Consider the following 112,430-nt stretch of genomic DNA (forward strand, 5'->3'; position numbering starts at 1 on the left):
GCGCGACTGTGCGGCGAAGCGGGCGAGAAAGGCCGCTACGTGGCGCGTAACGGCCGGATCGGCCGCATAAGGCAGCCCGAATTCGACGAGGGCCGCCCGCGCGCGGCGCGGCAGGTCGCTCGCCTCGCCCTGCGGGAAGAAGCCGTCCACCACTACCTGCTCGACTTCTTCGCGCGCGAGATGCGTGGTCCGCGCGCCGCCGATCAGGCGCGAACCCGCGCCGAGCAGCGTGATCGGCACGCTGGCGGGCGCCGCTTCGTCGAGTAGCTGCTCTTTGGCGGCCCGGCATCGTTCCACGAGTTGCGAAAGGCTCGCGGCCGAAAGCCGTGCTTCGCCGGCTTGTGAGCCGGCAAGCCGCGACTCGGCAAGATGCGCGAGCGCGAGATCCATGTTGTCGCCGCCGAGCATCAGGTGGTTGCCCACGCCGATGCGCGTGAGACGCGGCTCGCCATGTTCCTGCTCCACCTTGACGAGCGTGAGGTCGGTCGTGCCGCCGCCCACGTCGCAGACGAGCACCAGCCGTGTGCCGGCCAGTTCGGCGTCGAGCGTCGCGCGATGGTGGTACAGCCAGTCGTAGAGCGCGGCCTGCGGTTCTTCGAGCAGGCGCAGCGCCGGCAGGCCGGCCAGCCGCGCGGCCTCCAGCGTGAGCGCGCGTGCACCGTCGTCGAAGGAGGCGGGCACGGTGAGCACCACGTCCTGGGTTTCGAGCGGAGCCTGCGGAAAGCGCCGGTTCCATGCGGCGCGCACGTGCGCGAGGTAGCTCGCGCTCGCGGTCACGGGCGAGACGCGGGCGACGTCGTCCGCGGCGCCCCAGGGCAGGATCGGCGCGAGGCGGTCCACGGCCGTGTGCGAGAGCCAGCTCTTCGCACTGCTGACGAGTCTGCCCGGCACCTGCGCGCCCAGCATGCGCGCAAAGCGGCCGATGACGGGAGCCGGTGCGCCGGAGGGTTCGTCAGGACTCCAAGGCAATTTCACGCTTTCGGGCGCGAGCTCGCCCGCCGCCGGGTGATAGCGGGCGGAAGGCAGGAGCGGTGCCGCGCCCACCTCGCCGGGGCCGGTGAGCTGATCGACGTCGAAGACGCGGATCGTCTTGCCGCCGGCCTCGACGTAGGCCACGACCGTGTTGCTCGTCCCGAGGTCGATGCCGACGACGTACTGCTTCATCGGCGTCAGGCGTTGCCGCGCACGTCGAATTCGACTTTCCAGCGCTCGTCGCTGCCGGTCGGGATCGCTTCGAGTTCCAGCGTGCCCGCTTCGGTCACGCGCGCGTGCAGGCGCACCGGAACGACGTCGCCGGGCGTGCGGCCCGCGGTGGGCAGCGTGGCCTGGATTTCCTCCAGCTCCTGGAGTTCCTCGGGCGACCAGTAGTCGAGCATCGTGCCCACCTGATCCTGGCGGCGCACCGATGAGCCGAAGAAACGGAAATGCACCGGTTCGCCCACCACGAGGCCGAACTCCTGCGGCGGCAGTGCCGCGTCGGTGCCTTCTTCCATGCCGAAGGGCGCGACGCACAGCGCGGAGACGGGCGGTTCGAGCCCGGGCACGGCCGGCATGGCCGATTCGATCGCCACGTAATACGCGCGTGCCGTGCCGCCGCGAATGCGCACGCCCCGGCCGCGCTTCACGTAGCCGTAATAGGCTGCGCCGCGTGCCACGGCGAGGTCGAGATCGGCGCCGCCGAGGAGTCGGGCGGGAGCCGCGCCGTCTGCCGCGAGCCAGCCGTTGAGCGTGTCGAGCACGCGATTGGCGAGCAGTTCGGACTTGAACACGCCGCCGTTGAAGAGCACGGCGGTGGGATGCAGGAAGCTCGCTCCTTCAGTGGCCGCGGTCACCGAGGCCGGCAGGCCCGCCAGATCCGCGAGCGCGCCCAGCTGCTTGCCGAGGAACGCAGCCAGATGGCGCGTGATGCCCGCGTCCTGTGCGTACGGCAGGCCCAATTGCGTGAGACCCACGCGTGCGCGGCTCACGGGCCGCGCCGACGCTTCCACGAGCGGGAAGAAACCTTCGAGGATCGTCTGCGTGAGTTCGGTGCGCGTGAGCTCCGTGCGGATCGAGCCGCCGATCAGCTTCGAACCGCGGCTCGGCACGACGAGCGGCACCGTGTCGGCGGCCGGGTCGTTCAGTAGCGTTTCCTTGGCGGCGCGGCACGCATAGGTGAGCGCACGCAACTGCCACGGATCGGCCTGCGTGCCCTGCGCGGCCAGCTTGCGCGCGACCCCGTGCGCGAGCGCGAGGTCCATGTTGTCGCCGCCGAGCAGGATGTGGTCGCCCACGGCCACGCGATGCAGTTCGAGATTGCCTTCGCGTTCGATCACGGCGATCAGCGAGAGGTCGGTCGTGCCGCCGCCCACGTCGACGACGAGAATGATGTCGCCGACCTTCACGTCCTTGCGCCAGGCGCCGCCGCTCTTCTGGATCCAGCTATAGAGCGCAGCCTGCGGCTCTTCCAGCAGGGTCATGCGCGTGTAGCCCGCGGCCTGGGCGGCTTCGGCCGTCAATTCGCGTGCGGCCGGATCGAACGAGGCCGGGATCGTGACGGTCACGTCCTGTTCGGCGAAGGGCGCTTCCGGATGCGCGTGGTCCCAAGCCTCGCGCAGATGCGTGAGATACCGCACCGAGCTTTCGAGCGGCGAGACGCGCACCACTTCGGGCGGCGCGTCGTTCGGCAGGATGCCGGCGCGGCGATCCACGCCTGGGTGGCAGAGCCAGCTTTTCGCGCTCGAAACGAGACGAATGGGCGTGCCCGCACCGCGGCTGCGCGCGAGCTCGCCTACGGCGTAGTCGCGGCTCGCCGTCCACGGCAGCGTGAGGTCGCCGGGCGTGAGTTCGCCCGGGTGCGGCAGGTACAGGAACGAGGGCAGCAGATTCGGCGTTTCCAGTGTGCCCGGCGCCGTGAGCTGCGCGATGGGCAGTACGCCCTGGTTCGTTTTCTCGCCGTCGCTTGTGGCGAGATCGACGTAAGACAGCGCCGAGTGGGTCGTGCCGAGGTCGATGCCGATGGAAAAACGCGGCTCGCTCATAGCTCCACCTCGGCCGGGGCGATCACGGTGACGTCGTGGGTCTTGATGAGCCTGGGCAGCTTCACGTCGGTGACGCGCCAGCCGCGATGGGCGATGCTGCCCGAGAAGGGCGCTGCGCCCACCACGTTGCCGGTGAGGCGCACAGCCGTGGCGTCGAAGCCTTCGGGCAGCGTGATGCGGCTGCCTTCGGATTCGTCGCGTACGGGGCGGATCGTGAAGTGCTCGCGCAGCGTCGTGCGGCAGCCATCGTGGACGAGGCGCGCGGCGGCGCCGATGTCGGCGTCCGAATAACCGGCGATGTCCTCTTCGACGAAATCGACGAAGCGGGCGTTGCGCTGGAGGAGACCCAGCAGTTGCAGGGCGGAGTCCGGGCTGGCGGCTTCGATGGCGGGCACCGGCGCCGGGGCCGGGGCAACCGGCGCGGTGACGGGGGCTGCGGCGACGGGCGCGGCCTCGCCGTTACGCAGACGCTGCACGTTCGCGGCGAGCTTGCCGTCGCCGAGCATGGCAAAGAAGGATCCGACGGCAACGGCAAGCCGGCCGGCGAAAGACAGATTCGGTTCGGTCATGAAACACTGCTCCTCGAGGCTCGCGTGTACGGCGAGCGGGCCTGGGCCGGCTCCGTGGACGATGCGGGGCCGGCATGGAAGGGACGCGCCCGATGCGGGCGCGAAAACCGCTATTTTGCCTTGTTGTGACGGCGAGCCGGGCAAATTGCGGTTTGGGGGACGGGTTTCGCCCGCTTAGCGACTGCTTTTAGACAGCGCTGGAGTTGCCGCAATCCGCTGGAAACCGGCTAGCGATCGCAGCCGGGTTGCGGTGCGCCATCGTCGAAAATCGCCTCGATGGCGCAACCGAATGCGCGAGCGATGGCAAAGGCAAGCGGCAGGCTCGGATCGTAGCGTTCGTTCTCGATGGCGTTGACCGTCTGTCGCGAGACGCCCAGCAGGTTGCCCAGTTCGGTCTGGGACCAGCCGCGCTCGGTGCGCAGGCGCCGGACTTCGTTTTTCATCGGTAGCGCCGGCTGCAGGCAATCGAACTGACGATCCAGAGCGCGCCCATGACCGGCCAGACCATCACCCAGGACAGGCGCGGATAGCCCGCGTTTTCCAGGAACCCGTAGCCGAACGTGAAGAGCGCGGTGCCGGCAAAGGCGATGGAGAGCGATTCGAGTTCGATGCGGCGCTGCAATTCGTCGAGGCGCCGCACGCGCCGGACGATCACCCAGCATACGGCCACGGCGGGAGCGAGGGGCGCGACGGCGATCAGGGTACGCAACGCGTCCGATGCGATATCGCCAGCCCGAAGCAGCCACAGCGACCCCATCAGGATCACGCAGTAGGCGGCAATCGCAGCCGTCATTTCCTTGCGGTACCGGTTCATCGCACGCTCCTTTCATTCCGCTTGTGATGGCGAGCATTGTGCCGATGGCGGGGCGATATGTAAAGCGTCCTTTACATGTTTCCTGCATGCGATGAAGGGCTACCGGCCGTTTGCCGCCACCGGCTTCACGGCTGACCTGGCCGCCGGTGCTTCGTCGATGCGCCGGAAAATCAGCGCGGAGAGCAGCGTAATCACGCCGACGCACGCGAAGCTCGCGCGGAAACCGAGCGCAACCGTTCCCCACTGATCGGCGAAGAGCGTGACCAGCGCGCCGCCAATCGACACGCCGAGGCCCATCGCGAGCATCTGCACCATCGAAAAGAGGCTGTTGCCGCTGCCGGCATCTTCGTGCGAAAGGTCCTTGAGCGTGATGCTGTTCATGGCGGCGAACTGCATCGAGTTGGCCGCGCCGAAGATGGCCAGCACGGCGATCTGCACGGCGAGCGGCGTGCCGCGCGAAATCAGTGCGAACGCAACGATCGAGCTGCCGACGATCAGCGTGTTGACGAGCAGGAACGTGTCGTAGCCGTAGCGGCGGATGAGCGGCGCGATCCAGCGCTTGGCGACGGTGCCGGCGAGCGCGGCGGGCAGCATCATCAGCCCCGAATGCAGCGGCGTATAGCCGAGTTCGAGCTGCATGAGTAGCGGCACGAGAAAGGGCACGGCGCTCGAACCGATCCGGCACACGAGATTGCCGATCAGCCCCACGCTGAAATTCGGCTCGCTGAAGAGCGCGAGCTTGAAGAGCGGATTTCGGCGCCGCCGCGCATACGGTACATAAGCGAGCGCGGTGGCGACGCCCAGCGCGAAGAGCGCGGTGGACCACGCGGCACGATGCGTTGGCATCGGCACGTCGACCGCGAGCGAGAACGCAATCATGCACAGCGAGAGCAGCGCACAGCCGGCCACGTCGAACGGCGGCGCGGCGCTGCTCGTGGTGCGCGGCAAATAGCGCTGCACCGCGAACAACCCCACTGCGCCAATCGGCACGTTGATGAGGAAGATCCAGTGCCAGGAAATGGCTTCGACGAACCAGCCGCCCAGCGTCGGCCCGACGATCGGGCCCACCTGACCGGCCACCGAGATCATCGCGAGCGCCGAAACGTATTGTTCGCCGCTCACGCTGCGCAGCACGGCGAGCCGCCCGATAGGCAGCAGCATCGATCCGCCCACGCCTTGCAGCACGCGTGCGAGCACCAGCTGCCCGAGCGTGTGGGCGCCCGCGCAGCAGAGCGAGCCGAGCACGAAAATCAGGATCGCCGCGAAATAGACGCGGCGGGTGCCGAAGCGGTCGGCGAGCCAGCCGGAGGCGGGCGTCAGCATGGCCATCGTGAGCGTGTAGGCCACGATCACCGGCTGCATCACAAGGGGCTTGACGCCCAGGCTGTGGGCGATGGAGGGCAGTGCGGTGTTGACGATCGTGGTGTCGAGCGCCTGCATGAAAAAGCCTGCGGCGACGATCCACAGCAATGCGGTCTGGCTGGAATCCTTGCTCATCTGAATAGGTGGGGTCGCCGCCGCCCGCAAGGGACAAGGGTTTGCGGCGCTTGTTGCGCGCGCAGGAGGCGAACGTTGGCGCAACCTTCTGGGACTCGATCATCTTAGGAGCATTCCCACCAATCGGGAACCCCACTGGGATCGTTGACTGTCATCGGCGTTGCCGATAACAATGCGGCATGCTCAATCCCATCTGGCTCAAGACGTTTGCAACGGTTGCCGCCTGCCACAGCTTCACTGAGGCGGGGCGCCAGCTCGGGCTCACGCAGTCGAGCGTGAGCGATCACGTGCGGCGCCTCGAAGAGGCAGTCGGCCGGCGCCTGTTCGTGCGCGACACCCATTCGCTCGCCGTGACGCCCGACGGCGAAGCCATGCTCGCCCATGCGAGCGCGATCTTGCAGGCCATCAACCGCGCCGAGGCGCAGTTCCGCGCGCCGCGGCTCAAGGGACGCGTGCGCCTGGGGTCGTCGGACGACGTGGCGCTGGGCCCGCTGCCGACCGTGCTGGCGGCGTTTCGCAACGCGCATCCCGATGTGGAGCTGGAAATCACCATCGGCATGACCGGCAAGCTCTACGATCTGCTGGATGCGGGATCGATCGACCTGATGGTCGGCAAGCGGCGGCTGGGCGACAAGCGCGGCGTGCCGCTCTTCACCGGGCGGCTGGAATGGCTCGCGCGCACCGGGACGCGCGTGGACCTGTCGCAGCCCTTGCCGCTGATCCTCGTGGCCGAGCCGAGCGTGACGCGCGCGGTGGTGCTCGACACGCTTGCCCAGACCGACTTTCGCTGGCAGGTGGTGTGCACGAGCAGCAGCCACGCGGGCTGCATTGCGGCGGCGCGCGGCGGTCTGGGGATCACGGTGCGGCCGCAGTATCTTTCGGCGCGGGGACTCGTGCCGCCCGCAAACGCAGCGAGCCTGCCCACGTTGCCCGACGTGGAGTTCATCGTGCTCGCGGCGAAGCGCCTCAGCCGCCCGGCGGGCACGCTGCTGCAGTTGCTGCACGACAGCGACCTGCGTGGGTCGTGGATCGGCGAGTGACTATGCAGCACGTGGGCTCATAATCGGGCCTCGACCTCGACTTCCTCACGGTGAACCGCCATGCAAGCCTGTCCCGTACGCCTGTCTCCCGGTGACGATCTGCGCGATGCGGTAGAGAACCTGCTGCGGCAGCGCGGCTGGCAGGCGGCTTTCGTCGTGCAGGGCATCGGCAGCCTGAGCGTCGCCCAGTTGCGCTTTGCGGGCATCGAGTCGCCCACCGAACTGCGCGGCGACCTCGAAATACTGACCCTGGCGGGCTCGATATCGCCCGATGGCGCGCACCTGCATATGAGCGTTTCCGATGCGCAAGGACAGGTGTTCGGCGGCCATGTCGCGCGCGGCTGCCGCGTGAGGACCACGGCCGAGCTGCTGCTCGCGTTGCTGCCCGAGCATCGCTTTTCTCGCGGCGTCGATCCGCAGACAGGCTTCCTGGAGTTGCAGATCGAAGCGGACGGCTCGCAGGCTCCCCGGTAGCACGCAGGCTCAGAAAAGGTAGTGGATGCCCGATATCACGACCACCTGGTTGCCGTTCGACGAAGCGCCGCCGCCGAGGTATGGACGCCGCTTGCCGATGCGGGCGCGAAATCGTTCAGCTGCCTCGACCAGCGTGCGGAAACCTCGACGACGGTAGCGATGAGTCTGTTCCTCGAACCTTTCGCCGAGGCGATCGAAACGCTGGATGGGCGCTTTCATGCGGCGCCGCGCAAACGCGCCTCGTCGGGCGGTCGCCGGGCGAAGTCGGAGAGCCGGTAGCGCGCTTGTGCGATACTCGGCCGGAACGATTACTGCGGGCCAGCGTTAAATCACCATGACAGCAACGGGCAATTCGCCGGCAAACGATACCGGTGCCGCATTCGACTTCGAATGGGACGCGGGCGAAATGGGCTGCGGCGAGTTGCTGCTCAAGCTGCGCGTGCGCCTGCGGCAGATGCCCGGCCAGATCATCCGGCTCACGGCGCGGGATCTGGGCGCCGCCGAGGATATTCCGTCGTATTGCCGCATTACCGGGCACCAGTTGTTGCGTACCGACCCGGCTGCCGGCATTTACTGGATCCAGGCCAAGGGCTGACACAGCCTGCGCCGGCCGCACATTGCTTGCATTCCCGCTTGCATTCCCTTCACCCATCACAAAGTCAGGAGAGCATCGTGTCTGGAAAATTCGTGGTCAGTTTGACTCGGGCAAAAGACGATACCGACCGTGCGACGGTAGCCTTCGTCGTGGCCAATGCCGCCGTGGCCAGCGAGAAAGAGGTCGTGGTGTTCCTCAACATCGAGGGCACGCGCCTCTCGCAGGCAGGCTACGCGAACGACATCCACGAAGCGGGCTTCGCGCCGCTGAAGGAGCTCATGACGAGCTTCGTCGAGGCTGGCGGCCAGATCTACGTATGCTCGCCGTGCTTCAAGAAGCGCGGTCTCGACGAAAACAACCTGATCCCCGGCGCGCGCATCGTGGGCGGCGCGATGCTGGTGGAGTTCATGGGCGAAGCCTGCCCGAGCCTCAGCTACTGAAGTCGCGTCCGGCGTGGTGATGCCGGCGCTCGCATGCGCCGGCGCTGCCGGCCTGCCGCGCGGGCCGGCGTGCGCACGCCGGTTCCCGTTGCTCAAGCCCACGGTTACACCATGCTTCCCTCCGCACATCACGCCCATACACCCGACGTCAGCTTCGACGGCGGCGACCTCGATTGCGGCAACGGCCTGCTGTTGCTGATCCGCAAGCATATCGATCCGCTCGAACGCGGACAGTTGCTCGAAATCCTCTCCACCGAGATTTCCGTCGAATCGGACTTGCCCGCCTGGTGCCGCATGACCGGCAACGAACTGCTTTCGTACACGAAGGCCGGGCGCCAGTTCAGCTTTCTCGTCTGCAAGGGAAAGTTTGCCGAGCGTCCTGCCGAGCCGGTGCGCGAAACCGCTCGCCCCGCCGTCGCGATCCAGATCGTGCCCGTGGTGATTCCGCCGTCGCTGCCTGTGCCCGCGCCCGCTGCGCCCATCCGCCCGCTTTCGGTGATGGGGGTGGGCAGCTGGCCCCGGCCGCGCTGGATGCTGCAGGCGCTGCACGATCACATGGAAGGTCGCCTCGACGAGGCCAGCTTCGCCGCCAGTGCCGACGACGCCGTGCAACTCGCCGTTGCCGCACAACTGCGCGCGGGCGCGGACGTGGTGACGGACGGCGAGCAGCGCCGCGACAGCTATGCGAGTTTCGTGGGCGGCCTGCTCGACAACTGCCAGCTGATTCCGCTCACGGACCTGCTGCCCTACGTTGAGGATCCCGAAGCATTTGAAACTGAGTTGCGCGCACTGGATGTGCCCGCGGGCGAGGTGCGCCATCCGGCGGTGTTCGGGCCGCTGGGACGAAGCCAGCCGCTCGCGGGGCGGGAGTTGGCTTTCGTCCGGACGCTCACGGACCGCCCCGTGAAGATTGCGTTGCCGGGCCCGTATCTGCTTACGCGCACCATGTGGATGGAGTGCATTTCCGATCGTGCCTATGCGGACCGCGAAACGCTGGCGGCGGACGTCGTGCGGGTGTTGCGCGAGGAACTGGCCGCATTGCTTGCTGAGGGAGCGGCCCTCGTGCAGTTCGACGAACCGGTGCTTTCCGAAGTGGCTTTCTCGGGAAGTGCGAGCCAGCGCAGCTTCATGTGCGGGGCGCTCTCGGAGAAAAGCGATCCGCAGACGGAACTGGCATTTGCGCGCGAGCTCATCAACGCCGTCGTGGCGGGTTTCCCGCAGGAGCGTGTGGCCTTGCACATGTGCCGGGGAAACTGGACAACCGACGAGAGCAAGGCGCTGACCGGCGACTATCGTCCGCTCGTGAGCACGCTGGGGGCGCTGAACGTCGGCACGCTGTTTCTCGAACTCTGCACGCCGCGCGCAGGCGAGATGGACGTGCTCGGCACGTTGCCGGAGAGAATGCGTATCGGCGTCGGGCTATGCAACCAGAAGCACGTCCACGTGGAGCCACTGGACGAGGTCGTGAAGAAGGGCGAGCAGGCTATCCAGCTGTTTGGCAAGGAGCGCGTGCTGTTTAATCCCGACTGTGGTTTCGCGACGTTCGCGGACGCACCCGTGAATAGCAGCCAGATTGCCGAGGCGAAGCTGCGCACGCTCGCCGAAGCCTCGTGCATATTGCGCGAACGGCACGGCGTATAGGTCAGGTGTAAAGGGAAACCAGACCGGTGGCCTGCCGGCCCGGGATTACATCGGAATGCGAATCAAAACGATTCGGGGCGCGCGACTGCGCGAACGTGTCAGGCCTTCTTCACGTACGCACTGCACCAGCCGCCGCTGCTCACCTGCTTGCCGCCGAACATCGGACACGGCCCGCTGGCCGCGCCGGCCTTGCCCTGCCATAGCTGGCAGGTCGAACAGGATTGTCCGGCCTGGTATTTGGCGTACTTCGCCTTGTCCACCTGCGATGCATTGGCCTTGTAGCCGAGCGCCTGGGCGGTGGGGTCGCTTTCCGACACCATGGGGGCGTCGGCTCGCGCTTCTTCGATGAAAACCGGGGTGGAAGCAAGTGCCGCGGCAATGGCGATAAAGCGCCGGCGTGAGCATGGCATTGGCAAGTCTCCTGTGTAGGCGGCTGTGGGGTGGGGCCGCGCGGGTTGACGTCGAGGTCGAACTCCGTTGTACACAGACTATGGCGAGCCGGCGTCTCGCGCAAGGTGATTTTGCGCGAGCGCCGCGGCGCCGGCTCATGCAAGGCGCAAACTCATTCCTCCATCGCCCGCGCCTTGACCTTCTTGCCCTTGATCTTGCCGCTGTTGAGCTTGCGCAGCGCATTGCGCGCGATGCTGCGCTCCACGGCCACGTAGGTCGAAAAGTCCGTCACGTTGATCTTGCCGATCTGCTCGCCGCTGAAGCCCGCTTCGCCCGTGAGGGCGCCCAGCACGTCGCCGGGGCGGATCTTGTCCTTGCGGCCGCCGAGGATCTGCAGCGTTTCCATGGGCGGCAGCAGCGGCTCGTTGCTGGTGGCTTTGAGTTCGGCGAGCGGGTGCCATTCGACCTCGCGCTTGAGGGCCTGCTCGATGCCGCCCACGCGGCCCATTTCGTCCATGCTCGCGAGGCTCAGCGCCCAGCCGTCCTGATCGGCGCGGCCCGTGCGGCCGATGCGGTGCACATAGGTTTCCGGGTCGGGCGTGACGTCCACGTTGATCACCGCTTCGAGCTGCGCGATGTCGAGGCCGCGCGCGGCCACGTCGGTGGCGACCAGCACGGAGCAACTGCGGTTGGCGAACTGGATCAGCACCTGATCGCGTTCGCGCTGGTCGAGCTCGCCATGCAGCGCGAGCGCGTGAAAGCCCTGCGCGCGCAGCACGTCGAGCAGGTCGCGGCACTGCTGCTTCGTGTTGCAGAACGCAAGCGTGCTCACGGGGCGATAGTGATTGAGCAGCATGCCCACGGCATGCAGGCGCTCGTCCTCGCTCACCTCGTAGAAGCGCTGGCGGATCTTGCTGTTGTCGTGCTGTTCCTCGAACTTCACTTCCTTCGGGTTGCGCAGGAACTGCTGGCTCAGCTTCGCGATGCCTTCGGGATAGGTCGCGGAAAAGAGCAGCGTCTGGCGCTCCTTGGGACACTGGCGCGCCACCTTGGCGATGTCGTCGAAGAAACCCATGTCGAGCATGCGGTCGGCTTCGTCGAGCACGAGCGTATTGAGCGAATCGAGCGTGAGGCTGCCGCGCTCCAGATGGTCCATGATGCGCCCGGGCGTGCCCACGACGATATGCGCACCGTGTTCGAGGCTCGCCGTTTGCGGCTTCATGGGCGTGCCGCCGCACAGCGTCAGCACCTTCACGTTTTCCTCCGCGCGCGCGAGGCGGCGGATTTCCGTGGCGACCTGGTCGGCCAGTTCGCGCGTGGGGCACAGGATCATGGCCTGCACATCCTGCCGGCGCACGTCGAGCCTCGAGAGCAGCGCGAGCGAGAACGCCGCCGTCTTGCCGCTGCCGGTCTTGGACTGTGCGATGAGATCGTGGCCCGCGAGCGCGATCGGCAGGCTCGCGGCCTGGATGGGCGTCATCTCGACATAACCCAGGCGCTCGAGGTTGGCGAGCGTGGCGGGCGCGAGAGACAGCGCGCTGAAGGGCGTGGCAGTGGGTGTGTTCGTCATACGGGTCTCGCGAAGAACGCGACATCGGGCCGGATGCAACGCGGCCGGCAGGCGGCATTGCGTCGATGCGGAGGGTGGATCGGGGCGCGAGGGATCGTCGCGTGTCCCGCGATTTTAACAGTGAACGGCCCCTAGGCTTTGCGACTGCGTGCGGGCGGAGAGGCTGTGCGCGGCGACACCATCGTGCGGGAGCGGTGGCGCACTTCCTTGCTGAACTCGGTGCAGACCTGGGTCATCAGGTCGGTCGAGCGGTACACCATGTACACGTGGAAGTCGGGCAGTTCGTCGCGGATCGGAATGGGCTTGAGCCGCTCCCGATTGAGCACGAGCGGGCCGCCGGACCCATAGAACACGAAGTCCGACCACATGCTGATGAGGTCGGTGCAGGTGGCCAGTTGCAGGCCGAGGAGATTCGATGCGCTCTGCACGATGCGTTCGGGCATGTCGAGCCGGTGCAGTCGCATGAGGCTCGCGAGCGGGCTGCCGGGATCGTCGAGCGGATCGAGCGTGAGCCAGTCGGCGTCGAGCAGCGAGCGCAGGCGCGTGACGCGGCCAAGCGGATGACCGGGCCGCGCCGCGAGCACCATGCCGACCGAGAACAGCGGCTCCCACTGGAACGCGTTCGTGCCGGGGCCGCTGTTCGTGGAGATGAGCGCGAGGTCGAGGTGGCCTTCGCGCAAACCCTCCAGCACCTGCTGGGGGCGCATTTCGTAGGCGCGCAGGGCGACGCCGGGAAAACGCACGCGGAAGGCCGCGATCGATTCGGGGAGCGGCCCGGCGGAAGCCACAGCGGTAAAGCCGATATTGAGCTGGGCCTCGGCGCGGCCGCGCAGCGCTTCGATGTCTTCGAGCGCGTGACGCAACTCGTGCTCGACCACGTTCGCCCGTTTGGCGAGCGCGCGGCCATAGTCGGTGAGGCTGACGCCGCGAACGGAACGCGACATCAGCGTGACGCCCAACTCGCGCTCCAGCTCCGCCACGGCCTTGGAGAGCGCGGGCTGCGAGATGTGCAGACTGCGTGAAGCTTCGTGCATGCTGCCGTGCTGCGCGAGCGCGAGCAGCACGCGCAGTTGGTGCAGTTTCATGAGCGGGCTCCTCGCGTGGGGCGATGATGGGCGGTATGGGGGCGTCGTGGCGCTAACCTGGGCGCATTGTAAGGTATCGGCCCTGACTTGCAGGCATTCCACCGCATCCTCTTCGAATCCCCTGCCGATGGGCCGCCGCGCGCCGATGTGGCCGAGCCCGACTTCTTCGGCGACCTGAACCTCGATCAGGTCGTGGCCGACGTGACGCGCGGGTACGACGAATACAACCTCGTACCGTTCTTTCGCACGAATCTGCCGGGCGAGGGCGCCGTGGTCTACCGGCACGATGTCTTTCGCGACCTCGAACCTTTCGCGACCTCGAACGCAACGCGCTATCGAACGGAGTTCAGGCATTCACGCTCAGGGCCGCACTCGATACCGTGCGCTATTGCGTTCACATCGACGGCGGCACAGTCACCGTGTTGAATTACGACGGTGAGCGCGACTACAGCGCCTATGCGGTGAATATCTTCGACCGCTTCAAGCAAGGCGGTGTGTCAAGGATCATCGCGTCGAACTGAAGTATTGGCCGGAGATGAATCATGTGGAAGCGCGGATTCTAGATTGCGTGGCCGAACTCGATCCCGGGTCTTTTGCACTGCTTTCGAATTTCCAGTTGAATCACGCGGACTGTTCGACCGTGAAATCCTGTTCTACGTGGCCTACCGCAGCTACATCTACGGTTTCATTCCCGGCACGCTCGCGCGCGACGGCGATCCGATCGACATCATCGTCGTTGCGCCGTTTCCGCTCGAACGGCTTTCGCTGATCTCGTGCCGCCCGCTCGGTCTCATGAACATGACCGACCAGGCCGGTCCGGACGAGAAAGTCATTGCGGTGCCCGTGGACAGCGTGTGTCCCGCCACGCGAGCGATTCGCGAACTGGCGGACGTGGGCGAATTCACGCTCAACCAGATCCCGTTCTTCTTCGAGAACTACAAGAAGCTGGAACCGGGCAAGTGGGTGCGGCCCGAAGGCTGGGCCGATATCGACGCCGCCTTCGAAGCCATCGGGCAGGCGGTCGCCGCGTTTCACCGCCCCCACGCGTGAGCGGCGCTGCGTCCCGCTCGCCTCGCCGCCGCATTGGCGCAATGCAGTATCGTGCGTAACGCTTCCCATGCACTAGAATTTTCATAGGTGCCGCACCCGCCACCACGCGTGCAGGGGTGCCGATCGACGGAGGCAGACATGAACGGCTACCAGCTTACGTTCTACACGGAACAGAATCGCCGTCACGGCCACCATACGGTCACGGAATGGCTGTTGCACGAGGCAAAGCAACTGGGCATTCATGGCGCCACCGTCATCAACTGTGCGGAAGGCACGGGCCAAGCAGGTGCCCATCATGCGGCTCATGCCCTGAGGCTTGCGGACCAGCCCGTCCAGGTTATCCTGGCGGTGACCGAAGACGAGGCGGACCGCATGCTCCAACTGGTCGAGCAGGAGCGCGTCCACGTCTTCTATACGCGCACGCCCATCGAGTTCGGTCTTCTGGGCGATGAGGGGCAGACCGCAGCGGCGAAACGGCACTTCCCGCTTTTCGGCCGACGACCGCCTCATTAATAGCGACCGCAGGCCACCGCGCGGTCTTGCATGTCGCGGCCGCTTGCCTATGCTCGAAACAGAATCAGGTGGAGATGACATTGTCCCTGAACCGCCGCGCTGTTTTCCCTGCGGCTAATGATGCCTAACAGCCCCCGGGGCCGGTAGGCATGGTTGGTCGGTTCGCACTCACGGGCAACCGAATACCTGAAAAAAGCGAAGATGATGGGATGCGCGAGCGAGTTGTCATGGCATAACCCTCCTTGCTTTGTCCCCATCCACCGGCCGCGCTGGCCCGCTGGTTCGGTTCTCTGCTTTCCCGTGGTTCCGGACGCTGGCCCATGGGTGCGGCCTTCAGCCTGCTAGGCGCGACATAGCTCTTTCGTGCCGATCACCTCGGCGACCTCGCGGGCCTCGCGTGGACGGTCGCTTTACTGCATCTCGCAGGGCATGCGCTCGCCAAAGGCGCGTTGTTCCTCACTGCCGATGGAATCTATGCGGCCTGCAGCAGCTACGACATCGTGCCGCGCGGATGGCTGCGTTGCAGCGGCTTCCTGCTGGGGTTCGGCGCGGTGTTCGCTGTCATTAGCCTTGCCTCAGTGCCGCCGCAGGCGTCGTTCGTCGGGCGGCTGGTACTCGTGCTGGCAGGGGCGGGGCTGGCGCTGGCCGCCGCCGTTGCGCTCGCAACGTTCGTCAAAGTGTTCGGGCTCGGCTTGCTGGGGCTGCCCGACACCGAGGTCACACCGAACGTGCCTCCGGCAAGCGCGGTCGCCGTGGGGATACTCGGGATAGGCGTGCTCGCGGTGGCAGTGGGTGCGCCACTGTGGCTCAATGCGCTCGCGAGCGGCGCGCAAGCGCTCTTCCACGCGAATAGCCCGCAGGCGATGGTGTCGGGCTGGTTGCTGGTGCCGCTCACGGACCAGTTCGCGTTTATCTCGCCCTCGAAGCTCGTGATCGTTATGCCGCTGCTGGCGATCGTGCCCGTTGCACTGCTGGAGTTGACGAAGCGGCACGCGATCCGCCGCGTGCCGGTCTGGTTCGGTGGCATGACGGCGAACGGGCGCGAGGCGACAACAACGGCGCTCACTTTCTCGAACGCCATGCGCACGTTCTATAGCTTCGTCTACCAGCCGACCATGAACACCACGCGCGAACACGAGCAGCGTGAATATTTCATCAAGCGGCTCGTGTTTGCTTCAGGTGTGACCGATCTCTTCGAACGTCACCTGTTCGAGCCGGCTATCTGGATCGTGAATCAATGCGCCGAGCGGCTGCGCGCCCTGCAGTCGGGCAATCTGAACGTCTACCTCGCGCTTATCGGCGGGTTGCTCGTAGCGATTCTTTCTCTCACGTTGCTGTGAGAGACAGCGCGTTGAGCGTAGACAGTCCTGACCGCACCGCGACCTGCATTTCCCGCAAGCGAGCGCAGGCACCTATCCATTTTGAATGGATGCGCCTCGACTCTAAAAGCCTTCTGTCCCCAGAAGGCTTTTACTCGGGTAGCAACAGCGGAGCGCCCCGGCTGACCAGCAAGCCGTTAATGCCCGTGCGCCTTGCGCCAACCGGTATGTTTTTCGATCCGCGGAGGGCGTTTGCCGGCATGGAGCCCCGCGGAGACCAGATAAAGCAGTCCCGCGAAAGGCCAGAGCCAGGTGGCAAGAGACAGGCATAGCCAGCAGGCGTCTTGTGGAGGGTAGGCGTGGAGTGCCCAGAAAAGGCAGGCAGCTGGCAACAGCAGCAGACACAGCGCCGACCGATTGAGAAAAACGGCGACTCTTGCATTCTTGAGCGTTTCAGCGTGCATGCCTGTCTCCATAGGAAGTGGCATTGCGGTATAGAGTCGCACGGCTGTCATATCAGGAAAACTTGGTAAATTCCCTGACATTTGTGTATCTGATATACCGCGATGCAGCAAATAACCAGGGAGAACTCAGTGAGTGCGCAAGACGAAATGGTTGGTAGTTCGAAAAAACTCAGGCCATATTTTCTGGATCTGCATTCGAGCGGCAAAGACGGCACGGCTAAACCGGTCAGCGTATTGCCCAAGGCGCGGCTTGTTCCTGTTCGACTCGCACGCGCATGAGGTCCGCATTCGGGAGAATACCGTTCGTGACTTTGCGGCCGGTTTAAGTTACCCTCCTAACTCCGATAATTCTGGTCGTCGTAATATCATGTCGTTTATCAGTACAGGCGTCGAATACGGTTTGCATTGCCTGCTCTATCTCGCAGGCACGTCGGCCGGCGTGCGCGAGGCAAGCGTGCGCGATCTCGCCGAAATGCAGGGCGTGCCGGTGGACTATGCCGCAAAGCTTTTCACGCGCCTTGCCAAGGCCGGCATCGTGCAGTCTACCGAAGGCATTCGCGGTGGCTTCGCACTCGCGAGACCGGCTGCGCAAATCACGGTGCGCGACGTCGTCGAAGCCATCGATGGCGAAAAGCAGCTTTTCGATTGCCGTGAAGTGCGTGGCCAATGTGCACTGTTCGAGCAAGAGCCGCCGACGTGGGCCACGCGCGGTACCTGTTCGATTCACGCGGTGATGCAGGGTGCCGAGCGTGCCATGCGCGAGGAACTCGAAAAGCACTCGCTCGCCGATCTCGCCACCCGTGCGTATTCGAAGGCGCCGGCGAGTTATGGCCATCATGTGATCAACTGGTTTGCCGAGCGTGCCGCCAATCGCCGCAGCGATCGGCAAGCCTGAGGCGAAATCGATCGACGACGCAACGAAACGCGGGGTGCGCTGGTATGCCTCCCCGCGCTGCACGCCTCGAAATGCCAGGCCCTTTTGACCGCCTTACGCAACCACGATGCGCAGCGGATCGGCCGCGGCAAATGCCTCTTCACGATCGGCACGCGGCGGATAGATCCATTCGGAGTTGATCTGCTGCTTCAGCTTCTTCGCGTCCGCGCCCTTCATCTTCACTTCGCGCTCCCAGCCTTCCGTGTAGACCGCGCCCCAGGGACCCAGGTCCAGGCACGTGACGTACTTCGGCTGGCTGTACGGAATCGGCTCCCCACCGAGCAGATCGGCCGCCACATTATGTCCCGCTGAGCGTCCCAGATTCATCGCGTGCTGGCACGACATCATGGTGTGGTTCCCCGCATCGTCGGTGGCCGCGCATGCCACGTCGCCCGCCGCGTAGACACCGGGCACACCCACTACCGCGAGATTCCGGTCGACGCGAAGTCGTCCCGTTGCGTCGCGCTGGCCGGGGATCTGTCCGGTGAGCGCGCTGGCGCGCAGGCCGGCGGTCCAGATGACCGTGCTCGACTCGATGCGCTTGCCGTCGGCTGTGGTGACGCCGCCGGCGTCCACCGACGCCACGCTGGAACCGAGCTGCGAGGTTACGCCGAGCTCGCGCAGCGCTTCTTCGATCACCGGACGCGGGCCGGCGCCCAGATCGGGGCCGATGGCCTCATTGCGCTCGATGACGATCACCTTGATGTCCGTCTTTTCGCCCAGGGCGGCTCGCAGGCGAGCCGGCATTTCCGCGGCTGTTTCGATGCCGGTGAAGCCGCCGCCTGCCACCACCACAGTATTGCGCGCGGGGGTATCCGGCTGCTGCGCGAGATTGCGGATATGCGCTTCGAGTGCCGCGGCCTCGTCGGTCTGGTCCACGCTGAAAGCGTGCTGCGCGAGACCCGGGATAGCGGGGCGGAAGAGGCGGCTGCCCGCCGCGAGCACGAGGCGGTCGTAATCCAGCGTCAAAGCCTGTTGATCCGCGCTGAGTACGTCTACTGCGCGGCGGTCCACGTGAATGCGCTCAACGGTGCCTTGCACGAACTTCACGCCCACGGCATTGAATATCTCTGCGAGCGGTGCCCGGAAGTTGGCGGGCCCTTCCTCATAGAGCCGCGGGCGCACGTGCAGGTGAGGGTCGGGGGCGATCAGCGTGATCTCAACGTCAGGACTGCCATGCAAATCGAAAAAACGCGCGGCACTCAATGCACTCCACATGCCGGCGAACCCGGCCCCGATAACAAGAATGCGCTTCGACATTTCCACCTCCTGTAAGTGCTTGCTGCGCGGACGCAGTTCATAACTAGGATTATATGAGTCGTAGTTTAGAAGTGCAAGCCACCCGAGATGTGCTTCGGAAATGGTCGAAGCGACGGAGATATCGGCTGACTCGCCTTCGCCGAAGGTAGTCGTTGCCAGAGGCGGGTTGCGGTCGATGACGACTGCTGCGGCGGACCGTTGCCCAGCGACGAGCCGATTGAGCGTTGCGTATTCGGCGAGACAAGTGGGGTCGGGCTACAATCGGTTTACCGGCTGCGGGTGCCTCGTCGGCGTGGCCGGTGACGACGTCTCCTATCCTTGAAGGAATGTCATCATGAAACGCCTTTTGTATGCCTCCGTGATGTTCGCTGTATCAGTTGCTCCAATGGTTTCCTTCGCACAGTCCAGTAAGCCCTTGACCCGTGCTCAAGTCATTGCGGATCTCATCGCGGTCGAGAATGCAGGCTTCCATCCCGGATCCGTCGACTATGTCGAGTACCCCGGCAATCTTCAGGCAGCAGAAGCACGTGTCGCTGCGAAGCAAACCCAAAACGCCGCTGTGCCGTCGGCAAGGGGCCCATCGCAATAGCGCTTGCATTGGGACGACAATGCCGAAGAGCCCAATCCAGGGAAAGCCAGTCGTTTTCCGCGCAGACGAAAAAGTCCGGCCCACTCCACCGGGCCGGTAAAACGGGCAGCAAGTGAAACGCTCTTCCCGGCGTTGACAGGGTGAAACGCCTGAAGAAGAGGCATCGCTCGATGCCCTCCCTCCGTCAAGTACTCCTCAGTTTCCACTTCGTTGTTGTCCGCAATTCACAGGTGATCTGCCGTCGTGCCAGGGTCGGTTAGAAAAGGTGCCGCAGACCGACCGTGTAGCCTGTGCCGCTGGCCGACGTGCCCGTCGCCTGCCATCCCGCGGTTCCGTATGCGTATTTGCCTGTCTGCGTGTCGTAGACCACATCGGCATAAACGCTCGTCGCTTTGGACAGGAAATAGAAATAGCCCAATGCGCTGCGGCATTGAATGGTTCTTCCGTTGGACGTCGTATGGCTGAAGGTCGACATGATGACCTGCGCCGGTCCAAGGGGAATGTTGATGCCGACCATCTGGTTGTGAATCGTCTGGCTGAACGTGTTCTGTCCAAAACCATAGCCGACATAGAGGCGCGCGAGACCGAGGTCGTATTGGCCGGCCGTATAAGCCCAGTGAGCGTGGTCGCCTTGCGGACGGATGAACGAAGCGGCGAGCTTGAGTTTCGGATCCTCGTAGACGATCGAGGTGGAGTAGGGAAGATTGTTGCCGGTCACCGCCGAGTCGCGAGCCGCGACCTGGGCACGAAACGTCAAGTTAGCCCACTTGTACACGTAGTTGGCGGAGTTGTTTGTCCGCACGGTGTCGATCTGCCCCGGACCGCCGTTCGCCTCCGAAATGCCGCCGCGCGCGCCGTAGCCCGACACCAGGCCGTTCTGACCGAACGGGTCGGCCGATACTTCGGCGTAGTGGCTCGCATTGACATCCCGGCCCAGCGCGAGGTGGCCGAACCATCCCTCGAGCCCGACAGTCGAGCGACCGCTGAAAAACGAACTGGAGTTGTAGAACGTGCCGTTGTTCGGATTGAACTGCTGTTCGAGCTGGAAGATCGCCCTGTACCCGCCTCCCAGATCCTCGACCCCTTTCAAGCCCCAGAAACTGGTGGCCCCGGTATTCATCCGGATGGCATTGCTGCCGTCGTACTTGCCGACCTCGAGGTCCACCAGTCCGTACAGCGTTACCGACGACTGGGCCATTGCTGCATTTGCGCCAAGCGTGGCCAGGGCGGCCACGAATATCTTTTTTTTCATAGCGGAGCGTCTCCTCGTTTTGTTCCGTTCATCGGAACTTAAAACGGAGACTACCATTTATCGGAACTTGTGCAAGTCGTTTTCGAAAGGATTCGGGATAGCCCCAGGCTTCCTGTCGTGTCCAGGCGTCATGCAAACGGCATGGAGAGGGGTAAGGCGAAGCCGCGGGATTGCGCGATGGCGTGGCCTTCAAGGAGGCGTTTGATCGTGACCAGCGCCCTGAAACGGACGCGGTTCGTGCGTGAGCCGCGCCGCTGCCCGGGCGCAAGGCGCGGCCAGCTCTGGCGGGAAGGGGCGGAGGAAGGTTTCGACGTCGCCGGGCGGTGCCGGCGACGTCGTGCGCGTCGGCGCGCTGGGGAGCCTATCCGGCGAAGGTCGTCTCAGGGAGCCCGCGCACGCCGGGGATATTGACCGCAAACAGCGATCCGGAAAGCGGGGCGCTGTTGAGCAGGTCTTCGGCGAGCCGAACGCGGGCGCTCGTGACGTAGAGCACGTCGAGATTCTGGCCGCCGAAACAGCAACTGGTGGGGCGCGGCACCGGCATGCGGATGCGGGTCATTTCATGGCCTTCGGGGTCGAATCGCGTCACGCACCAGTCATCCCACATGGCGACCCACAGGCAACCGTCCGCGTCGACGGTCATCCCGTTCGGCGAGCCTGCCGACGAGTCCAGCGTGATCAGCGGACGGCGATTGCCGATCGTTCCGTTGATCAGGTCGAACTCGTACTGATAGACCGTCTTGCGGTGCGAATCCGTGAAATACATCCGCGTATTGTCCGGGCTCCAGCCGAGGCCGTTCGATACCGTGAAGCCGGTATCCATTTTCTTCCAGGCGCCATCCGCATCGACCCGGAACAGGTTGCCGCGATTGGCCGCCGCGCCCATGTCCATGGTGCCGACCCACAGGCGGCCCATGCGGTCGCATTTGCCGTCGTTGTAGCGATTGCCGGGGCGGTCGAACTCGGGATGAGAAAAGCGGGTCAGATTGCCGTTGTCGTCGACGGTCATCAGGCCGCCCGGCGACGCGATGAGCAGTCCGCCGGTCGCCTTGGGAATCACGAGGCTCAGCATCGAGCCGAGTTTGGTCTCCGTGCTGGTGTGGCTGACTGCGTCGTAGCGATGAATGGTCGGTGTCAGGATGTCGACCCAGTAGAGCGCCTCGTCGCGCGGCGACCACATGGGCGCCTCACCGAGCAGCGACGGCACCTGGCTCACGCAGTGGACGTCCGCGTTTGCCAGCGCGGGCGGCTGGCTTTTCGCCGCCAGCGACATCGACTGGCCGCCCGAGTTATGGGAGATCTTGCGCGCCGCACCCATGACGGCCGCCGAGAGATTGTGCGCGCGTGTCGCGTCGAGTCGTCCCGTCGTGCTGGCGATTGCCACGGCGCCGATCGGCCGGCCCTCGAAATCGAAAATCGGTGCCGCCAGTGCGACTGAATTGTCCGAACTTTCCTGATTGGCGAGCGCATAGCCGCGCGAGCGCGTCAGGTCGAGCTCGCTGCGCAGGGCGTCGATTGACGTGATCGTTCGCGGTCCGAGTGCGTCCAGGGAGGTCGAGGTCAGCAGGTCCTGTTGCTGGCGGGGGTCCAGATAGGCGGCGATGGCCTTGCCGACCGCGCTGGCATGAAGCGGCAGACGCATGCCCACGCCCAGCGCGACGCGCCCCGTCTGGCGCGCGTCCTCGCTGGCGATGATCACGGCGCTATTGCCGTCGAGAACGGCCAGATGCACCGATTCGCCGACCAGGTCGCGCAGGACCACCAGTTCGTCTTGCGCGGCGACCCGCAGATCGAAGTCGCTCCACACCTCGTGCGCGAGTTCCAGAAAGCGCAGCCCGAGGTGGAAGGTCTTGCTGTAGGCGTCGTGGCGCAGCAGCCCTTCGCGCTGGAGCGTGGCGAGGATCCGGTGCAGCGTGCCTTTGGGCAGCCCGCACGCGCGCAGCAACTGGGTGAAGGTCATGGGCGCGGGAGCCTGGGAGACGATGTTCAGCAGGTACATCGCCTTTTCGAGCACCCCCACGCCAGCTGGGGTTTTCTCTTCCGGTGCAGCAAGCGCTGCTGGTTCTTCGGTTTCCGGCTCTCTGCCCGCTCCGTTCGCAGGAGCCGTTTCTACGAGTTTTCGTTTTACTTTGGTCAAGTTTTTCGCCTCTGGCGTAAATAGCGCGCTCATGTTCCGCTGGAACGCATCTGCTGAGGGCATTGTAAGGTCAGCCTGCCCCCAGATGAATGTTGTTCTATTAGATGGAACTTTTAAAAACGCCATGCTATGATGAACACACAAGTTCCAATTATAGAAACAAGGAGACAGAAACTGTGCTGACACGACGCAAATTCATTTCCATGATGGCCGCCTCGTCCGTGATGGCGCCCGCTCTGCTGAGAGCCGCCACGAACGCCAGTTTCACGTATGTGGGTTGGACCCAGGACGAAGCGGCCAGCAAGGCCACGATCGCCAGGATGTTTCAGCAGTTCGCGCAGAGCGACCCCAGTGCGTCCATGAACGTCGTGGGATTCCCTTATGCGCAGATGCAGCAAAATCTCTTCCTGCGACTGCGCGCGCACCAGCCGGTCGACGTGGCCCAACTGACGCTGCAATGGCTGCCGCAATTCGGCGGCACGGGCAAGATGGTCGACTTCAACGACGTCTTTGGCAAGGCGGCGCTGGAAAAGGTGATCGATCCGGGCATCCTGAAACTGGGACAATTCAAGGGCAAGCAGGTCGGCATGCCGTGGACCATGGGTTCGATCGCCATGGTCGCCAATGCGGCCATGTTGAAGGAAGCGGGTATTTCCGTGCCGCCGGTCACGATCGATGCCTTTATCGAAGCGCTCAAGGCGATCAAGGCGAAGTTTCCGGAGTCGGTGCCGTACGCCATGTCCACCAAGGACAATGCGTCGGTCGTGGGAGACTTCCAGACCTGGCTGTGGACCTTCGGCGGCCACATCTTCAATGAACAGGGCCAGGTTGTCGTCAATAGCCCGGCTGCCGTGCGTACTCTCGAATTCATGAGCGATCTCGTGAAAGACCGTCTGGCCGCGAAAGACACGGACCGTTACGATGCGCGCCGCCTGTTCGCGCAGAACCACTGTGCCTTCTACCAGGATGCGCCGCTTGCACGCGGTTTCGCCCGCGACAATTCCGGCAAGGGCGCGGCCTTCGACGCGAACGTCCTGTCGGTTGCGACGCCGGTCCTGAAGCCGGGTGACGTGCCGCGCTCGTTTGCCTGGGGGCATTTGTTCGGCAGTTTCGCCACCGACAAGCAAAGCTTCGACGCGAAGTCGGCGCCCGCCCAGTTCGTCTCCTATCTCAGCCTGACCGACGCGCCGCAACTCGAGTATTTCCATCAGGTCGGCCTGTTCCCCGTGACGCGCAGTGCGATCGCGAGGCTGTCCGGCGACCCGTATGTCGCGAACTGGACCAGGAACGCGCGCAATGCCACGCGCGATGAACTGGCGGTGTTCCCGAACGTGGCCGACCTCACGGTTATCGTCGGCGAGCAGGTGCAAGCCGCGGTGCTTGGGCAGAAGTCGGCGGCCGAAGCTATCGACACCATGAGCAAACGGCTCGGCGAGGCCATCGAATGAGCGGGGGCCAGCCGGATTGGCACGTCCGGTTGCGCCGCGAACGTATGCGTGCCCGCGGTTAATCCCTTAAACCGAACCCGGTTTCAACGAACATGGCTAGCTTATCCACGGCGCGATCCGATATTCGGACCGCGAAGCAGCGTCGATCACTGAAGTCGCATGAACGAAGGGTTGGATTCGCCTTCGCGGTGCCTTCGCTGATCGCATTTTTTCTCGTCATTCTGATTCCGTTTCTTCAATCGCTGAAGCTCTCGTTCTATCGCTACACGATAGAGATGGACGAGCCGAGCTTCATCGGACTGAAGAATTTCAAAAGGCTGTTGAGCAACCCCGACACGCTGTCGATCTGGTTCAACACGCTGATCTTCGTCGTGTTGACCACCGGCATCACGCTCGTCCTCGGTCTCGCGTGGGCTGTTGTGCTCAACCAGTCGTTCAGGGGGAAAGCGTTACTGAGGGCGCTTTCGCTGTTGCCCTGGGTCTTGCCCTCGACCGTTACGGCGTTTCTGGCGGCGTGGATCTTCAACGGTCAGTACGGCATTCTCAACGCGATCCTGCTGCAACTGGGCATCATCCACGATCCGGTCCCCTGGCTCGCCGAAGCGCACTCGGCCATGGCGGCCGTGATCCTCACGCGCGTCTGGGTTTCGGTGCCGCTCTTCATGGCGTTTTTCCTGGCGGGCCTGCAGGGCGTCTCGCAGGACCAGATGGATGCGGCGCGGGTGGACGGCTGCGAAAACCTTGCCGTGTTCCGCTATGTCGTGCTGCCTCACCTCGCGCCAACCATCATCATCGTGACCATCCTCGGCGCCATGAGCAACCTGCAGGCGTTCGACGTGATCTATGCGCTCACGCAGGGCGGCCCGGTCAAAGCGACGACGATGCTGTCCATCGAAGTCTACAAAGAGGCGTTCCAGAACTGGGATATCGGCAGCGCATGCTCGATCGGCGTGCTTTGGTTCCTGACCATCGCGATCCCTTCGATCTTCTATCTGCGCATTCTGTTCAAGCGGGAGAACTAGCATGTTGCTTCTCAACAACTGGCGGGCACGCTCGGGTTTTACAGTGATGTTGCTCGCGATCGGCGGCTTTCTGTTTCTGCCGATCCTCTGGATGGTGCTCACGTCGATCAAGCCGGAAGGCGAGGTATTCGTTCGCATTCCTTCCATTCTTCCGCATGCGCCGACACTCGAGAACTATCGCGGGCTGTTCGGCCACAGCGAAACCTTGATGCAGTTGCGCAATAGCCTGATCACGGCGGGCGGTGGCGCGCTGCTGACGGTCATGCTGTCGACCTATGCAGCCTACAGCTTCGCCAAGTTCCGCTACTTCGGCCGCAAGCCGTTGATGTTCATGATGCTCTCGGCGCAGATGTTTCCGTTCGCGATGCTGCTCATCAGCGTCTACCCGATGCTGCAGTGGGCCAACCTGCTGAACACGCGCGTCGGTCTGATCGTTGCGTACATCATCCTGGCGCTGCCGAGCGGGACCTACATGCTGTACAGCTACTTCATCAGCATCCCGAGCGAAATCATCGAGGCGGCGCGCGTGGATGGGGCCAGCGAGATATACATCCTGCATCGGATCGTGTTGCCGCTCGCGATTCCCGCGATGGTGACCGTCGGCCTGTATTCGTTCATGTGGGCCTGGAACGACCTGTTGTTCTCGCTGACGCTGATTACCTCGCCCGATTTGCGCACGGTCGGCCCGGGTCTGCTGCTGAGCTATCTGGGTGAAGGCCGTGCGAACTGGGGCGGGGCGATGGCCGAGTCGATCGTGATTTCGTTGCCGGTCGTGCTGGGATTCGGCTTTCTGCAGCGCTACTTCATCAAAGGTCTGACTGCGGGAGCCGTCAAATCATGAGACTCGCGAACAAGGTGGCGATCGTCACGGGGGCAGGTCTTGGCATTGGCCGGGCGATTCTCGAACGCTTCGTGGCGCAGGGGGCAAAGGTCGTGGCGGTGGAGCTTTCGCCGGAGAGCGCGCAGCGCGCGGTCGCCGGACTGCCGGGCGATCGTGTCTGCATGCTGTGTCTCGACGCACACGCGCAATCGACCGTGGACGAGGCGATTCGCGCAGCGAAGGAACACTTCGGCGGGCTCGACATTCTCGTCAACAATGCCGTTCGCTACACGGGCGCCAGCATCACGAACGAGACCGACGAAGGGTGGGCGAGCACGATCGACTCGGCATTGACCGCGACGTTTCGCTTTTGCCGCGCCGCCGTACCGGAAATGGCGGCGCGCGGCGGCGGATCGATCATCAATCTCGCGTCGGTCAACCAGCTCGTCGCCAATCCTGGCCTCGCAGCGTATACCGCGGCCAAAGGCGGGGTGCATGCGCTGACGAAGCAGATCGCCGTGGAGTTCGGCATCAAGCGCGTGCGCTGCAATGCGATTTCGCCGGCGTTCATCGTCACGGAGCGTACGGCGCAGGGACTCACGCCGGCCGATCTTGCCGCCGTCGCGCAGAGCTACCCGCTCGGCCGGCTCGGTGAACCCGCCGATGTCGCCAACGCGGCGGTGTTTCTCGCCAGCGACGAGTCGTCGTTCATCACGGGCGTGGACCTGCCGCTCGACGGCGGCCTGACGTCGCTGGCTGCGAGTGCGCTGCTTTCAGGCCATATTCGTGCTTCGTGGGGACTTCCTCCCCTGCATATCGTGGAGAACAAGAAATGACGATGACGATCGCCAACGGAAGTCTGGCTGGCGTCTTTCCCGTATTGCCGACCCCGTTCCTGGAGAACGGGAGCCCCGACGTCGCCAGCCTGCGCAATCTGGTGCGCTACCTCGTGACGGCCGGTGTGGACGGCATTACGTATCCCGGCGTCGCCAGCGAATTCGGGCAATTGACCGCCGACGAGCGCATGGTGCTCACCGATGCCGTACTCGACGAAATCGATGGCCGTGTACCGCTGGTCGCCGGCTGTTCCAGTACCGAAGCCGAAGTCACCATTCGCATCGCGCAAGCGGCGGCGAAGGGCGGCGCGGCGGCACTGATGATCGCTGTTCCGCCGGAGCGCAGGACGGCGCAATCGCAGATCGAATTTTTCAGCCGGGTAGCGGCAGCGGTTCCCGACACCCCCATCATGCTGCAGAACGTGCCGGCGCCCGTCGGCGCGGGTCTTGATCCTGAGGTGCTGCTCGAAATTCTGGGCGCGGTGCCGTCGATTCAGTACATCAAGGAAGAGACGCTGCCGAGCGGCCAGCGCCTGTCGATCATCAAGCGCAGCGCGCCCGAGACGTTGCTCGGCGTGTTCGGGGGTGCGGGGGGACGCTACATTACCGATGAACTGCGGCGCGGTGCATGCGGCACCATGCCGGCGGTCGAACTTGCGGAAGTTCATGTCGAGCTGTTCAAGGCGCACAGGGCCGGCCAGAGCGATCAGGTGCGGGTGCTGTTCACCCGCATGCTGCCGATCCTGAACGTGCAAGCCGTGTTCCGCTGGTCGCTGACCAAGTATGTGCTGCATCGCCGCGGACTGATTCAGTGCCGCTTGCAGCGCGCTGCGGGCCCGTTGCTCGATGCCGCCGATGCGGCCGATGTCGACGACTTCCTGCACGACATCGACGATCTTCTGATTCCTCAGCAATTGCTTTCCACTATCGGAGACGGGATCCATGGCACAGCTTGAATTGCGTCAGGTTCACAAGTCATTCGGCGACGCGTCCGTCATTCACAACATCGACCTGCACGTTGACGACGGCGAATTCTGCGTGTTCGTCGGACCGTCCGGATGCGGGAAGTCCACGTTGTTGCGACTGATCGCCGGACTCGAGGAAAGCACGTCTGGCCAGATTTCGATTGGCGGTAAAGACGTTACCGCGTTGCAGCCCGCGAGGCGCGGTATTGCGATGGTGTTTCAGTCGTATGCGCTGTACCCCCACATGAACGTCGCGGAAAACATGGGCTTCGGGCTGAGGATGGCGAATGTGCCGAAGGCTCACATCGAAACCAAGGTCCGGGAGAGCGCGCGTATTCTGCAGATCGAGCACCTGCTCGGCAGAAGACCGAAGGACCTGTCCGGCGGACAGCGTCAGCGCGTGGCCATTGGCCGCGCGATCGTGCGCGAACCCTCGCTGTTCCTGTTCGACGAACCGCTTTCCAACCTCGACGCGGCCCTGCGCGTCGAAATGCGGCTCGAACTTGCGCGGATCAAGGAGGAAGTCGGTACGACCTTCGTGTACGTGACGCACGATCAGGTCGAAGCGATGACGCTCGCGGACAAGATCGTCGTCCTGCGCGACGGCAAGGTCGAACAGGTGGGGCGCCCGCTGGACCTGTATCGGCATCCGGCGAACAAGTTTGTGGCGGGCTTCATCGGCTCGCCGAAAATGAACTTCATCGAAGTGACGGCCAGGCCGCTGAATTCGCATTCGGTCGAAGTCTACCTGCCTGCCGGCCGCCTGCGCGTGCCGACGACCCAGCCCATCGCCGATCAGAACGTGACGCTCGGCGTGCGGCCCGAGCACACACGCATCGTGGCGGTGCAGGATGCCGCCCTGACCGGCACAGTCAATCTGGCCGAGCGACTTGGCAGTGAGACGTTCGTGTATGTGAAGACGGCGGCCGGAACGATCATGGTGAAGCTCGATGGCGCGACGACCTGTGGCAAGGGAGACACGGTAGGCCTCGCCTTCATCGACGAAGAAGTGCATCTGTTCGACGGCAACGGCTTGCGCGTTTCGGCATCCTGACTTCTCACACTACGATCGATATGAATACCGCACCCAGAATAGCGTCGGTCGAGACGTTTATCGTCTCGATCCCGCGCGACGTGCCTTACCTCGGCGGTCTTGGCAAGGACGAGCAGGTCAATAGCCGCGGCTACCTGATTCGCAAAGGCAACGGGACGATCTATCCGACCACCGACATGTCGGTGCTCATCAAGCTGACCGCCGACGACGGCACGGTAGGATGGGGCGAGACCTACGGCATCGTCGCGCCGGAAGCCGTGACCGCGATCATCGACGACGTGCTGGGACCGGCCGTTATCGGACGCGATCCGCGCGACGCCGTGGTGATCCAGGAAGACTTGTACGACATGATGCGGGTGCGGGGGTTTTTCGGCGGCTTCTACGTCGACTCCATTGCCGGCGTAGACATCGCGATCTGGGACCTGTTCGGGAAGCTGGTCGGACAGCCGGTGGTCAAGCTCATCGGCGGGCAACGCCGGTCCCTGATTCCTGCCTATGTATCGGGGCTTCCGGGCAAGTCGCTGGACGAACGCGTGGCGCTGGCGCGCACCTTCGTGGCCAAGGGGTTCAACGCGTTCAAGTATCACTCGGCGGTGTCTTTCGACGGTATCGTCGACGAAATGCGCGCACTTCGTGAGGGGCTCGGGGACAGCGTGGAGTTGATGGTCGATCTGCACTGGAAATTCACGGCTCAAGAAGCGATCCAGCTGGTGGACCGCCTCGCGCCGTATCGCCCGTACTTCGTCGAGGCGCCGGTCCAGCCCGAGGATATCGAAGGTCAGGCGCACGTGGGGGCGAATATCCGGGTGCCGCTGGCGTTGGGAGAGGAGTGGCGCACGGTATTCGAATATCTCCCGCGTCTGGAAAGGCGCTCGATGTCGATCGTCCAGCCGGAAATGGGGCATATCGGCATCAGCCAGTTCATGCAGATTGCGCGGATGGCCAACGCGTTCCACATGAAGGTGATTCCGCACGCGAGCATCGGCGTGGGCATTTTCCAGGCGGCGAGCCTGCATGCAACGGCCGCCCTTCCGAATGCGCCGATGCACGAATACCAGCACTCGGTTTTCGATCGCAATCTGCAATACGTCAAAACGACCATGCGCTGCGCTGAGGGCGTGTTCCACCTTCCCGAGGGGCCCGGACTTGGCATCGAGCCCAATGAGAAGTTGTGGCAGCACATTCGAAAGAAGCCTGTTGTGTGAAGACCAACCGGATGCAGCGTGAATGAGTTACTTCGCGCTGCGTCGTGAATACTTCGAGATGTCTAGTCTGTATTTTGATAAGGATTCCATATTATGAAGCCATCGTTCATTAGCCTCGATTGGGGGACGTCGAGTCTGCGCGCCGTACTCGTATCGGAAGAGGGCGCAATCATCGAGGCGCGCAGCGCCGCGGGGGGCGTGATGTCGGTGAAGGATCGCCAGTTCCCGGCGTCGCTGAACGCGATCTGCAGCGACTGGATCGAAACTTTCGGCTGCCCGATCGTGGCGAGCGGGATGATCGGCAGCCGGCAAGGCTGGAGGGAAGCGCCTTATCTCGACTGTCCCGCGACGCCGGCAACCGCGGCCCGCGCGCTCACGACGCTGCAAATCTCGGACCGCGTCGACATGCACATCATTCCCGGCTTGCGGTGCGGTTCGAAGACGACGATGTACGACGTCATGCGCGGTGAAGAGACCCAGATCTGGGGCGCCGACGTGGAACCCGACAGCGTGTGCGTGCTGCCCGGCACCCACAGCAAATGGGCCTTCGTCGATGAACAATCGCGGATCACACGCTTTGCCACGTATATGACCGGCGAGCTGTACGGTTTGCTCACGAAGCACGGCATACTAGGCCGGCTGATGGAGTTTGGCGTCGGCGATAAGGGGGCCTTTGCGCGCGGTGCTACGCTCGGTTTGAACAATCCGGCGCAAGCCACACACGCGATCTTTGCCGCACGCACGGCGGGGCTGATGGGCGAAGTGCCCGCGACGGGCTTGCCTGACTATCTCTCGGGCATTCTGATCGGCGTGGAGGTCGCGAGCGCACTGGCCGCGGAGAAGTTGAGCACAGAACGACCCCTTTATGTGATCGGAGACGACGATTTGTGCTGCCGTTACGAAGCAGTGCTGGAGATGGCTAGCTTGCGCTCGGTTCGTGCGCCGGACGGCGCTACGATTCAGGGCCATGTCTGCGTCGCCAGAGAGGCCGGTATCCTGGTGAGCGAATCGGCCTGAAGAACCCGGCGCGGCGAAGGTTTCGGGGCGTCCCTTGCGGATGCGAACCGCAGGAGTACCAGGCTCGCTCCATTGCTCAAGAAAGGACTGGTAGCGACAAACAACGAATCGACATGCAAGCTCACATGAATCTGCCTGCCCCGTACCAGCCGCACGCTGGGTTAGCCGCCGCATTCAGGGCGTGTCCATTGATCGCCATCCTGCGCGGCATTACACCGGCCGACGCGGCAGATCACGGTCGCGCACTCTACGAAGCCGGCTTTCGCATTGTCGAAGTTCCGCTCAATTCGCCGCAGCCGTTCGAGAGCATCGCGGCAATCCGGCGGGCGTTGCCGGACGGCGCCATCGTCGGAGCCGGCACCGTGTTGCGACCGGATCTGGTCCGCGACGTGAGAGCGGCAGGCGGCGAACTGATCGTGATGCCGCACGGCGATGCCGAAGTCGTGCTTGCCGCAAAGGCGCTGGGGCTCGCCTGCGCACCGGGTGTGGCGACACCGGATGAAGCGTTCCTCGCGCTGAAGCACGGCGCCGACGTCCTCAAAATGTTCCCGGCCGAGCAACTGGGCGCGCATGTCATCAAGGCGTGGCGTGCCGTGTTGGCAGAGGAAGTGCCGCTCGTTCCGGTCGGCGGCATCACGCCGGACAACATGGGGCCGTTCCTCACCGCGGGAGCAAACGGTTTCGGTCTCGGCTCCGGGCTGTACAAGCCGGGGCAGTGCGCTGCGGTCACGGTTTCGCGCGCGAAGGCGTACATCAACGGTTTTCGCGCCAATTTCCTCTGATCGTTAAGAAACCTAAGCAACGAAAAATTGCGGGTGCGCTGGCGGTTTTCACCGGAAGGCCGCAAGTTGGCTGAGCGTAATGCCGTCATGCCCAGCCAGCTCGCTTGCGTGGGTCACGGCATGTGGCTGATGCCGAGCACGACGTTGTCGTCGATATCGGTCGCGTAAAGCGTCTGGCCGAGCCACAGCAGCGCGCCGATGTCGGGCAGCGGCGCGGGCTGCGCACCGGGGTAAAGACCTGTCTGGCCGGCTATGCCGGCAACCGTGCTGACCATGCCGGCCGGCGAGATTTCGCGGATCGTGCTGTTGTTATAGTCGCTCGCGTAGATGTTGCCGGCGGGATCGAGCGCGATCTGGCTAAGGCCGTCGAACGTGGCAGAGCTGCCGGGGCCATCGGTGGCGCCCGAAACGCTCGTCGTGCCGGCGAGCTGTGTCACGGTGCCGTTGACGCCGTTGACCGTGACCTTGTAGAGCGCACCGGCGTTACCCGTTAGATCGTCATCCGAAATATAGAGGTTGTTGGCCGAGTCGATGGCGAGAGCCTGTGGATTGACGAGGGCAAGCGGTGTGCCGGCGGTCGTCGTCAGCGCGATCGTGTTTACCACGCCTGCAGGTGTGATCTGAACGAGCACGCTTGGCTGCGTGGGTGTCGACGAAAAGACATAGACGTTGGACTGGCTATCGACAGCGATGGCGCCACCGCCGTCGGTCTGGATCGCCTGACCCGTCGCCGGATTGGTCAGCGTGGTGACCTGTCCCGCTGGCGTGATCTTGCGAATGATGGCCGCCGCCATGTCGCCCCCCTGGTCGGTCACATAGAGATTGCCGGCCGCATCGACGGCCATGAGCCAGGGGCCATTGAAGAGCGCATTGTTGCCGATGCCATCCGCCCAGCCGGCGACGCCCGGCGCGCCGGCGATCGTCGTCACCGTTCCGGCGCTGATCTTGCGGATCGTGAAGTTGTCGGTGTCGGCCACGTAGATGTTGCCCGCGGCATCCGCCACGATGCCTTGCGGCGAATTGAATTGCGCGGTGTTCAATGCGCCATCGACGTTGCCTGTGGCGCCGGGGATACCGGCGAAGACGCTGACGATGGACTGCGTCGCGGGCGGCGGCGGAGGCGGTGGGTTGGGAATGGATGGCGAGGTGCCACCGCCGCCACATGCACTAATCGAGCCGATCAACAGAGCTGCCACGATGGCTTTTCCGATCGTGGAGGGAGCGGGAATTTTATTGAACGGGAGCATTTTTCCGAATGGCATGGGTAAGGATTGGAAATGAGATCCGCCGCCGGCAGGGGCGCGCCTCCACGTCAGCATGTTCAGAAAACGCAGGGCGCCCACGGATGATGAGAATTAGAGTGATCTCGTAAAGTTAGAGGCAAGTGAGCGCCATGGCTCAGGATGGCGATTCGCGTTGCTAACTCTGCGCTAAATATGCGGGCCTACCATGCGGTTCGTGTTTAGCCAACAGCCGCGGGCTGGGGAGTTCGAATCATGCGCATCCTCATTGTCGAAGACGATATTGATATCGGCCAAAGCCTGATGCGCGCATTGAAAGACGCCGGCTATAGCGTGGACTGGCTGCGCGACGGCGAGAGCGCGAGGCGCGCCGTGCTCGACAACGCCTATGCGGTCGTGCTGCTCGATCTCGGCTTGCCGGGCGCCGACGGCATCGACGTGCTCGCAGCCGTGCGCGCGAACGGCTGCGCGGCACCCGTGTTGATCATCACGGCGCGCGACGACATCGACACGTGCATTCGCGGCCTCGATCTCGGCGCCGACGACTATCTGCTCAAGCCGTTCAACACGTCGGAACTGATGGCCCGCATACGCGCCGTTTTGCGCCGACATGCGGGCGCAAGCGTTTCCGTGCTAGGCAACGCCACGCTGGGGCTCGATCTCGACCGGCGTGAGCTGACGTTTCGCGGCCGCCGCGAAATGCTGCCCGCACGGGAGTTCGCGCTGATGGTGGCGCTGCTCGAACGGCCCGGTGCGATCCTGTCGCGCGCGCAACTCGAAGATCGTCTCTATGGTTGGGGGGAGGAAGTCGAAAGCAACGCCGTAGCGGTGCTCATTCATTCGATCAGGAAGAAGTTCGGATACGAGGTCATTCGTAATCTGCGTGGCTTCGGCTGGACCATCGATCTTTCCGAAGCATGATCGCGGGACCATGAATTTTCGGTAGACGCAGACGATTCATCGTGTTGTACAGGAATGCAAAATGAAAGCAAAAACCAGATCGCTCAGCACGCAGCTCGTGCTTTCTCTGGGGATCGTGCTTTCGGTCTTCACCATCGCTCAGGCGATCAGCTCGTACGACCTTGCGCGCGTAGGCGTGAACGCTGTGCTGGACAGCCGGCTGTCGAATGTCGCGCAGCGCGTTCGCGATCTGTTCGAGGATGCGATTCCACGTCGGTCCGCGGGTTCGTCGAACGCGGACGATCTTGCAGTGCTCGTCTGGGAGCCCGACCACGAGCGGCCGGCCAGAACGACGGATAGCGCCGTCGTCTTCAATCGCGACGCTGCGCCCGGTTTTTCCGATCAGATCGTCAACCGCGAGGCGTGGCGCGTCTATACCATGGTCGCACCCGACAACGATGTGATCCAGGTCGCGCAACGCACATCGGTGCGGCAGCGCATGGCCGAAGAGAGTGCGGTTAGAGGGTTGCTGCCGGTTTTCGTCCTGATTCCCGCCGTATGGCTGGCCGTTTTCGTGTGCGTGCGACGTTCGTTCAGGGTGCTCAACCGGCTAGGCCTGCAGGCGCGCGCGATCGACCCCGCGCATCTGGTACCGTTGTCCGCGCGGGACCTGCCCGTCGAACTGATGCCGTTCGTCTGCTCGATCAATCGCATGATCCAGCGCCTCGGTGAATCGATGAGGCTCGAACGCGACTTCATTTCCGATGCGGCGCACGAATTGCGTACGCCGCTCACGGCGCTCAAGCTCCATGCCGACAATCTCGAGGGCGATATCGCGCACTCCAATAAAGAGCGCTTTCAGGCGCTGCGGCAGACCATCGATCGTTCCAGCCTGCTCGTCGTGCAGCTATTGCAGCTTGCGCGCGCCGACTCGCAGCTCGTCGAGATCCCAACGGACGCGGTCGAGGTGACGCAGGTGGTGACCTCGGTCGTCGCAGACCTGTTGCCGATCGCGCGGGTCAAAGGTATCGACATCGGTGCCGACGAGCTTGCGCCGGCGCGTGTCTGCGCGACCGAATCCGACCTGCGTGCCGTGGTGAAGAACCTCGTTGACAATGCGCTGCGCTACACGCCCGAAGGCGGTTCTATCGACTTGAGCGTCTTTACCGTACATGATTGCGTGCGCATCGAAGTGGCCGATACGGGACCTGGCATTCCCGAAGAGGCGCTGCCGCGTGTCTTCGACCGCTTTTTCCGCGTCAATCATGGCATCGAGGGCAGCGGACTCGGTCTCTCGATCGTACGTGCCATCGTGCTGCGGCACGGCGGAACGATATCGCTGAGCAACCGCCGAGGCGGTCAACCTGGCTTGCGTGCCGTAGTGACGTTTCCGCTGGTCGGGCGCGAGCCGTTGGGGCAGTCCGGCAGCGACGCGTGCGCCGGGCATGCTGCATACGTCCATGCTTCCCGAGCCTGAACGCCAGGCAACTGAGCACTGAAAGGCCCGATCCCAGGTGATATTGCCGTTCAGTCGTTACCGAATCGGCAACGTCGTCGGATCACTGCAGTGCGTCAACCTGAGCCCTTTCGAGTTCGGCATGAGCTTCATCGACCTTGCGTTGCCGATCGGCAATTTTCTTCGCGCTCTTGCCTTGGCTCCTGGCTTCCTGCAAATCCTGTTCGCGTTCAGACAGCTTTTTTTGCGCCTTGGCAACCTTGTCTTGTGCATCGCTGCGCAGCAGCGCATCGGAGCAGTTGGCGTTCATTTGCGCGAGTGCAGTTTCGAGTCCGTCGACACGCTTCGCATTGCCGTGTACCTTCGCGTAAGCAATCTCTTGCTCAATCGATTGGCGTTTCGCGTCGCAACTGTTCGCCTGTGCGTCGCAGACCATCGGGTAGATCGTTGCGCACACGAGGATTGCGTTGATTGCAATATTCATGGGATGTCTCATGGTGGCGGCGCGATGGGGCGTGAACAGCAGGGGGAATCGGTCTCGTTAATCATACTATATGTGTAATATGAGCCTTTGCTGAGAATCTCTATTCCCTCTACGAATTTTTAGACTGGCAATTCATTCGCTGGCGAAACTCGCATGGCGATCGGTATTTCAGGGCGCCGTGCGGCTGCGACGCATTGTAGTGGTCGAACGCAATGGCAAAAGATCGACGAGCCTGGCGCTTAACCCGTCTTTGTCCGAAGTGCCGCGAGGATGCCTCTCAGGAGTTCGACCGGCGAAGGCGGGCAGCCCGGAATCGAAACATCGACAGGCAGCAGGTTCGCGAGCGGGCCGCAGACGGCATAGCTGTCGCTGAAGATGCCGCCCGTGCACGCGCACTCGCCGGCGGCGACCACGAGTTTGGGATGGGGCGTGGCCTCGTACGCGAGCCGCACCGCTTCGCGCATGTTGAGTGCGAGCGGCCCTGTCACGAGCAGCAGGTCGGCGTGCCTCGGGCTGGCAACGAAGCGGATCCCCAAGCCTTCGATGTTGTAGTAGGGATTGTTGAGCGCGTGAATCTCCAGTTCGCAGCCGTTGCACGATCCCGCGTCGATCTGCCGGATGCTGAGAGCGCGGCCGAGCACGTCGAGGATCTGCTGGTGCAGTTGCTGGCATTCCGTGCGCCAGTCGTCGCCGCCCGCGGGGACCGGCTCGGCGGGTGCGCGGGTGCGGGCGATGCGTTTAAGAAGTTGCCACGTCACAGGTCGTGCCCCGCATAGCAGAGATTGAACGATTTATTGATCAGCGGAAAATCCGCGACGATGTTGCCGATGATCGCCGCTTCGAGCGCGGGCCAGTTCTGCCACGACGGGTCGTGGCAATGGCAGCGGACCAGCGTGCCGTCGCCGCCCGTTTCCAGCGCGACGAACACGTCTCCGCGCCAGCCTTCCACCCAGCCCGCCCCATACGACGGCGGCCGGCCCGTTTCGGGACGCACCGCAATGTCGCCACGCGGCAGGTTCGTGAGGATCGCGCGGATCTGGCGCAGCGATTCGTCGATCTCGCGAAAGCGCAGCGCGACGCGGGCCGCCACGTCGCCGCGCTCGTCCTGCGTGAGGCGCGCGCCGATTTCGCGGTAGGGTGCGGGGCCGTGATCGACCCGCAGGTCCATCGTGCCGCCGCTCGCGCGCGCGGCGAGGCCGCACACGCCGAAATAGGCGGCTGTTTGGGCATCGAGAATGCCGGTTCTGGCAAAGCGGTCCTGCAGTCCAGGATGATCGTCGTAGATGCGGCGCATCGACCGGACCTCGCGCTCAATCCGCTCGCTCTGGGCAATGATCGCGCCGGCCCATTCGTCGTCGAGATCGCGGGCGAGGCCACCGGGCTCGATCGTGTCGAAGAGGTACCGGTGGCCGAAGGCCCGCTCGTTCAGGCGCAGCCAGTCTTCCTTCATCCGCGAGAACTGCGCGAGGCCGAAGGCGAAGCCGGCGTCGTTGCCGAGCGCGCCCAGGTCGCCGAGGTGGTTGGCCACGCGCTCGCGCTCGAGCAGCAACGCGCGCAGCCATTGCGCGCGAGGCGGAATCGGGGTGTCGAGCGCGTGCTCCAGCGCCATGCAATAAGCCCACGCGAACGCGACGGTGCTGTCCCCGGCAATCCGGCCGGCCACGCGATGGCCCGCCAGCGCCGGCGTGCGTTCGAACAGGCGCTCGATGCCGCGATGCGTGTAACCGAGACGCTCTTCGAGCCGCAGCACCTTTTCGCCGACCACGGAGAAACGGAAATGGCCGGGCTCGATGATGCCGGCGTGGATCGGTCCCACGGCAATTTCATGTACGCCGTCCCCCGTGACCCGCGTGAAGGCGTAATCGGCTTCCTGCGATCCGAAGCGTTCCGTGCCCGATGCGCTGCGTTGCAACGGGAAATAGTCGGCCGGCCAGTTGCCGTGATTCAGCCACGGGCGCAGGTCCGTTGCGCCGCTCGCTCGCAAGCCGGTCAGATCGTAAAGGGCGCGCTGCATGCGCGTCGCGCACGCAAAGCGCGCGGAGAGATCCGGATAGTCGAGCGCTCCGGCCGAACGTTTCCCGAGCGGCAGCCGGACCCACAGCAGGCCGTCTTCGGCCGCGTAGGCCGCGCACACAGTGAAGATGCCGTTCTCGTCTTCGAGGCCCCACATCGTGACGAGGCGCCCGCCGCCCTCGTGAACGGCGGAGGCCGTACCGGTCCATGCGGCGGCATCGACGTGCGCGACGAGCGTCGCCGGCGGCCCGGCGAAGGCGGCGAGGCGCGTGAGGCCTGGCAGGTTGAGGGTGTCGATCTCCATGGTGCGGTTATCCTGCGATCAGCGTCCCAGCTTCGCGATACCACGCAAGGAGCCAGGAGGGGATATAGAGCCCGAGCATGAGCCCGATGGCCAGATGGATGAATACGGGCAGTAGCGCGGGCCGATGCCCGAACGGCGGCGGCACCGCGGCGTCGCCGAACACCATGTCTTGCATGTGCCGGAAGATCACCGCGAAAGCCACGACGAGCGCCAGCATCAGAAACGGCACGGACCACGGCACTGCGTGCAGTGCCGTCGTGAGGATCAGGAATTCGCTTGCGAAGACGCCCGAGGGCGGCATGCCGAGGATGGCGAGCGCGCCGAGCATCAGCCCCCAGCCGACGGCGGGACTCGTGTGCGCGAGTCCGCGTATGCCGTCGATGGCCTGGGTGCCGGTTCGCTGCACGGCATGGCCGACAGTGAAGAAAATGGCCGACTTGACGAGCGAATGAACCGTCATGTGCAGCAGGCCGGCGAGCGTGGCCACGGGCCCGCCCAGCCCGAAGGCGAAGGTCATCATGCCCATGTGCTCGATCGACGAGAACGAGAAGAGGCGCTTCACGTCCTTCTGCCGGAGCAGCGAGAAGGTCGCCACGAGGAGTGAGAGAAGCCCGAAGCCTACGAGCAGATGTCCCGGCAGGCCGTTCTGGAGTGCACCGTCGGCAAGCACCTTGCAGCGCAGGACCGCGTAGAGCGCCACGTTGAGCAACAGTCCCGAGAGCACGGCCGAGATGGGCGTGGGGCCTTCGGCGTGCGCGTCGGGCAGCCAGTTGTGCATCGGCACGAGGCCGACCTTGGTGCCGTAACCGATCAGCAGGAACACGAACGCGAGCGAGACGACGACGGGGTCGAGGCTGGCCTTCGCGGCGTTCAGGCTGGTCCAGAGCAGCGCGTCACCGCCGTCCAGCACGCGGCTGGCGGCGAGGTAGAACAGGATCGTGCCGAACAGCGCTTGTGCAATGCCGACGCCGCACAGGATGAAGTATTTCCATGCGGCTTCGATACTGGCCGCCGTGCGATAGACGCTCACCAGCAGCACGGTTGCGAGCGTCGCGGCTTCCATCGAGACCCAGAGGACGCCCGCGTTATTCGTCAGGAGTGCGAGCAACATCGCGAAGATGAACAGCTGGTACATGGCGTGATAGAGGCGCATGCGGTTCGCGCTCATGCGGCCGCGGCCGAGTTCGAAGCGCATATAGGGCTTCGAGAACAGCGCCGTGGTCCAGCCCACCAGCGCGGTCAGCACGGCAAGAAAGGCGTTGAGCGCATCGACGTGGAACAGCTTTCCCCACGCGAAAGCGGGTCCGTGCGCCGCCGTTTGCAGCGCGAGCACGAGCGCGGCGGCAAAGGTGAGGAGGCTGAACGCCGCGTTGAGGTCCGGCGCGCGACGGTGCGCGCCCACGAGCGCGAGGCTGGCGCTCGCCGCAAGCGGCAGGCCGAGAACCGCCGAGAGGATCCAGGCGTCACTCATCGTTGAGCTTCTCGATGTGGGGAATGTCCAGGCTGTCGAAGCGCTCCCGGATCTGGAACATGAACACGCCGAGGATCAGCATGCCCACGAGCACGTCGAGCCCCACGCCGAATTCGACGAGCATTGGCATGCCGTTCGTGGCGGCCGTCGCTGCGAAGAAGAGGCCGTTCTCCATCGAAAGGAAGCCGATCACCTGAGGGATGGCCTTCGCGCGCGTGATCATCATCAGGAACGACAGCAGCACGCATGCGAGCGCGATGCCGAGCGTGCCGCGCGCGACCGACGCGGCGAACTGCGTCACCGGCTGCGCCACGTTGAACGCTACGATCACGAGCACGATGCCCGTGAGCAGGGTCGCGGGGATGTTGAGCAGCGATTCCACGTCGCTCGTTACGTTCAGCTGCTTGACGAGGTGATAGAGGATCCAGGGGATCAGCCCCACCTTGAGCACGAGCGTGAGCACCGCGGAGACGTACAGGTGCGTGTCGTTCGTGAGGAAACCGAGCACGAGGCCGGCGAGGACGAGCGCGAGTCCCTGCAGCGTGTAGAGATGGATCAATGCGAGCAGGCGCCGCTGGCTCAGCATCGCGAACGAGATCAGCAGCAGGATCGCGGCGAGGAAATTGACGATCTGGGTGGCGAGGCCGTGCATTCAGGCCCCCAGCAGGAAGTGGACAAGCATGCCGATGACGGCGAGCAGGTAAGCCGTCGCGAGGAATTCGGGCACGCGAAAGAGCCGCATTTTCGCGTTCAGGGTTTCGACCAGCGCGAGCAGTGCGCCGCCCGCCAGCAGCTTGACGAACAGCGCGGGTACGGCGAGCAGCAGGGCGATCGGGTTGCCCGCCTCGGCGATGCCCCAGGGCACGAAGAGAGCGAGGCCGATGCAAGACCATGCGAAGAGCTTCAGGCTCGCGGCCCACTCCATCAGTGCGAGATGGCGGCCGGAGTACTCGAGGATCAGCGCTTCGTGGATCATCGTCAGTTCGAGGTGCGTGGCCGGATTGTCGACGGGCAGGCGTGCGTTTTCCGCCAGCGACACCATCGCGAACGCAATGCCCGCGAAAGCGAGACTCGGGTAGAGGGCCAGCTCGCCGTGGGCGAGTGTGGCGACGATGCGCGTGAGCAGCGTCGATTGCGTGATCAACGAGGTGGAGAACAGCACCATGAGCAGCGCAGGCTCGGCAAGGAAGCCCACCAGCATCTCGCGCCGGGCGCCGAGCGTGCCGAATGCAGTGCCGGCATCCATGGCCGCGAGCGAGGTCGCGACGCGCGCGAGCGCGAAGAGACCCACGAGCGCGATGGCGTCGGCGGCCGGCGAAAGCGGCAGGTCGGTCGAGAGCGTGGGAACGATCGCGCACGCCAGCGTCATGCAGCCCCAGACGGCATAGGGCACGAAGCGCGTCAGCGGGCTGGCGTGCCGCGCCACGATGGATTCCTTGTTGAAGAGCTTGTGCAGGACCCGGTACGGTTGCCAGAGGCTGGGGCCGCGCCGGCCCTGAAGCCGGGCGCGGCAGATATCGACCCAGCCCGACAGCAGCGGCGCGGCGGCGAGCGCCACGAGAATTTCGAGCGCTTGCGACAGCAGTCCGGAGAGCGTGATCATCGGCGCACCAGCACGAGCAGGACGATCAGCGCGAGGAAGCTGTACGTCAGGTAGAGGCCGATCCGGCCGGCCTGCAAGCGTGCCGCGAGCTCGCCGATGCGCCTGACACCGCCCGCGAGCGGCGCGTAGATCCAGCCCCAGGTGCGGTCGGCGGCCACCACGCGGTAGGTCGGCTGCGCGTCGAACGGCGAGGGGGTATGCCGCTCGATCTTGAAGAACGGCGTGAAGATCTCGCGGATGGGCTGCCCGAAGCCTTCGGCGGTGTCCTGCATGCGCGCGTTCACGAACGGGTGGCCGCACGCCCACGGCGCCGCGCGACGCAGCCGGCCGTGATAGAAGCGGCGCACGAGCAGCCAGGCCAGCCCGCAGCAGCCCGCGAAGAACGCGAGGAAGACCGCTGGCATGTAGCTCGCACGCCCCGCGCTCGTAGGGGCGAGCAGCAGCCAGCCGCTTTGCGACACCGCCGCGCCGAGGTCGGTGCCCGCCAGTTCGCGGACGACCGGGCTCAGCAGGCGGACGACCGGAACGGGAAGAAGGCCGAGCAGCACGGTGACCGCGACAAACCAGCCCATGCCCACGCGTTCCCAGATGCCGGCGTCGCGTGCGCGAGCGAGCGTGGCTTCGCGCGGCTGCCCGAGAAAGACGATGCCGAAGAACTTGACCATCGTATAGCCCGCCAGCGCCGCGACGAGCGCGATCAGCGCGGCGATGACCGGCACGGCCATGTTGAGGAAGGCATTCGGCAGTCCCGGCGTGAAGAGAAAACTCTGCAGCAGGAGCCATTCGGACACGAAGCCGGAAAGCGGCGGCAGGCCGGCGCTCGCGAGCGTGCCGGCGAGCGCGGCCCAGGCGGTCCAGGGCATCCGGTGAACCAGGCCTCCGAGGCGGCCGAGATTGCGCTCGCCGGTAGCGTGCAGCACGGCGCCCGTGCCGACGAACAGGAGGCTCTTGAACGCCGCGTGGCTGGCGATCTGGAACAGCAGGGCGGTCATGGCCAGGGCGGCGAGGCCGTTCATGCCGAACGCGCGGAACAGGATGGCGAGCCCCATGCTCACGAACATCAGGCCGAGATTGTCGATCGACGAGTAGGCAAGCAGTCGCTTCATCTCGGACTGGATCGCGCTGAACACGACGCCGAACAGCGCCGTGAAGAGCCCGAGCGCGAGCAGCAGCACGCCCCACCAGGCGATCTGCAGGTGCAGCAGGTCGAAGACCGTGCGCAGCAGGCCGTAGAGCCCGGCCTTCAGGACGAAGCCGCTCATGAGCGCCGAGACCGGCGAAGGCGCGGCGGGATGGGCCTCGGGCAGCCATACGTGCAGGGGAAAGATCCCCGCTTTCGCGCCGAAGCCGGCCAGCGCGAGCAGAAACGCGGCGGATGCCCAGAGCGGCGAAAGCTGCTGGGCGCGCATGGCGGCGAATGTATAGTCGCCGGTGTTGTTTTGTAGTAATCCGAAGCATATCAGCAGCGCCAGCGCACCGATATGCGAGATCAGGAAGTAGAGAAACGCCGCGCTGCGGATTTCGGCGATGCGGGAGTTGCTCATGACGAGGAACGTGGCGGAGATCGTCAGCATTTCCCAGGCGACGAGGAAGCTATAGGCGTCGTCGGCGAGCAGAACGAGCGCGAGGCTCGCGAGGCACGTGTGGTACTCGAAGCACAGCAGGCCTGGCGGCGTGCCCTCGCCTTTGCGGAAATAGCCGGCCGAGAATGCGCTCACGCCGGCGCTCACCATGCCGAGCACCGCGAGAAAGTACGACGAGAGCGCGTCGATGCGAAAGTGGAAGGGCAAGCCCGGCAGGCCGAGCGGCAGCACGAGCGTCTGGGCCCCCGCGCGCATGCCGTACAGGCCGGCGCCGAGCAGCAGCAAGCCCAGCAGCGCGCCCGCCGGGAACAGGCCGTGGGCCACCACCCGCGTGCGGCGCAGGGAGGCGAATCCTGCGACCCCGATCGCCAGCCATCCGGCGACGATGAGCAGGACGAACTGGATCACGAGGCGGGGTTCCATCGAAAGGGTCTCCGATGGTGTCAATCCTGCGCGGCGGGCAACGGGTGCCACGGCGCGGGGGCGCGGTCGTTGCGCTCCATGTTCTTCACGTGCGAGCCGAGATCGATACCGCCCGACAGTGCGATCTCGCACGCGCGAGCGCGCAGCGCCGGCCAGTCCGGCGCCGGGGCGTGCTTCACGGCGACGGCGATCGGATTCCCGTCGCGCCGCGCGCGCGTGCGCAAAGGCGTTTTCCCGAAGGCGCGGCCAATCCGCTCGAGGCAGACGGCTGCCTGATCGCCGCGCTCGAGCAGGTTCGCCACCAGCACGCCGCCGTCGCGCAGCGCGGCATGGCAGTTGTCGTAGAACGCCTGGCTCGACAGATTGACCGGCAGGCCGAGGGCATCGAAGCCGTCGAGCAGGATGGCGTCGGCGGCGTTGCGAAGGGTGGCCAGATACGCGGCGGCGTCGGCATGGACGACGCGAAAGCGCGCGGAGTCGCCGGGAATCTCGAATTCGTCGCGCAATGCGATGACGCGCTCGTCGATCTCGACAGTGGTGACGAGCGCGTCGGGAAAGTGGCGGTGGCAATACTTGGAGAGCGATCCGCCGCCCAGTCCCACGATGAGGATGTGCGCGGGCTGGGGCTGGAACAGCTGGAACGCCATCATGGCCCGCGTGTACGGGAGATGCAGCGCGAACGGATCGTTCTTGCGCATGGCGGTCTGGACGCCGAGCGCGCCGAACCACAGGGAGCGCGTGCGCAGTCCCTCGTGGACAACGGGTGCCCCGGGATGCCGGCCGAGCAGCTCCACGAAGAACGCGTTGAACAGGTGCTGATTGGAGGACAACTCCGGGTTCTCCGAACTAGGCATGAGTCGTGTGCAACCGCCTGGTGTCATGCAACTCCCGTGCGGAGCGCATGGGATTAACACAATATGTTAACGAAATGGGCATGCTAGCAGAGCGGCTCCAGTGTTTCCAGATGGAATCCATACGCACGAATGGGACATAAATGCGCGGGACGAGGAGCCGTCTCAGGATACCTGCCCCGCTTCGGCATGCGTTTACATGGAATGAGAATAACATTAACATATAATTATACTTTCGCGGCGATGGCCTGAGGTTGCTCTGGATGAAGATGTCGCGGGCGGGAAGGGGTTTGGCATGATCAACGTCGATGTTCCATTGCTGACGCACGAGCGTCGGCGCGTGCTTCTGCGCGAGGCGGCCGGCGTGCGGGGGCTTGTCGCCGTGGGCGTGGGGCGGGCAAGCGGGCGCGGTTTCCAGTTGCTCCACCGCTTTGCGGCTTCGTGCGACCGGCTCGATGCGGCCGGCATCAACGTGGTGTTCGTCTATGCAGCGGAGTCCGCCCGTCATGTCCAGGATCCGCTTTCGGTGATGGCGGCGCGCTACCGGCGCAAGCCCAGTCTTCTGCTGGACGAGGCGGGTCTTTTCTTTGGCCGCGTATTGCCGGTCCAGCGTCTTCGCGCCATGCGCTTCGACCGGAACATGGCGTGCATCGAGACCGCCACGATTGCCGTGCGCGACGCGGACTGGGACTCGCTGCTGCGCGAATTCCTTCTCAGGGCGCAAGTGGATGTGGCTTGACGAACCGGCGAGCGAGGCGCCCGACATACCGGTGATCGTTGAGAACGATCAGGTCGTTTCGCTGTTTTTCGATGCGCGCTCCGTGCAAAGCACGATGTTGCGGCACGATCCCTGCGCGCTTGCGCTGGGCTATACGCGCACGATGATGGGTTTTCTGCTGTTTCAGCCGTCGCCGCGCCGCATTTCGATGATCGGCCTGGGCGGCGGGTCACTCGTCCGGTATTGCTATCGCTATCTGCCCGAGACCGTCATTGCCGCCGTCGAGATCAATCCGGCCGTGATTGCGCTGCGCGACGTATTCCAGTTGCCTGCGGACGACGGGCGCTTCAGCGTGGTGTGCGCGGACGGCGCGGAGTACGTCAACATCCCGGGACACCGGCCGGACGTGCTGCTGGTGGACGGCTTTGGGGCGCATGGCATGCCGGCCGGCCTCGGGACGCACGGGTTCTACGAGGCTTGCCGGCGGCGGCTTGGCGACGACGGCGTCATGGTGGTCAATCTGGTCACGGACGAGCCGCATTTTCACCGCTATCTACGCGCGTTGAGGGACGTGTTCGGCGGGGCGCTGGCGCTGGTGCCGGCGCAGGGCAGCGACTACAACGTTATCGCGTTCGCGTGGAAGGGCGCCCGGGAGCTTCCGTCCCGCGCGCTGATGCGGGAACGCGCGCGTGCGCTGGCGCGTAGCCATCAAGTGGATATGCTCGCTATTGTTGCGGCGTTCGAGCGAGGCGCGGGGGATCCATAAATGGGTCAACCGCCGGTGTCCGGTTTCGATTATAATTTGATTAACATATCTGGACGACAAAGACCCGTGTGATGGAAACCAAAAGCGCCCGACTGACGATTCTGATCGATCCCGCAAAGAAGGCAGCCTTCGAAGAATTATGCGCGGCGCAGGATCTGACACCTTCGCAGGTCGTTCGTCAATTGATCCGCGAATATCTCGCGCAGCACGGCGTGACCTACAAGACGAAAAGCACGGTCGGCGCCCGGTCGCGCCGGTAAGTACAGCGCCGGTAAGCGCAGATTACGTAACAACACCTTTCAAGCAGGCACCAGGACTGAACTATGAGCACCTTACCCCCGTGCCCGCAATGCCATTCCGAATTCGTCTATGAAGACGGCGGCGTTTATATCTGCCCCGAGTGCGCGCACGAATGGACGCCGGGCGCGATAGCCTCGGCGGCCGAGCCGGCAGCAAAGGTTTATCGCGATTCGGCAGGCAACGTCCTGCAGGACGGCGACACCGTCACCGTCATCAAGGATCTGAAGCTCAAGGGCTCGGGCGGTGTGATCAAGATGGGCACCAAGGTGAAGAACATCCGTCTTGTCGACAGCGACCACGACATCGACTGCAAGGTGGACGGCTTTGGCGCGATGAGCCTGAAGTCGGAATTCGTCAGGAAAGCCTGACCGCCCCGCGCCGGTTTTCGGCAGCGCACCCAGTCGCCTGCTTCCTGCCTTTCTGCCTTCCTGCCGCCGCAGTCCTTGCGCGGCAAATTCCAACCCGCCCGCCAAACAGTAGATGGCACCGGATCCAACGCTCCGGCGCCATCTATCAGGCATACGAAGTTCATTCGCACGGTCGAATCAGTTTATTAACATAGGCTGATAATTCGCCCATTGTCATCCCGTTGACGGATACGCGCGCGCAGGAACTGCCTCTCATCTTGCCGGTTTCTCCCGAGCGGCGATGCACCGTAAGTTGACCCAGGCAGTCTTTTCCTCCGGCACCTTGAGCGCGCCAGAATTGCCTCGCCCTCGATTCAAGCGATTCCATCTGGTTATCGCAATGAAAATATATTACTTCTTTCAAAAATAAAGCCGGGTTGAATATCGATCGGGCCGGCGCAGCCCCATGCCGGCGTTGTCCTGCCGAAAGCTGTCTGTACGATGGGCCCCGAGTCGCATAAACGCGCCGTGGCCCGCTTCGTTCACACCGTCCTGCGGAGATCCGCCATGAATGACGTCACGCTCACGGCCGCCGACGAAGCCGGCTCCTCGCACCTCGCCGGTGCGCCGCCGCATGCGGCTTCGCGCACGAGCCCGTTCCGCCTTATCGCCGCCTGCTCGATCGGCAACGCGCTCGAAATGTACGACTTTACGGTCTACAGCTTCTTCGCCCTGCTGATAGGCCGGCTCTTCTTTCCCTCGGACAGTCCCTATGGCTCGCTGCTGCTGGCCGTGGCGACCTTCGGCATCGGCTTCGTGATGCGGCCGCTCGGCGCCTTCGTGATCGGCAGCTACGCGGACCGGCGCGGCCGCAAGGCCGCGATGACGCTCACCATCGGGCTCATGGTCGCGGGCACGCTGTGCATCGCTTTTGCGCCTACCTATGCGCAAGCGGGCGTGCTGGGCTCGCTCGTGATTCTCGCGGGGCGCCTTCTGCAAGGGTTTTCGCTGGGCGGCGAGATTGGCGCTGCCACGGCCATGCTGATGGAGTCGGGTAGCGTGGGGCAACGCGGTTTCCGCGTGAGCTGGCAACTGGGCAGCCAGGGCATCTCCGCGCTGCTCGGCGCGTTGACGGGCGCGTTGCTCTACGTCTTCCTGACGCCCGCCGCGCTCGAAAGCTGGGGCTGGCGCCTGCCGTTCCTCGGCGGCCTCGCGATCGCGCCGGTGGGTCTCTATATCCGTTCGAAACTCGACGAAACCCACGAGGCCGCGCCCGATGCGAAGAGCCCGCTCGGCACGCTGCTGCGCGAACACGGCAAGCAGGTGGTGCAGGGCATCCTCGCGGTGACGGCGGGCACGGTCGGGATGTATCTCGTGGTGTTCTTCATGCCCACCTACATGATTCGCGTGCTCAAGATGCCGCCTTCGCTGTCGCTGCTCTCGGGCTGCGCCACGGGCCTGACGATGCTGGTGGCGTCGCTCGTGTCGGGGCGGCTCGCCGACCGTCTCGCGCGGCGCAAGCCGCTCGTGCTGGCCTCGCTCTTCTTCAACATCGTGGTGGTGGTGCCGGCGTTCTGGCTGATGACGCGTTATCCCAGCGTGCCGCTTGTGCTGCTGCTCTCGGTCGTCATGACGGCCGCCACGAATCTCGGTTCGACGCCCATGCTGCTCATCATGATGGAGTTGCTGCCGAAGCACGTTCGCGCAAGCGGGCTGTCGGTCATCTACAGCATTGGCGTGACCGTATTCGGCGGCAGTTCGCAATTCGTCGTGACCTGGCTGCTCGCGAAAACGGGCAATCCGCTCACGCCTGCGCTCTATCTCGTCGCCTGCGCCATCGTGACCCTGTTCGCTGTACTGAGCATTCGCGAAAACCGCGTTGCGTGATTTTTTCGTTAAACATCGAATCTGGAGGACGACCTCGCCATGAAGCGCGAATCTCATCTCACGCCGTTCCAGTTGTTGCCCACGCTGCTGCCTGAAATCGAAATCGACGCCGAGACCTTCATCGGCATTCGCCGCCAGATTCATGCGCAGCCGGAACTGGGCTTCGAAGTGAGCGCGACGGCGAAGCTCGTCGCCATGCTGCTCGCGAAGTGGGGCTACGAAGTGCATACGGGTATCGGCCGCAGCGGTGTGGTCGGCCAGCTCAAGGTGGGCGACGGCAAGCGGCGCCTCGGGATCCGCGCCGACATGGACGCGCTGCCCATCGTCGAGAAGACGGAGCTGCCCTATGCAAGCCAGACGCCCGGCAAGATGCACGCGTGCGGCCACGACGGCCACACGGCGATCCTGCTCGCGGCGGCGAAGGCGCTGGCCGACCGGCGCGACTTCAACGGCACCTTGAACCTGATCTTCCAGCCCGACGAAGAAAACCTGTGCGGCGCGAAAGCGATGATCGAAGAGGGCCTTTTCGAGCGTTTTCCGTGCGATGCCGTGTATGCGCTGCACAACATGCCGGGCGTGGCGGCAGGCACCTTCCGCGTGCTGCCGGGACCGGTGAGCCTTTCATCTGACGTGGCCGACGTGACGCTCAAGGGCGTGGGCGGACACGGCGCCATGCCGCACCGCGTGAAAGATCCGATAGTGGCGGCGGGTGCGCTCATCACGGCGCTGCAAACGGTGGTGGCGCGCAACGTGCCGCCCGACGAAACGGCGGTGGTTTCGATCGGCTATATCCGCGGAGGGGCCACGCACAACGTGATTCCCGAGTCGGTGCAACTGGGCCTGAACGTGCGCGCCGCCCGGCCCGAAACACGCGAACTCGTGGAGGCGCGCGTGCGCGAGATCGTCGCACTGACCGCGCAGGCGCACGGCGTGGAGGCGCAGATCGACTACCGCCAGCTCACGCCGCCGATGGTCAACACGCCTGACGAAACAGCGCTCGCGCAGCAGGTGTGCGCCGATCTCGTGGGCGACGACAAGGTGGTCACGCAGGCGCCCAAGGGGCTCAACGGCAGCGAGGACTTCGCCTGGATGCTCAATGCCGTGCCGGGCTGCTACCTGATTCTGGGCAACGGCGAAGGCGAGTTCGGCGGCTGCATGGTCCACAACCCCGGCTACGACTTCAACGATCAGGTCTTGCCGCTGGGCGCCGCGTGCTGGGTGCGCCTCGCGCAGCGGTTCCTCGTGGCCTGAGCGCGGTCGGGGCCCGGATGGGGCGGGCGCGCCGCGCGTCCGTCCGTTGTTGTGTCCACACCTTCGACCCCGAATTTTTTCCCAACAAATGGCACAATAGGAGCCCATGTCCTTCCAGACCGGCGTAGCGTGAATATGCAAGAAGCAACGCAATGAGTGCAGCATCGAAGGCCAACGCCGGCAAGGGCAAACGTTTCGTCGAACGCGTCTATCGTCTGAGGATCGCGGGGCTCGGCCTCGGGTTCTTTTGCGTGGCCTCGGTGTTCGCGCAGCAGGAGCGCGGTTTCCTGCTGTGGGGCCTGCTTGTCTTCCATGGTTTTCTCTGGCCCCACGTCGCGCGCCGGGCGGCGCTGGCCTGCCACGTGCCGTATCGCGGCGAACGCGTCAATCTCATGATCGACGCCGCGTGCGGCGGCTTCTGGGTCGTCGCGATGCGGTTCAACGTGCTGCCGTGCGTGCTGATCCTCGTGATGCTCAGCATGGACAACATCGCCGCCGGCGGTTTGCGCCTCTTCGCGCGCGGCGTGCTCGCTCACCTGGTGGGCTTTGTCGTCGGCTTGCTGACACTCGGCTTCGCGTTCGAGCCGTTCTCGAGCCTGCCCACCGTCCTCGCCTGCCTGCCGTTCCTCGTGGTCTACCCGCTCGCGCTGGGCTGGGCGACCTATCGCATTTCGCAGCAACTGGCCGAGCAGACCCGCACGCTCGAAAGGCTGAGCCGCACCGACGGCCTCACGGGCCTGCTCAACCGGCGCAGCTGGGAGAGCGTGCTGGCGGCCGAATTCGCGCTGTGCCGCGAGCGGCGCTATGCGTCGTCGCTGCTGCTGGTCGATCTCGATCACTTCAAGCGCGTCAACGACACCCACGGCCATCCGGCCGGCGACGCGGTGCTGCAAGCCTTCGCCGGCATGCTGCGCGAGCATTTCCGCGAGACGGACCCGATCGGCCGCTACGGCGGCGAGGAGTTCGGCGTGGTGCTGCCGGGCGCGACGCTCACCGAGGCGCGCGCCGCCGCCGAGCAACTGGTCGCCACAGTCCGCATCCAGGCGGCGCAGGACGGCGCGGCCTGCCCGTGCACGATCAGCGTGGGGGTGGCGCAATGCGGACCGGATATGCGCGATCACATCGCCTGGCTGCAAAAGGCCGACGCCAGCCTCTACGGCGCGAAGCTGGGCGGACGCGACCGCGTCGTGGTGGGCGAGGTGATCGAGCAGGCGTGAGCGGCGCGTCTTACTTCGCGTGGGCCGCCGCCGGCGCGTGGGTGGGCGGATGGTCGAGGCAGCCGATGCCGGCCAGCGTGGCTTCGACGGCCACATCCAGCGGCGTATGCGGCTCCCGTCCGAGCGTGGCGACGAGGCGCGCATTGTCGAGCCGCACCGGCACCTGCCACAGATACCGCATCTCCAGCAACTCGCGCAGCGTCGCCATGAACGGCGCCGCCGCGTACACGAGCGCCCACGAAAAGCGCCGTTGACGCGGCTTCGCGCCATGCAGCCGGGCGACGCGGCAGATGGCTTCGGCCATCTTCGTGCCGTCCGGGTCCCAGTGGCCGCCCAGGTGGAAGGCCGCGAAGAGCGGCAGCGTTTCCCGGCGCTCGATCAGTTCGACCATGGTGCGCGCCACGTCGGGCACGTACGCCCATTGGTGCCCCACGCCCGGCCGGCCCGGTAACTGGACCGTGCGCACGGGCTGTCCCGCCTTGACGAAGCCTTGCGAAAACCAGCTGTTGCCGGTGAGGTGAGGGCCGAAGAAGTCTCCCGCCCGCACGACGATCGTGCGCACGCCTTGCGCCGTGGCCGCCTCGAGTTGTCGCTCGAGCTCCACGCGGATCGCGCCCTTCCTCGTGCGCGGCTGCTGGGGCTGATCTTCGCGCAGTGTCGGGAACGCATCCGGCCCGTAGTTGTAAACGGTGCCGGGCAGCACGATGGTCGCGCCCGAAGCCTGCGCCGCCGCGATGGTGTTGCCGATCATGGGCAGCACGAGCTGCGACCAGTTGCGGTATCCCGGCGGGTTCACGGCGTGGACGATCACCTGACAGCCCTGCGCCGCTCGCACCACGGCCTCGCGATCCATGGCGTCGCCTTGCTGCCACTCGATGCCGTCGCCCGCTGCCGCGGCTTCCGCGGTCTGGCCGCCGCGCCGATGCAGCGCGCGCACCTTCCAGCCGGCCTCGCGCAACTGCCGCGCGACTTCGCCGCCGATGCCGCCGGTCGCGCCCAGCACGAGGGCCCGTTTGACTTCTGCTCCGGAAAATGAGGTTGCCATGTCCGCTCTCCGTTTTGATTCGTGGTTTCGATGGAAGCATTCTGCTCCACGGCTCGCACATAATAAATTGGCGAACATAGGCTATCTGCTATACATTTATGTATGGTCTCGAATCTCAGCTGGGAGCTTTACCGCACCTTTCTCGCCGTGCTGACCGAAGGCTCGCTTTCGGGGGCCGCGCGCGCCCTGGGCATTACGCAGCCCACCGCAGGGCGGCACATCGAGGCGCTGGAGGTGGCGTTCGGCCAGCCGCTTTTCACCCGCTCGCAAACGGGTCTGTTGCCGACCGAGGCAGCCACGACGCTGCGCGGCTATGCCGAGGCGATGCGCAGCACCGCGGCGGCGCTGGAGCGCGCGGCGGCGAGCCGTGGCGAAGAGATGAAAGGCGTGGTGCGGATTTCGGCGAGCGAGGTGGTTTCCGTGGAGGTGCTGCCGCCGGTGATCGCCCGGTTGCGGCGCGCGCAGCCTGGGCTCGTGATCGAACTGGTGGCCAGCAACCGCGTGCAGGATCTGCTGCAGCGCGAAGTGGACATTGCGGTGCGCATGACGCGGCCGTTGCAGGAGATGCTGGTGGCGCAGCGCATCGGCGCGATCGAAGTGGGCTTGCACGCGCGCGACGACTATCTTGCTGCCCACGGCACGCCGGCCACGCTCGACGATCTCGAAGGTCATGCACTGGTGGGCTTCGACGAAGTGACGCCGTTCATCCGCAACGCCGCGAAGGTGTTTCCCAACTGGCACCGGGAGGCATTCTCGATCCGCAGCAGCAGCGACCTCGCGCAACTGGCCATGATCCGCGCGGGCTGCGGCATCGGCTTTTGCCAGGCCGGCGTGGCGCGGCGGGACCCGCGGCTCGTGCGGGTACTCGAAGCGCGCGCTACGTTCTCGCTCGATACCTGGATCACGATGCACGAGGACCTGCGCGGCAATCCGCGCTGCAAGGCGGTATTCGATGCGCTCGCAACCGGTTTGAGCGCGTACATTGAAGGAACGGGATAAGGAGCACGATGAACACCGCTGCTAAGGTATGGCAGGATCCGGCTGCATTGGACGTCGTACAGGCGTTTTGGCGCTTGATGGGCACGAACGACTTCTATGCGGTCGAGGCGGTTCTGGCCAGGGACTTCGTGCTGGAATGGCCGCAATCGAACGAGCGTATTCGGGGCGCCACGAATTTCGCGCGGCTCAATACTGCCTATCCCGCACAAGGGCCGTGGGTCTTCACGATCAACCGCATGGTCGCCAACGAGAACGAGGTGGTTTCGGACGTGGACGTCACGGACGGTGTTCTCAATGCGAAGGCCATTTCGTTCTTTACGATCGAACAAGGCAAAATCACGCGGATGGTCGAATTCTGGCCCGAGCTCTATGAGGCTCCCTTTGATCGAACGGCGTTCGTCGAACCGATTAAATAGACGATTCAGACGATTCGATTTTCGAGGGATGTCGGCTCGGGGTCTTGATGGGAGGCAGAGATCGTGAAGCATGCAGGTTCAGAGGCACTGAAGCGGCTTGAGAGCTTGCTTTGCCAGCTACGTGAATTTCCCGGATTGAGCGAACGCTCGACGGGCATTTTCTATCGGAAATCGAAGCCATTTCTGCATTTTCACGAGGATCCCACCGGCCTTTATGCCGACGTGAGAATCGAATTGGAGTTCGAGCGCTTTCCCGTGAACTCCGAGGGCGAGAAAAGCACGCTGCTCAAAGCGATTGGGCGCGCGATTGCGCCTGCCTGAGTTTCCGCGCTTACCCCTTGTCACGACGCATGCCGCGGACATGCGCGATAGATAATCCCTCTGGCGCTTTTGCAAAGCTGTCATCGTTACGAAAAGCATTTACGGAAAAATCGGCGGGTTAATCGTCGCCCGAGCGCCATTCGGCTCGAAGCCGTCAACTCGTCCAATTCAACCGTAGAGGCTCCGTATGTCCGAAGATTCGATTTTCGCGAACGCGTGCTGCGCCACTCATAACGATCAACCCGGCGATCCCCGGACGGGCGTTTCGCGCCGCGGCTTCCTGAAGCTGGCAGGCGCTTCGGGCCTCGCCGCCGGGACCGGTGCGTTGGCAATGAGCGCAAACGCAGTCGCGGCGGCTCCGGACGGCACTCCCGAGCAGGTTCATCTGACCTGGGGACGGGACCCGGCCAGCGAGGTCGTCATCTCGTGGGCCTCGCTGGCCGCCGCGGTGAACCCTCGCGTGAGCATCGGCGTGACGGGCGAGCGCGCACAGGTCCGGCATGCGGTGGAACGCAGCTATACGGACGGCATCAACGGCGAAACGGTCTATACGTATCACGTCGCGCTGCACGATCTGCAACCGGGCACGCGCTACCTGTACCAGGTGACGGCCGACAACGACAGCAACATGGGCACGCCGTTCAGCGCCGACTTCCTAACGGCGCCGCGCGGGCGCACGCCCTTTCGCTGGACCAGCTACGGCGACCTCGCCACGCCCAATACGAAGTGGGTTCTCTCGTATCCGCAGAGCCGTTTCGCCGTGGCGGCCGTGGAGCAGTTCAAGCCGCTCTTTCATCTGCTCAACGGCGACCTGTGCTACGGCAACCTGAACCCGACTTCGCAACCCTCGGTGTGGCGCGATTTCGGCAACAACGTGCAGACCTCGGCGGCCAATCGTCCGTGGATGCCGTGCCCCGGCAATCACGAACTCGAATTCAACAACGGCAATCAGGGCCTCGCGTCTTACCTGACGCGCTATACGCTGCCCGAGAACGGCACGCATTTTCGCGGCCACTGGTATAGCTTCCAGGTGGGATCGATCCTGTTCGTGTCGCTCGATGCGGACGACGTGGTCTATCAGGATGCCGCCGCCTTCGTGGCCGGTCCGGCACCGCTCGTGCCGGACAGCCGTACCGGCAATCCGCCGATCCCGGCCGGCACGTCGCTGTACGTGCGCGGCTACAGCAACGGCGAGCAGACCCGCTGGCTCGAAAGAACGCTGCATCGCGCTTCGAACGATCCGGGCGTCGACTGGATCGTCGTGCAGATGCACCAGGACGCGCTCTCGTCTTCGTCGACCGGCAACGGTTCGGATAAAGGGATCCGGGAGGCCTGGCTGCCGCTATTCGACCGCTACGGCGTGGACCTCGTGCTGTGCGGCCACGATCACGACTACGAGCGCAGCTACCCGGTGCGGGGATACAACCGCAACGCGGGTGTCGATGCCACGACGGGTGTGCCGGTCGAAACGTTGCAGCCGAAGCCGGTCGTCACGTCCGATCCGGAGAATGCCACGTTCGATACCAGCAAGGGCACGATACACCTGATCCTGGGCGGCGGCGGAACGAACGCGCCGCTGGATGTGTATGGCAAGGACGCCGCCACGGGCCAGGTTCAGGCCAAGGTCTTCACGAAACCCAATCGCCCGATACCGGGCAAGACGGTGGGCACGTTCGTGCGCGCGCCGGCGGACGCGCTGGAAGATGCGATCTGGTCCGCGCGGCGCGACACCGGCACGGGGTATGGCCTGGCTGTGTTCGACTACGATCCGGGCACGGCAGGCGGCAAGACGACCATCACGATGAACTACTATCACGCGCCCGGTGCGGATCAGACGCCCACGGCCGACTACCAGTTGTTCGAAACGATCGTGCTGGAGAAGCCGCGACGGACGTAAGCAATCCGGTGCAGGGCGGGCGTAGCGCTCGCCCCTCTGTTCGGGCGGTCGGCCATTCGTTACGCAAGCAATCGCGCAGCGTAGCGTCGATAGATCCAGGTGGAACCGGCATTGTCGATCAACATGGCGTCAGTGCGGTTGCGCGTTAAACAGCAAGTTCGTTTCGACGGGAACGGTTTTTCCATCCGGGCCGGAGTAGGGTTTGCAGGTAGCGAGGCGCGACTGGCGCAAGGCAAGATCGTCGAAGGCGGAACTGCCGGACGACTGTTCGAGCACGGCATCCATGATTTCGCCCTGTGCGTTGAGGGAGATACGAACGGCAGCGAACAGCGGCTGCGGCGGCAGTTCCGGCAGGGATTCGGCTGGCAGGCCGTAGCGGCACGGTATCGCGCTGGCCGACACGTAGAGCGGCGGCAACGGCGCGTCGATGGCCTGAATGGATTGCGCGAAAGGCGCGCCCAGCAGACCGGGGTTGAGTTTGACGTCGTAAAGACGGGACATCGGATCTGCGTGATAGTGCACCTCGCCGCATTGAAGCGGCAGCCTCGAGAACGTTGCGCCCTGCACGAAATCCTGCGACGGCTGATCCAGCGCAAGCCAGCAGCGCGCGTTCTTTCCATGGGTGACGACGATCGTGCCGGTTGTCTGGACGTCGCGGGCCGCCAGCAGTTTTTCTCCAAGCCACGTGTTCGCGATCATCGTAAGACTCGCTCCGAGGAAAAGCGAGCCGATGAACGCCGAAGTGACGGCGGTGGAAACGACGGCACCTGCGAGGGCCTGGGATCGCAAGTGAACCGGAATGACGATGAGGACGGTGAGGACTGCGAATATCAGCCCCGCTGCCAGTGAGTAGAGCGCTATCGTCAGCGGTGTCAGCGAGGCTTCCAGAAGCGAGAAGCACAAGCCGAATACGATCCCTGTGCCAATGGAAAGAAACAGATAGGGCAGCGTTAGCCGACCGGTGTCGACTGCATCGTTCACAGAAGCTCCAATGAGCTGCTCGATGCGCATCGCCGCATCGCCCACGCAGGCTGAAAGGCGTTGCCCGGATTCGGCGGCTTTCGCGTTGCTGACGGTGGCAATGAGCTTGCCTTTCTGCAACTGTAGCCGGCTGCCCGCCTGCAGCACCGCGTCGACGGCTCTGGATAATTCCTCATCGCTTCTGAGGACGTCGAGCGTACGGCCAGTCAGCCCAAAGACCGCTACGCCGCCACTGAACCGTTCCGGCGGTTGAAGGCGGAATATTCTGATAAGCTGCGAACCCAGTCCGCCTGCGTTGGTCCGCACGAAACAGATCGAGCCGCTTACGTTGCAGGGAGTCTTGATGAACGTGACCTGCTTCGTGCGCTGCAGACTGACTGCGCGTGGCGATGCCTGATCGAGTGATGGCCTGTTTTCTTCTGAGTGCATACCCCGAGTACTCTTTATTCGAAGGCGACCGAGAAAAGCGTCTATTTGATTTTTATTTCGACTGCCGGATTGTATGAGTGTAGATCAAAGAGGTTCGACCAGGTTGCCCCGGCAGGAGGGAATCGTAGTAGTGGATCTCGGGGCTTTGACGCGCGGTTGTCCTGCCCGTTATGCGCTATGCTGGCTGCATGGAATGGCTCGTGGACAAACGAGCCACTCGCAACGCGTTCGAGAAAACAACATGAACATCACATTCTTGCCCACGACCCACGACGATGCCGAGGCATTGGTCAACATCCGCATCAACGCCATGCGGGAGAGCCTTGAACGTATCGGCCGCTTCGATCGCCAGCGGGCGAGAGAGCGCTTCCTTGCCGCATTCGATCCGGCATGGTGCAGGTTCATCGCGGTCGAGGGCGAGCGAGTCGGCTTCGTCGCGGCAAAACCGGATGACGAGCATCTTGCGCTCGAACACCTGTACATCGTCCCGGAACATCAGGGTAGGGGCATCGGCTCGATCGTCCTCGATGCCGTCTTTGCCGACGCCGATAGCCAGGCCATGCCGGTGAAAGTGGGCGCGTTGCGCGAAAGCGATTCCAATCGCTTCTATCGACGCCACGGCTTCACGCAGACAGGCGAAGGAGAGTGGGACATCTACTACGTCCGAGCCCCGCGAACGACGCCGTAAGGGCCACCGTCTAAGCGGCGCCGTCGAGAATGCTGCGCAAGTGATCGACGTAGCCCTCGAAGGCGCGCCGCCCCTCTTTCGTGATGGCAATGGACGTCCGAGGCTTTTTGCCGACGAAGTCTTTTTCCATCTGGACATAGCCGCATTTCTCCAATGTCGCGAGATGCGCGCCGAGATTGCCTTCGGTTGCTCCAACGATCGCGCGCAGTCTGACGAACTCAATCGATTCGCGAGCGGGAAGCGCCTTGAGTGCGGCCATGATTTTCAGGCGCACGGGCTGATGAATGACTTCGTCGAGCGAATCCATTCATGCTCTCCGCAGCCACAGGCCCGCCAGTATGAGCGCGCCGCCGCCCACTACGGCCATCCACAGATAAAAATGCGTGGCCAGCATGAAATAGCCGAACACGATGAGCGCTGCCAGCACGACACCGGCCACCACGAATCGTGCGCCGAGCCAGAGGCCGGCAAGCACATAGAACAGCGCGACGATCAAGGCAATGAGTGCCGCCGATTGAGGGCCGGTGATCGGCTGGAAAATATTCAGCACGAGAATGTAGAAGACAAAGATGCTGACAATGGATGCCAGCCAGCGCCAGCTCGTAGCCGAGGCGTGATCTTTCCCGCGCTGCCCGAGGTAGATACAACCCAGCGTTCCGGCGATATCGAGCGGGATCCAGATCCAGTTGGCCTGGACCGGAAAGCGGTCGGTGAGGACGAAGCCCAATGCCCAGATTGCCCCCCACAGTATCAACATCGGTGCTGTTCGCTGGTAGCGATAGAGCTGACCACTCCGGTTTTCAACGGCTGCAATTTCACGCAGGGCCGAAGCGGCTTGTTCGGATGAGAGCGACATAGAGTTCTCCGGTTGATTTGTAGAGTACTCTATACGACAGAGTAAAAAGCTGCAAGCCAATCAGTGGATGAGAAGGCGATGTAAGGTCTTTGTTTTCTTACTCTGTCGATGCCGGGCGTGAAGGCGTATCCGAGTCGGTGGTCTTCAACGAGGGAGGAAAAGTGCCGGCGTTGTGCGGCGCAGTGATCGAATACCCGGCCATCTCCAGCCGGTGCAGGAGCGAGTCGTCCCCAAAGAAATGGGCCGCGCCCACGGCGACCAGGATGGGGCCTTTCCCATGAAAATAACCATAGGACTGCATCGTGGCGGCAAAGAGCGCGGTCCCGCCTTCCAGGACGTATCGCGTTTCCTCGTAATGCGCCCGTTCTTCATGGGGATCGCGCGTCGTTATCAGTTTGCCCAGCCGGCTCGCATCGCCGTCCAGCCAGGCTTCTTCGAGTTCGTTGAGATTCAGGTCGCCTGGCGTGGTGCCGGTCAGATCGTGGCAGGCGCCGTACAGGCTGGCATCCTGTTCCTCGAATGGCATGTCGTCGAACAGTTTCAATGCTTGTGGCAGCGTTTCGAGGTAGATCAGCGGAATCATGTTCTTCTGCGCGAGATGGAACAGCCGCAAGTCGATTCCGGCATGATCGGCGGGCAGGCTACCGCTTGCCTGCTGGGCGGGAGTCCGGCCCGTCATCCGTCGCGTGTCCAGGACCATGGCGGCCAGCCACGGCTTGAGCTGCAGGAACTGCACGATGTTCAGACCGCTTTGCCGTGCACACCCCGCCAGTTGTTCGGCTGTCATGCTCCTGGCGTGATTCGTGAGGTTGTCGGCGGTGTCGTAGATCCCGAACCGTCGTGCCATCTGCAGCTCGCTTCGGTTCAAGGACGGCGGTACCTCCAGCACGATCGCCTGAACGCGTGTCGCAAGCTGCGCCAGCCACGGGTCGACGCGCGCGTCGTTGATGCTCAGGAAGTGGATCGTGGGAAGCAGCAGCAAGGTGGGGCGCCCCGGAGCGGTCGCCGTCCATAACGGTGGTCCGTCGTTGCCCGGTGCGGCTTGCGTCGGCGTCGCCTCGCTCGCGCCAATCAATGCACTGCACATCAGCGCGACTATGCACCGCACAGCAGATCGCATGACACGGCCCTCTGTTTTCTTGATCGCGCCGGTTCATCGAGCGACTCGAATCGTTCCGGCGTGGGTTGGGTCGGATTGTTCTGGGGCTACGCGATGACGATATAACGTCTAGTTGTCCTGCTGAATGTGCGGTAGACCACGCTCGGCCGATCCCTTGTTGATGGGCTATGCAATGCGCATTTACATTAGCTCGCAGACTCATTTCGCGTCGCCGACTCCGCGGGCCTCATCGTTGCGACCGCAATCATCAACGCTGCTGCCAATATCGCGGCGGCGATCAGTACCGCGATGTGCAGCCCCTCGACCATCCTCTCTTCCGCGCCCGAAACGAGCGCACCGAAAACCCCGACACCCAGCGCACCGCCCACCTGCCGCGCGGTATTCAGAACGCCCGAAGCAATCCCGGTGGAGCCCGAATCGACATGAGCGAGGACGGCGGTATTGATCGACGGCACGGCCAGCGCGACACCCACGCCAATGACCAGCAGCGGCAGCGTAATCGTCAGATAGCTGCTCTGGCTCTCGATCAGGCCGAGCGAAAGAAAACCCGCCGCTGCCAGAGTCTGCCCCAGCACCATCGGAAATCGGTAGCCGAACCGCGTCGTCAGCGCGCCCGAAACCAGATTGGCCGCCGTGACAACGGCGGTCAGCGGCAGGAAGGCGAGGCCCGTCTGGAGCGGCGAATAGTGCCACACGCTCTGGAAGAAAAGACTCATCGCGAACATCAGCCCGTAATAGCCGAAGTTGAGCGCCAGTCCGATCAGCGAACTCGCGTTGACCGCCGGTATCTGGAACAGCGAGAGCGGCAGCATGGGGTGCCGCTGCTGCTTTTCCACCAGCACGAACAGCAGGCCAAAAACAACGAACCCGGCCAGCCCCCACGTTACGGCCGGGCTTTTCCAGCCGTGGTCGCCGCTTTCCACGACGGCGAACGTGAGTGCCACGAGCGCCGCTGCGGCCAGGACTTGCCCAGCAAGATCGATCTTGCGTGCGGCATTGCGCGGGGTATCGGGTGCGTAGGCCAGCGTCAGCCAGATACCGAGGATGCCGAAGGGCACGTTGATCAGAAAGATGCTTGGCCAGCCGAGGCTGCCGACCAGCACGCCGCCCACGACCGGTCCGGCGCCCAATGCCATGGCCGCGGTCCCGGCCCAGATGCTGACCGCCCTGGCTCGGGCTTTCGCATCGGGAAAGGTGGCCCTGAGCAGCGAAAGCGACGAGGGCACACACAAGGCCGCACCCACGCCCTGGGCCGTGCGCGCGGCAACCAGCGCCAATGCGTGCGGCGCGAATCCGCAGACGACCGATGCCAGCGTGAACACCGCAAAGCCGCTCACGAAAACGCGTCGCGCGCCCAGACGGTCGCCCAGCGCGCCCGCGCTGAGCAGCAGGCTCGCGAACGCGAGCGTATAGGCGTTGAGCACCCATTCGAGCTGCGCGGAATCCACCGCGAGGGTTTCCTGAATGCGCTTGAGCGCGACGTTCACGACGGTTACGTCGAGGCAGATGATCGCAAAGCCGAGGCTGGTTGCGAGAAGAGCAAGACGCGGGGATCGGGCAGGGTGTCCGTACATGGGCGAATAGGGAGAAGCAGGTTGACGGGATCGTCGAGGCACGGGAGCACTCTAATTCCCCCATTGAATTGGATAAAGACACTGCGGTTTGGCGCAGAACCCATTAAAATTGGGGAATGGACCTGCTCAAAGCGATGACCGTGTTCGTGCACGTGGTCGAGACCGGCAGTCTCACGGCCGCTGCGGATGCCTGCGGCCTCTCCCCCACCATGGTGGGCAATCATCTGCAGGCGCTGGAAGTGCGGCTCGGCACGCGGCTCATTCACCGCACCACGCGCAAGCAGCAGATCAGCGCATTCGGGCGCACTTATTACGAGCGATGTGTCGAAATTCTCGGCTTGATCGACGACGCCGAGCGATTGGCGCTCGACCATCTCGGGACGCCCCGCGGTCTGCTGCGCGTTACGGCACCGGTGATTTTCAGCAGCGAATGCCTGATCCCGTCGCTGGCGGACTACTGCCGCCGCTATCCCGAGGTCCAGCTGGACGTGGTGGCGAGCGACGCCGTATCGGACCTCGTGGAGGACGGCTTCGAGGCGGCGATCCGGCTCGGCACGCCCAGCAGTCCCGATCTCGTCGCCCGTCCCTTGCAGCCGTATCGGCTCGTGCTGTGTGCATCGCCCGCTTACCTCGAAGCGCATGGCGCACCCGCTTCGCCGGAAGCCTTGCGCGATCATCAATGCCTGACCTACGCTTACCCGCCACGCTCTGAAATGCGCGCGGTGCAGCCCGAGTGGATCTTGTCGGGTTCGAGCGGCTCTGTGAGCGTTCCCGTTGGCGGACGGCTGCGGATCGACAGCGCCGACGCCCTGCGCAGGGCCATTCTGGCAGGCATGGGCATTGCGATGCTGCCTTCCATTCTGGTCGACGACGATATCGAAGCCGGGCGCCTTGTTGGCGTTCTGCCCGGCGAAGCGCCGCCCGCGCGGCCGATCAATCTGCTTTATCTGCGCGATCGCCAGATGTCGCCCAAGCTGCGCAGCTTCGTCGATTTCGTTCTGGAGCGCTTCGGGGCGGCGCCCGATCAAAAGGGTTGACGTTGTCCGCAAGCTCGAGGGCGCAACGGGGTCATACCCGCCGGTTTGAAAGCCGCTCACGCAGCGTGAGGCTTTTTCTCCTGGCGTGCTATTTTTAAAGCCCCGTTTCTAAAGCCCATTCAGCGGGATCGATGGCGGCACGCAGCATGCTTTCGCGTCCTGCCTGAACTGAGAGGAGACATGCCATGACGATTCAAAAGATCACGCCATTCCTTTGGTATGCCAGGGAAGCGGAAGAGGCTGCGGCTTTCTATACGAGTATCTTTCCCGATTCGCATGTGATTCGGGTCACGCCGGTGCCGAGCGCCGGCACCACGAGATTCGTCGAGTTCGTTCTCTTCGGGCAGCCCTTCATCGCCATGAGCCACGAAGCCGCCGAGCCCTTCAATCACGCGATTTCGCTCCTGGTGAACTGCGCGGACCAGGCGGAGCTGGACCGCTACTGGAGCGCGTTTCTCGAGGACGGTGCGGTCCCCAACGGCTGCGGCTGGCTGAAAGACCGCTTCGGCGTGTTATGGCAGATCGTGCCGGACGATCTCATTCCGATGATGGCCGATACCGATCCGGTCAAGGCAAAACGCGTGGCCGACGCCATGATGCAAATGACGAAGTTCGACGCCGCAGCGCTTAGGGCCGCCTATGCGGGCACCGGCGGCTAGCAGGAAGCGCGGGTCGGCGGATCAGGCCGCGGCACGCCGGTAGGTCAGGAACGCATGGCGAATCGGGCCTTCCATTTCGACTCTTTCCACGCATTCGAAGTGTGAAGGCAGGTCGGGAAACGTCGTATCGCCCGCCGGCGCCAGATCGATTTCGGTGAGATAGATCGTGTCCGCATACGGCAGGAAAAGGCGATAGATTTTCTCGCCACCGGCGATGAACACTTCGTCCCGCGCATCGTCGGTGATGCACTGGATGGCTTCCTCCAGCGAGCGGCAGGTGGCCACAGGTTCGCCATCGGGCACCTGCGTGCCCATGACCAGTATGTCCCGACCGGGAAGCGGACGGCCGATCGATTCATAGGTGCGTCGCCCCATCACGACAAGATGGCCCAGCGTGAGCTGCCGGAAGCGGCGCTGTTCGCCCGGTACTTTCCAGGGGATATCGTTGGCCGCGCCGATCACGCGATTCCTGGCCATGGCGGCCACGAGCGAAATACGCTTGCCGTTCAACATGTCGGCTCCCGTGCAGGATGGTCGAGGCCAGGGCGGACTTGGCGCCTGTTAGCCATGCCAGAGGATCAACTGGTAACCCACGACCACGGCGTTGTAGACAGCATGCGTGGTCATCGAAGCCAGCAGCATCTGCTTGCGCGCATACACCCATGCCGTGCCGAGACCCAGCACAAATACGGGCAGCATCGAGAAGGGCGGATGGAGCACGGCGAACAGCGCGGCGCTGCCCAGTGCCGAAAGCGGCAGATTCAGCGAACGGCGCAACCCGCCGAAGATCAGTCCGCGGAAGATGAACTCTTCGAATACGGGCGCGGCGCACACGACCAGCAGTCCGACGAGAACGCGCGCTTGCAGCGGCAAAGGATGCGTCGAGGCGTTGTGCGGTGCAAAATCATAGTGGTCTGCCAGCCACAGGTAAGCGAGCCCCACGCCAGCACAAAGCAGGCCGACTCCGGCTCCCGCGAGGAGCGCACGTGCGGCATCGGGGCCGAGTATCCTGGGCACGCCCCGCGTTTGCAGCGCCCGAAACGTGCCCTGCGCCAAGGCGTAGGTGAGGGCGCCGGCACAGACGTACGCCAGCGTGACGCGGGAGACCGCGTCGCCGTGTATCTCGTGCCGAAGCCACGCGTTGGCGATGATCTGCAATACGAAGAAAAACGTAGCCGCGATCAGGCCGTCCGCCAGTGCGACTTCCGATGGCGGTGCCGCTGCGGGATCGAGCAGATAGGGCAACCGGTCTGCCGCCTTTTGCCAGAGCGCGAAAGCGAGCGCGCCGCAGAGCAGGATGATCGGCATTTCCCGGCGCCAGTCGTCCGTCAACAGGGCGTATGCGTAGATGCCCGTGAGCAGCAGGAACTGGTAGGTATAGAGGCTCCTCGACCACGTACTGCGCACACCCGCCAGCACGCCGATCGATACTCCCATTATCGAGTAGATGGCGAGACCAAGCGCGGCCAGGGCAAAGCCGCCTGAAAATTTCCATGGCGCTACGCGGGAGAGCGCAAGGCACACGGCGCACAGTATTGCGGGGTAGCACAGCGAGAGCACGAAATAGAAGCGCACCTTTTCCCGCAGAATGCGCATGATGGGGCGCGGGAAGGTATAGAGCAGCCAGAGCGAACCCTGCTCCGTCGTCAGCGCTTGCAGTGCGGATTGAGCGAGTACGTACGCTCCCACGCCGAATGCCACCGAAGCGAGCGCCGCGGGCTTCTGGGCCAGGATGCCCGCAAGCTGGCCGTTGAAGAGAAACTGCCCGCCTATCGTCACGAGCGGGACGCCGAAGAATTGCACGAGCAGGCGCCGGTCGCGCAACAGCAAGGTCAGTTCGCGCCAGACGATCGGGGAAAGCGAGAGACCAATGCCTTTGCCGCTCCCCGCGGGCGTCTGGCGGGTGGCACGCGTGGTGCGGCCACTCTCGCGCGCGCCATGCGCGACGAGTCCGTCGCGAAGCTGAAAGCGCAGGAACACGACGCTGAGCAGGATGATCAGTTCCGTCTCCAGCAGCAACAGGCCATAGAGTCCGAATGCGTTTGCCGCGGAGGGGGCGCAGAGGACCTGGATCGCCACGCCGGGCGGAGTCCAGATCACCCATTCCGGTGTGTAGTCGGCAAAGATGAGCGAATAGTGCTCGCCAGTCGGCGTGTGCAGATAAACCACGAAGAAAATGGCCGGTGCAAGCACGATGCCCAATATCGACTGGAGATTGCGCACGGTGTTCGGCGCGAGCACGATATGCAGTCCCATGTCGAGCACGGTCCAGATCGACGACACCGTCAGCAGCAAAGGCAGGACCACTGCGATTGTCCAGACTGGCGTCAGCCAGCCAGCGCCGGCGTGCCCTGCCACAATCGCGGCGGGCACAGCAAGGGCCGCCCACGCGATCGGATTGACGATGCCGCGCTCGACGATGCGCGAGCCAAGCAGCGTCGCCCGCGACATGGGCAGCGTCGAGATCCACTCGAAATCCCACCCGGGCCCCGACCGCAGCGAGAGAGTAACCGGATAGAGCACGCCGATTAACCAGAGCACTCCGGTCAGCATGGCGAGGCCGCGCAGCATTTCGTCGCCGGACAAGCTTGCCTGAATGCGGGCGGCTATCTCTTGCGCGAGAGGGGCCGCCGTGCCGTCGCAGCCGCCGTGGGTATGGCAGTACAAGGCCAGCACGAAGCCACGGATGCCGTTGCCAAGGGAGAAAAGCGAAATCGCCAGAATGAAGAGGAGTGCGATCGATGTGAATGCGGCGCGGGCGAACGTGTTTTGCGGTGGGTGGGTTTTGCCGGTGCGAGTTTGTCTGCGGCCGCGGAAGACGTAGCCGTACATGTTCCTCAGCCGGCGCAGCCTCAGGGCCGCGAGCAGGCACGTTGCGCGGATCTGTTCGCGATAGGGCGTCATCGCGAAGCCTCGCCCTGAGGGCTGTCGGTGGTGATGCTCAGGAAAACGTCTTCGAGGGAGCCGCCGAGCGTGGTGGCGGCGCGGATTTCGTCGAGCGTGCCCGTGGCGGCCAGCTTGCCGTGATGGATGATCGCCACGCGGCTGCACAGACGCTCGGCGATATCCAGCAGATGGGTGGACATGAAGATGGTCATGCCGCGCGAGGCGCATTCGATGAGCCGGTCGTTGACGTCGCGTGCGGCCCGCGGGTCGAGGCCGTTGATCGGTTCGTCGAGAATCAGCACGCTGGGCTCGTGGATCAGCGCGCACGCGAGCCCAAGCTTCTTTTTCATGCCCATCGAATAATTCACGGCAAATTCGTCGCGGGCGGTATCGAGGCCGAATTCGGCGAGCAGCTGCTCGGTGCGGGATTTGGCTTTCGTGCGCGAAAGACCCTGCATTTCGGCGACGAACTGCAGAATTTCATGGCCCCGCAGGTAATCGTAGAAGATCGGATTGTCGGGCAGATAACCGATGCGCCGTTTCACTTCGACGTCGTCGCCCCGGCAATCGAGCCCGTCGATGCGCACGGTGCCACTCGTGGGCACGAGTTGCCCGATCATCATAAGGATCGTGGTGGTCTTGCCGGCCCCATTGGGGCCGAGAAAACCGAATAGTTCGCCGCGCGCGACGCGAAGATCCAGAGGGTGGAGCGCCTGGACTTCGCCGTATCGCTTGGATAACCCCGTAAATTCGATCATTGGTGAAAGGTGTTTTTTGTTATGGAAGCGATCCCGCGCGCATGCTGCGCCGCATGACGTAATCGAAACGGTTTTTAAATGGACGGAATTTTCCGGTCATTCGCTGCTGGTCCACTCCACCTGCGCACCCACCGAGCGCAGATTCTCGACGAAGCGCGGATGGGCGCGACGGATCGGCACGGCGTTCATGATTTCGGAGCGTCCCTCGATGCTTGCGGCAACCATCAGCAGCGCAATCGCCACGCGGATGATGTACGGGCTTTCCACGCGCGCGGGCGAGAGCGGCAGGCCGCCGAACGTGACGAGCCGGTGCGGGTCGGAGAGGAACACGTGGGCGCCGAACTTCGAGAGTTCGCTCGTCCAGCCCATCGCACCGTCGTAGACCTTGTTCCAGAACATTGCACTGCCTTCGGCTTTCACGCCGAGCGCGACGAAGATGGGCAGCAGATCGACGGGCAAATAAGGCCACGGCGCGGCCTCGACCTTGGTGAGAATGTTTTGCGTAAACGGGCGGCGCACCCGCAGCGGGCCATCGCTCACCGCACGCGACCAGCCGTCGCGATGCACGACGTTCACGCCGAACTTCGCGAACGTCCGGTCGATCAGCGGGAACTGCTCCGGTGCGGAATTGCGCACGACGATGTCGCCGCCCGTGACCGCACCGAGCGCGAGGAAGGTCGCGATCTCATGGAAATCCTCGCTGAAACGGAACTCGGCGCCGCCGAGTTTTTGCCCACCGGTCACGGCGAGCCGCGAGGTGCCGATGCCTTCTATGCGAACGCCGAGCAGGGCGAGAAAGCGGCAGAATTCCTGCACGTGCGGTTCGGAGGCGGCGTTGACGAGCGTCGAGGTACCCGGTGCCGCGGCCGCGCACAGCGCGAAGTTCTCGGTGGTCGTGACCGACGCGTAGTCGAGCCAGTGATCGTTCGCGGCCATGCGTCCGCTGTTGCCCGTGTGTTTGCCCGCGTGGTTGCCCTCATCGTTGCGCACGATCAGCGAATCCTCAGTGCGCACGACGCGCGCGCCGAAGCGCTCGAACACCTCGACGTGCGGATCGATTTCGCGCACGCCGAGCGTGCAGCCCTTCACGTCGTTTTCCAGCCGCGCCACGCCGAAGCGCGCGAGCAGCGGCGGCACCAGCATGATCGACGAGCGCATTTCCACGGGCAGCTTGTGTACGGCGGGGTCGAACGCGGTGGCGCGGTGATGCAGATCGAGAATGCCGGTCGTGAAATTCACCGAGACCTCGCTGCCCAGCATGCGGAAGATATCGAGGATTTTCTTGACGTCGGTAATCTCCGGCACGCCGATAAGACGCACCGGCTGATCGGTGAGCAGCGTGGCGCAGAGAACGGGCAAAACGGCGTTCTTGTTGGCGGACGGTGTGATTTCGCCGCGTAGCGGGAGGCCGCCGTGGACGATCAGATTGGACATGTTCGGGCGTGGTCGTGAAACGAGGACGTGAGGCCAATATCATGCCATCGCTGGTGCGTTTCGCGTTGCGCATTTGAAGTTGCATATTCGAGGTTGCATATTCGAGGTTGCGTATTCGTCTCCCGGTCTTGATTTCAACTGGCTTTCTATAGAGGGGCTTTTAAATCCCTTTATGGCATTGCGCATTTTTGCGCCATATCGGACAGGGTTCAATGAAGTCTATAATCGGCTACCCAGTGATCCTGGATCCCCAAAGCACCTGCGCCAACCCATACAAGGTGGATCGATGCAGCGAAGCTCGACACAAGAACCGCGTAGATCAGCATTGGCCTGGATGGACCGCCTCGTTTGCCGGGTGCCGGCCGTTCTGCGTCAGCCCATAGCCGAGCCAGGCTCACGATCCGATTCCCGTCTCAACCCCTGCCTGCGTTTCATGCGCAGCGCTTAAACCGGGCGTTTCCGGCTGAGGTTCACGGCTAACTCCCATTACCCGATTTCGCCCTGCACGCATCCCATAAGCCAAAACCACAAGGAGCCAACTCGCCTATGAAATCGCCCGATCTACCGTCCGTATCCCGCACTGAAGCCGCCTCGCCGTCCCAGCACGCCAAAGGCATCAAGCGCATTTTCGTGGGTCCGCAAGGCATTCGCGTAGGATGGCGCATCGCACTGTTCTGGTTGATCTTCGCCGCCATATTTGCGGCGGCCGGGTTCATGCTGAGGGGTCTATTTCACGTCAATGTTTCGAGGATGAAGACGATTCCGCCTTCGTTCCTGCTGGTGGCGGAGGCCGTGCAACTCACGGCCATTGCGGCGGCGACGACTACGGTTGCGTTGATCGAGCGCCGCTCGCCGTTCTCGTACGGGCTGCAAGGCAGCGCCCGTGCGGTGCGCTTTGCGGGGGGCTTCATCAGCGGCGTGGCCGGCATTTCCGTGCTGGTCGGCGTGCTGTGGTCGCTGGGCTACGTCCAGCTGCAAGCGGGCGGGATCCCGACGGCCGAAGCGGTGAGGTACGGCCTGCTGTGGGCCATCGTATTTCTTGCCGTGGGTTTTTTCGAGGAGATGATGCTGCGCGGCTACTTCCTGTACGCGCTCACGCGCCGCATCGGTTTCTGGTGGGCCACGCTGCTGACGTCGGTCATTTTCGGCGCCATACATGGTGTCAACCACGGTGAGACGGTGATCGGCCTGCTTCAGGCGGGGGCTTTCGGTCTGATCGCCTGCCTGAGCATCTGGTACACGGGGTCGCTCTGGTGGGCGATCGGCTGCCACTTCGGCTGGGACTGGGCGCAGTCCTTCGTCTACGGCGTACACAACAGCGGCCTGCAGATCGAGGGCGCGCTCCTCTCCGCGCAGCCGGCCGGCAACGTCTGGCTGAGCGGCGGCAATACCGGGCCGGAGGGCAGCGTCTTCGCACTGCTCATGTGCGCGGCGATGGCCGCGCTGATGTTTCTGTGGTGGCGGCGCGGCGGCAGTGCGTTCGCCCGTGCCGGGGTGAACTGAACGCTAATCGGTTTTCGGTTCGCCTGACGACGCATCGGGCACGGCGCGCGCGATGCCATCGTGCGGACCGAGCGGCCGCTTCGGCCAGTCGGTCCAGCGGTCCTTGCGCGTGGCTTCGTGCGCTTCGTTCATCGGATAGCGAATGCGGTTCTCGCTCTTGGGCGTTTCGCCGATCACGAGCAGCCGCACTTCAGCGGTCGTATTGTTCAGAAAGCTGTGGCAAATACCCGTGCCCGCCGGAAAAGCCACGGCGTCGCCGGGGCGCAGCCGGTGCAGATGACCGTCGATCCAGGCGTCCGGCGTGCCTTCGAGCACATACACGAATTCCTCTTCGGCACTTTCCGCGTGCGGATACGAGGTGCGGCGACCCGGCGTGAGCCGCTCGTGATGAATGCCGATCCGGGTGAGACCCAATGCGCGCGCAAGCGGCGCGCCCAGTGCCATCAGCTCGGTGTCGCCGGTATAGTGCCCCGGCTCCGGGTTTTCGAGTTCGGTCCAATGGCGGATGAATGCCGGACGTTCCATGGTCGGTGTCTCCCCTAAGTGCAGGAGTGCCATGTAATCACGCACGCCAAGGCTTGTCCAGCGCTTCGGGGCAAACGTGTCTCGCAGATGCGGTCAACCCGTCAAGCCATCAACCGTCCGCGGCATCTCCGGCTACTGCCGATTCCTTCGCGGGCTGGCGCACGGCGCGTACCTTGCCGCTGTCGCCGCCGCCGCAGTAGAAGCGGTCGGCGCCATCCGATTCGAGCCCGGAAACGCCCGCGCCCGGCGGCATCTCGATGGCCTCCAGCACGACGCCCGTGAGCGGGTCGATGTGGCGCAGCTCGCTCTCGTGGTTTTCCCAGGTGCCGTGCCAGAGTTCGCCGTCCACCCAGGTCACGCCCGTGACGAAGCGATTCGACGAGAGACTGCGCAGAACCTTGCCCGTTTGCGGATCGACCTCGTGAATCTTGCGATCCTGATAGCGGCCCACCCACAGACTGCCTTCGGCCCAGGCGAGCCCGGAATTGCCCTCGCCCTCGGGCGCGGGAATCGTGGCGACGATGCGTCCCGTAGCGGGATCGATCTTGTGGATGTGGGCGCCGTCGATCTGATAGAGGTGCTGGCCGTCGAAGGCCGTGCCTGCGTGCGATGGCACGTCGATCGAGCGCACCGCTTCGCCGCTCGCGGGATCGAAGGCGTTCACCTTGTCGCCGGAGGCGAACCAGACATGCTCGCCGTCGTAGGTGACGCCGTGCACGTTGGCGACGCCCGCGAAGGGGCCATATTCACGGACGATTTCAGCACGGGTGCGTTTCATGGCGCGATCCTAACCGTTGGGAAGCAGGGCGGGGAGTAACAAGGGTGTCGTGAAAGCGGCGGCGGGCGCGAGCGTCCAGCGGCGCGCGCGGCCGCGCCCGAGTGCCTGGATCTTGCCGCTGCCGGCGAGCGCATCGAGCCCGCGTTGAACCGTGCGCTGGCTTGCGCCCAGTGCGAGTGCGAGCGAGGAACTCGACCAGGCTTCGCCATCGGCGAGCAGCGCGAGGAGGGCCATGTGCGTTTCCTCGATTGGGCGCGCGAGCACGACGACCTCGCGCGCCGCATGAGGCGCGAGCGCAAAGCCGCGCGGCGTGGCGTGCAGCGCGGCGAGCGGGCGCAGCGCGGCGCGCAGCCGGCCCATCTCCACGCGCAGGCGTGCGCGGTGCGAATCGTCGGGATGCTTCGTGCGAAAGGCGCGCTCGATGAGCGCTTCGCGCGCGGCGTCGGCGGGCCATGCTTCGGCCAGTGCGCGCGCGAGCGTGAACAACACCGGGCGGCGCGCGAGCGCTACCACGGTGCCGTTTTCGCGCACCGCGTAGCGGCAGGCATCGACCACGAACGCTTTCGACAAAAGCAGTGCCTCGATCTCGTCGAGCACGAGCGGACGTTCGGCGCCCTGCGAGATCAGGCGGCCTGCGGGCGTATCGAGTGCCCTGGCCACGGCGGCGACTTCGGCGACAAGCGCCGGTATGGCGGCGGCACGCGCGGCTTGCGCGGCGCGGGCAAGCGCCGTGCGCGCCGGGCGTGCTTCGAGGCGACGTAGCGCGATGCCCGCTGTCGCGAGCTCGCGAATGGCATCGAATGCGGGCGGCAAGCGAGCCGCATGCGGGGCGGCATGAAATTCGGCGAGCCGGTCTTCGGCTTCGTCCAGTTGCCCGACCAGCAAGAGGCGCCGCACCTCCACGAGCCGCGCGTGAGCAGCATTGGCGAAGTCGCCGTGCGTTTCGAGCGTGGCGCGCGCGGCGGCGAGTGCGTGGGGTTGCCAGCCTAGATCGCGTGCGGCCAGCGCGATCTCGCCCTCGGCTACCACGCAGCGCGCGCGGGCGAGCGGCGCACGCGGCCCGAAAGCCCGCGCCGCGCCGCGCATGAGCGCGCTCGCGCGTTCGAAGTCGCCGATCTGCGCCATGGCGATGCCGCGCAGCGCGAGTGCCGCAGCGTCGTCGCGCAGCGCAACCCGGTTCAGCGCGCCGAGCGGATCACCGGCTGCGAGGGCGCGTGCTGCGTCTGCGATCCGTGAGTCCATGGAAATCCCGCCACACTTGTCACTCCCGCCTGCTCGCGGTCCAGACCTAATCTAGCACACGGGTGGCGGCCGTCCCGATGCAAGGGGCACGGCCGGTCCACTGGACAAACCACAGGAGCGGATCATGGGCACGGAACACAAGGAACACCCGGAGCAACACCCGGAGCAACACCGGAAGGCAACGCGCGAAGCGTGGCTGGCGGCGCGCCTCGAACTGCTGGCGGCGGAAAAGGCGCTTACGCGCCAGAGCGACGAGGTCGCGCGGCAACGCCAGGCGCTGCCGTGGGTGCGGATCGACAAGACCTACGCATTCGATACCGAGCAGGGCCGCGCCACGCTGGCGGATCTGTTCCGGGGGCGCTCGCAATTGCTGGTCTATCACTTCATGTTCGGGCCCGACTACGCGGCGGGATGCCCGTCGTGTTCGTCGATTGCGGATAGCTTCAACGGTATCGTCACGCACCTTGCGCATCACGACGTGACGCTGATGGCGGTCTCGCGCGCACCCCTCGCGAAGCTGCTCGCCTACCGGCAGCGCATGGGCTGGACGTTTCCGTGGGCCTCTTCGTTCGACGGCGATTTCAACTACGACTTCAACGTCTCGTTTACCGAAGCGCAGCAGCGCGACGACGCCGTCGAATACAACTACATGCGCGGCGGCCATGCGATGGACGCCACGCCCGCGCCGGCACCGGTCGTCCAGTTCGCCGCGAATTGCGGCACCGACGCACGAACCTACGCGCGTGACCGGCCCGGCCTGAGCGCGTTCGTGCTGGAAGACGGCACGGCGTATCACACGTATTCGACCTATGCGCGCGGTGTCGATGCCGTCTGGGGCATGTACGCGTGGCTCGATCGCGCGCCGCTAGGCCGCAACGAGACCGGTGTGTGGTGGCACCGGCACGACGAGTACGCGGCGCGCTGAGGTGCATCATGGCCGCCCGGCCTGCCACCGCTGCGCGCTTGCGCAAGCGCAACGGATCCTGCAACTGGACATGGGCCTGTTTTGCGGCGCTTCTCTTTTGCGCCTCCACGACGCTCGCGATCGTGATCTGCGCGTCGATGTCGTCGAAAGGCGGCATGCCCATGCCGGGCGGCTGGACGATGTCGATGGCGTGGGCACGCATGTGCGGGCAGACCTGGAGCGGGGCGGCCGCCGCGTTCGCCGGCATGTGGACGGCCATGACGGCGGCGATGATGCTGCCTGCGCTGCTGCCGGTGTTGTGGCGCTGGCACGTGGTGTGGGCGGGGGCGGCACCGTTGCGCTTCGTCGTGCTGATGGGCGCGGGTTATTTCGCCGTGTGGATCGCAGTGGGCATGGCTGTCTATCCGCTGGGCGCGGGCGTGGCCGCGCTGCTGGTGCAGCTTGCGCCGCTCGCGCGTGCTGCGCCGCTGGCAAGCGGGCTGATTGTCGTCCTCGCTGGAGGGTTTCAGCTTTCCGCGATGAAGGCGCGCTATCTGGCCTGTTGCCGGGCGATGCCCCGATGCCGGGAAGCAACGCCGTTCGCCTGCTTTGCGCCGCTGTGTCGTGGCATGCGCCACGGCGTACATTGCTGCGGCTGTTGCGCGGGTCTCACGGCGATGCTGCTTGCCGTAGGCATCATGAACGGATGGGCGATGGCTTTTGCGACCCTCGCCATCGCCGCCGAGCGGTTCGCGCGAGACGGTCGGCAGGTTGCCCGGATCGTCGGTGCGCTACTCCTCGTCATCGGGATCGCGCTGATCGTCCGAGCCGCGTTGGCCTGGGCGTGAAGCCGCTGCGTTACGCGTCCCAGCGGCCGTTTTGCAGGACGATGCGATAGCCGTCGAAATCTTCGAACGTGCGGCCCGATACGTCCCACCAGGGATTGAACGAGGCCACGCGCTCGAAGCCCTCCGCTTCGAACTTCGCGCACAGCGCGGCCCACTTTTCCGCATCCGGCTCGTACAGGACCACGAGGTCGTCCACCGTGGGCGAAGGCTTCACAGGATGCGTGTGGCAATACGTGAACTCGAAATGCCACGCCATGCCGGTCTGGCCGAGCATCACGCCGTCGAAGCCTTGATGGTCTTCGAAGCGGGCGAGCACATTGAGATCGAGCGCAGCCTTGTACTGGCGTTCGGCGCGGGCGAGATCGGAAACGGGACGGGCGATGCGCAGGGCGAGTTCAGGTCTCATGGTCGGGAGTCGGGAAAGAGGGGGGGGGCGAGTGTCGGCCGTTGGTCGGTCGCCGGTTAGTCGGCAGCGAGGCGCGAGTAAAGCTCGAAGTCTCCCGGCGTGCCGCGCACCATGCGGTACGCGCGCAACAGGCCCTCGCGGCTGAAGCGGCAGCGCTGCAGCACGCGGGCCGAGCGCAGGTTGGTCGTGAGGACGGTGCCCTGGATGCGCACGAAACCGTAGTGCGCGAAGGCCCATTCGGTAACGGCGTTGCACATCGCGCCCGCGATGCCCTTGCCCCAGTGCGAAGGCGCGAGATCGTAGGCGATTTCCGCCGTGCGGTTGATGTCGGAGACGGTGTGAAAACCGATCGTGCCGATCAGCGCATCCGTGGCGTCGTCGATCGCGGCGAGGCGGCGGATCGACTGCGGCGCGGGCGATTCGAAGCCTTCGAACATCGGCAGCAGGTCATCGCGCGTGCGCAGGTTCCAGCTGGTGTGGCGAACGACTTCGGGCGTCGAGAGCCACGCATACCACGCGTCGAGATCGGTGCGCTCCAGTTGCCGGAGCGACACGCCGGGATAGCCGGACGGCGGCGCGGAGTCGATACGCATGCAGGTGCCCTCGATGGCCAGGTACGGGGCATTCTAGCCAGAGGCGCTCGCGCGGCGGGCGATGCCCCTGGCCGGGCACGGGCTTTCCCGCGAGCGGGGCCGTGCGGGTCAGGCGTCGAATCCGGTCTGTGCCTTGAGCACGGCCTCGCGCTCGAGCAGATCGAGCATCGCAAGGAGGCGCTGCCGCTGGCTCGTAACGAGGTCGTAGGTTTGCGCGAGCGTGCGCAGGCGCTGTTTCCAGTACTCGTGGTCGATGCCGCGGCGCGCGAGAACGGCGTCGGCGCGAGTCCAGTACTGGACGAGGCGCTCCATGTGTTCGAGCTGGGCATCGGCCAGCCGGGCCGGCAGCCGCCCGGTGGCTGCGAGGTCGGGTGTCGTGTTCGTGCGGCTCATGTCGATCTCTGTCCGTTCGTTCGGATCGGCCCGAACGAGGCTTGGCCACGGGCGGGGTACACCCGTGGCGTGCCTTGCGCGCCCTTTCGACGATCGCGCCCGTGCGCAATCGCGGTGGCCCTCGGAAAGCTTGCGGGACGCGCGTGTTTTTGTAACGGAGACGATAGCCTGATTGGGCGCAGGCTCTTGACCGTGCGTCTCAATTTGCATCGCCATAAGCGCCCGGTGGGCCAAAAAAGAGGCGAAAAACCGCCGGGATCCCCAAAAAGGCTGGATCAAAGGCCTAAACCATCGCGCATATTGGTCGATATAAGAGGTATCGATTCCCGTCGAGCCACTTGTGAGCCAGCAGAACACCCTGTCCGCGCGCCTGCGGACCCTCATCGACACCGTCCAGCAGAACGAGCGGGCCCTCCAGCGTTTCCAGCAGATCGAAGTCCGCCTCATCAGCGCCGACGATTTCCCATCGTTCCTCGACGCGCTCGTTTCCGATCTCGCCCGCGCCTTCGAGCTTTCGGTCGTGACGCTCTGGCTCGACGAGCGCGCCCCGCACGTGGGCGAACTGCTCCACGCCGAACCGGGCCACGTGCTCGACGCTCGCCACCTGCGCGGCGGCCGTGCCGAGGCGCTCGGCAAGGACCTGCCCTGGCCGCCGCGCGCGCGTCGCGCGCCCTGGCTCGGCCAGCCCGCCGAGCTCGCGCCGCCGCTGCGGGCCGCGTTTTTCGACCCGGCCGACGAGCCGCAGAGCGTCGCCGTGCTCGCGATCGAAGGCGGCGAGGGCGTGTGCGGCTATCTGTGCATGGGCAGCGCCGACCCGGGCCGTTTCGCGGCCGGGATGGCGACGGACCTGCTGCAGCGCTTCGCGATCTTCGTGAGCGCGGGGCTCGTGAACGTGGCGCACCGGGAGCGCCTGCGGCAGGAGGGCGTGACCGACCCGCTCACGGGGTTGCCGAACCGCCGCTACTTCGACGCGCGGTTGCACGAGGAAGTCCAGCGCGCCGCGCGCATCGGCGCGCCTTCGGCATGCCTTTTTATCGACATCGATTCGTTCAAGCACATCAACGATACCTTCGGGCACGGCGTGGGCGACCGGGCGCTTATCGCCGTGGCCGCCTGCATCCGGCGCTCGGTGCGTCTCGGCGAAACGGTGGCGCGCTATGGCGGCGAGGAATTCGTCGCGCTCGTGCAGGGCGATACACAGCAGGCCCTGGTCGTGGCCGAGCGCGTGCGCGCCGCCGTGGAGGCGCTCACGGTGCTCGACGATACGGCCGAGCCGTTGAAGCTCACGGTGTCCATCGGCGTGGCGGCCCAGGTGATGAAACCGGACGGCCCGCCCGCCTGCGATGTGGCGAGCGCGCTGATCGAAGCCGCCGATGCGGCAATGTACCGGGCCAAGCGCGCGGGACGCAACCGCGTGGAGTGCGAAGTCGCTTCGGAGAGCGGCAAGACCTGAAAATCCCGCCGCTACGCGAGGTGCTTGTAGTAGAACGTCGTCGCGCAGAACGCACCGTCGGGCATCAACGCGTACTTGGGCACCGAGCCCACGCGTTGCCAGCCGGCGCGCTGATACAGCCGTTCGGCATCGCCGCCCGTGACCGTATCGAGCACCAGCACCGTCTTGCCGGCCTCGCGCGCGGCTTCGTCCGCCGCGGCCATGAGGCGCTGGGCTACGCCCTGGCGACGTGCGTGGCGGCTGACCAGCATCTTCGCGATGTCCGCGCGGTGCGGCTGGTTTTCGGGCTGCGCGGTCACGATCTGGACCGTGCCCACGATGCGCCCTTCGTTATCTTGCGCGACCAGCAGAATGCGCTCGCCCTGCGCCACGCCTCGTGCGACGCCACGCCAGAAGTTCAGCGCCGTGTCTCGCGAGAGAGGCAGCATGAAGCTCACGGAGGCCCCGCCTTCCACGCAATCGATCAGCACATCGGCGAGCGCGGGCACGAGGGCTTCGGCTTCTTCGCCGGTCGGTTTTTTGATCGTTAGCATTGCATATCGATCGCTCATCGGTTGCTCCTTGCCGGTATGCCGTCGATACGGCATAGCGCCACCAGATAGCGCGCGGGCTTGCGCGTGGGATTGCGATAGACGATCGGGCAATCCAGTTTCATCGCGAGGCAGTCGCCCGCTTCGAGGCGCCATTGCCGCTCGCCCACGCTCATTTCCATCCTGCCTTCGATGATCCACACCTGCTGATGGATTTCGGCGTCGCGCAGGCTGGTGTCGTAGGCCACGCGCTTGCCGGGCGGGAAGCGGACCTCTACGAGCTGAATGGGCGACCACGCGGGCGGCGAAAGATTGCGCCGGACGTAGCCGGATTCGGGATCGGTCCAGGTGGGCTGCTCGCGAGCCGCGGCAAGCGGAGAAGGTTCGCTTTCCACCGTACTTTCACCGGCCTCGAACAGCGAGGCGAGCGAGACGCCCAGCGCAGTAGCGAGCTTGTCGAGCACGACGGCCGTGGGACTGCTTTGCCCGCGCTCGATGAGCGAAATGTTCGACCGGCTTACCTGGCTGCGCTCGGCAAGCGCCTCCAGCGACCAGCCCTGGGCGTCGCGAATCTCGCGAATGCGGCGTGCAATCGTGGCGTGGATATCCATGGAATCCAGAATAATGGATTGATATTTCCAGTAAACTAGATGAGGTGAAACGCCGTGTCAATGCCTGCTCGCGCAGGTTGCAAAGAAAACGAAAGCGGTCTGAACTTTCGTGTTACAGCGGCAGCGCGTGCGTGGACAGAATCTCCTTGAGCACCATGAAGCTGCGGACCTGCCGCACACCCGGCAGATACAGAAGCTGTTCCGCGTGCAGCCGATTGAAGCTCTCGTTGTCGCGCGTGCGCACGAGCATGAAGTAGTCGAACTCGCCCGTCACGACGTGGCATTCCATGCAGCCCGAGACCTTCTGGGCCGCTTTCTCGAACGCGGCAAACGCTTCGGGCGTCGAGCGGTCGAGCACGAAGCCGATCACCACCAGCATCCCCGCGCCGAGCGCCTTGGGATCGAGCAGCGCCACGACGCTGCGGATCAACCCCAACTCCTTGAGCCGTTCCACGCGCCGCAGACAGGCCGGCGCGCTCAGCTTTACCTTTGCCGCGAGGCTTACGTTCGAGATGGAGGCGTCCTGCTGAAGATGCCGGAGGATCGCACGGTCGATGCGATCCAGCGCGGGTGCGTCATCCGCCGTGCCGGTGGATTCCCTTCGTAATTTCATTGCGTATAACTCCGGAAAAGCAAACTGAAAGTGTTCAATTGATAAAAATATCGTTATTAACGTAGGCCAATGTCATTGATTTCGCAAGCTCATTTCTCGCCTGTCTGTCTATCATTTTTCTACCGGCAAGCCCGCGTTCGACCTTTCAGGAGAGACCCGATGAACCTGCAACGCTTTCCCCGTTATCCGCTGACGTTCGGGCCTACGCCCATCCAGCCGCTCAAGCGTTTGAGCGAGCATCTGGGCGGCAAGGTGGAGCTTTATGCCAAGCGTGAGGACTGCAACAGCGGTCTCGCGTTCGGCGGCAACAAGACTCGCAAGCTCGAATACCTCGTGCCCGAAGCGCTCGCGCAAGGCTGCGATACGCTCGTGTCGATCGGCGGCATCCAGTCGAACCAGACCCGCCAGGTGGCGGCGGTTGCCGCGCATCTCGGGATGAAGTGCGTGCTCGTGCAGGAGAACTGGGTCAACTACTCCGACGCCGTCTACGATCGCGTGGGCAATATCGAGCTCTCGCGCATCATGGGCGCCGACGTGCGGCTCGTGCCGGACGGCTTCGACATCGGCATTCGCCCGAGCTGGGAAGACGCACTCGAAAGCGTGCGCAAGGCGGGCGGCAAGCCGTATCCGATTCCGGCCGGCTGCTCGGAACATCCGCTAGGCGGGCTCGGTTTCGTGGGCTTCGCGGAGGAGGTGCGGCAGCAGGAGGCGCAGCTCGGCTTCGAGTTCGACTATGTGGTCGTGTGCTCGGTGACGGGCAGCACGCAGGCGGGCATGGTGGTCGGCTTTGCGGCGGACGGGCGCGCGAATCGCGTGATCGGCATCGACGCTTCGGCCACGCCCGAAAAGACCCACGCGCAGATCACGCGGATCGCTCGCCATACGGCCGAAATCGTCGATCTGGGCCGCAGTATCGACGAAAAGGACGTGGTGCTCGATACGCGCTACGGCGGTCCGGAATACGGCTTGCCCAACGAGGGCACGCTGGAGGCGATTCGCCTGTGCGCGCGGATGGAGGGCATGCTGACCGATCCGGTGTACGAAGGAAAGTCGATGCACGGCATGATCGACAAGGTTCGCCGCGGAGAATTCGAGCCGGGCTCGAAGGTGCTGTATGCCCATCTGGGCGGCGTGCCCGCGTTGAGCGCGTATAGCTTTATCTTCCGCGACGGTTGAGTTCGCGCCGCTGCTGCGTTTGCACTCAATCCGGGCTGTCCGCGAAGATTTCGACCACGAGATCGCGCAGCCACATTGTCTTCGGATCTTGCTCGAAGCGGCGGTGCCAGTACATCTTGACGTCGAACGGCGGAATGCCCGTGGGCGGCTCGACCACGCGCACCGCCACGCAGTCCGCAAGGATGTTCCCCATGGTTCGCGGCACCACCACCACCAGATCGGACTCCGCAATGACGACCGGAATGCTGAGGTAGTGCGATGTTTGAAGCACGATATTGTGCTGGATGCCGTTCTCGGCCAGCGCGGCCTCGAACATCTCCTGGGTTCGGCTGCCTTCCTTGACGAGCGCGTGCTCGGCCGCGCTGAATTCTTCCACGCTCATGCCCGGTCCCTTGATGCGGTGGCCGGTGCGGACCAGGCACACCATGTCGTGCGAGAAGAGACGCCGCTGCATGACTCCGGACTTCTGAAGATCCGGAAAATGGCCTAGCGCAAGATCGACTTCGCCGCTGGCGAGCGCTTCTTCCAGATGGTCGGGCGCGAGGCTCATGCTTCTCAGCGTCGCACGTGGGGCGCGCTCGCGCATCTTCTTCATGAGCCTTGGCAGGAACACGATCTCGCCGATCGCGGTAAGCCCCAGTACGAACTCGTCGTCGCTCGTGGCGGGATCGAACTCGGGTGCGCTCAGGATCCCGTGATCGATGGCATCGAGCACTTCTCTTGCCTTATGCGTCAGGGCGTCTGAGCGAGGCGTGGGCGCCATGCCGTCGGACTGGCGGATGAACAGCGGGTCGTCGAGCGAATCGCGCAGCCGCGAAAGCGCCGCGCTCACGGCGGGCTGACTCATCTTCAGGCGTTTCGCGGCTGCCGTGACGCTGCCCGAATCGTGGATGGCGACCAGCACACGCAGGAGATTCAGGTCGAGCTTCATGGTCATCCGGATTATCCATAAAGCAAATAAGCCGAATTATAGGCATTTGCCAGGAATATGCCGGTCAACTGAAATACTGCATTGCCGCATGGGACGATCCCACGCGGCGCACAGCAAGGGCGGCGTTCAGGCCGCCGCAATCACGTCGATGCGCAGCGGCTCGCCACCGGCCGCGATGGCCAGCAGGTGATCCACGTTCGGATGCGCGCCGGGGCGGCTGCGCGCATCGGCCGTGTGTTCGGCGAACACTGCCAGGCCGTGCTCGGCGGCGCGGGCGTCCAGCGTACCGAAGGCCTGCTTCAGGTAGTGATAGACCGCGAGCGATCCCTGCTTGCCCGGCTTGTTTTCGATGCTGGCGAGCACGGCGCCCCGGCCGTCGATCAGATCGATGCGCTCGATGCCGTCAATGGCCGGCAGTTGCGCGAGGTTGTCCTTGAATACGTGGGTCGGTTGAATCACTCAAAACACTCCGTTGAGTTGGTAAGAGACAGGCGGCCCGTATCTTAGCTGATCTCATTGTCATGCATGGGTGGAAGCGCGGGCATGAGCCGGGCGGTGCGTCGCTCTGGCCCGTCAAGGCGCGGGTGCCTGGGCCTCGAATGCACGGTGGTACGAAACGATACCCGATGGCAAGCCGCCTTGCAGCGCCAGCGCCTGGAAATACTCGGGCGGCACGCCGGGCAGCACCAGCCTTGGCTCGGACCTGAAACCGAAGCGCCCGTAGTAGTGCGGGTCGCCCAGCAGCACGCAGCCCGCCGCGCCCAGACGGCGCAGTTCCGCGAGCGCCGCTTCCATAAGCCGGCTGCCTATGCCTTCGCGCTGCCGCGCGGGCGCAACGGAGATCGGGCCGAGGCCATACCAGTGCTCCGTATCGTTCCGGCCACCTGAAATCGCAACCGGCGAAACCGCCACGTGTCCGACAATCGTGCTCCCGTCTTCCGCGACGAGTGAAACGGTAAGTTGTCCTGCTCTTCTCAACGCGTTCACGATGTGCTGTTCCGTGTGGCTCGTGTGCGGGGCATCGAGAAACGCTGCCGTAGTGAGAGATTCGATGGCGGCGACGTCGGACGGCTGCTCGGGGCGGACTACGAGGGTCATGGTAAGGGTGGGTGAATAGTGAGGTTCATGTCCAAAGAACATGCCTGGTACAGGCCACGCACGTCCGTATCAATCTGCACAGCTCGCTTCGATTTCAATCAGCTCGGCCGACGCCGACGAGTCGATTTTCTGCTTCCCGATGCGGCACTGCGGACCGCCTCCCGCGGTCAGCCGGGCATCGCCTTGCGATAACATTTCAATTCCATGCTCATCGAGCATGAGGATATTTTCGTCGACGAGATACCCGATCGACTCGGCCTTGTCGCTCAGTACTTCAGTGCCCATCGGAAAATTCACTTGCCCCGCGGCAATCTTTACGAGGTACTGACGTGCCTGATCGGAAGTGTAATTGATGCGACCGACGGCACCGCGCTTGACACTGATTTCCTGGCGGGGGTTCTTGACGTAGGCCCCATCGGGCAGCGTCTTGGTGACGATATTCACCACGTTCGGCTTGCCTTCGAATAGTTGCGGCACGACCGTCTTCCCATCGTAGTTCGTGACCACGCGTGCAGTTGGTGTGTCGACGCCGACAAATCCCTTGACGCCCGTGTCCACGACCGCAAACGTGTCCTGAACACGGTCCGGCACCAGCACGAAGTCGCTACCGGTGGCAACCACTGCGCCGCTCAGGTTCATGCTGTAGCTGCGACTGTTGTTGCTCGTGCCGGAGTAGTACGCACTCGTGTTGGTGTACGGTGTGCGCCAGAATGCCTGAGCGAAGTGGCGCATGCTGCTGGTGTTGGTCGAGGTGGCCTGCGTCATTTCGGCGCCACCGCCGAGCTTCAGGTTGTCGGTGATCTGCTGGTCGATGCGCGTGCCGTAGCGCATGGTGTCGCCGTAGCGACTGACATACGAGGTCGACGAACCGGGCTTGCCACCCAGTGTGAACGGAACGCGCAGATTGACAAAGGCGGACCACATCTTGTTGCCGGGTTGTCCTTGATTCGTTTGAGTCCAGCCGTAGTTCAGATTGCCGCTCAGCGTAAAGCGTCTGGACGCGTAGGTGAGCGATGTGGACAGTGAGTTGCTGGTCGGCTGGCTGTAATAGGTATTGGTCGACAACGCCACGCCTGCGCTCAGGCGTTCCGTGAGCGGCTTGCTCACACCGGCGCTAAAGCTGTAGCGCGGCGCGAAGGAACGGATGTCCTGCAGGTCCCAGCCATTCTCGGCAGCCAGTATGTCTTGCTGGCTGAGGCCGAGGTCGCGATACAGGCCGCTTTGCCAGCTAAATGACAGATAGGGATTCATTGTGCCGAACTGGGCCGACAGATTGCTGCTGAACCGCATCCCCAGATCGCCCTTGTTTCCGCTGCGCGAAACGCTGAGGTTGGTATTGCCGCGCGTATTGAACGGCATCAGACTGATGTCGGTCCCGACGCCGGCGCCGATATAGTTTTTGGTCAGCAATGTACCCACGAACGGCTGCATGCGTTCGATAAACGGAAAACGATATTCGATGCCGAGCAGCGGTCCCGTTCCCAGGCCGCGCGTTGAATCCATCATGCCGGCAAACGCGGAAAAGCGCGACACCATCTCGCTGCTCACAGAGAAAGCCGCCTTCGGGATAACGAAGCGTTGCTCGCCGCCGGCGGTTTCGCGCACGACCACCTCGGCATCCGCGTAAGTGGTGTGCAGCGGCACAGCTTCGAATGTGAATGCGCCAGCGGGAACCGGCCGGCTAAAGATTAGCCGCCCTTGCTGGAACACTTCGACCTGTGCGTAGTCGGATGCCGTGCCGCTGACTCTGACGGTCGAATCGCCGCCGTGCATGCCGACGTTGTTGTCGATATGGAAGCCGTGGATCTGCCCGGCACCAAACAGAGTATTGCCGACGCTAATGTAGCCGGCGCGTACCCGGTAGGTTTCGGCGACATCGGTTTCCACGTAGGCGTTGTTCAGGCTGAAATTGCTGTAATTCAGCCCCGAGGACGAGCTGAAGCTACCGTAGGAAAAATCCGAACGGAACAGGTAATTGCCGATATTCGCGCCCCAGGTCATCAACGCCGTCATGGTGTCGGACGTTGACGATCCGCTGACTCCACGCCCCATATTGACGTTGTAATTGAGGAATGTGCCGAATCCGCCGGATTGCATGTTCTTGAAATCCGAGTTGCTGTCCAGATAATAATCCGGAATGCTCACGTGCAACGTATTTTCCGTGCGCTCATAACGTGCATCGAGCTGCGAGACGCTTTTTATGTCGATGCAGCCCGTATCCTTGCTGATATTTAGAAGATCTTTCTTGACGGAGAACGCGTCCACAAACATGTCATCGAGACACGCGATTCCATCCTTGTCAAAGCTGATTTCACGAACGCCAGTATATTTGCCATTAAAATTGATCCCAACTTCCATTTTCCCGGTGGGTTTTTCTGTTTGCGCAAGAATATTATGGATCTGGTCGGCCTCAATCCCCACGGCCTTCAGCGCATTGGCGTCGAATTGCAGTGCGTCGCCCTGGCTCCAGCCAAACTGGGGGGCAAGGGCAAATGCCATCGCGAGCACGATGCGCTGCGGTCGAAGTGTGTTTGCTCCGTTGCGTGCATTTCGGCTGCGTTTTTGCATGGGGTTCCTGGTCTGTTCGTGCGCTTGAGGATTTTCTGCTTTATACGGTCATTGACTGGATTAAAGCGGAGCTACGGCAAGGGTATTTGTCCGTCGAAGCGAGAAAATTAACTGGTGAAATGTGGATGGATAATGCGGATCAGAAAATACGGAGAATTTCTGCCATCCCGGTTGCCAGTTTCGAGTCCGGTAAATTTGCCGTTCGGTATGAGTAAAAGTATCGCGCGCTTTGGTCTTCGCACCTATGAGCATCCGGGAAGTCAACTCCCCAGTTTCCTAGGACAAGTCCCAAACGGCCCGCTGTCCGAGATCGGGGTGCCGTCCGTGGTCAGATAATTGGGGTTTGATGACGCCCGTGGCGGGTGGAGGGAGCGGGGAGATAAGGCTGCTAGCGCTGCAAGTTGGGTGCCGCCGCCAACTGGAAAGATCTGAAGGAATCGGATGCGAAAGCGGCCGTGTGCACCGCAGCACGGCACACACGGCCATCCGGCGGCACACCGGCCGCCTCATCCTGCGTCACTGGCGTGACGCAGGATGTTTAGAAGTAACGCACGTAGAACTGTGCGGTACCGTTAAACGGCACTTCCTGCGAGTTCGTGATGGCCGTGGACTTGTTCAACTGCGGGTACACATCGAACGAGTACGTAAACGTATTGGCGACAGCCGGATTGTTGGTCGCATCAAGCACCGTATAGTCCGCGGTCTTGTCATACGCTGTGCCGTTCAAGTTCGACGCGGTGAAGCTCGTCTCGGCGTGCGTGCTGGTTTTGACGTAGCCGTAGTTCGTTTCATTGACTGTGCCGTCATAGGACGTAGTCGTCGGAATCATCGTGAAGTTGCCGATCTTCTGATTTGTGACTGGATCCATGCCGATGCCGAAAACGCGGTTCGAGTCATCTCCGTTAGCACCATTGGTGCCGGGCACTCGCATACCAGTCATGGCCGACTGGGGATTCGCATCGACCGCCCAGAATGCCATGTGCGTTGTCAACCCATCGTCGCACTGCGTCTGCAGCGTGACGTTCTTCTTGCTGAGCAGCGTCATCGACGACGAGTTCAGCGAGTTATGCGAAATGTTCCCCCAGTCGAGGTCGGCGCCGCCGACGAACTGCGCCGAGCAGGCCGGCGGGACGATCAAGCCCTGTACATTGACATTCGCCGACTGTGCATGGGCAGTGCCGGCAGCCGCGATTACACACAGACCCGCTAAGAGAGTCGAAATTTTGGAAAGTCTCATGATAAGTATTCCTATGTGAGTGAAAAATGATTCGATAAATCTATATTCGCCATGGCTTAGAAGTAACGAACGTAGAACTGTGCGGTACCGCTGAATGGCACTTCTTGCGTGTTCGTGATGGCCGACGAATTGTTCAGTTGCGGTACCACGTCCATCGAGAATGTGAACGTGTTGGCGAGGGCCGGGTTGCTGTTCGTGTCATACACTGTCATGTCTGTGTTCTTCTGATAGCCGTAGCCATCGAAGGCAGCACGCGTGAAGTTCGTCTCAGTGTGCGTACTGGTATTGACCCAACCGAAGTACGTTGAGCTAACCGTTCCGTCGTAAGAAGAGCTCGTTGGGATCATGGTGAAGTTGCCAAGTTTCTGGTTCGTGACCGGATCCATGCCGATGCCGAAAACCCGGTTCACATCATCGCCATTCGCAGTACTGGTGCCCTGCACCCGAACACCTGCCATTGCCGAAGCCGGATTGGCGTCAGCTGCCCAGAATGCCATGCGGGTCGTCAGACCCTCCTCGCATTGTGTTTGCAGCGTAACGTTCTTCGGGGTGAGCACCGTCATCGTCGCCGCACTCAATGAGTTATGCGAAATGACTCCCCAGTCGAGATCGGCACCGCCAACGAACTGCGCGGAGCATGCCGGTGGAGTGATTACACCCTGTACGTTGACATTTGCCGACTGTGCGTGGGCGGTGCTGAAAGTGGCACACGCACACAACGCAGCGGCGAGTGTCGAAAGTCTGGAAAAACGCATGAAAAATACTCCCATATAAATAGAACGTGATTGGTAGACCGGGTAAAGATGATTCAAATTGCCTCGCAATCACTGTCAATACACCTTGGGTTTTCCGCAACACATCCGCCATGTTTTGCTCTATGTGCGCAGTACGCCGTCGATCAGGCGGCGTTCTGACGTTACGCACCGGGCGCGGCCGAAGGCTGATCGGGTGCAGCCGATGCACCGACCTCATTGTCCGGTTGTGCGCGTTGTACTTCACCCGTCGAGGGCATCTTGCCTGGCGCTTGCGGCGCAACATGCTCGATCGACGCGCGCCTTCCATCCAGAATGTAGTTGTAGTCAGACACGGCCGAGAACTCGACTTGCGCGCCAGCCTGCGGCATATAACCGGAGGGCAGCGGTGCGCAATTATCGGAACCCGGTAACGAGTAGGGTTTCGGCATGCTCACGTTCTTGTCGCCGGGTACGAGTTTGACGGCGTTCACAAAACGCACGGCGTATTTCGTCTCGTTGGACACACAAAGCTGATCACCGCTAATGCGCCATTTCAGGTATTCCCACTTGTTGTCTACGGGCTTGTAGCCCTTGGGACGGATGACTACTGGCAAATCCTGGCCGAGCATGAGGCTGATACGTCCTGGCTGATCGGTTTTAGGAGGAATGCCCATGAACATGACACGGGCCAGGTGTTCCTTGTCGAGCGACTGGTTGCTGCGATACAGCACGCGTACCACCTGGGTTTCGCCGGGCTGGACAAGCACGGCAGCGGGGGTGGGGATCAGTGCCGCGTCCAGATCTTCGTCGTCCAGACGAGCGATCTTCGTGTAAAGGAGCACGGGTACCTTGTCGGTATTCTTCACACCAATCGAACCTTCTTTATCGGCCTCGTTGATTACCAGAACGGAGGTGCTCGGTAACACCGCCGACGCCATCGCGTGTCCGCACAACACGCCTAGACCCGTAACACCAGCGATCAGCGACAGAGCCAGTCGGTCAGGAATGCGCATCTAAATCTCCATAATTTTGACAAGAAAGGCTCGCTACCTTCCACGGGAAGGTCACAAGCTCGAGGGAAGCGGTCAGCAGCTGTGCCGTGAAGCTTCGGTGGCTGATCCTCGTGGTTTCGTGCTCTCGCTCGCCCTGCATCAGCCGTTCAACATGAGTGCAAGTATCGGCTTCAAGTCGGCCGTTGAAGATCGGCATTCGGGAAATTCACAGCACAGCGGCCCAGGACAAGTCCGGGAATGGGATGCACCAATTCAGAGCAGCGAGGCGGCCGGGCTCCGTTGAGTCGTTCTGCGGGAATGGAACCCTCGTCAAGTGGCAGATGCCGGGAGCGGCGGTGCAAATGTCCGCTCTGGGGTTATGCGCGGCACGTTAGTAAACACGTGCATGTGATAGGCCATTCTTTAGGCTCATACTGTGTCTGGCACTCGAATCTCTCGCAGGAGGCAAAGTGCAATGGCTGCAAGGCAATGGGCAAACGCAACGGAACGAAGCGCCGGGCGCTCTCGATCCGGGTGTGCTGCAGCGCTACCGGCGGTTGACGCTATGGGCGGCGGGCATCATCTCGATGGTGCCGATCGTCGTTTGTCTGATGACGCTGGTGCTGTTCGTCGGAGATTTCGTTCATGAGCAGTACTCGGAATTCAGCGGGCAGGCGGCCGGCATGCAACTGGCCTTTGCGCGGCGCGAACTCTGGGTTCGTATCAGTGCGATCTACGAGCAGACCGTGGCGCCCCGGTTGGCACCGAATCGCGTTTTGCTCGATCAATTGATCGGACAAAAAGGTACGCTGACGATCAGGCATCCGGAAAATCCGATTCAGATGGAGGTATGGGCAGCTCCCGACGAACCCGATGGTTACGCCCGCTACGCATGGTATCTGGCATTGGCTGACGACTATGCTTACCGCGGCGGCGCTTATCTGCAGTGGCTAGGGGAGCGTCTTAGTTTCACCTCCTATATGTTCAGTCCCGACCGCAAGTTCATCGTGATCATACGGTCGCCGCGGGAGGCGGCCGAACGACCCGTTACCTCTTATGCGCAAGCCTATGCAAAGCTGCGAGGAGTGATACCTGATGTCTCGCCCGGTGACCCCGCACATACCGAAAATTTGACGGATGGCAACATTCATTGGCTTGCTCCAAACCCGGATCGCTTAACCGGCGATTCGTCCAGCACGGTCGTACAGGCTGCACTGCTCGGCAATCGGCCGTTTCTGATCCTCGGTAGCACACTGCCGCTCAAAGAACTCGAGTCAATCATCGGCGAGGAGCGTTTCGGCGAGGTTGCCGGGCTCGTTTTGCCTGGGTCCACCGTCTTGTTCGGCACGCCGGGGCCGACAGAGGCGACTCGGACTATCCCGCCGGTCATGCGCAAGATCCCGCCGCTCGACTCGCGTGAGAGCAAACCGGATAGCCGTTTTATAAACGGGCACGTTCTGCTCAGGGCGTATCTGGTTGGACCAGGCTGGACATTCATACGCTATTTCTCGTTCGCGACGATGGCCAGCGAGTTGTCATCCGGCGTGTGGCTGAATATTCTTGCCGCTTTTGTCGTCGTAGTGCTTGTCTGGACAATGTGGTTTTGGCTCGAGCGCAAGGTGTTTGCGCCCGGCCGGCGGCAGTCGCACCTGATTTACGAAAGCGAGCAGCTCAACCGCGCGGTAGTCGAGAACTCGCCGGCCGGAATCGCGCTGATCGATCCGGCATCGAGAGAAGTGTTCTTGCAAAACGAGGCAGCGGCGGAATATATGCAGCGAGCCGATGCTGCGCGGCTTCCGTTAATGGAGTTCGCGGTGTCCGGCTACGCGCGCAGCACACAGCGGGAGATCAACGGCAAGCCTCAATCACTGGCGATTTCGATTCCCGAAGAGAGCAGGGCTCTCGACTTGCAGATGACGTTGGTGCCATCCCGCTATCGCGGTTCCGAAGCAATCTTGTGCACGTTCATCGATATTACGGCGCAAAAAGAGGTCGAAAGAGAGCTGAAAAACGCGCGCGATTTAGCCGACGCGGCGAACCGCGCGAAGTCTGCGTTTTTCGCGGCGACCAGCCACGAAATTCGCACGCCTCTTAACGTGATTCTGGGCAACCTGGAGCTACTGAATCGCATGCAGATGTCCGAATTGCAGACGCAGCGTCTGCAAGCGGTCACATCCGCGACGTCCTTGCTACTGGGGATTATCAACGACATTCTCGACTTTACAAAAATGGAGACCAACCGGCTGGTGCTGGAAGCGATTCCGTTCGATCTCGCTGGAATCGCGGAGCAGACATCGGCGGCGTTTACACCGATCGCGCATTCGAAAGGTCTGCGATTTGAAAAGTCGATTGATTCGTCTCTTGCTGGGCGCTACATCGGAGATCCCACCCGAATTCGCCAGATAATGTTCAATCTGATTAGCAATGCGATCAAATTCACCGAGCAGGGAGAAGTCGCTCTGGAGGTCTACCTTACCGGCGACGAGCCGGACTCGCCGGTGGGTATCGCGGTCACGGATACAGGACCGGGAATTTGTCGCGAGCATCAGGCCACGCTGTTCAGGCCGTTTACCCAGACAGATCCGTCAATCTCACGGCGGTACGGTGGTACCGGACTCGGACTGGCGATCTGCGAACGGCTCGTGCAGTTGATGCACGGGACTATTACCCTCGAGAGCGAACCCGGGGTCGGCAGCGCATTTACGATCGAACTCCCGCTGCGCGTGGTTTCGTCCCAGGAAAAGAATGGGCCGGAGGCCCTCTCCGGTACGACGAAGGAGACCTCGTCAACAGACGCTCTCAAGCTTCGCTTCCTTGTCGTGGACGACACTGCGGCGAATCGCGAGCTGGTCAAACTTCAGCTTCTGGAACTCGGTCAGGATGTCGAAACTGCGGAGAATGGCGTCGACGCTCTGCAACGTTTCGCAGTACATCATTTTGACTTGATCCTGACCGATGTCAGCATGCCCGTCATGGATGGCCCAGATATGGCCCGTCATATGCGGGCCCAGGGCGTAAAAGTGCCCATTATCGCGATTACCGCGCATGTCGACCCTGAAGTGCACGAACGGTGCCGCGCCTCCGGAATCGATGTAGTGCTCGTCAGGCCTTTATTGATCGATGAACTTGACCGGACGATTCGCGAATTGATCGGGGCCGGCGCAAACGATGGTCCAGTTTTATCGTCGGGTTTCGATTTCGCGCGCGGCGAATTGCCAGAACCGGTCGTTCGAAAATTGCGCGAAACGTTTGTCCTCCTGGCTGCCGAGATCCGCCGGGGTGCGGTGCAACGGAGGCGTGATGAAATACTGCAGTACTTGCATTCCGTCAAAGGCGGATTTGCAATGATTCACGAGTCCGCATTTGTCGAGCGCTGCAACGAGCTTGAGCACCTGGCGCGCGGGGAAGCGTTCGACACGCTGCTGGAAGCATTGGGTGAATGGGAGCATCTGGGTAGGGAAACGTTGGCGCTGCGATCAGGTGAGGGAGGCGATGACTAACCAGGTCGACTCCCGTAGGGGCGGCTATGTGGACTGGGCCTGGTGGGCACCCGAGGCCAACCCCTGATCTCGTGCGTAATGCAGCAGTTCGGTATCCGACTTGAAACCGAGTTTGGCCATTGCGCTGTGCTTGTGTGTGCTGATGGTCTTCTTGCTACGCTTGAGTCGCTCCGCGATCTGATTGACAGTCAAGCCTGACGCGTACAGCCGCACAACCTCGATTTCGCGCTGGCTCAGCGGCGTGGTCAGTGACTGGCGGTACACCTGTAGCTCCTGCACAACCTGGTTGACGGTCGGAGAAAAATAGCGTCCGCCCGTGTAGGCGGCGTGTATCGCCGGAACCAGGTACGTAAGCGTATCCGATTTACTGACCAGCCGAGAAATACCGAACTCGAGCATGCTCCGAACCGCCGATGGACTATTCAGCATGGTGAGCACCACTAATTTCACGTCGGGATAACGGCGCGAAAGCAAGCTGAACAACGAAAGTCCATCGCCAAATCGCTGGTCCGGCATGACGTAATCCGAGACGACTACGTCGCACGGGCTGCTGTCGAGTAGCGCTACCAGTTCGGTGGAGCTGTGCGCCACACCAACAACGCTGATACCCATGACATTCGAGAGGCTGTATTCGATCCCGGCCAGCATGCCGGGATGGTCGTCTACGAGTACGACGCGAATCATGAACGATTCCATTGGGTCCCCCCGCTGGCTGGCAATGTTGGTACACCTCACTTACGACGTTGCACCATCATAGCCCGGAACGGGAGCGCTGACTAACGTTCAGACGAAAGAGCAGCGTCAACTGGAGGCGTCGGACTTGGGGGAGCTGTCAATCTCAGGTATGGGCGTGACCATCATGCGGGGTTGCCCCGCGACAGGGCACGTCGTCTAGCTGGTAATAAACCGGTATGGCGAGCTTGCGGGCCAGTTCAACGTCACCGTCGGTGCCACCTCGATATGGACCTGCGATCAGGATCAGTTGCGGCTTCACGTTGCGCTTCCTTTCGCGTGCTGCAGGAGCGCGAGATGCTGCAAGAGCATGATCGTCTTTCCGTCGACGATCTCGCCGCGCTCGATCATGCGCAGCGCCTCGCCAAGCGGCAGTTCGACGACTTCAATATCTTCGCCTTCCGCGGCCACGCCGCCGCCTGGGCCCAGGCGCTCGCGCGGGTCGTAGTCGCCGAGATAGAAGTAGAGCTTCTCCGTTACCGAACCGGGGCTCATATACGCCTCGAATACCTTGCGCAGATTACGCACGCGGTAGCCCGTTTCCTCTTCGACCTCCGCACAGATGCGTTCGTCGGGGGCCGCGTCGTCGAGCAGACCGCCGGGCGCTTCGAGCATCATGCCGTCGTGGCCGTTGACGAAGGTCGGCATGCGAAATTGCCGTGTGAGGACGACGTTGCCGCTGGCCGGATCCTGCAGAAGAATCGTGGCGCCGTTGCCGCGATCGTAGGTCTCGCGACTCTGTTGCTGCCACGAGCCGTCGCGTCGCTGGTAGTCGAATGTCACCTTCTTCAGCACGTACCAGTCGTCGGAAAGCACGGTGGTTTCGATGATGCGAATCCGGTCTTTTGTTGCAGTCATTGAATCCTCGTCTTTGGCGACGTCACGCCATCGTCCTTGTATCAACACGCGAATCCATCGAGGTCAGGCAAGCCGGGCGGCCGGTGGTGTGCCCAGCCGCGCATTCGTTTTCTTCACGGCTTTCTTCTGCCCAACCGGAAGCTCCCTTCGACAGATCAAGGCTTTCCATGGTAACGTGCAGTTTCGTGCAATATCAAGAAATTTCGTGCAAACCCATGCTGACGAGTCAACGCAAGAAAGCCATTCTGGAAGCGCTCGGGCGCGAAGGGCAGGTGCTCGCCACCGCATTGAGCGAGCGGTTCGGGGTATCGGAGGACACCGTGCGCCGCGACCTGCGGGAGCTGGCCGCTGAGGGCCGGCTTCAGCGCGTGCATGGCGGTGCATTGCCGGCTTCGCCCGCGGTGGCGCCGTTCGCGCAGCGCCAGGACATGGAAACGGGGGCCAAGCGGCGCATCGCGCGGTGTGCCGCCGCGATGATCGCGCCGGGGCAGGTGGCGATCGTCGATGGGGGGACCACGTCGGCGTTGCTCGTGGCCCAGCTCGCGCCCGATCTCGAGGCCACCATCGTGACGCATAGTCCGAGCGTCGCGGTGGCGCTCGCGGAGCATCCCAGGCTGGAGGTCGTGCTGATAGGCGGCCGGCTCTACAAGCATTCGATCGTTTCGGTCGGCGCCGCCGCCGTCGAGGCGATCTCGCACATTCACGCCGACCTCTACTTCATGGGTGTAACCGGCGTGCATCCGCAGGCGGGATTGAGCACGGGGGACTACGAGGAGGCCTATATCAAACGCGCACTAGCGGATCGCGCGGCCGAGACCGTCGTGCTTGCGTCGGCGGCCAAGCTCAATGCGGCCTCGAAGTACCGGATCGGCGATCTGGCCATGGCGCAGACGATCATTGTCGAAGCCGCGACGCCGGAGAAGCTGATCGCACCGGTCGAGGCGGCCGGCGTGACCGTCGTGCGCGCCTGAGGCGAAGCGCTTCAATCGTAGTGGCGATGCTTGTGGTGCCCCTGGTTGCCACGATATTCGCCGCGATTCCCGCCACGATGATCCCCGCGATAGCCGCGCGAATAGTCGTCGGCATACGAGTTCGAGCGCGACACGTTGCCGCCTAGCGCCGAGCCCGCGCCGCCGCCCACGGCCGCGCCGATCAGGCCGCCGGTGCGGCCGCCCATTGCGTTGCCGGCCGCTACCCCTGCGCCGCCGCCAAGCGCGCCGCCGACGATGGCGCCCGTGCGCTCGCGGCGATTCGAGGTGACGGCACCGCCCGCGCCACCACCCACGGCACCGCCAATCACGGCGCCGGTGCTGCCGCCCACGGCACCGCCGAGCGCCGCGCCCGCTACGCCGCCGAGTGCGCCGCCCAGCGCGTTGTTCATGTCGCTTGCCGTGGCCGGGATGGCGGTTGCCGCGGCGAACGAGGCGATCGCGATCAGTTGGGCGAGCTGCTTCGACATGGAAAAATCCTTTCGTTTTTGAGATGGGGCCGAGTATAGCTTTCCATTCGAAAGGTTTTTGTAACTAAACGACTGGGTGCTCCGTAAGAGGTGTAACAAATTGATGGGTAAATGAAAGCTTGCCTATGGGCGGAGTCTAGCCGCCCAGTGCCACGATGGCCGCGGTGAGCGCACAGCCGAGCGCGACCATGGCCAGTCCTTCGCGCCAGCCGCTTGTCCCGGCGAAGCGGCCCAGCGCGTAACCGCCCGCGAAGAGCATGAGCAGCGTGAGCACCCGCGAAACGACGAGCGCGACCGACAGTTTGTCGAACAGAACGAAGGGCAGCGCCACGGGAAAAGTCGAAAGCACGACGATCGCGAAGATCCCGAGCGCGCCGGCAAAGTCCGCAGCGCTGAGGCGAGAGCGACGCGGCAGTGTTTCCATGGCTGCGATGCGCGCACGGATCATTTCGAGTTCCTGAACGGCGACGAGTCCGCGCAGCGAAGAGGGCAGCGCATCGTGCAGCGTCTGGATGGCTGCGTTGGCATTGGCCTCGCGCTTGATGCGCAATGCCAGCGAGAGGCGCTTGCCGCGGTTGATGATGGTGCGCACGAGGAACATCACGGCGTCGGCCAGCCCCCAGGCGAGATTGCAGCCGAGCGCCGAATAGAGCAGCTTGCGGCCCGTGCCGGGGCCGGCGCTCACCACGGAGACCGCACCGACGAACGTGAGCGCCATGAAGAGGCCAAAGCAGAGTTCGGAAACGCGGTCCACGGTATCGAGCACGGGCTCGCGCTGCTCGGTGTGATCGAGTCCGGATGCAGCCGTTGCGTTCTGCATGAGGCGTCCTTTGTCGGAGTTTTGGCGCGAAGGCAGTCGGCTCTGATTGTAGTGCTGCGAACGCGTTATGTTTCTCGTGGCGCAACCCTGTTTTAGCGCGGCACGGCGCGGCGAATGGCGCAAAGGTGCGCTGCTGCGGCGCATCGCGGACCTCGAACGTGTTTAATATGAGCTTCGTGTCGGTACCATGAGACCGACGACGCGACGCCCCCAGGCGGATGGAGAAGCGAAATGATGCACATGCTGCTCAGCAATATCGAACCCGGCACGACCGGCGACGAGATTCGCGATCTGATCGTGAAATACGGCTTTCCTGAGTTCGACGAGATCGCTTTTCTGGAGGGGGACGGTTCGCAACCCGCCGTTTCGCTGATTTTCAATTCGATCGACGGCGCTGCGCTCTCGAGCCTGCAGTCCCGGCTTCACCATCTCTACTGGAAGAACCGCAGGATCACGGCAGTAGTTGGCCGCGAACGGTTCATCTGAGGCGGATCGTCGTCCTGTTTTTATTCGGACACCTGTTCAATTGACCGACTGCAGGGTTGGCAGACGGTCGGCCTTTCTGAGCGCGGGAAAGAGCCTCATCCACACGGCCGCGACGGCGAGTGTGCCTGCACCGCCGATGGCTACGGCAGCCACCGTCCCGAACAACGCGGCGGCCACACCGGACTCGAACGCGCCCAGTTCGCTCGAAGCGCCGATGAACAGCATGTTGACGGCGGCGACGCGTCCGCGCATGGCTTCGGGCGTCGCGAGCTGCACGAGCGTAGTGCGGATGTTGACGCTAACCATGTCGCTCGCGCCGAGCAGGGCGAGGGCTGCGAGCGAGAGGGCACACGAGGTGGAGAACGCAAAGACGAGCGTAGCGAGGCCGAATGCGGCGACGGCGGCGAACAGTTGCAGGCCTATCGTGCGCCGGGGTGGCCGATGCGACTGAAGGAGCGCCATCAGGCATGCGCCTGCCGCGGGCGCGCTGCGCAACAGGCCCAGTCCAAACGAGTCCGTATGCAGGATGTCGCGTGCATAGACAGGGAGAAGGGCGCTCGCGCCACCCAGCAGCACGGCGAACAGATCGAGCGAAATCGCACCCAGCACCACAGGCTGCGAACGCACGAATCTGAGTCCTTCGCGCACGCGCGCAAGGCGAGTTTTCAGGGTGGCACGCTCGACCGGTGCGACCCGGTGGGCACGTAGCGCGACGGTGGCTGCGATGGAGGCGAGTAGCGCGAGGCCGCACGTGGCGTACGCGAACGGGGCTCCCAATACACAAGCCGCGCCGCCCAGCGCCGGCCCTGCAATCACCGCGATCTGCCAGACCGCCGACGAGCGGGCGATCGCACGCGGCAGCACGGCCGCATTCACAAGACCAGGCAGCAGCGCCTGACCGGCAGGTTCAATGACGGCACGCGCGGCACCGCTTGCAAACAGCAATGCATAGAACAACCCGAGTCCGGGCACAGGCGCACACGCGAGCCAGGCGAACAGGAGCGCGCAAACAGCCTGCAGTGCGAGGCCCGCTATCAGCAGACGCCGTGGCGAGAGGCGGTCGCACCATTCGCCTGCCGGCAGCGTAAGCAGCGCCATCGGCACGAATTGCACGAGCCCGATCATGCCGAGCGCCAACGGTGCGCCGTACAGCCGGTAGATCAACCATCCCGTGACGGTCGCTTGCGCCAGCGCTGCCGCTTCGATCAGAAAGCGGCCGGCCAGATAGAGCGCGAGGCCACGTGTGCCCGCAGCCACCTCCGGCGGTCTATCGGCTTTCATGGATTCCCTTTCGTGAACCTGCATTCCGCGCCGCTTTGCAGGCGATGGAGAATGCGAGCATATTGCTCATATTTCATACTGGGGAACCCGCTTTGGCTACTCGCATTCCGCAGGCGGCCAGCACGATGCGCAAAGCGCCGCGCCAGGCGCGTTCACGCGCGACGACCGACGCGATTCTCGACGCGGCGGCTCACATTCTGGGCGAGCGCGGCTGGGCGGGCCTCACCACCAACGCGGTCGCCGAGGCCGCCGGTGCGAGCATCGGTTCGCTTTACCAGTACTTTCCGAACAAGCTGGCGCTGATCGAGGCGGTCAGACGGCGCCATCTGGAAGAGGTGCTGGCGGTGCTGCATGCCGCTGCCGATCCGGGCACGCCGCGCACGAGGCGTATCGCGGCGCTCGTCGACGGGATGATTGCCGTGCATAGCCGGCATCCGCGCGCGCATCGGGTGCTGCTGGAGGAGAGTCCGCGCGCGGAGGACACGCGCGTCGCCTACGATCGTTTCGAGGCCGAATGCCGCAAGGGTTATGAGGCGGTGTTCGCCATCAATACGCGTGCAGCCGGTCAAGACATGCGGATTGGCGCGCAAGTGCTGGCCGGAGCGCTGGCGGGCGCCGTGCACGAAGCCGCGCGGCAAGGCACGCTGGCCACGCCCGGGCTGCGACGGGCGCTGATCGGGCTGGTGGATGCGTGGCTTTCACGCCGGCGCCCAGTGTGAGGCAACGGGCCGCGCCGGCGCCGGCGACTACGCGCTTACACCCACGGTTGCGCGAGTTGCTCGGTCTCGAACGCGCGCACGACGGCCGGGCGTTCGAGTATGCGCGCGAGATACGCGCCGAGGTGCGGCCAGGTTCGCGCCGGCCGGTGAAAGCCGCGCGTCCAGCGGCACAGCATCAGCGCATACGGGTCGAGTGCCGTGTACGAGTCGCCGAGCAGCCACGGTCCGCCCGATGCCGCCAGTTGCGCTTCGAGTTGATCGAGCAGGGTAGCGATTTTCGCCTCGGCCTGCGCGGCGACCTGGCGCGCGCCTTCGGTATTGCCTGCTTCGACCCAGCGCTCGGGATAGAAATAGGCGATCAGCGCGGTCTGCAGCGTATTCGTGAGCCACATGAGCCACTTGTAGAAGTGGGCGCGCTGCGGCGTGCCCAGCGCGGGGGCCAGTGCGCTGCCGGGGTGCGTATCGGCGAGATGCAGGCAGATGGCGGCGGTTTCATAGAGCACGAAGTCGCCGTCCACCAGCACGGGGATCAGGCCATTCGGATTGAGCTTGAGGTAAGGCTCGGACTTGTGCTCTTTGTGGGCCCGGTCGACGAGACGCAGTTCGAACGGCTGCCCGATTTCTTCGAGCAGGATGTGCGGGGCCATGCTGGCGTTGCTGGGGTAGTAGAACAGCGTCTTCATCGGCTTCTTTTACACGGGTTGGAGAAGGTCGGAACGGCGTTGCGCCGTCACGCATTGGTGCATATCGCTATTATGGCAGGCGTGCCGTGGATACCTTGAACCGCTTGTGCGCGCATGCAAATGGCGCCACCTGCCGACGCGGGGCATAACGCGCCGATAACACAAAACACCCCCGGTTTTTACGACATTTTTGCTTGTGGCCGCCCTGGGGCGAACCCTAGACTTTCGTACATGGGATGGACTGGAGTGACCATGTCGAAACAGCACGTACCGTCGGGGAATGGAGAAAGGATCACCTGCATGCAGCCGGGCATTGGACGCCTCGTGTTGCGGCGTTTCGATCCGCAGCACGATTCCTGGGAGCATCTCACGAAGCTGCTGCACCGCGCCTTCTCAAAGCTTGCGGCACTCGGGCTGCACTGCTCGTGCGTCGATCAGGCGGCGAGCGTCACGCGGCAACGCGCGCTGGCCGGCGACTGCTTCGTGGCCGTGTGCAACGGCCGCATCGTGGGCACCATGACGGTCGAAGCGCGCGACAGCGAATCCCCTTGCGAACACTATCGGCTGCGTCACGTTGCTTCGGTGCACCAGTTCGCTATCGATCCTTCGTGGCAGCATCGCGGTATCGGCCGTGCTCTGCTTTCCTTCGCGGGACACTGGGCTGCCGCGCGCGGTTTCACGCAACTCGCGCTCGATACGCCTTTCCCCGCTGCACACCTGATCGACTACTACCGCGCGCAGGGCTTCAGCCTCGTCGATGTCGTGCGCTTTGCGGGCCGCGGCTACGACAGCGCGATTCTCTGCAAGCCCGCCACCGCCGTGCAGCCGTTCCCGGCCTGGAAGCAGCCCATCGTGCTGCCGCGCGGCGCTTATGCGCATCTGCCGGCATGAGCGACGACATACGCAGGCCCGCACCGCCGGGACCGGACGAGGAGGAAGCGCGCATTCGCGCCGCCATGCGCGGGCGGGCGTTCCTCAAGATCGTGCTGGTGACGATCGTATTCAGCCAGGTACTGTCCATGCTTTTTGGCCTGGCGGCGCAGGCCCTCGACCCCGATGTCACGGCCATGCCCTCGCTCGTGTTCAGTTGCGTGACCTGTGCGCTCGTGAGCTTCTGGGTGCAGGCCGACGCGCGCAGAGCGTGGCAGCATGCCCGCGAGCGCGGCTATATCCGCAAGGGCACGCACGGCCCGCTACCGGGCATCGAGATCGCGCGTGAATGCCCGCGGCGCTGGCTCGTCGTTCTGCATGCCGAACTGAATCCGGGTCTCAAGGCGTGACCTTCGCCTCCGGCAGCGCTTCGGGCATCCCGTGCGTTTACGGAATTTTTGCGGCTCTCTCCAGGTTCTTTGCAGCATTTTGCGCGGCCGCCCGGTATCGTGGCATCAGGCACTCAGGACGCGAGTGCATCACAAAGCAGCGGGCCACGGCCCAGCGAGGTTCCAGGTGTTAAAACTGCTGATTCCCATACTCGACCGCAACGGGGCATTGGAAGCCGCGCGCCACGGCGCGTTTCTTTTCGCGGAACGTTGCGTCTCCGAAGTCGAGATCGTGGAAGTGCTCGGCGAGGTGGGACATGACCGGAGCACCGCCTTCCGCACACTGGCCGAACTGCGGATTTCCGAAAAGCACGCCATGCGCGATGCCCTATTGCGCACGCGCGCGATTCTCGACGATGCGGGCGTGCCCTACACCTGGAAGCGCGTGTTCGGCCAGCCCGCGCGCATCATCGCGGCCTGCGCGGAGCGCAGCCACGCCGACATCGTCGTGATCGACGCCAGCCGCCTGGGTTTCTTTCGCAAGTGGGGCGTGCTTGCCCGGCTGCGCCGCCTGACTCACACGCCCGTCACGCTGTTGCAGTAAAACCGGTTCTGCCGGTCGGGCGATGCGCCACGCATCGCCCGACCGGCCGCATTACGCATTACGTCCACTCACATCAGATTCGTCACGCCTATCGTGCGTTGCGGGGCCGGTGCCGCGCTCGCATAACGCACGAACTCCGCCGCCGGCATCGCTCTCGCGTAGCGCCAGCCCTGACCGAACTGAACGCCGTGATTGCGCAACCATTCGGCCTGGGCGTCGGTTTCCACGCCTTCCGCGACCATCGTGAGTCCCAGGCTCTGCGCCATGGCGATGATGTGCGGCACGATCACGTTGACTTCCGCGCCCGTGGTGAGCGCGTGGATGAATGCCTTGTCGATCTTGATGCCGTCCACCGGCAATTCCTGCAGATAGGCCAGATTCGAATAGCCGGTGCCGAAATCGTCGATCAGGATGCGATGGCCTTGCGCACGATAGCGGTCGAGAACGCGCGCAAAACGGCGCGCGTCGATGAAGGCGCGCTCGATCGCCTCGAACCAGATCTGCTTGCCCTGCACCTGGTGCTTGTCGAGACACGCCTGCAAGGTTTCCATCATGCGCGAGGTCTCGAGATCGTCGGGCGTGAGGTTGATCGAGACATGCAGGTCGCGGCGCGCGGCGAGCAGTTCGCCCACGCCTTCGAAAACCGACCGGATCACGAGGTCGGTGATCGGCTGGATCAGGCCGATCTGCTCGGCCATGGGGATGAACGAGTCCGGCGCGATGATGCTGCCGTCGTCGAGCTGCCAGCGCACCAGCGCCTCGGCGCCGATGCAGCGGCCGCTTTCCATCTCCACGATAGGCTGGAACCAGGCGACGAACTGACGCCGCCGGATGCCTTCCAGCAGGGCGCTGCGCGGCGTGCGCTGGCGCCGCCGCCAGGCGACGACGAGCCACGCGATGAGTGTGCTCGCGATCAGCGCCGGCAGGATGAGCGTTTTCATCTGCCGCAGCCAGTCGGGACGGACGCGGCCCTCGGGTTCGTAAGCGACGATGGCGATGGGGTAGCGGTTCGAGCGCTCCACCACGTAATAGCGGCCATTCACGTAGGTCGAGGTGAGGTGGTTGCGTACCGCCATGCGGATGATTTCCGGCTCGGCGCGCGCCCAGCGCGCGAGGACGAGTGTGTTGTGCGTTTCCAGCAGGCCGATTTCGATCGTGTCGAGCGGCACGATGTCGAGATAAAAGCGCGGATCGACCACGACGATAGCGTTGCCGTAGCGGATGTTGAACATTTGCTGCTCGCTGCCGGGCTTGCCGGTCTGGGTGCGCCAGGCCGTATAGCCATCCGGCAATGTCAGTTCGGGCGGCGGCAGCGGGCCCGTGCCGGCGTCGGCCAGCGTGGAGCAGGCGGTGCCCCGGCCGTCGTTCCAGGCGGCCCCGCGCACGTAGCGGTGGCCGGCCTCGACCTGGCGCAACAGGCGCAGGTGTTCGGGCGTGCAGGGCGGCCCGTTGTACTGCGAGAGCTCGCGCAAGGCGGCTTGAGCATCCTCGGTCACGAGTTCGGCGCGCAGCAGCGCGCGCCGCGAGTATTCGTCCACCTGGCCGCGCTGGTGGCGCTCGGTCACCGCGTCGAACGCATAGGTGACGATCGCCAGCGTCGCCAGAATGGCGATCGCGACGAGGAAGAACGTTGCCAACGCTGTCAGTCTGCGGACCATGTCGGGCGGGCGGCTCTCTTGGCTTCGACGAACGGGACGGGCTGGGGACAACGTAACCGGCGCCCTGCACTAATGCTGTTGGTGGATTGAAAGGCTGTGCGCAGGTTCGGGTTTTTCGTCCGATGTTAGCTGCTTTCGTGCAGGACGGGATGGGGCGCGTGCAACGTGGGCGCCTGGGTCCGGCTCCAGGCCCCACCCAGGCTCCACCAAGGCTCCACTCAGGCCTCGCGGGAGGCCGCTCCGGTGTTCAGCGCTCCGCCTGGCTTCGCATCTGCGGACACCACGCGGTTGCGGCCGTTTTCCTTGGCGACATACAGGCGCCGGTCGGCCACGGCAATCAGGGCTTCGTAGCCGGCCGGGCAGTCTTCGGGGCTCGCCGCCACGCCGATCGAGATCGAAAACGGGATCGTCTCGGGCCGGGTCGCGTCGGGCTCGCGTGCGCTTTGGGCCACATGGGCAACGACGGCCGTGCGCAGGCGCTCCGCCACGGCCGTTGCGGTCGCGCGGTCCGTGTCGGGCAAAAGTGCCGCGAACTCTTCGCCGCCGAGGCGTGCAGGCACATCGACGCTGCGCAGGTTCTCGCGCATGAGGTCGGCCAGTATCCCGAGCACCCGGTCCCCGGCAGCGTGCCCCCAGCGGTCGTTCACGCGCTTGAAGAAGTCGATGTCGATCATCAGCAGTGCGATGGATTCCGTGTTGCCGGGCGCTCGGGCGGCACGATCGAGGGCCTGCGCGAAGGCTTCGTTGAAGTGGCGACGGTTCGCGAGGCCCGTGAGCGGGTCGCTGCGGGCGAGCGCTTCGAGCCGCTCGCTCGCGTCCAGGTAGCGTCCGAAAATGTGGGTCACGATGCGCAACGTGCCGAAGAGCAGCACGGGCAGTGCGAGCCACGCGACGATCAGCGGACTGCTGAACACATGCCATGCGGCGGCGAGCGTGAGTTCCGTGTCGTCGGTGGCGCTCAGCAACACCCATTGCGAGCCGCCGATGCGCTGGTAGAGCAGGTAACGGCCCTTGCGTTCGAAGAGGCCCTCGCCCCGCACCAGCCACTGGCCGGCGGACGCTCGTGCGGTCTGCATCAGATCTTCGGTGAACGCTGCGGGCCGCATTTTCGTCATGCTGCCGTCGTGGAAATAGACCGTGTGGCCGTTGCTGTTGAGGAGTGCGAAGTCGGCGCCGGCATCGTCTTCGGTGAGGAGGCCGGAGGAGAGCTGGAGCGAAAGCAGCCGCGAGGGCGTGACGTCCATCACCACCACGCCGCGAAAGCGGCCGCCGGCGTAGACCGGCGCGCTCAGCGTCGCAATGGCCTCGCCTTGCTGGAACTCGGTGTAGACCGGCGTCCAGATGGGGCGATGCTCCGGATTGCGGTCGGGCAGCTGGTCGCGGTAATACGGCATCTGGGCGAAGCGGCGCAGCATCGCTTCGACGTTGCTCGCTGCGCGCTCGGGATAGATGACATAAAGCCCGTTCGAAGAGATAAACGCGACCGTCTTTTGCGCGACGTCCGCGTCCTGGCTGATCGCGAGGAGCGGCCCGATCTGCCGTGCGAGCGCGAGGTCGGCGGGCAGCGTGTCGTCGTCGCGGCGAAAACCGGTCAGTCCCGTGAGGCCGGCGGCGTTCGTGCCGTACACGGGCGGGCCGTCCATGGCGCCGCTTGCCTGCCAGACGGGCTGGGACGTATCGACGCCCGTGGCGGGCCGGGGCGCCACCGGGCGCGCCTTGCCGGTATGCGGCGGATACGGCTCTGGCGTATCGGTGGACGCGAGCACATGCTGCGCATATTCGCGCATGAACATCAGGCGGCGCTGCTCGGAGGAGATGAGGGCGTTCACGCCCACGGCCCGCACCTCCAGATCGCGCTGGCGGCTTTCCAGGTCGTGGCGGGTGATGAGGTAGAGCTGGCGGATGCCCACGATCAGCACGAGCGCCATGGCGCAGCCGAAGCAGAGCGTGACGATGAGGCGCGGCCATCGCATCACGATGGCGGAGAGCGCGCTGTGCCGCGTATGGCCCGTCGTTCGATCCATGGTCTCCCCGAACAGCCGTTGCGGCGCGCGAGGTGCGGCGGCGCACGCCCGAAGGCCGGTGCCGCCGCTCGCGACGTGCGAGGCGGCACCGGTCCTGAAGATGCGCAAAGGATAGCATTGCAGGCGGCGCGCGGGCGGCGAAGGCGAGAACCTGTGCCGGCACGCGTCGGGATGCGTTACCCGCGCCAGGCCGAATGGCGGATCACGCTGCAGAAGTTGCCGGCGTGGAAGTGCGGATCCTTGTCGGCGAGAACGTCGGCCTTTACGTTGCCGAAGGTGGTGGCGGGCTTGTGATGAATGCCGTCGTAGAAGGCCTGGATGATGTCTTCTTTGAAGTGCTCCGTGCGCGGATGCGCGTGCACCACGGCCTCGCGTTCGGCGTCGCTGTACTGGTGATAGGTGAGGCCGAGCACGTCCATTTCGACGCCCGCCGTCACGAGCGCGATCACCGGATGCATATGCTCAGGAATGCCAGGCGTAGTGTGGAGGGCGATCGCGGCCCACACGAGGTCGATGTCCTGCTGCGAGATGCCGCGGCTCTTCAGGAAGTCGCGCGCCGCGTTGGCGCCGTCCACCTCGAAGCGCTCTTTCTCGCTGCTGTGGTCGTGCATCAGGCCTATGTCGTGGAACATGGCGCCCGCGTAGAGCAGTTCGCGGTCGAACTTCAGGTTGCGATGCTTGCCCGCGAGCGCGCCGAAGTAATAAACGCGGCTCGAATGATGGAACAACAGCGGCGTTTCGGTATCGCGCACGAATTCGGTGATTTCGCGCGTGAGCTGGCTGTCGGGAATGGCGACGTCGTTCAGATTGAAGCTCATGGCTGGCTCGCAGGGGAAAGAGAAGATGACTTCATTGTGGTTTGTGCGAGAATTGTCCTCAATTGGCGTAGGGCGCCAAATCCTGCCATTTCGCGCGCGATCCGGACACGCGGGGGAGTCGAGGGAAACATGGCCAGAATCGTTGCAATCCTCGCGTTGCCGGGCGTCCAGCTGCTGGACGTGAGTGGGCCGCTCGACGTGTTCGCGCAGGCGAATGCGCAAGCGGGCCGGACCGTCTACGACTTGCGCGTGGTGGCGTGCCGTGCCGGGCCCATCCGCAGTTCGTCGGGCGTGCGCCTGTTGCCCGACGCGGTGGCCGGCCAGATCGACGCCACGAACGCGGCACATGCAGGCTTGGAACGTATCGATACGCTGCTCGTAGCCGGTGCGCCCGATGCCGCCACGGCCCAGCTTCCCGCGCGCGTGCGGGAGTGGCTGCGCACGACGGCCTCGCGCAGCCGGCGCTTCGGCTCGGTCTGTACAGGGGCGTTCGCGCTTGCGGCGAGCGGCCTGCTGAACAAGCGCCGCGTCACGACGCACTGGGCTGCCGTGGAGCGGTTGGGCGAGGCGTGTCCCAGCGTAGTCATCGAGCCGGATTCGCTCTATGTGCGCGACGGCAAATTGCGCACGGCGGCAGGCGTGACGGCGGGCCTCGATCTGGCGCTCGCGCTGGTGGAGGAAGACCTCGGGCGCGAAATAGCGATGGGGGTGGCAAGCCAGCTCGTGATGTTCTTCAAGCGGCCCGGCGGCCAGTTGCAGTTCAGTCGCAGCGGTGCGGCGCAACCGGCCGGGCGATCGGCGCTGCAAGAGGTGCAACGCTGGGTGGCGGCGCATCCCGAAGAGCCCCATCGCGTGCCCGATCTCGCCGCGCGAGTGGGCTTGAGTCCGCGCCATTTCGCGCGGCTTTTCCAGGCCGAGGTGGGCGTGACGCCGGCAGCCTGGGTCGAGACCATGCGCGTGAACGCGGCGCGCGAGATCATCGAAACGTCGGGGGAGGCGCCCAAACGGGTGGCGGCACGCTGCGGATTCGCCAACGCGGATACGCTGCGGCGCGCATTCATCAAGCATGTCGGCGTGACGCCCGCCGAGTACCGGCGCCGTTTTGCGGACTCGTCGAACGAGAGAGAAAGCCGCGCGAGCAACCGCTAATGGCCGTTGGCGTCGAAAAGCGATTCGCCATGCATCGTTTGCGGCGCCAGTTCACCTCGCAGACACAATCCCGGCGATAATCTGAGGAATGGGCTCGCCCGCCACGAGCGGTTGATGCTGAATGCATGGCTGATCCGCACGGCAGGTCCGCAACGGAGCATCGTTCGTCCGGCTCCACGGGGAAAGCCGGCAACGGTGTCGCGCCGGCCGTTCGAATGCATCGACACGTCGAACGGCATGGCCTGGGCGCTTTGGCACTCCGGTGCCGCATGCATCGCGTTTGTTCAGTCTGCAAAAACAACAATCCACGCGACAAATTTATGTATTCCATCTTGCCCGCGTTCGTTTCCGCGCAGTTCCTCGGATTCGGCGTGTACGTGCTGCTCACCGAAGGCGTGACGCGCCTTTCGGTGCCCTTTGCGCTGATGTGCGCAACGACGTTCATCTGGCAGGGGACGTGGGCATTCCTGTTCCAGACTTCGGACCCCGAACTCTCGGGCATGCTCGTCAAGCTGGGCTATCTGTTCATCCTGTTTCTGCCCACTACCTACTACCACTTCGTGGCCGAGGTCACGGCGAGACGAGGCGAGAAACCGCTGCTGCTGGCGTCGTATGGCCTGAGCACGGTGCTGGCGGTGCTGCTCGTCTTCAGCAACTGGGTGGTGGACGGCTATGGCACGTTCTTCTTCGGCAAGTATCCGCGCGCAGGCCTGCTGCATCCGCTGCACGTCGCGCAAACGGTATTGCTCGCACTGCGCAGCGGCTGGCTGCTGATCTCGGCGCATCGGCAAACGCACGCGCGCGATCGCCGCAAGCTGCTCGATCTCTGTCTCGTGAGCCTTTGCCTCTACGGCATTGCCGCGAGCGACTACGCCGTGAACTACGGCGTGGGTTTCTATCCTGTGGGCGCGGTCTTCATCGCCGTGAGCCTGGGCATACTCGCCGTGACGATCGTGCGCTACGGCCTCATGCGGCCGTATCTGCTTGCCGCCACGGTTGCGCATGAAGTCGCCACGCCGCTCGCGGCCATCGGCATGCATGCCGAGGAGATCGGCAGCGTGCTGCCCGAACTGATGCGCGGCTATCAGCTGGCCGTGCAGCATCAGCTTTGCGTCGATGGCCTGTACCCGGGGCAGTCGGAGCGGCTCTCGTCGCTCGCCACCTCGATCCGCCGCCAGGTGGACAGCACGAGCACGGTGGTGGAGATGTCGCTGGCCTCGTTCACGCTCGACCGGCTCGACCGGCGCAGCTTCGAAATCTGTCCCATGCGTTCATGCATCAATGCCGCGCTCGAACGTTTTCCGTTTCGCCCGGGCGAGCGCGAGATGGTGAGCGTCGAGCCGGTCGATATCTCGCTGCGCTTCTCGGGTTCGGATTCGCTCGTGGTATTCGTGCTGTTCAACCTGCTCAAGAACGCGCTTTTCGCCATTCATACCGACGGCAGCAAGGGCCGGGTGGAAATCGGCGCGCATCGCGACAACGGCTTTTGCGTGCTGACCTTTCGCGACACGGGACCGGGCATTCCCGCGGACGTCATGCCGCGCATCTTCGATCCGTTCTTCTCGACCAAGACGCATGGCCGCGGGGTCGGCATGGGCCTCGCATTCTGCCGGCGCGTGGCGGAGGCGCTGGGCGGCACCATTGCCTGCGAATCGTTGCCGGGCGTGCAGACCACCTTCACGATGCGCCTGCCGGAGCCGGGGTCCCCGGCAGACCGCGCGCTGCACGACATGCCGGGGCGGCCCCGCCGCTGGGCGGCGGGGCAGGACTACGCGGGTTGAGGTTTCGCCAGTGCCTCGCGCATGCAGCGCGAGGCGCGCGGCTTAGTTCGCGCCCGCGGGCAGGATCAGCTCATACTCCTTGACCTTCTCGATGATGCCCGGCGGGAAACGGCGAATGCGCTTGTCGGTGCCCGCAAAGAGAATCTGCTGATAGCCGAGCGATACCGGTCGACCATCCACGCAAAAGCGGAACACCAGATAAGCCGAGCACTGCCGCACCTGGAAGGTGTTCAGGTAGCAATCGACGCGCTGGAACGGGAACGTCTCCTGCACGTATTCCTGGTGAGCGCGCTTGGTCACGAAAATGCCACCCGCTGCAAGCAGGTTGTTGTGAATGCATTCGTGGAACCAGCGTTCGCGGCAAATGCCCTGCCATTCGAAGTACCGCGCGAAATAAGTGTTCATGAAGGCATTGGAGTCCTTGAGATAAATGTCGATCACATGATGAAACGTCTTGCTGGGCGTTGCGTCCATGATCTGATCCGAGAGGTGTGCCGTGCCACGGGTCAGAACGGTCGGAATGGCTTCGCGTGCGTACATTCTTTAACTCCTGAGTGTGACTGCATGCGGCAGTCGCGCATGTCATGTTTGAAAATGACATGCGCTCATTCTGGCGTTCTTCGCGCGTTGCAAAAACCGCGTCAGCCACACAGGCTTTGTGGCGCCGGTGCGCACGGCCCGCGCCGGCGCCGCGAAGGCGGCGGATTCGACGCCACATTCGAGGTTCGCCGGTTGCTCTGCAACGGGATATCGCCGCATAATCAGGACGCTTTCCGCTGCGCCTGCGCGCCTCGAACGCCGCGGCCCGGCCTGCATTCACCGAGGCAATCATGAGTTCGATAGTCAGACAGCCGGTGCTTTACCCCGTGTCCGTAGTGTTCGTCGACGATAGCGCCGACTTTCTGCACGCATTGCGCGGCTTCTTTCCCGATGCACCGCTGCACCGGTTCTACACCGACCCGCACGAAGCACTCGCCTTCGTCTCCTCGCATGCAGGACGGCATGCCGCGAAGAGCCCGGTATCGGGCCATGCATGGTCGGAGTTCGAGAAGAAGGGCGGCAATGCGCTGGGCGACGACGTGATGGCCGACCCCGCGCGCTTCACGGATATCGCCGCGCTCGTGGTGGATTGCGAAATGCCGGGCATGGACGGCATCCAGTTTCTCGCTTCGGTGTCGGAGCTCGGCTGCTCGAAGATCCTGCTCACGGGCACGGCCGACGAATCGCATGCCGTGGAAGCCTTCAATGCCGGCCTGATCGACTACTACCTGAAGAAGACCGACCCCGCCATGGCGCGCAAGCTCGCGCGCGTGCTGGCCGAGGCGAAGCAGAAGTACTGCGCGGGGCATGGCCATATCGGCGTGCATGGCGTCGGCTCGATCTACGCCAACCAGCACGCGCGCGATGTGCTCGAAGAGGTCGCGGCGCGCGAGCGCATTGTGGAGTACTACTGGCGGCCCGAGCAGAACGCGGTGCTCACGTTCGACGCGCACGGCCGGCGCGGCGTCTTTATCGCATGGGACAGCCACGACTGGGACGCGCAGTGCGACGTGCTGGACGACGAAGGCGGCCCGGCCGAACTGCTCGATGCGATGAGGGCGCGCAGTGTGATGCCGGTGTTCTGGCCATATGAAGCGTATCGTCCGGATCTGGCCGAGGTGCGCATGGCGACGCCGGCACCGGTGCCGGGCCTCGAGGATACGCACTGGAGCTGGACCCGGCTCGACGGCGGGGAGCCCGAGCCGGGGGTGCTGACGTTTGCCGCGTGGCGCGGCAGGCATTAGCAGGCCTCTAAAGGTCCAACGCCCCCGAGCGTCTGTGGGTTCAAACGCGTTAGAACGTCTCCCAGTCGCGGCTTTCGTCGGCGCTCGCCGTCGCGGCTGTTGCCGTCTCGCGTGCCGGCGTGGCCACAGCGGCACCGGCGCGTTGCTTGAACACCGGCTCGCGCGGCGCAGCAGGGCGAACGGGCTTCGCCTGCCGGGCGACCGGGGCCGCGGCGAACGCGGTCGATCCGGCCGATGCGCCCGCATGGCCGCTCGCGCCAATCCGGAACACCGAGACCACTTCACGCAGGCTCTGCGACTGCGTAGCCATGGCCTGGGCCGCCGCCGACGCCTCTTCCACGAGCGCGGCATTCTGCTGGGTCATCTCGTCCATCTGCGAGACGGCCTTGTTGACCTGCTCGATGCCCGAATGCTGCTCTTCGGAGGCAGCCGAGATTTCGCCCATCAGGTCGGCCACGCGTTTTGCGGACTGCACGACCTCGTCGATCGTCGTGCCCGCTTCGTCGACGAGTTTCGAGCCTTCCACCACCTGCGAGACCGATTGTCCGATCAGTTCCTTGATCTCCTTCGCGGCGCTCGCGCTGCGTTGCGCAAGGCTGCGCACTTCGGCGGCGACGACGGCGAAGCCGCGCCCCTGGTCGCCCGCGCGCGCCGCTTCCACGGCGGCGTTGAGCGCCAGAATATTGGTCTGGAACGCAATGCCGTCGATCACGCCGATGATCTGCTCGACCCGCTCGGAGGTGCTGGAGATCTCGTGCATGGTCGCCACCACGCGGCGCACGACTTCGCCGCCGCGCGCCGCGACTTCGGCGGCGTTCGAGGCGAGCGTGTTGCCCTGGCGCGCGTTGTCGGTGTTGTGCTTGACCGTGGCCGTGAGCTCTTCCATGCTCGCAGCCGTTTGTTCGAGCGAGGCCGCCTGCTCTTCGGTGCGCGAGGAAAGGTCGAGATTGCCCGTTGCGATCTCGTGGGCGCCTGTGGTGATCGACTCGGCCGAGGTCTGGATGCGGTGCACCGTTTCCACCAGTTGGCGCTGCATCTGGCTCATTGCATGCAGGAGGCTATGGTCGTCGCCGCTTGCGACCTGCACTTGCGCGTTCAGGTCGCCCGAGGCGATGCGCGAGCAGATTGCGGCCGCATAGTCGGGCTCGCCGCCCAGACTCGTGCGGATGCTGCGGATCAGCCAGAGCATGCCGAGCGTGATTGCCACGCCGATCAGCGCAACCAGCACGAGGTTGCGCACGAGCGCGGCGTAGAAAGCGTCGTCGATGTCGTCCACGTAGACGCCGGTGAAGACGTGCCAGTCCCACGCAGGGACGAAGTCGGAATAAGTGATCTTGCCCACCGGCGAGCTGTGGCCGGGCTTGGGCCACACATACTGGCTGTAGTGGTTGCCGCCCGGCGACGAGCTCTTGACGATCTCCACGGCCACGTGGGTGCCCTGCGGATCGACCGTGTCGGCCTGGCTCTTGCCTTCCATGTCGGGCTTCGGCGGCACCAGCAGGGCGAGCGTCTGCGAGTCGTAGATGCCGAAGTAGCCGCTCTGGTCGTCACCGTAGCGCATGCTGCGCAAAGCGGCGATGGCCTGGCGTTTCGCGTCGTCGGCCGGCAACTGGCCCGACGCCGCCGCTTTCTGATAGTACCCAACGAGGCCCATGGCGGTCTCGGTCTGCTGCGCGAGCATCTCCTTGCGGTCGCTCAGCATGCTCTCGCGCGTCATGACGGCATTGGCGACAACCATCACGACGAGCGAAATCCACAGCAGGGCGACGATGCTCCATGCCTTTCCATTCAACGATATACGCTTCACTTTTCTGAATTCCCGGTCTCTTTCGCTACCTCAAAGGCAGATCCCGCAGCAGGGGAGCTGCCTTCCCAACCTATTTATCGGATGGTTGCCGGGCAATCTGAAGTGTTTCGCGCAAACGATTGGCGAAACCCGGGGGCGAAACCCGGGCAAAAACTGGCGCAGCGGGGGCGCCAGCCGCCGGCATCTTGCGTCGGTGCGAGGTCAGTGCCGTGTCAATGCGACTCGCGCGGCACGGGCGCGCCGCTCGCCCCCACGAGGAAATCGAGGTCGGCGCCTTCGTCCGCCTGCAGGACGTGTTGCACGTAGAGCCGGTAGTAGCCGCGCCCGGGCAGATCGGGGGCTTTCCAGCCGGCCTTGCGGCGTGCGAGTTCCTCGTCGGAGATGTCGAGATGCAGGCGCCGCGCGTCCACGTCGAGTTCGATCATGTCGCCCGTCTGTACGAGCGCGAGCGGGCCGCCCGCCGCCGCCTCGGGCGAGACGTGCAGCACCACCGCGCCATAGGCCGTGCCGCTCATGCGCCCATCGGAAATGCGCACCATGTCGGTGATGCCTTTTTGCAGGACCTTCTTCGGCAGCGGCATGTTGCCGACCTCGGCGAAGCCGGGATAGCCCTTGGGGCCCGCGCCCTTCAGCACCATGATGCAATTTTCGTCGATGTCGAGCGATGCATCGTCGATCTTCTCGTGCAGTTCCTCCACGTTCTCGAACACCACCGCGCGCCCGCGATGTTTGAGCAGCGCAGGCGTGGCCGCCGACGGCTTGATGACGGCTCCGTTCGGCGCGAGATTGCCCTTGAGCACGGCGATGCCGGCCTTCGGCTTGAAGGGCTGCGCGAACGAGGTGATGACCTCGCTGTTGTAGTTCGGCGCATCCTGCACGTTGTCCCAGATCGTCTTGCCGTTGACGGTGAGCGCGTTGCGATGGAGCAGCCCTTGTTCGCCCAGTTGCCGCAGCACCGCGGGCAGGCCGCCCGCGTAGTAGAAGTCCTCCATGAGGTACTGTCCGGAGGGCTGGAGGTTCACGAGGCAGGGCACGTTCGAGCCCAGCTCCCAGTCGTCGAGCGCGAGCGGCACGCCGATGCGGCGCGCGAGCGCGATCAGGTGGACGACGGCATTGGTCGAGCCGCCGATCGCGGCGTTGGTGCGAATGGCGTTCTCGAAGGCTTCGCGCGTGAGGATCTTCGTCATGGTGAGGTCGTCGCGCACCATCTCGACGATGCGCCGCCCCGCGAGATGCGCGAGCACCTGGCGGCGCGCATCGACGGCCGGAATGGCCGCGTTGTGCGGCAGGCCCATGCCGAGCGCCTCGACCATCGAGGCCATGGTGGAGGCCGTGCCCATCGTCATGCAGTGGCCGCGCGAGCGGTTCATGCACGACTCCGCCTCCACGAATTCGGCTTGGCTCATGGTTCCGGCGCGCACTTCCTCGGACATTTGCCAGACACCCGTGCCCGAGCCGATGTCGCGGCCGCGAAAGCGGCCGTTGAGCATCGGACCGCCGGAGACGGCAAGGGCCGGCAGGTTGCACGAGGCCGCGCCCATCAGGAGCGCGGGCGTGGTCTTGTCGCAGCCCACCAGCAGGATGACGCCGTCGATGGGGTTGCCGCGGATCGATTCCTCCACGTCCATCGAAGCGAGGTTGCGAAACAACATGGCCGTGGGGCGCAGGTTGGTTTCGCCGAGCGACATCACCGGAAATTCGAGCGGCAGGCCGCCCGCTTCGCGCACGCCGCGTTTCACATAGTCGGCCAGCTCGCGGAAATGGGCGTTGCAGGGCGTGAGTTCGGACCAGGTATTGCAGATGCCGATCACGGGCCGGCCGTCGAACTGGTCGTGCGGAATGCCCTGATTTTTCATCCACGAGCGATGGATGAAGCCGTCCTTGTCGTCGCGGCCGAACCAGCTTTGCGAGCGTAGCTTGCGCATGTCGTCGTCTCCTCTCTTTGGGCTGTCCGCTCCATTATCGGCCGCTTCGTTGGCGAGCGTGTTCTGTCCCTTACCGCGGGCACCCACCCCATCGGACATCACGGACGAGTCTAACGAAAAATCCGTTGGATTCATCGAATTTCAACGACCCTTTCGATCATATGGCCGTCATGCGGCGTCCCTAAGCTGACGAACACTTCCTGGTCTCCTTTGGGCCGGGCCGGCTGTCAT

The 112,430-nt window shown here is 64.0% G+C and carries 113 protein-coding genes and 1 riboswitch (1 of these 114 only partly in view); of the genes, 51 read left to right on the top strand and 62 right to left on the bottom strand.

The genetic code is table 11. The features are described 5' to 3' along the window. The 6 genes from U5760_RS20970 to mdtD form a co-directional block, all read right to left on the bottom strand. Window positions 1–1,164, bottom strand: partial view of an Hsp70 family protein gene (locus tag U5760_RS20970; RefSeq protein ID WP_322014208.1) — the start only. Its footprint begins 1,647 nt before the window's first position; the window shows 1,164 of its 2,811 coding nt (coding positions 1–1,164); the start codon lies at window positions 1,162–1,164; the stop codon falls past the left edge of the window. A gap of 5 nt (window positions 1,165–1,169) precedes the next feature. Continuing rightward, window positions 1,170–3,020: an Hsp70 family protein gene (locus U5760_RS20975; RefSeq protein ID WP_322014209.1), complete on the bottom strand. Its 1,851-nt coding sequence runs from the start codon at window positions 3,018–3,020 to the stop codon at window positions 1,170–1,172. Continuing rightward, complete coding sequence (locus tag U5760_RS20980) at window positions 3,017–3,589, bottom strand: DUF2760 domain-containing protein (RefSeq protein WP_322014210.1); 573 nt, start codon at window positions 3,587–3,589, stop codon at window positions 3,017–3,019. Before U5760_RS20980 ends, U5760_RS20975 begins: the two co-directional genes overlap by 4 nt. A 227-nt stretch (window positions 3,590–3,816) precedes the next feature. Beyond that, on the bottom strand, window positions 3,817–4,032 hold the full coding sequence (locus U5760_RS20985; protein WP_322014211.1) for a helix-turn-helix transcriptional regulator: 216 nt from the start codon (window positions 4,030–4,032) through the stop codon (window positions 3,817–3,819). Then, on the bottom strand, window positions 4,029–4,403 hold the full coding sequence (locus U5760_RS20990) for a hypothetical protein (protein ID WP_322014212.1): 375 nt from the start codon (window positions 4,401–4,403) through the stop codon (window positions 4,029–4,031). The genes U5760_RS20985 and U5760_RS20990 overlap by 4 nt, the downstream gene beginning before the upstream one ends. Before the next feature lie 99 nt (window positions 4,404–4,502). Continuing rightward, window positions 4,503–5,900, bottom strand: coding sequence for a multidrug transporter subunit MdtD (mdtD, locus tag U5760_RS20995; RefSeq protein ID WP_415914144.1), 1,398 nt, complete (start codon window positions 5,898–5,900; stop codon window positions 4,503–4,505). Window positions 5,901–6,079: 179 nt separating this feature from the next. Here mdtD and U5760_RS21000 point away from each other — a divergent pair, with 179 nt between their 5' ends. Then, a complete protein-coding gene (locus tag U5760_RS21000; RefSeq protein ID WP_322014214.1) occupies window positions 6,080–6,940 on the top strand; it encodes a LysR family transcriptional regulator in 861 nt (286 codons plus the stop codon). Between the two features lie 60 nt (window positions 6,941–7,000). Further along, entirely contained in the window at window positions 7,001–7,414 is a 414-nt protein-coding gene (locus U5760_RS21005; protein WP_322014215.1) for a PPC domain-containing DNA-binding protein, read from the top strand. A 9-nt stretch (window positions 7,415–7,423) separates the two neighbouring features. Here the strand turns inward: U5760_RS21005 and U5760_RS21010 are convergent, their stop codons facing one another. Continuing rightward, complete coding sequence (locus U5760_RS21010; protein WP_322014216.1) at window positions 7,424–7,633, bottom strand: hypothetical protein; 210 nt, start codon at window positions 7,631–7,633, stop codon at window positions 7,424–7,426. Window positions 7,634–7,748: 115 nt separating this feature from the next. Between U5760_RS21010 and U5760_RS21015 the strand changes: the two genes are divergently transcribed. From U5760_RS21015 to U5760_RS21025, 3 genes are all read left to right on the top strand, one after another. Continuing rightward, on the top strand, window positions 7,749–8,009 hold the full coding sequence (locus tag U5760_RS21015; RefSeq protein ID WP_322014217.1) for a sulfurtransferase TusA family protein: 261 nt from the start codon (window positions 7,749–7,751) through the stop codon (window positions 8,007–8,009). Between the two features lie 77 nt (window positions 8,010–8,086). Beyond that, complete coding sequence (locus U5760_RS21020; RefSeq protein WP_322014218.1) at window positions 8,087–8,449, top strand: DsrE family protein; 363 nt, start codon at window positions 8,087–8,089, stop codon at window positions 8,447–8,449. Between the two features lie 111 nt (window positions 8,450–8,560). Continuing rightward, window positions 8,561–10,090 (top strand): sulfurtransferase TusA family protein, encoded by a 1,530-nt coding sequence (locus U5760_RS21025; RefSeq protein WP_322014219.1) that lies wholly within the window; start codon window positions 8,561–8,563, stop codon window positions 10,088–10,090. Between the two features lie 98 nt (window positions 10,091–10,188). Here U5760_RS21025 and U5760_RS21030 read toward each other — a convergent pair whose 3' ends face one another. The 3 genes from U5760_RS21030 to U5760_RS21040 all read right to left on the bottom strand — a co-directional run bounded on the left by U5760_RS21030 (window position 10,189) and on the right by U5760_RS21040 (window position 13,135). Continuing rightward, a complete protein-coding gene (locus tag U5760_RS21030) occupies window positions 10,189–10,500 on the bottom strand; it encodes a high-potential iron-sulfur protein (protein WP_322014220.1) in 312 nt (103 codons plus the stop codon). A gap of 152 nt (window positions 10,501–10,652) precedes the next feature. After that, window positions 10,653–12,050: an ATP-dependent RNA helicase DbpA gene (dbpA, locus tag U5760_RS21035; protein WP_322014221.1), complete on the bottom strand. Its 1,398-nt coding sequence runs from the start codon at window positions 12,048–12,050 to the stop codon at window positions 10,653–10,655. A gap of 131 nt (window positions 12,051–12,181) precedes the next feature. Then, window positions 12,182–13,135: a LysR family transcriptional regulator gene (locus U5760_RS21040; RefSeq protein ID WP_322014222.1), complete on the bottom strand. Its 954-nt coding sequence runs from the start codon at window positions 13,133–13,135 to the stop codon at window positions 12,182–12,184. A gap of 87 nt (window positions 13,136–13,222) precedes the next feature. On the opposite strand from U5760_RS21040, the gene U5760_RS21045 reads away from it, so the two are divergent. The 4 genes from U5760_RS21045 (at window position 13,223) to U5760_RS21060 (ending at window position 16,038) form a co-directional block, all read left to right on the top strand. Further along, window positions 13,223–13,561: a hypothetical protein gene (locus U5760_RS21045; RefSeq protein WP_322014223.1), complete on the top strand. Its 339-nt coding sequence runs from the start codon at window positions 13,223–13,225 to the stop codon at window positions 13,559–13,561. A 66-nt stretch (window positions 13,562–13,627) separates the two neighbouring features. Next, window positions 13,628–14,185, top strand: a complete 558-nt coding sequence (locus U5760_RS21050) for an inorganic diphosphatase (protein ID WP_322014224.1) — start codon at window positions 13,628–13,630, stop codon at window positions 14,183–14,185. 138 nt (window positions 14,186–14,323) lie between these two features. Beyond that, on the top strand, window positions 14,324–14,698 hold the full coding sequence (locus U5760_RS21055; protein ID WP_322014225.1) for a DUF190 domain-containing protein: 375 nt from the start codon (window positions 14,324–14,326) through the stop codon (window positions 14,696–14,698). A gap of 61 nt (window positions 14,699–14,759) precedes the next feature. Then, a riboswitch (Fluoride riboswitch) is annotated at window positions 14,760–14,832 on the top strand. A 315-nt stretch (window positions 14,833–15,147) separates the two neighbouring features. Beyond that, complete coding sequence (locus U5760_RS21060) at window positions 15,148–16,038, top strand: hypothetical protein (protein WP_322014226.1); 891 nt, start codon at window positions 15,148–15,150, stop codon at window positions 16,036–16,038. A gap of 176 nt (window positions 16,039–16,214) precedes the next feature. On the opposite strand, the gene U5760_RS21065 is transcribed toward U5760_RS21060, so the two are convergent. After that, the gene (locus U5760_RS21065; RefSeq protein WP_322014227.1) at window positions 16,215–16,481 is read right to left on the bottom strand and encodes a hypothetical protein; all 267 of its coding nucleotides are present in this window, start codon (window positions 16,479–16,481) and stop codon (window positions 16,215–16,217) included. A 367-nt stretch (window positions 16,482–16,848) separates the two neighbouring features. On the opposite strand from U5760_RS21065, the gene U5760_RS21070 reads away from it, so the two are divergent. After that, complete coding sequence (locus U5760_RS21070; RefSeq protein ID WP_322014370.1) at window positions 16,849–17,376, top strand: Rrf2 family transcriptional regulator; 528 nt, start codon at window positions 16,849–16,851, stop codon at window positions 17,374–17,376. A 93-nt stretch (window positions 17,377–17,469) separates the two neighbouring features. Here U5760_RS21070 and U5760_RS21075 read toward each other — a convergent pair whose 3' ends face one another. Further along, window positions 17,470–18,675, bottom strand: a complete 1,206-nt coding sequence (locus tag U5760_RS21075) for an NAD(P)/FAD-dependent oxidoreductase (protein WP_322014228.1) — start codon at window positions 18,673–18,675, stop codon at window positions 17,470–17,472. Between the two features lie 334 nt (window positions 18,676–19,009). Between U5760_RS21075 and U5760_RS21080 the strand changes: the two genes are divergently transcribed. Further along, window positions 19,010–19,264 (top strand): DUF4148 domain-containing protein, encoded by a 255-nt coding sequence (locus U5760_RS21080; RefSeq protein WP_322014229.1) that lies wholly within the window; start codon window positions 19,010–19,012, stop codon window positions 19,262–19,264. Window positions 19,265–19,520: 256 nt separating this feature from the next. Here the strand turns inward: U5760_RS21080 and U5760_RS21085 are convergent, their stop codons facing one another. Continuing rightward, window positions 19,521–20,516, bottom strand: a complete 996-nt coding sequence (locus U5760_RS21085) for a porin (protein ID WP_322014230.1) — start codon at window positions 20,514–20,516, stop codon at window positions 19,521–19,523. 361 nt (window positions 20,517–20,877) lie between these two features. Beyond that, window positions 20,878–22,779 (bottom strand): SMP-30/gluconolactonase/LRE family protein, encoded by a 1,902-nt coding sequence (locus tag U5760_RS21090; protein ID WP_322014231.1) that lies wholly within the window; start codon window positions 22,777–22,779, stop codon window positions 20,878–20,880. Window positions 22,780–22,829: 50 nt separating this feature from the next. Between U5760_RS21090 and U5760_RS21095 the strand changes: the two genes are divergently transcribed. The 9 genes from U5760_RS21095 (at window position 22,830) to U5760_RS21135 (ending at window position 31,802) form a co-directional block, all read left to right on the top strand. Then, the gene (locus tag U5760_RS21095; protein WP_322014232.1) at window positions 22,830–24,101 is read left to right on the top strand and encodes an ABC transporter substrate-binding protein; all 1,272 of its coding nucleotides are present in this window, start codon (window positions 22,830–22,832) and stop codon (window positions 24,099–24,101) included. 188 nt (window positions 24,102–24,289) lie between these two features. After that, the gene (locus U5760_RS21100) at window positions 24,290–25,123 is read left to right on the top strand and encodes a sugar ABC transporter permease (RefSeq protein WP_322014233.1); all 834 of its coding nucleotides are present in this window, start codon (window positions 24,290–24,292) and stop codon (window positions 25,121–25,123) included. Window position 25,124: 1 nt separating this feature from the next. Beyond that, a complete protein-coding gene (locus U5760_RS21105; RefSeq protein ID WP_322014234.1) occupies window positions 25,125–25,964 on the top strand; it encodes a carbohydrate ABC transporter permease in 840 nt (279 codons plus the stop codon). Beyond that, window positions 25,961–26,779: an SDR family NAD(P)-dependent oxidoreductase gene (locus U5760_RS21110; protein WP_322014235.1), complete on the top strand. Its 819-nt coding sequence runs from the start codon at window positions 25,961–25,963 to the stop codon at window positions 26,777–26,779. Before U5760_RS21105 ends, U5760_RS21110 begins: the two co-directional genes overlap by 4 nt. Then, window positions 26,776–27,735 (top strand): dihydrodipicolinate synthase family protein, encoded by a 960-nt coding sequence (locus U5760_RS21115; protein WP_322014236.1) that lies wholly within the window; start codon window positions 26,776–26,778, stop codon window positions 27,733–27,735. Before U5760_RS21110 ends, U5760_RS21115 begins: the two co-directional genes overlap by 4 nt. Further along, window positions 27,722–28,798 carry an ABC transporter ATP-binding protein gene (locus tag U5760_RS21120; protein ID WP_322014237.1) on the top strand — a complete coding sequence of 359 codons (1,077 nt, stop codon included), beginning with the start codon at window positions 27,722–27,724 and terminating at the stop codon, window positions 28,796–28,798. Before U5760_RS21115 ends, U5760_RS21120 begins: the two co-directional genes overlap by 14 nt. A gap of 80 nt (window positions 28,799–28,878) precedes the next feature. Further along, on the top strand, window positions 28,879–30,003 hold the full coding sequence (locus U5760_RS21125) for a mandelate racemase/muconate lactonizing enzyme family protein (RefSeq protein WP_322014238.1): 1,125 nt from the start codon (window positions 28,879–28,881) through the stop codon (window positions 30,001–30,003). Between the two features lie 93 nt (window positions 30,004–30,096). Beyond that, window positions 30,097–31,020 carry a 2-dehydro-3-deoxygalactonokinase gene (locus U5760_RS21130; protein ID WP_322014239.1) on the top strand — a complete coding sequence of 308 codons (924 nt, stop codon included), beginning with the start codon at window positions 30,097–30,099 and terminating at the stop codon, window positions 31,018–31,020. A 113-nt stretch (window positions 31,021–31,133) separates the two neighbouring features. Continuing rightward, window positions 31,134–31,802: a 2-dehydro-3-deoxy-6-phosphogalactonate aldolase gene (locus U5760_RS21135; protein ID WP_322014240.1), complete on the top strand. Its 669-nt coding sequence runs from the start codon at window positions 31,134–31,136 to the stop codon at window positions 31,800–31,802. Between the two features lie 113 nt (window positions 31,803–31,915). Here the strand turns inward: U5760_RS21135 and U5760_RS21140 are convergent, their stop codons facing one another. Then, window positions 31,916–33,145 (bottom strand): hypothetical protein, encoded by a 1,230-nt coding sequence (locus tag U5760_RS21140; protein ID WP_322014241.1) that lies wholly within the window; start codon window positions 33,143–33,145, stop codon window positions 31,916–31,918. Between the two features lie 153 nt (window positions 33,146–33,298). Between U5760_RS21140 and U5760_RS21145 the strand changes: the two genes are divergently transcribed. Together U5760_RS21145 and U5760_RS21150 are read left to right on the top strand one after the other, a co-directional pair. Further along, window positions 33,299–33,964: a response regulator transcription factor gene (locus tag U5760_RS21145; RefSeq protein WP_322014242.1), complete on the top strand. Its 666-nt coding sequence runs from the start codon at window positions 33,299–33,301 to the stop codon at window positions 33,962–33,964. A 61-nt stretch (window positions 33,965–34,025) separates the two neighbouring features. Next, window positions 34,026–35,420, top strand: a complete 1,395-nt coding sequence (locus U5760_RS21150) for an ATP-binding protein (RefSeq protein ID WP_322014243.1) — start codon at window positions 34,026–34,028, stop codon at window positions 35,418–35,420. Window positions 35,421–35,502: 82 nt separating this feature from the next. Here U5760_RS21150 and U5760_RS21155 read toward each other — a convergent pair whose 3' ends face one another. The 8 genes from U5760_RS21155 to U5760_RS21190 all read right to left on the bottom strand — a co-directional run bounded on the left by U5760_RS21155 (window position 35,503) and on the right by U5760_RS21190 (window position 44,110). Next, on the bottom strand, window positions 35,503–35,883 hold the full coding sequence (locus U5760_RS21155) for a DUF1090 domain-containing protein (protein WP_322014244.1): 381 nt from the start codon (window positions 35,881–35,883) through the stop codon (window positions 35,503–35,505). 239 nt (window positions 35,884–36,122) lie between these two features. Next, window positions 36,123–36,641 (bottom strand): NADH-quinone oxidoreductase subunit B family protein, encoded by a 519-nt coding sequence (locus U5760_RS21160; RefSeq protein ID WP_322014245.1) that lies wholly within the window; start codon window positions 36,639–36,641, stop codon window positions 36,123–36,125. Then, window positions 36,638–38,200, bottom strand: a complete 1,563-nt coding sequence (locus U5760_RS21165) for an NADH-quinone oxidoreductase subunit C (RefSeq protein ID WP_322014246.1) — start codon at window positions 38,198–38,200, stop codon at window positions 36,638–36,640. Before U5760_RS21165 ends, U5760_RS21160 begins: the two co-directional genes overlap by 4 nt. Before the next feature lie 7 nt (window positions 38,201–38,207). Continuing rightward, a complete protein-coding gene (locus U5760_RS21170) occupies window positions 38,208–39,671 on the bottom strand; it encodes a hydrogenase 4 subunit F (RefSeq protein ID WP_322014247.1) in 1,464 nt (487 codons plus the stop codon). Next, the gene (locus U5760_RS21175) at window positions 39,664–40,323 is read right to left on the bottom strand and encodes a formate hydrogenlyase (protein WP_322014248.1); all 660 of its coding nucleotides are present in this window, start codon (window positions 40,321–40,323) and stop codon (window positions 39,664–39,666) included. The genes U5760_RS21170 and U5760_RS21175 overlap by 8 nt, the downstream gene beginning before the upstream one ends. Then, window positions 40,324–41,274, bottom strand: coding sequence for a respiratory chain complex I subunit 1 family protein (locus tag U5760_RS21180; RefSeq protein WP_322014249.1), 951 nt, complete (start codon window positions 41,272–41,274; stop codon window positions 40,324–40,326). Continuing rightward, on the bottom strand, window positions 41,271–43,280 hold the full coding sequence (gene hyfB, locus U5760_RS21185) for a hydrogenase 4 subunit B (RefSeq protein ID WP_322014250.1): 2,010 nt from the start codon (window positions 43,278–43,280) through the stop codon (window positions 41,271–41,273). The genes U5760_RS21180 and hyfB overlap by 4 nt, the downstream gene beginning before the upstream one ends. A 20-nt stretch (window positions 43,281–43,300) precedes the next feature. Continuing rightward, window positions 43,301–44,110, bottom strand: a complete 810-nt coding sequence (locus U5760_RS21190) for a fused MFS/spermidine synthase (RefSeq protein ID WP_322014251.1) — start codon at window positions 44,108–44,110, stop codon at window positions 43,301–43,303. A gap of 316 nt (window positions 44,111–44,426) precedes the next feature. Between U5760_RS21190 and U5760_RS21195 the strand changes: the two genes are divergently transcribed. From U5760_RS21195 to U5760_RS21225, 7 genes are all read left to right on the top strand, one after another. Further along, entirely contained in the window at window positions 44,427–44,870 is a 444-nt protein-coding gene (locus tag U5760_RS21195) for a hypothetical protein (protein ID WP_322014252.1), read from the top strand. Then, the gene (locus U5760_RS21200) at window positions 44,860–45,615 is read left to right on the top strand and encodes a spermidine synthase (protein WP_322014253.1); all 756 of its coding nucleotides are present in this window, start codon (window positions 44,860–44,862) and stop codon (window positions 45,613–45,615) included. The genes U5760_RS21195 and U5760_RS21200 overlap by 11 nt, the downstream gene beginning before the upstream one ends. Window positions 45,616–45,686: 71 nt before the next feature. Further along, window positions 45,687–45,875 (top strand): ribbon-helix-helix protein, CopG family, encoded by a 189-nt coding sequence (locus U5760_RS21205; RefSeq protein ID WP_322014254.1) that lies wholly within the window; start codon window positions 45,687–45,689, stop codon window positions 45,873–45,875. Between the two features lie 63 nt (window positions 45,876–45,938). Then, window positions 45,939–46,283, top strand: coding sequence for a zinc ribbon domain-containing protein YjdM (locus tag U5760_RS21210; RefSeq protein ID WP_322014255.1), 345 nt, complete (start codon window positions 45,939–45,941; stop codon window positions 46,281–46,283). A gap of 546 nt (window positions 46,284–46,829) precedes the next feature. Then, a complete protein-coding gene (locus U5760_RS21215) occupies window positions 46,830–48,149 on the top strand; it encodes an MFS transporter (RefSeq protein ID WP_322014256.1) in 1,320 nt (439 codons plus the stop codon). 39 nt (window positions 48,150–48,188) lie between these two features. Next, a complete protein-coding gene (locus U5760_RS21220; protein WP_322014257.1) occupies window positions 48,189–49,400 on the top strand; it encodes a M20 aminoacylase family protein in 1,212 nt (403 codons plus the stop codon). Window positions 49,401–49,552: 152 nt separating this feature from the next. Continuing rightward, window positions 49,553–50,617: a diguanylate cyclase gene (locus U5760_RS21225; protein ID WP_322014258.1), complete on the top strand. Its 1,065-nt coding sequence runs from the start codon at window positions 49,553–49,555 to the stop codon at window positions 50,615–50,617. 10 nt (window positions 50,618–50,627) lie between these two features. On the opposite strand, the gene U5760_RS21230 is transcribed toward U5760_RS21225, so the two are convergent. Then, entirely contained in the window at window positions 50,628–51,662 is a 1,035-nt protein-coding gene (locus U5760_RS21230; RefSeq protein WP_322014259.1) for an SDR family NAD(P)-dependent oxidoreductase, read from the bottom strand. 102 nt (window positions 51,663–51,764) lie between these two features. On the opposite strand from U5760_RS21230, the gene U5760_RS21235 reads away from it, so the two are divergent. The 4 genes from U5760_RS21235 to U5760_RS21250 all read left to right on the top strand — a co-directional run bounded on the left by U5760_RS21235 (window position 51,765) and on the right by U5760_RS21250 (window position 55,295). Continuing rightward, a complete protein-coding gene (locus tag U5760_RS21235) occupies window positions 51,765–52,661 on the top strand; it encodes a LysR family transcriptional regulator (protein WP_322014260.1) in 897 nt (298 codons plus the stop codon). A gap of 8 nt (window positions 52,662–52,669) precedes the next feature. After that, on the top strand, window positions 52,670–53,077 hold the full coding sequence (locus tag U5760_RS21240) for a nuclear transport factor 2 family protein (protein ID WP_322014261.1): 408 nt from the start codon (window positions 52,670–52,672) through the stop codon (window positions 53,075–53,077). 63 nt (window positions 53,078–53,140) lie between these two features. After that, the gene (locus U5760_RS21245; protein WP_322014262.1) at window positions 53,141–53,398 is read left to right on the top strand and encodes a hypothetical protein; all 258 of its coding nucleotides are present in this window, start codon (window positions 53,141–53,143) and stop codon (window positions 53,396–53,398) included. A gap of 187 nt (window positions 53,399–53,585) precedes the next feature. After that, window positions 53,586–55,295, top strand: coding sequence for a fibronectin type III domain-containing protein (locus U5760_RS21250; protein ID WP_322014263.1), 1,710 nt, complete (start codon window positions 53,586–53,588; stop codon window positions 55,293–55,295). 129 nt (window positions 55,296–55,424) lie between these two features. On the opposite strand, the gene U5760_RS21255 is transcribed toward U5760_RS21250, so the two are convergent. Continuing rightward, on the bottom strand, window positions 55,425–56,705 hold the full coding sequence (locus tag U5760_RS21255) for a hypothetical protein (protein WP_322014264.1): 1,281 nt from the start codon (window positions 56,703–56,705) through the stop codon (window positions 55,425–55,427). Between the two features lie 241 nt (window positions 56,706–56,946). Here U5760_RS21255 and U5760_RS21260 point away from each other — a divergent pair, with 241 nt between their 5' ends. Continuing rightward, window positions 56,947–57,393, top strand: a complete 447-nt coding sequence (locus U5760_RS21260; protein WP_322014265.1) for a GNAT family N-acetyltransferase — start codon at window positions 56,947–56,949, stop codon at window positions 57,391–57,393. A gap of 10 nt (window positions 57,394–57,403) precedes the next feature. Here U5760_RS21260 and U5760_RS21265 read toward each other — a convergent pair whose 3' ends face one another. The 4 genes from U5760_RS21265 to U5760_RS21280 all read right to left on the bottom strand — a co-directional run bounded on the left by U5760_RS21265 (window position 57,404) and on the right by U5760_RS21280 (window position 60,943). Then, on the bottom strand, window positions 57,404–57,700 hold the full coding sequence (locus U5760_RS21265) for a transcriptional regulator (RefSeq protein WP_322014266.1): 297 nt from the start codon (window positions 57,698–57,700) through the stop codon (window positions 57,404–57,406). Further along, a complete protein-coding gene (locus tag U5760_RS21270; protein WP_322014267.1) occupies window positions 57,701–58,249 on the bottom strand; it encodes a hypothetical protein in 549 nt (182 codons plus the stop codon). It lies immediately after the preceding gene. 97 nt (window positions 58,250–58,346) lie between these two features. Next, on the bottom strand, window positions 58,347–59,369 hold the full coding sequence (locus tag U5760_RS21275; protein WP_322014268.1) for a TraB/GumN family protein: 1,023 nt from the start codon (window positions 59,367–59,369) through the stop codon (window positions 58,347–58,349). Between the two features lie 185 nt (window positions 59,370–59,554). Further along, the gene (locus tag U5760_RS21280) at window positions 59,555–60,943 is read right to left on the bottom strand and encodes an MFS transporter (protein ID WP_322014269.1); all 1,389 of its coding nucleotides are present in this window, start codon (window positions 60,941–60,943) and stop codon (window positions 59,555–59,557) included. A gap of 116 nt (window positions 60,944–61,059) precedes the next feature. Between U5760_RS21280 and U5760_RS21285 the strand changes: the two genes are divergently transcribed. Both U5760_RS21285 and U5760_RS21290 read left to right on the top strand, forming a co-directional pair. Beyond that, window positions 61,060–61,980 carry a LysR family transcriptional regulator gene (locus U5760_RS21285; RefSeq protein ID WP_322014270.1) on the top strand — a complete coding sequence of 307 codons (921 nt, stop codon included), beginning with the start codon at window positions 61,060–61,062 and terminating at the stop codon, window positions 61,978–61,980. A 185-nt stretch (window positions 61,981–62,165) separates the two neighbouring features. Next, a complete protein-coding gene (locus U5760_RS21290; protein WP_322014271.1) occupies window positions 62,166–62,639 on the top strand; it encodes a VOC family protein in 474 nt (157 codons plus the stop codon). 21 nt (window positions 62,640–62,660) lie between these two features. Here U5760_RS21290 and U5760_RS21295 read toward each other — a convergent pair whose 3' ends face one another. The 4 genes from U5760_RS21295 to U5760_RS21310 form a co-directional block, all read right to left on the bottom strand. Continuing rightward, window positions 62,661–63,152 carry a dihydrofolate reductase gene (locus U5760_RS21295; protein WP_322014272.1) on the bottom strand — a complete coding sequence of 164 codons (492 nt, stop codon included), beginning with the start codon at window positions 63,150–63,152 and terminating at the stop codon, window positions 62,661–62,663. Between the two features lie 48 nt (window positions 63,153–63,200). Continuing rightward, window positions 63,201–65,543, bottom strand: a complete 2,343-nt coding sequence (locus U5760_RS21300; protein ID WP_322014273.1) for a CPBP family intramembrane glutamic endopeptidase — start codon at window positions 65,541–65,543, stop codon at window positions 63,201–63,203. Then, window positions 65,540–66,283 (bottom strand): ABC transporter ATP-binding protein, encoded by a 744-nt coding sequence (locus U5760_RS21305; RefSeq protein ID WP_322014274.1) that lies wholly within the window; start codon window positions 66,281–66,283, stop codon window positions 65,540–65,542. The genes U5760_RS21300 and U5760_RS21305 overlap by 4 nt, the downstream gene beginning before the upstream one ends. A 96-nt stretch (window positions 66,284–66,379) precedes the next feature. Continuing rightward, window positions 66,380–67,717: a UDP-N-acetylglucosamine 1-carboxyvinyltransferase gene (locus U5760_RS21310; protein WP_322014275.1), complete on the bottom strand. Its 1,338-nt coding sequence runs from the start codon at window positions 67,715–67,717 to the stop codon at window positions 66,380–66,382. A 546-nt stretch (window positions 67,718–68,263) separates the two neighbouring features. Between U5760_RS21310 and U5760_RS21315 the strand changes: the two genes are divergently transcribed. Then, window positions 68,264–69,220, top strand: coding sequence for a CPBP family intramembrane glutamic endopeptidase (locus tag U5760_RS21315; protein ID WP_322014276.1), 957 nt, complete (start codon window positions 68,264–68,266; stop codon window positions 69,218–69,220). A gap of 3 nt (window positions 69,221–69,223) precedes the next feature. Here U5760_RS21315 and U5760_RS21320 read toward each other — a convergent pair whose 3' ends face one another. The 3 genes from U5760_RS21320 to U5760_RS21330 form a co-directional block, all read right to left on the bottom strand. After that, window positions 69,224–69,745: a cupin domain-containing protein gene (locus tag U5760_RS21320; protein ID WP_322014277.1), complete on the bottom strand. Its 522-nt coding sequence runs from the start codon at window positions 69,743–69,745 to the stop codon at window positions 69,224–69,226. 109 nt (window positions 69,746–69,854) lie between these two features. Then, a complete protein-coding gene (locus U5760_RS21325; RefSeq protein ID WP_322014278.1) occupies window positions 69,855–70,523 on the bottom strand; it encodes a PQQ-binding-like beta-propeller repeat protein in 669 nt (222 codons plus the stop codon). Between the two features lie 9 nt (window positions 70,524–70,532). Further along, window positions 70,533–71,765: a helix-turn-helix domain-containing protein gene (locus tag U5760_RS21330; RefSeq protein WP_322014279.1), complete on the bottom strand. Its 1,233-nt coding sequence runs from the start codon at window positions 71,763–71,765 to the stop codon at window positions 70,533–70,535. Window positions 71,766–71,889: 124 nt separating this feature from the next. On the opposite strand from U5760_RS21330, the gene U5760_RS21335 reads away from it, so the two are divergent. Together U5760_RS21335 and U5760_RS21340 are read left to right on the top strand one after the other, a co-directional pair. Continuing rightward, complete coding sequence (locus U5760_RS21335) at window positions 71,890–72,690, top strand: DUF899 domain-containing protein (protein WP_322014280.1); 801 nt, start codon at window positions 71,890–71,892, stop codon at window positions 72,688–72,690. Continuing rightward, complete coding sequence (locus tag U5760_RS21340; protein WP_322014281.1) at window positions 72,654–73,517, top strand: DUF2182 domain-containing protein; 864 nt, start codon at window positions 72,654–72,656, stop codon at window positions 73,515–73,517. Before U5760_RS21335 ends, U5760_RS21340 begins: the two co-directional genes overlap by 37 nt. Window positions 73,518–73,527: 10 nt before the next feature. Here the strand turns inward: U5760_RS21340 and U5760_RS21345 are convergent, their stop codons facing one another. The 3 genes from U5760_RS21345 to U5760_RS21355 form a co-directional block, all read right to left on the bottom strand. Then, on the bottom strand, window positions 73,528–73,923 hold the full coding sequence (locus U5760_RS21345) for a VOC family protein (protein WP_322014282.1): 396 nt from the start codon (window positions 73,921–73,923) through the stop codon (window positions 73,528–73,530). Window positions 73,924–73,979: 56 nt separating this feature from the next. Then, complete coding sequence (locus tag U5760_RS21350; protein ID WP_322014283.1) at window positions 73,980–74,516, bottom strand: GNAT family N-acetyltransferase; 537 nt, start codon at window positions 74,514–74,516, stop codon at window positions 73,980–73,982. Window positions 74,517–74,624: 108 nt separating this feature from the next. After that, entirely contained in the window at window positions 74,625–74,909 is a 285-nt protein-coding gene (locus U5760_RS21355) for a hypothetical protein (RefSeq protein ID WP_322014284.1), read from the bottom strand. Window positions 74,910–75,249: 340 nt separating this feature from the next. Between U5760_RS21355 and U5760_RS21360 the strand changes: the two genes are divergently transcribed. After that, entirely contained in the window at window positions 75,250–76,362 is a 1,113-nt protein-coding gene (locus tag U5760_RS21360; protein ID WP_322014285.1) for a sensor domain-containing diguanylate cyclase, read from the top strand. An 11-nt stretch (window positions 76,363–76,373) separates the two neighbouring features. On the opposite strand, the gene U5760_RS21365 is transcribed toward U5760_RS21360, so the two are convergent. The 3 genes from U5760_RS21365 to U5760_RS21375 all read right to left on the bottom strand — a co-directional run bounded on the left by U5760_RS21365 (window position 76,374) and on the right by U5760_RS21375 (window position 78,116). Next, complete coding sequence (locus tag U5760_RS21365; protein ID WP_322014286.1) at window positions 76,374–76,913, bottom strand: GNAT family N-acetyltransferase; 540 nt, start codon at window positions 76,911–76,913, stop codon at window positions 76,374–76,376. Beyond that, a complete protein-coding gene (locus U5760_RS21370) occupies window positions 76,910–77,503 on the bottom strand; it encodes an XRE family transcriptional regulator (protein ID WP_322014287.1) in 594 nt (197 codons plus the stop codon). The genes U5760_RS21365 and U5760_RS21370 overlap by 4 nt, the downstream gene beginning before the upstream one ends. A gap of 112 nt (window positions 77,504–77,615) precedes the next feature. Then, a complete protein-coding gene (locus U5760_RS21375; RefSeq protein ID WP_322014288.1) occupies window positions 77,616–78,116 on the bottom strand; it encodes an Lrp/AsnC family transcriptional regulator in 501 nt (166 codons plus the stop codon). A gap of 159 nt (window positions 78,117–78,275) precedes the next feature. Here U5760_RS21375 and U5760_RS21380 point away from each other — a divergent pair, with 159 nt between their 5' ends. Continuing rightward, window positions 78,276–79,292 (top strand): 1-aminocyclopropane-1-carboxylate deaminase, encoded by a 1,017-nt coding sequence (locus U5760_RS21380; RefSeq protein ID WP_322014289.1) that lies wholly within the window; start codon window positions 78,276–78,278, stop codon window positions 79,290–79,292. A 25-nt stretch (window positions 79,293–79,317) separates the two neighbouring features. Here the strand turns inward: U5760_RS21380 and U5760_RS21385 are convergent, their stop codons facing one another. The 7 genes from U5760_RS21385 to U5760_RS21415 all read right to left on the bottom strand — a co-directional run bounded on the left by U5760_RS21385 (window position 79,318) and on the right by U5760_RS21415 (window position 86,873). Beyond that, window positions 79,318–80,229 (bottom strand): LysR family transcriptional regulator, encoded by a 912-nt coding sequence (locus U5760_RS21385; RefSeq protein ID WP_322014290.1) that lies wholly within the window; start codon window positions 80,227–80,229, stop codon window positions 79,318–79,320. 120 nt (window positions 80,230–80,349) lie between these two features. Then, a complete protein-coding gene (locus U5760_RS21390; protein ID WP_322014291.1) occupies window positions 80,350–80,682 on the bottom strand; it encodes a DUF2322 family protein in 333 nt (110 codons plus the stop codon). A 114-nt stretch (window positions 80,683–80,796) separates the two neighbouring features. Then, window positions 80,797–81,321: an N-acetyltransferase gene (locus U5760_RS21395; RefSeq protein WP_322014292.1), complete on the bottom strand. Its 525-nt coding sequence runs from the start codon at window positions 81,319–81,321 to the stop codon at window positions 80,797–80,799. A 69-nt stretch (window positions 81,322–81,390) separates the two neighbouring features. Continuing rightward, the gene (locus tag U5760_RS21400; protein WP_322014293.1) at window positions 81,391–83,889 is read right to left on the bottom strand and encodes a fimbria/pilus outer membrane usher protein; all 2,499 of its coding nucleotides are present in this window, start codon (window positions 83,887–83,889) and stop codon (window positions 81,391–81,393) included. Between the two features lie 538 nt (window positions 83,890–84,427). Next, entirely contained in the window at window positions 84,428–85,126 is a 699-nt protein-coding gene (locus U5760_RS21405; RefSeq protein WP_322014294.1) for a DUF1120 domain-containing protein, read from the bottom strand. 56 nt (window positions 85,127–85,182) lie between these two features. Beyond that, the gene (locus U5760_RS21410; protein WP_322014295.1) at window positions 85,183–85,938 is read right to left on the bottom strand and encodes a DUF1120 domain-containing protein; all 756 of its coding nucleotides are present in this window, start codon (window positions 85,936–85,938) and stop codon (window positions 85,183–85,185) included. Between the two features lie 104 nt (window positions 85,939–86,042). Beyond that, window positions 86,043–86,873 carry a fimbria/pilus chaperone family protein gene (locus tag U5760_RS21415; RefSeq protein WP_322014296.1) on the bottom strand — a complete coding sequence of 277 codons (831 nt, stop codon included), beginning with the start codon at window positions 86,871–86,873 and terminating at the stop codon, window positions 86,043–86,045. Window positions 86,874–87,322: 449 nt separating this feature from the next. Here U5760_RS21415 and U5760_RS21420 point away from each other — a divergent pair, with 449 nt between their 5' ends. Beyond that, window positions 87,323–90,352 carry an ATP-binding protein gene (locus tag U5760_RS21420; protein WP_322014297.1) on the top strand — a complete coding sequence of 1,010 codons (3,030 nt, stop codon included), beginning with the start codon at window positions 87,323–87,325 and terminating at the stop codon, window positions 90,350–90,352. Window positions 90,353–90,376: 24 nt separating this feature from the next. On the opposite strand, the gene U5760_RS21425 is transcribed toward U5760_RS21420, so the two are convergent. From U5760_RS21425 to U5760_RS21435, 3 genes are all read right to left on the bottom strand, one after another. Further along, complete coding sequence (locus U5760_RS21425) at window positions 90,377–91,048, bottom strand: response regulator (RefSeq protein ID WP_415914145.1); 672 nt, start codon at window positions 91,046–91,048, stop codon at window positions 90,377–90,379. A gap of 142 nt (window positions 91,049–91,190) precedes the next feature. Continuing rightward, window positions 91,191–91,346, bottom strand: a complete 156-nt coding sequence (locus tag U5760_RS21430) for a hypothetical protein (protein ID WP_322014299.1) — start codon at window positions 91,344–91,346, stop codon at window positions 91,191–91,193. Then, entirely contained in the window at window positions 91,343–91,942 is a 600-nt protein-coding gene (locus U5760_RS21435; RefSeq protein ID WP_322014300.1) for an NUDIX domain-containing protein, read from the bottom strand. Before U5760_RS21435 ends, U5760_RS21430 begins: the two co-directional genes overlap by 4 nt. A gap of 215 nt (window positions 91,943–92,157) precedes the next feature. On the opposite strand from U5760_RS21435, the gene U5760_RS21440 reads away from it, so the two are divergent. Next, window positions 92,158–92,913, top strand: coding sequence for a DeoR/GlpR family DNA-binding transcription regulator (locus U5760_RS21440; protein ID WP_322014301.1), 756 nt, complete (start codon window positions 92,158–92,160; stop codon window positions 92,911–92,913). An 11-nt stretch (window positions 92,914–92,924) separates the two neighbouring features. Here U5760_RS21440 and U5760_RS21445 read toward each other — a convergent pair whose 3' ends face one another. After that, on the bottom strand, window positions 92,925–93,401 hold the full coding sequence (locus U5760_RS21445) for a hypothetical protein (RefSeq protein WP_322014302.1): 477 nt from the start codon (window positions 93,399–93,401) through the stop codon (window positions 92,925–92,927). A 136-nt stretch (window positions 93,402–93,537) separates the two neighbouring features. After that, complete coding sequence (locus U5760_RS21450) at window positions 93,538–94,221, bottom strand: VIT1/CCC1 transporter family protein (protein ID WP_322014303.1); 684 nt, start codon at window positions 94,219–94,221, stop codon at window positions 93,538–93,540. 231 nt (window positions 94,222–94,452) lie between these two features. Here U5760_RS21450 and U5760_RS21455 point away from each other — a divergent pair, with 231 nt between their 5' ends. After that, window positions 94,453–94,707 (top strand): RNA-binding protein, encoded by a 255-nt coding sequence (locus U5760_RS21455; protein ID WP_322014304.1) that lies wholly within the window; start codon window positions 94,453–94,455, stop codon window positions 94,705–94,707. 36 nt (window positions 94,708–94,743) lie between these two features. On the opposite strand, the gene U5760_RS21460 is transcribed toward U5760_RS21455, so the two are convergent. Then, on the bottom strand, window positions 94,744–95,988 hold the full coding sequence (locus tag U5760_RS21460; protein ID WP_322014305.1) for an MFS transporter: 1,245 nt from the start codon (window positions 95,986–95,988) through the stop codon (window positions 94,744–94,746). 92 nt (window positions 95,989–96,080) lie between these two features. On the opposite strand from U5760_RS21460, the gene U5760_RS21465 reads away from it, so the two are divergent. Then, complete coding sequence (locus U5760_RS21465) at window positions 96,081–96,707, top strand: TetR/AcrR family transcriptional regulator (protein ID WP_322014306.1); 627 nt, start codon at window positions 96,081–96,083, stop codon at window positions 96,705–96,707. 35 nt (window positions 96,708–96,742) lie between these two features. Here the strand turns inward: U5760_RS21465 and U5760_RS21470 are convergent, their stop codons facing one another. Then, window positions 96,743–97,390, bottom strand: a complete 648-nt coding sequence (locus tag U5760_RS21470) for a glutathione S-transferase family protein (protein ID WP_322014307.1) — start codon at window positions 97,388–97,390, stop codon at window positions 96,743–96,745. A 252-nt stretch (window positions 97,391–97,642) separates the two neighbouring features. On the opposite strand from U5760_RS21470, the gene U5760_RS21475 reads away from it, so the two are divergent. From U5760_RS21475 to U5760_RS21485, 3 genes are all read left to right on the top strand, one after another. Next, entirely contained in the window at window positions 97,643–98,281 is a 639-nt protein-coding gene (locus tag U5760_RS21475; RefSeq protein WP_415914146.1) for a GNAT family N-acetyltransferase, read from the top strand. Further along, window positions 98,278–98,670 (top strand): hypothetical protein, encoded by a 393-nt coding sequence (locus U5760_RS21480; RefSeq protein WP_322014309.1) that lies wholly within the window; start codon window positions 98,278–98,280, stop codon window positions 98,668–98,670. The genes U5760_RS21475 and U5760_RS21480 overlap by 4 nt, the downstream gene beginning before the upstream one ends. Window positions 98,671–98,836: 166 nt before the next feature. Next, a complete protein-coding gene (locus U5760_RS21485) occupies window positions 98,837–99,253 on the top strand; it encodes a universal stress protein (protein WP_322014310.1) in 417 nt (138 codons plus the stop codon). Between the two features lie 68 nt (window positions 99,254–99,321). On the opposite strand, the gene U5760_RS21490 is transcribed toward U5760_RS21485, so the two are convergent. The 3 genes from U5760_RS21490 to U5760_RS21500 form a co-directional block, all read right to left on the bottom strand. Then, window positions 99,322–100,890, bottom strand: coding sequence for an EAL domain-containing protein (locus U5760_RS21490; protein WP_322014311.1), 1,569 nt, complete (start codon window positions 100,888–100,890; stop codon window positions 99,322–99,324). Window positions 100,891–101,129: 239 nt separating this feature from the next. Continuing rightward, window positions 101,130–102,935, bottom strand: a complete 1,806-nt coding sequence (locus U5760_RS21495) for a diguanylate cyclase (RefSeq protein WP_322014312.1) — start codon at window positions 102,933–102,935, stop codon at window positions 101,130–101,132. A gap of 176 nt (window positions 102,936–103,111) precedes the next feature. Beyond that, window positions 103,112–103,753 (bottom strand): HD domain-containing protein, encoded by a 642-nt coding sequence (locus U5760_RS21500; protein ID WP_322014313.1) that lies wholly within the window; start codon window positions 103,751–103,753, stop codon window positions 103,112–103,114. A gap of 129 nt (window positions 103,754–103,882) precedes the next feature. Between U5760_RS21500 and U5760_RS21505 the strand changes: the two genes are divergently transcribed. Both U5760_RS21505 and U5760_RS21510 read left to right on the top strand, forming a co-directional pair. Next, complete coding sequence (locus U5760_RS21505) at window positions 103,883–104,902, top strand: GlxA family transcriptional regulator (RefSeq protein ID WP_322014314.1); 1,020 nt, start codon at window positions 103,883–103,885, stop codon at window positions 104,900–104,902. Window positions 104,903–105,222: 320 nt separating this feature from the next. After that, window positions 105,223–106,683: an ATP-binding protein gene (locus tag U5760_RS21510; RefSeq protein WP_322014315.1), complete on the top strand. Its 1,461-nt coding sequence runs from the start codon at window positions 105,223–105,225 to the stop codon at window positions 106,681–106,683. A gap of 42 nt (window positions 106,684–106,725) precedes the next feature. On the opposite strand, the gene U5760_RS21515 is transcribed toward U5760_RS21510, so the two are convergent. Beyond that, window positions 106,726–107,223, bottom strand: a complete 498-nt coding sequence (locus U5760_RS21515; RefSeq protein WP_322014316.1) for an acyl-CoA thioesterase — start codon at window positions 107,221–107,223, stop codon at window positions 106,726–106,728. A gap of 290 nt (window positions 107,224–107,513) precedes the next feature. On the opposite strand from U5760_RS21515, the gene U5760_RS21520 reads away from it, so the two are divergent. Beyond that, complete coding sequence (locus U5760_RS21520; protein ID WP_322014317.1) at window positions 107,514–108,467, top strand: response regulator; 954 nt, start codon at window positions 107,514–107,516, stop codon at window positions 108,465–108,467. Between the two features lie 49 nt (window positions 108,468–108,516). Here the strand turns inward: U5760_RS21520 and U5760_RS21525 are convergent, their stop codons facing one another. Together U5760_RS21525 and U5760_RS21530 are read right to left on the bottom strand one after the other, a co-directional pair. After that, window positions 108,517–110,274: a methyl-accepting chemotaxis protein gene (locus U5760_RS21525; RefSeq protein ID WP_415914147.1), complete on the bottom strand. Its 1,758-nt coding sequence runs from the start codon at window positions 110,272–110,274 to the stop codon at window positions 108,517–108,519. 212 nt (window positions 110,275–110,486) lie between these two features. After that, window positions 110,487–112,199 (bottom strand): IlvD/Edd family dehydratase, encoded by a 1,713-nt coding sequence (locus U5760_RS21530; protein ID WP_322014319.1) that lies wholly within the window; start codon window positions 112,197–112,199, stop codon window positions 110,487–110,489. Window positions 112,200–112,430 lie beyond the last annotated feature (231 nt).

It is taken from the genome of Paraburkholderia sp. J12, from assembly GCF_905220215.1.
GTDB lineage: Bacteria > Pseudomonadota > Gammaproteobacteria > Burkholderiales > Burkholderiaceae > Paraburkholderia.

Coding starts and splice junctions, on each gene's coding strand:
- U5760_RS20975 (WP_322014209.1), bottom strand. CDS start 3,020: ATGAGCGAGCCGCGTTTTTCCATCGGCATCGACCTCGGCACGACCCAC.
- U5760_RS20980 (WP_322014210.1), bottom strand. CDS start 3,589: ATGACCGAACCGAATCTGTCTTTCGCCGGCCGGCTTGCCGTTGCCGTC.
- U5760_RS20985 (WP_322014211.1), bottom strand. CDS start 4,032: ATGAAAAACGAAGTCCGGCGCCTGCGCACCGAGCGCGGCTGGTCCCAG.
- U5760_RS20990 (WP_322014212.1), bottom strand. CDS start 4,403: ATGAACCGGTACCGCAAGGAAATGACGGCTGCGATTGCCGCCTACTGC.
- mdtD (WP_415914144.1), bottom strand. CDS start 5,900: ATGAGCAAGGATTCCAGCCAGACCGCATTGCTGTGGATCGTCGCCGCA.
- U5760_RS21000 (WP_322014214.1), top strand. CDS start 6,080: ATGCTCAATCCCATCTGGCTCAAGACGTTTGCAACGGTTGCCGCCTGC.
- U5760_RS21005 (WP_322014215.1), top strand. CDS start 7,001: ATGCAAGCCTGTCCCGTACGCCTGTCTCCCGGTGACGATCTGCGCGAT.
- U5760_RS21010 (WP_322014216.1), bottom strand. CDS start 7,633: ATGAAAGCGCCCATCCAGCGTTTCGATCGCCTCGGCGAAAGGTTCGAG.
- U5760_RS21015 (WP_322014217.1), top strand. CDS start 7,749: ATGACAGCAACGGGCAATTCGCCGGCAAACGATACCGGTGCCGCATTC.
- U5760_RS21025 (WP_322014219.1), top strand. CDS start 8,561: ATGCTTCCCTCCGCACATCACGCCCATACACCCGACGTCAGCTTCGAC.
- U5760_RS21030 (WP_322014220.1), bottom strand. CDS start 10,500: ATGCCATGCTCACGCCGGCGCTTTATCGCCATTGCCGCGGCACTTGCT.
- dbpA (WP_322014221.1), bottom strand. CDS start 12,050: ATGACGAACACACCCACTGCCACGCCCTTCAGCGCGCTGTCTCTCGCG.
- U5760_RS21040 (WP_322014222.1), bottom strand. CDS start 13,135: ATGAAACTGCACCAACTGCGCGTGCTGCTCGCGCTCGCGCAGCACGGC.
- U5760_RS21055 (WP_322014225.1), top strand. CDS start 14,324: ATGAACGGCTACCAGCTTACGTTCTACACGGAACAGAATCGCCGTCAC.
- U5760_RS21065 (WP_322014227.1), bottom strand. CDS start 16,481: ATGCACGCTGAAACGCTCAAGAATGCAAGAGTCGCCGTTTTTCTCAAT.
- U5760_RS21070 (WP_322014370.1), top strand. CDS start 16,849: ATGTCGTTTATCAGTACAGGCGTCGAATACGGTTTGCATTGCCTGCTC.
- U5760_RS21075 (WP_322014228.1), bottom strand. CDS start 18,675: ATGTCGAAGCGCATTCTTGTTATCGGGGCCGGGTTCGCCGGCATGTGG.
- U5760_RS21080 (WP_322014229.1), top strand. CDS start 19,010: ATGAAACGCCTTTTGTATGCCTCCGTGATGTTCGCTGTATCAGTTGCT.
- U5760_RS21085 (WP_322014230.1), bottom strand. CDS start 20,516: ATGAAAAAAAAGATATTCGTGGCCGCCCTGGCCACGCTTGGCGCAAAT.
- U5760_RS21090 (WP_322014231.1), bottom strand. CDS start 22,779: ATGGCGTTTTTAAAAGTTCCATCTAATAGAACAACATTCATCTGGGGG.
- U5760_RS21105 (WP_322014234.1), top strand. CDS start 25,125: ATGTTGCTTCTCAACAACTGGCGGGCACGCTCGGGTTTTACAGTGATG.
- U5760_RS21110 (WP_322014235.1), top strand. CDS start 25,961: ATGAGACTCGCGAACAAGGTGGCGATCGTCACGGGGGCAGGTCTTGGC.
- U5760_RS21115 (WP_322014236.1), top strand. CDS start 26,776: ATGACGATGACGATCGCCAACGGAAGTCTGGCTGGCGTCTTTCCCGTA.
- U5760_RS21120 (WP_322014237.1), top strand. CDS start 27,722: ATGGCACAGCTTGAATTGCGTCAGGTTCACAAGTCATTCGGCGACGCG.
- U5760_RS21130 (WP_322014239.1), top strand. CDS start 30,097: ATGAAGCCATCGTTCATTAGCCTCGATTGGGGGACGTCGAGTCTGCGC.
- U5760_RS21135 (WP_322014240.1), top strand. CDS start 31,134: ATGCAAGCTCACATGAATCTGCCTGCCCCGTACCAGCCGCACGCTGGG.
- U5760_RS21145 (WP_322014242.1), top strand. CDS start 33,299: ATGCGCATCCTCATTGTCGAAGACGATATTGATATCGGCCAAAGCCTG.
- U5760_RS21150 (WP_322014243.1), top strand. CDS start 34,026: ATGAAAGCAAAAACCAGATCGCTCAGCACGCAGCTCGTGCTTTCTCTG.
- U5760_RS21155 (WP_322014244.1), bottom strand. CDS start 35,883: ATGAATATTGCAATCAACGCAATCCTCGTGTGCGCAACGATCTACCCG.
- U5760_RS21165 (WP_322014246.1), bottom strand. CDS start 38,200: ATGGAGATCGACACCCTCAACCTGCCAGGCCTCACGCGCCTCGCCGCC.
- U5760_RS21170 (WP_322014247.1), bottom strand. CDS start 39,671: ATGAGTGACGCCTGGATCCTCTCGGCGGTTCTCGGCCTGCCGCTTGCG.
- U5760_RS21175 (WP_322014248.1), bottom strand. CDS start 40,323: ATGCACGGCCTCGCCACCCAGATCGTCAATTTCCTCGCCGCGATCCTG.
- U5760_RS21180 (WP_322014249.1), bottom strand. CDS start 41,274: ATGATCACGCTCTCCGGACTGCTGTCGCAAGCGCTCGAAATTCTCGTG.
- hyfB (WP_322014250.1), bottom strand. CDS start 43,280: ATGGAACCCCGCCTCGTGATCCAGTTCGTCCTGCTCATCGTCGCCGGA.
- U5760_RS21195 (WP_322014252.1), top strand. CDS start 44,427: ATGATCAACGTCGATGTTCCATTGCTGACGCACGAGCGTCGGCGCGTG.
- U5760_RS21200 (WP_322014253.1), top strand. CDS start 44,860: ATGTGGCTTGACGAACCGGCGAGCGAGGCGCCCGACATACCGGTGATC.
- U5760_RS21205 (WP_322014254.1), top strand. CDS start 45,687: ATGGAAACCAAAAGCGCCCGACTGACGATTCTGATCGATCCCGCAAAG.
- U5760_RS21210 (WP_322014255.1), top strand. CDS start 45,939: ATGAGCACCTTACCCCCGTGCCCGCAATGCCATTCCGAATTCGTCTAT.
- U5760_RS21215 (WP_322014256.1), top strand. CDS start 46,830: ATGAATGACGTCACGCTCACGGCCGCCGACGAAGCCGGCTCCTCGCAC.
- U5760_RS21220 (WP_322014257.1), top strand. CDS start 48,189: ATGAAGCGCGAATCTCATCTCACGCCGTTCCAGTTGTTGCCCACGCTG.
- U5760_RS21225 (WP_322014258.1), top strand. CDS start 49,553: ATGAGTGCAGCATCGAAGGCCAACGCCGGCAAGGGCAAACGTTTCGTC.
- U5760_RS21230 (WP_322014259.1), bottom strand. CDS start 51,662: ATGGCAACCTCATTTTCCGGAGCAGAAGTCAAACGGGCCCTCGTGCTG.
- U5760_RS21235 (WP_322014260.1), top strand. CDS start 51,765: ATGGTCTCGAATCTCAGCTGGGAGCTTTACCGCACCTTTCTCGCCGTG.
- U5760_RS21240 (WP_322014261.1), top strand. CDS start 52,670: ATGAACACCGCTGCTAAGGTATGGCAGGATCCGGCTGCATTGGACGTC.
- U5760_RS21250 (WP_322014263.1), top strand. CDS start 53,586: ATGTCCGAAGATTCGATTTTCGCGAACGCGTGCTGCGCCACTCATAAC.
- U5760_RS21255 (WP_322014264.1), bottom strand. CDS start 56,705: ATGCACTCAGAAGAAAACAGGCCATCACTCGATCAGGCATCGCCACGC.
- U5760_RS21260 (WP_322014265.1), top strand. CDS start 56,947: ATGAACATCACATTCTTGCCCACGACCCACGACGATGCCGAGGCATTG.
- U5760_RS21265 (WP_322014266.1), bottom strand. CDS start 57,700: ATGGATTCGCTCGACGAAGTCATTCATCAGCCCGTGCGCCTGAAAATC.
- U5760_RS21270 (WP_322014267.1), bottom strand. CDS start 58,249: ATGTCGCTCTCATCCGAACAAGCCGCTTCGGCCCTGCGTGAAATTGCA.
- U5760_RS21275 (WP_322014268.1), bottom strand. CDS start 59,369: ATGCGATCTGCTGTGCGGTGCATAGTCGCGCTGATGTGCAGTGCATTG.
- U5760_RS21280 (WP_322014269.1), bottom strand. CDS start 60,943: ATGTACGGACACCCTGCCCGATCCCCGCGTCTTGCTCTTCTCGCAACC.
- U5760_RS21285 (WP_322014270.1), top strand. CDS start 61,060: ATGGACCTGCTCAAAGCGATGACCGTGTTCGTGCACGTGGTCGAGACC.
- U5760_RS21290 (WP_322014271.1), top strand. CDS start 62,166: ATGACGATTCAAAAGATCACGCCATTCCTTTGGTATGCCAGGGAAGCG.
- U5760_RS21295 (WP_322014272.1), bottom strand. CDS start 63,152: ATGTTGAACGGCAAGCGTATTTCGCTCGTGGCCGCCATGGCCAGGAAT.
- U5760_RS21300 (WP_322014273.1), bottom strand. CDS start 65,543: ATGACGCCCTATCGCGAACAGATCCGCGCAACGTGCCTGCTCGCGGCC.
- U5760_RS21305 (WP_322014274.1), bottom strand. CDS start 66,283: ATGATCGAATTTACGGGGTTATCCAAGCGATACGGCGAAGTCCAGGCG.
- U5760_RS21310 (WP_322014275.1), bottom strand. CDS start 67,717: ATGTCCAATCTGATCGTCCACGGCGGCCTCCCGCTACGCGGCGAAATC.
- U5760_RS21315 (WP_322014276.1), top strand. CDS start 68,264: ATGAAATCGCCCGATCTACCGTCCGTATCCCGCACTGAAGCCGCCTCG.
- U5760_RS21320 (WP_322014277.1), bottom strand. CDS start 69,745: ATGGAACGTCCGGCATTCATCCGCCATTGGACCGAACTCGAAAACCCG.
- U5760_RS21325 (WP_322014278.1), bottom strand. CDS start 70,523: ATGAAACGCACCCGTGCTGAAATCGTCCGTGAATATGGCCCCTTCGCG.
- U5760_RS21330 (WP_322014279.1), bottom strand. CDS start 71,765: ATGGACTCACGGATCGCAGACGCAGCACGCGCCCTCGCAGCCGGTGAT.
- U5760_RS21335 (WP_322014280.1), top strand. CDS start 71,890: ATGGGCACGGAACACAAGGAACACCCGGAGCAACACCCGGAGCAACAC.
- U5760_RS21345 (WP_322014282.1), bottom strand. CDS start 73,923: ATGAGACCTGAACTCGCCCTGCGCATCGCCCGTCCCGTTTCCGATCTC.
- U5760_RS21350 (WP_322014283.1), bottom strand. CDS start 74,516: ATGCGTATCGACTCCGCGCCGCCGTCCGGCTATCCCGGCGTGTCGCTC.
- U5760_RS21355 (WP_322014284.1), bottom strand. CDS start 74,909: ATGAGCCGCACGAACACGACACCCGACCTCGCAGCCACCGGGCGGCTG.
- U5760_RS21365 (WP_322014286.1), bottom strand. CDS start 76,913: ATGAGCGATCGATATGCAATGCTAACGATCAAAAAACCGACCGGCGAA.
- U5760_RS21370 (WP_322014287.1), bottom strand. CDS start 77,503: ATGGATATCCACGCCACGATTGCACGCCGCATTCGCGAGATTCGCGAC.
- U5760_RS21375 (WP_322014288.1), bottom strand. CDS start 78,116: ATGAAATTACGAAGGGAATCCACCGGCACGGCGGATGACGCACCCGCG.
- U5760_RS21380 (WP_322014289.1), top strand. CDS start 78,276: ATGAACCTGCAACGCTTTCCCCGTTATCCGCTGACGTTCGGGCCTACG.
- U5760_RS21385 (WP_322014290.1), bottom strand. CDS start 80,229: ATGACCATGAAGCTCGACCTGAATCTCCTGCGTGTGCTGGTCGCCATC.
- U5760_RS21395 (WP_322014292.1), bottom strand. CDS start 81,321: ATGACCCTCGTAGTCCGCCCCGAGCAGCCGTCCGACGTCGCCGCCATC.
- U5760_RS21400 (WP_322014293.1), bottom strand. CDS start 83,889: ATGCAAAAACGCAGCCGAAATGCACGCAACGGAGCAAACACACTTCGA.
- U5760_RS21405 (WP_322014294.1), bottom strand. CDS start 85,126: ATGAGACTTTCCAAAATTTCGACTCTCTTAGCGGGTCTGTGTGTAATC.
- U5760_RS21415 (WP_322014296.1), bottom strand. CDS start 86,873: ATGCGCATTCCTGACCGACTGGCTCTGTCGCTGATCGCTGGTGTTACG.
- U5760_RS21425 (WP_415914145.1), bottom strand. CDS start 91,048: ATGGAATCGTTCATGATTCGCGTCGTACTCGTAGACGACCATCCCGGC.
- U5760_RS21435 (WP_322014300.1), bottom strand. CDS start 91,942: ATGACTGCAACAAAAGACCGGATTCGCATCATCGAAACCACCGTGCTT.
- U5760_RS21440 (WP_322014301.1), top strand. CDS start 92,158: ATGCTGACGAGTCAACGCAAGAAAGCCATTCTGGAAGCGCTCGGGCGC.
- U5760_RS21445 (WP_322014302.1), bottom strand. CDS start 93,401: ATGTCGAAGCAGCTCGCCCAACTGATCGCGATCGCCTCGTTCGCCGCG.
- U5760_RS21450 (WP_322014303.1), bottom strand. CDS start 94,221: ATGCAGAACGCAACGGCTGCATCCGGACTCGATCACACCGAGCAGCGC.
- U5760_RS21455 (WP_322014304.1), top strand. CDS start 94,453: ATGATGCACATGCTGCTCAGCAATATCGAACCCGGCACGACCGGCGAC.
- U5760_RS21460 (WP_322014305.1), bottom strand. CDS start 95,988: ATGAAAGCCGATAGACCGCCGGAGGTGGCTGCGGGCACACGTGGCCTC.
- U5760_RS21470 (WP_322014307.1), bottom strand. CDS start 97,390: ATGAAGACGCTGTTCTACTACCCCAGCAACGCCAGCATGGCCCCGCAC.
- U5760_RS21475 (WP_415914146.1), top strand. CDS start 97,643: ATGTCGAAACAGCACGTACCGTCGGGGAATGGAGAAAGGATCACCTGC.
- U5760_RS21480 (WP_322014309.1), top strand. CDS start 98,278: ATGAGCGACGACATACGCAGGCCCGCACCGCCGGGACCGGACGAGGAG.
- U5760_RS21495 (WP_322014312.1), bottom strand. CDS start 102,935: ATGGATCGAACGACGGGCCATACGCGGCACAGCGCGCTCTCCGCCATC.
- U5760_RS21500 (WP_322014313.1), bottom strand. CDS start 103,753: ATGAGCTTCAATCTGAACGACGTCGCCATTCCCGACAGCCAGCTCACG.
- U5760_RS21505 (WP_322014314.1), top strand. CDS start 103,883: ATGGCCAGAATCGTTGCAATCCTCGCGTTGCCGGGCGTCCAGCTGCTG.
- U5760_RS21510 (WP_322014315.1), top strand. CDS start 105,223: ATGTATTCCATCTTGCCCGCGTTCGTTTCCGCGCAGTTCCTCGGATTC.
- U5760_RS21515 (WP_322014316.1), bottom strand. CDS start 107,223: ATGTACGCACGCGAAGCCATTCCGACCGTTCTGACCCGTGGCACGGCA.
- U5760_RS21520 (WP_322014317.1), top strand. CDS start 107,514: ATGAGTTCGATAGTCAGACAGCCGGTGCTTTACCCCGTGTCCGTAGTG.
- U5760_RS21530 (WP_322014319.1), bottom strand. CDS start 112,199: ATGCGCAAGCTACGCTCGCAAAGCTGGTTCGGCCGCGACGACAAGGAC.